82 protein-coding genes, 2 tRNA genes and 1 riboswitch are annotated in these 98,229 nt (G+C 43.3%); of the genes, 69 read left to right on the top strand and 15 right to left on the bottom strand.

Annotated elements, in window-relative coordinates; translation table 11 throughout:
• Positions 1-423: 423 nt before the first annotated feature.
• Both BM377_RS08820 and BM377_RS08815 read right to left on the bottom strand, forming a co-directional pair.
• The gene (locus BM377_RS08820) at positions 424-1,542 is read right to left on the bottom strand and encodes an IS110 family RNA-guided transposase (protein WP_092246871.1); all 1,119 of its coding nucleotides are present in this window, start codon (positions 1,540-1,542) and stop codon (positions 424-426) included.
• 141 nt (positions 1,543-1,683) lie between these two features.
• On the bottom strand, positions 1,684-3,474 hold the full coding sequence (locus BM377_RS08815; RefSeq protein ID WP_092246866.1) for a methyl-accepting chemotaxis protein: 1,791 nt from the start codon (positions 3,472-3,474) through the stop codon (positions 1,684-1,686).
• Positions 3,475-3,669: 195 nt separating this feature from the next.
• On the opposite strand from BM377_RS08815, the gene BM377_RS08810 reads away from it, so the two are divergent.
• Positions 3,670-3,741 (top strand) — tRNA-Trp (locus BM377_RS08810).
• Positions 3,742-3,808: 67 nt separating this feature from the next.
• On the opposite strand, the gene BM377_RS08805 is transcribed toward BM377_RS08810, so the two are convergent.
• On the bottom strand, positions 3,809-4,258 hold the full coding sequence (locus BM377_RS08805; protein WP_092246863.1) for a hypothetical protein: 450 nt from the start codon (positions 4,256-4,258) through the stop codon (positions 3,809-3,811).
• A gap of 184 nt (positions 4,259-4,442) precedes the next feature.
• Between BM377_RS08805 and BM377_RS08800 the strand changes: the two genes are divergently transcribed.
• From BM377_RS08800 to BM377_RS08775, 6 genes are all read left to right on the top strand, one after another.
• Positions 4,443-5,015, top strand: a complete 573-nt coding sequence (locus BM377_RS08800) for a flavin reductase family protein (protein ID WP_092246860.1) — start codon at positions 4,443-4,445, stop codon at positions 5,013-5,015.
• 190 nt (positions 5,016-5,205) lie between these two features.
• On the top strand, positions 5,206-5,736 hold the full coding sequence (gene infC, locus BM377_RS08795; RefSeq protein ID WP_442857312.1) for a translation initiation factor IF-3: 531 nt from the start codon (positions 5,206-5,208) through the stop codon (positions 5,734-5,736).
• Positions 5,737-5,801: 65 nt separating this feature from the next.
• The gene (gene rpmI, locus BM377_RS08790) at positions 5,802-6,002 is read left to right on the top strand and encodes a 50S ribosomal protein L35 (protein ID WP_022777867.1); all 201 of its coding nucleotides are present in this window, start codon (positions 5,802-5,804) and stop codon (positions 6,000-6,002) included.
• 135 nt (positions 6,003-6,137) lie between these two features.
• Positions 6,138-6,494: a 50S ribosomal protein L20 gene (rplT, locus tag BM377_RS08785; RefSeq protein WP_092246854.1), complete on the top strand. Its 357-nt coding sequence runs from the start codon at positions 6,138-6,140 to the stop codon at positions 6,492-6,494.
• A gap of 164 nt (positions 6,495-6,658) precedes the next feature.
• Positions 6,659-8,098, top strand: a complete 1,440-nt coding sequence (locus BM377_RS08780; RefSeq protein WP_092246851.1) for an aminoacyl-histidine dipeptidase — start codon at positions 6,659-6,661, stop codon at positions 8,096-8,098.
• 50 nt (positions 8,099-8,148) lie between these two features.
• Positions 8,149-8,712 carry a TetR/AcrR family transcriptional regulator gene (locus BM377_RS08775; RefSeq protein WP_177223840.1) on the top strand — a complete coding sequence of 188 codons (564 nt, stop codon included), beginning with the start codon at positions 8,149-8,151 and terminating at the stop codon, positions 8,710-8,712.
• 60 nt (positions 8,713-8,772) lie between these two features.
• On the opposite strand, the gene BM377_RS08770 is transcribed toward BM377_RS08775, so the two are convergent.
• Positions 8,773-9,090: a DUF1858 domain-containing protein gene (locus BM377_RS08770; RefSeq protein WP_092246845.1), complete on the bottom strand. Its 318-nt coding sequence runs from the start codon at positions 9,088-9,090 to the stop codon at positions 8,773-8,775.
• A 145-nt stretch (positions 9,091-9,235) separates the two neighbouring features.
• On the opposite strand from BM377_RS08770, the gene surE reads away from it, so the two are divergent.
• From surE to BM377_RS08755, 3 genes are read left to right on the top strand one after another with little or no spacing between them, the layout of a single operon-like run.
• Positions 9,236-9,958: a 5'/3'-nucleotidase SurE gene (gene surE / locus BM377_RS08765; protein ID WP_092246842.1), complete on the top strand. Its 723-nt coding sequence runs from the start codon at positions 9,236-9,238 to the stop codon at positions 9,956-9,958.
• Positions 9,959-10,002: 44 nt separating this feature from the next.
• Positions 10,003-12,252, top strand: coding sequence for a DUF3160 domain-containing protein (locus BM377_RS08760; protein WP_092246839.1), 2,250 nt, complete (start codon positions 10,003-10,005; stop codon positions 12,250-12,252).
• A complete protein-coding gene (locus tag BM377_RS08755) occupies positions 12,249-13,748 on the top strand; it encodes a CapA family protein (RefSeq protein WP_177223839.1) in 1,500 nt (499 codons plus the stop codon). Before BM377_RS08760 ends, BM377_RS08755 begins: the two co-directional genes overlap by 4 nt.
• Positions 13,749-13,827: 79 nt before the next feature.
• On the opposite strand, the gene BM377_RS08750 is transcribed toward BM377_RS08755, so the two are convergent.
• Positions 13,828-15,678, bottom strand: coding sequence for a methyl-accepting chemotaxis protein (locus tag BM377_RS08750; protein WP_092246833.1), 1,851 nt, complete (start codon positions 15,676-15,678; stop codon positions 13,828-13,830).
• A 112-nt stretch (positions 15,679-15,790) separates the two neighbouring features.
• Positions 15,791-18,520 carry a translation factor GTPase family protein gene (locus tag BM377_RS08745; RefSeq protein WP_092246829.1) on the bottom strand — a complete coding sequence of 910 codons (2,730 nt, stop codon included), beginning with the start codon at positions 18,518-18,520 and terminating at the stop codon, positions 15,791-15,793.
• Between the two features lie 156 nt (positions 18,521-18,676).
• Between BM377_RS08745 and BM377_RS08740 the strand changes: the two genes are divergently transcribed.
• From BM377_RS08740 to BM377_RS08630, 23 genes are all read left to right on the top strand, one after another.
• On the top strand, positions 18,677-19,240 hold the full coding sequence (locus tag BM377_RS08740) for a DUF4870 domain-containing protein (protein ID WP_092246826.1): 564 nt from the start codon (positions 18,677-18,679) through the stop codon (positions 19,238-19,240).
• A gap of 638 nt (positions 19,241-19,878) precedes the next feature.
• Positions 19,879-20,448, top strand: a complete 570-nt coding sequence (locus BM377_RS08735; RefSeq protein WP_092246823.1) for an RNA polymerase sigma factor — start codon at positions 19,879-19,881, stop codon at positions 20,446-20,448.
• Positions 20,438-20,752: a hypothetical protein gene (locus BM377_RS08730; RefSeq protein WP_092246820.1), complete on the top strand. Its 315-nt coding sequence runs from the start codon at positions 20,438-20,440 to the stop codon at positions 20,750-20,752. The genes BM377_RS08735 and BM377_RS08730 overlap by 11 nt, the downstream gene beginning before the upstream one ends.
• Before the next feature lie 4 nt (positions 20,753-20,756).
• Entirely contained in the window at positions 20,757-21,401 is a 645-nt protein-coding gene (locus BM377_RS08725) for a hypothetical protein (RefSeq protein ID WP_092246817.1), read from the top strand.
• On the top strand, positions 21,398-22,027 hold the full coding sequence (locus tag BM377_RS08720) for a PrsW family glutamic-type intramembrane protease (protein WP_092246815.1): 630 nt from the start codon (positions 21,398-21,400) through the stop codon (positions 22,025-22,027). Before BM377_RS08725 ends, BM377_RS08720 begins: the two co-directional genes overlap by 4 nt.
• 104 nt (positions 22,028-22,131) lie before the next feature.
• The gene (locus tag BM377_RS08715) at positions 22,132-22,449 is read left to right on the top strand and encodes a hypothetical protein (protein ID WP_143104491.1); all 318 of its coding nucleotides are present in this window, start codon (positions 22,132-22,134) and stop codon (positions 22,447-22,449) included.
• Between the two features lie 40 nt (positions 22,450-22,489).
• Positions 22,490-22,936, top strand: coding sequence for a VapA/VapB family virulence-associated protein (locus tag BM377_RS08710; protein WP_092246809.1), 447 nt, complete (start codon positions 22,490-22,492; stop codon positions 22,934-22,936).
• A 336-nt stretch (positions 22,937-23,272) separates the two neighbouring features.
• Positions 23,273-23,968, top strand: coding sequence for a sugar transferase (locus tag BM377_RS08705; RefSeq protein WP_092246806.1), 696 nt, complete (start codon positions 23,273-23,275; stop codon positions 23,966-23,968).
• A gap of 95 nt (positions 23,969-24,063) precedes the next feature.
• Positions 24,064-25,503 (top strand): MATE family efflux transporter, encoded by a 1,440-nt coding sequence (locus tag BM377_RS08700; protein ID WP_092246803.1) that lies wholly within the window; start codon positions 24,064-24,066, stop codon positions 25,501-25,503.
• A gap of 40 nt (positions 25,504-25,543) precedes the next feature.
• Entirely contained in the window at positions 25,544-26,467 is a 924-nt protein-coding gene (locus BM377_RS08695; RefSeq protein ID WP_092246800.1) for a tRNA modification radical SAM protein MnmL/YtqA, read from the top strand.
• 64 nt (positions 26,468-26,531) lie between these two features.
• Positions 26,532-27,398: a ComEC/Rec2 family competence protein gene (locus BM377_RS08690; RefSeq protein ID WP_092246797.1), complete on the top strand. Its 867-nt coding sequence runs from the start codon at positions 26,532-26,534 to the stop codon at positions 27,396-27,398.
• A gap of 112 nt (positions 27,399-27,510) precedes the next feature.
• The gene (locus BM377_RS08685) at positions 27,511-28,848 is read left to right on the top strand and encodes a replication-associated recombination protein A (protein ID WP_092246794.1); all 1,338 of its coding nucleotides are present in this window, start codon (positions 27,511-27,513) and stop codon (positions 28,846-28,848) included.
• A complete protein-coding gene (locus tag BM377_RS08680) occupies positions 28,845-30,647 on the top strand; it encodes a DUF5722 domain-containing protein (RefSeq protein WP_092246791.1) in 1,803 nt (600 codons plus the stop codon). Before BM377_RS08685 ends, BM377_RS08680 begins: the two co-directional genes overlap by 4 nt.
• A gap of 13 nt (positions 30,648-30,660) precedes the next feature.
• On the top strand, positions 30,661-31,809 hold the full coding sequence (locus BM377_RS08675) for an NAD(P)-dependent malic enzyme (protein WP_092246788.1): 1,149 nt from the start codon (positions 30,661-30,663) through the stop codon (positions 31,807-31,809).
• Between the two features lie 15 nt (positions 31,810-31,824).
• Positions 31,825-32,343 carry a DUF4364 family protein gene (locus tag BM377_RS08670; RefSeq protein WP_092246785.1) on the top strand — a complete coding sequence of 173 codons (519 nt, stop codon included), beginning with the start codon at positions 31,825-31,827 and terminating at the stop codon, positions 32,341-32,343.
• Positions 32,344-32,450: 107 nt separating this feature from the next.
• Positions 32,451-34,838, top strand: a complete 2,388-nt coding sequence (locus BM377_RS08665; protein WP_092246782.1) for a glycoside hydrolase family 94 protein — start codon at positions 32,451-32,453, stop codon at positions 34,836-34,838.
• Positions 34,839-34,857: 19 nt separating this feature from the next.
• A complete protein-coding gene (locus tag BM377_RS08660; protein ID WP_092246780.1) occupies positions 34,858-36,285 on the top strand; it encodes a phosphoglucomutase/phosphomannomutase family protein in 1,428 nt (475 codons plus the stop codon).
• Positions 36,275-36,829, top strand: a complete 555-nt coding sequence (locus tag BM377_RS08655) for a GNAT family N-acetyltransferase (protein ID WP_177223838.1) — start codon at positions 36,275-36,277, stop codon at positions 36,827-36,829. Before BM377_RS08660 ends, BM377_RS08655 begins: the two co-directional genes overlap by 11 nt.
• Positions 36,808-38,454, top strand: coding sequence for a sensor histidine kinase (locus tag BM377_RS08650; RefSeq protein WP_092246774.1), 1,647 nt, complete (start codon positions 36,808-36,810; stop codon positions 38,452-38,454). Before BM377_RS08655 ends, BM377_RS08650 begins: the two co-directional genes overlap by 22 nt.
• Before the next feature lies 1 nt (position 38,455).
• Positions 38,456-39,208 (top strand): response regulator transcription factor, encoded by a 753-nt coding sequence (locus tag BM377_RS08645; RefSeq protein ID WP_092246771.1) that lies wholly within the window; start codon positions 38,456-38,458, stop codon positions 39,206-39,208.
• An 84-nt stretch (positions 39,209-39,292) separates the two neighbouring features.
• Complete coding sequence (locus BM377_RS08640) at positions 39,293-40,234, top strand: ABC transporter permease (RefSeq protein ID WP_092246768.1); 942 nt, start codon at positions 39,293-39,295, stop codon at positions 40,232-40,234.
• A 9-nt stretch (positions 40,235-40,243) separates the two neighbouring features.
• Positions 40,244-41,164 carry a carbohydrate ABC transporter permease gene (locus BM377_RS08635; RefSeq protein ID WP_092246765.1) on the top strand — a complete coding sequence of 307 codons (921 nt, stop codon included), beginning with the start codon at positions 40,244-40,246 and terminating at the stop codon, positions 41,162-41,164.
• A gap of 43 nt (positions 41,165-41,207) precedes the next feature.
• Complete coding sequence (locus BM377_RS08630) at positions 41,208-42,830, top strand: ABC transporter substrate-binding protein (RefSeq protein WP_092246762.1); 1,623 nt, start codon at positions 41,208-41,210, stop codon at positions 42,828-42,830.
• Between the two features lie 198 nt (positions 42,831-43,028).
• Here BM377_RS08630 and BM377_RS08625 read toward each other — a convergent pair.
• Positions 43,029-43,101 (bottom strand) — tRNA-Thr (locus BM377_RS08625).
• A 98-nt stretch (positions 43,102-43,199) separates the two neighbouring features.
• Positions 43,200-44,150 (bottom strand): SGNH/GDSL hydrolase family protein, encoded by a 951-nt coding sequence (locus BM377_RS08620; RefSeq protein WP_177223837.1) that lies wholly within the window; start codon positions 44,148-44,150, stop codon positions 43,200-43,202.
• Between the two features lie 124 nt (positions 44,151-44,274).
• Here BM377_RS08620 and glmS point away from each other — a divergent pair, with 124 nt between their 5' ends.
• The 4 genes from glmS (at position 44,275) to BM377_RS08600 (ending at position 48,288) form a co-directional block, all read left to right on the top strand.
• The gene (gene glmS / locus BM377_RS08615; protein WP_092246756.1) at positions 44,275-46,098 is read left to right on the top strand and encodes a glutamine--fructose-6-phosphate transaminase (isomerizing); all 1,824 of its coding nucleotides are present in this window, start codon (positions 44,275-44,277) and stop codon (positions 46,096-46,098) included.
• A gap of 144 nt (positions 46,099-46,242) precedes the next feature.
• Positions 46,243-46,839: a type IV toxin-antitoxin system AbiEi family antitoxin domain-containing protein gene (locus tag BM377_RS08610; RefSeq protein ID WP_092246753.1), complete on the top strand. Its 597-nt coding sequence runs from the start codon at positions 46,243-46,245 to the stop codon at positions 46,837-46,839.
• On the top strand, positions 46,839-47,183 hold the full coding sequence (locus tag BM377_RS08605) for a nucleotidyl transferase AbiEii/AbiGii toxin family protein (protein ID WP_242948132.1): 345 nt from the start codon (positions 46,839-46,841) through the stop codon (positions 47,181-47,183). The genes BM377_RS08610 and BM377_RS08605 overlap by 1 nt, the downstream gene beginning before the upstream one ends.
• Positions 47,146-48,288, top strand: coding sequence for an O-antigen ligase family protein (locus BM377_RS08600; protein WP_143104490.1), 1,143 nt, complete (start codon positions 47,146-47,148; stop codon positions 48,286-48,288). Before BM377_RS08605 ends, BM377_RS08600 begins: the two co-directional genes overlap by 38 nt.
• A gap of 5 nt (positions 48,289-48,293) precedes the next feature.
• On the opposite strand, the gene BM377_RS08595 is transcribed toward BM377_RS08600, so the two are convergent.
• On the bottom strand, positions 48,294-48,806 hold the full coding sequence (locus BM377_RS08595; protein ID WP_092246746.1) for a CAP domain-containing protein: 513 nt from the start codon (positions 48,804-48,806) through the stop codon (positions 48,294-48,296).
• A 296-nt stretch (positions 48,807-49,102) separates the two neighbouring features.
• On the opposite strand from BM377_RS08595, the gene BM377_RS08590 reads away from it, so the two are divergent.
• From BM377_RS08590 to nagA, 13 genes are all read left to right on the top strand, one after another.
• Positions 49,103-50,368: a 6-phosphofructokinase gene (locus BM377_RS08590; protein WP_092246742.1), complete on the top strand. Its 1,266-nt coding sequence runs from the start codon at positions 49,103-49,105 to the stop codon at positions 50,366-50,368.
• Between the two features lie 271 nt (positions 50,369-50,639).
• Complete coding sequence (locus tag BM377_RS08585) at positions 50,640-51,497, top strand: PD-(D/E)XK nuclease family transposase (protein WP_092246739.1); 858 nt, start codon at positions 50,640-50,642, stop codon at positions 51,495-51,497.
• A 435-nt stretch (positions 51,498-51,932) separates the two neighbouring features.
• Positions 51,933-53,585: a DUF4135 domain-containing protein gene (locus BM377_RS08580; protein ID WP_143104489.1), complete on the top strand. Its 1,653-nt coding sequence runs from the start codon at positions 51,933-51,935 to the stop codon at positions 53,583-53,585.
• The gene (locus BM377_RS08575) at positions 53,573-53,875 is read left to right on the top strand and encodes a hypothetical protein (protein WP_092246732.1); all 303 of its coding nucleotides are present in this window, start codon (positions 53,573-53,575) and stop codon (positions 53,873-53,875) included. Before BM377_RS08580 ends, BM377_RS08575 begins: the two co-directional genes overlap by 13 nt.
• Before the next feature lie 219 nt (positions 53,876-54,094).
• Positions 54,095-54,817, top strand: a complete 723-nt coding sequence (locus BM377_RS08570; RefSeq protein WP_092246728.1) for a LytR/AlgR family response regulator transcription factor — start codon at positions 54,095-54,097, stop codon at positions 54,815-54,817.
• Positions 54,818-55,194: 377 nt separating this feature from the next.
• Positions 55,195-56,079, top strand: coding sequence for a sensor histidine kinase (locus tag BM377_RS08565; protein WP_177223836.1), 885 nt, complete (start codon positions 55,195-55,197; stop codon positions 56,077-56,079).
• A gap of 93 nt (positions 56,080-56,172) precedes the next feature.
• Positions 56,173-58,065 carry a prolipoprotein diacylglyceryl transferase gene (locus BM377_RS08560; protein WP_092246722.1) on the top strand — a complete coding sequence of 631 codons (1,893 nt, stop codon included), beginning with the start codon at positions 56,173-56,175 and terminating at the stop codon, positions 58,063-58,065.
• A gap of 200 nt (positions 58,066-58,265) precedes the next feature.
• On the top strand, positions 58,266-59,654 hold the full coding sequence (locus BM377_RS08555) for an MATE family efflux transporter (RefSeq protein WP_207646908.1): 1,389 nt from the start codon (positions 58,266-58,268) through the stop codon (positions 59,652-59,654).
• 21 nt (positions 59,655-59,675) lie between these two features.
• Positions 59,676-61,409: an ABC transporter ATP-binding protein gene (locus BM377_RS08550; RefSeq protein WP_092246715.1), complete on the top strand. Its 1,734-nt coding sequence runs from the start codon at positions 59,676-59,678 to the stop codon at positions 61,407-61,409.
• 25 nt (positions 61,410-61,434) lie between these two features.
• Positions 61,435-62,424, top strand: coding sequence for a LacI family DNA-binding transcriptional regulator (locus BM377_RS08545; protein WP_092246712.1), 990 nt, complete (start codon positions 61,435-61,437; stop codon positions 62,422-62,424).
• Between the two features lie 135 nt (positions 62,425-62,559).
• A complete protein-coding gene (locus tag BM377_RS08540; protein ID WP_177223835.1) occupies positions 62,560-64,866 on the top strand; it encodes a glycogen/starch/alpha-glucan phosphorylase in 2,307 nt (768 codons plus the stop codon).
• A 202-nt stretch (positions 64,867-65,068) separates the two neighbouring features.
• Positions 65,069-65,791: a glucosamine-6-phosphate deaminase gene (gene nagB / locus BM377_RS08535; protein ID WP_092246709.1), complete on the top strand. Its 723-nt coding sequence runs from the start codon at positions 65,069-65,071 to the stop codon at positions 65,789-65,791.
• Between the two features lie 3 nt (positions 65,792-65,794).
• Complete coding sequence (gene nagA, locus BM377_RS08530; protein ID WP_092246706.1) at positions 65,795-66,925, top strand: N-acetylglucosamine-6-phosphate deacetylase; 1,131 nt, start codon at positions 65,795-65,797, stop codon at positions 66,923-66,925.
• A gap of 42 nt (positions 66,926-66,967) precedes the next feature.
• Here nagA and BM377_RS08525 read toward each other — a convergent pair whose 3' ends face one another.
• Entirely contained in the window at positions 66,968-67,570 is a 603-nt protein-coding gene (locus tag BM377_RS08525) for a TetR/AcrR family transcriptional regulator (protein ID WP_092246703.1), read from the bottom strand.
• A gap of 168 nt (positions 67,571-67,738) precedes the next feature.
• Here BM377_RS08525 and BM377_RS08520 point away from each other — a divergent pair, with 168 nt between their 5' ends.
• The 5 genes from BM377_RS08520 (at position 67,739) to BM377_RS08500 (ending at position 76,976) form a co-directional block, all read left to right on the top strand.
• Positions 67,739-68,437, top strand: a complete 699-nt coding sequence (locus BM377_RS08520) for an ABC transporter ATP-binding protein (protein ID WP_092246700.1) — start codon at positions 67,739-67,741, stop codon at positions 68,435-68,437.
• Between the two features lie 14 nt (positions 68,438-68,451).
• Positions 68,452-70,779, top strand: a complete 2,328-nt coding sequence (locus tag BM377_RS08515; RefSeq protein ID WP_092246697.1) for an ABC transporter permease — start codon at positions 68,452-68,454, stop codon at positions 70,777-70,779.
• Positions 70,780-70,895: 116 nt separating this feature from the next.
• Positions 70,896-73,022 carry an efflux RND transporter permease subunit gene (locus tag BM377_RS08510; protein ID WP_092246694.1) on the top strand — a complete coding sequence of 709 codons (2,127 nt, stop codon included), beginning with the start codon at positions 70,896-70,898 and terminating at the stop codon, positions 73,020-73,022.
• A gap of 21 nt (positions 73,023-73,043) precedes the next feature.
• Entirely contained in the window at positions 73,044-75,836 is a 2,793-nt protein-coding gene (locus BM377_RS08505; protein ID WP_092246690.1) for a hypothetical protein, read from the top strand.
• Positions 75,837-75,887: 51 nt separating this feature from the next.
• Positions 75,888-76,976 carry an SGNH/GDSL hydrolase family protein gene (locus BM377_RS08500; RefSeq protein ID WP_092246688.1) on the top strand — a complete coding sequence of 363 codons (1,089 nt, stop codon included), beginning with the start codon at positions 75,888-75,890 and terminating at the stop codon, positions 76,974-76,976.
• 16 nt (positions 76,977-76,992) lie between these two features.
• Here the strand turns inward: BM377_RS08500 and BM377_RS08495 are convergent, their stop codons facing one another.
• Complete coding sequence (locus BM377_RS08495; RefSeq protein ID WP_092246686.1) at positions 76,993-78,540, bottom strand: alpha-amylase family glycosyl hydrolase; 1,548 nt, start codon at positions 78,538-78,540, stop codon at positions 76,993-76,995.
• A 57-nt stretch (positions 78,541-78,597) separates the two neighbouring features.
• Positions 78,598-79,626, bottom strand: coding sequence for a glycoside hydrolase family 5 protein (locus BM377_RS08490; protein ID WP_092246683.1), 1,029 nt, complete (start codon positions 79,624-79,626; stop codon positions 78,598-78,600).
• 211 nt (positions 79,627-79,837) lie between these two features.
• Between BM377_RS08490 and BM377_RS08485 the strand changes: the two genes are divergently transcribed.
• Genes BM377_RS08485 through BM377_RS08470 form a run of 4 tightly spaced genes read left to right on the top strand, consistent with a single transcriptional unit; the run spans position 79,838 to position 83,837 of the window.
• On the top strand, positions 79,838-80,977 hold the full coding sequence (locus BM377_RS08485; RefSeq protein ID WP_092246680.1) for an ABC transporter substrate-binding protein: 1,140 nt from the start codon (positions 79,838-79,840) through the stop codon (positions 80,975-80,977).
• Positions 80,978-81,012: 35 nt separating this feature from the next.
• Positions 81,013-82,026 carry a FecCD family ABC transporter permease gene (locus BM377_RS08480; protein ID WP_092246677.1) on the top strand — a complete coding sequence of 338 codons (1,014 nt, stop codon included), beginning with the start codon at positions 81,013-81,015 and terminating at the stop codon, positions 82,024-82,026.
• Between the two features lie 2 nt (positions 82,027-82,028).
• The gene (locus BM377_RS08475; protein WP_092246674.1) at positions 82,029-82,844 is read left to right on the top strand and encodes an ABC transporter ATP-binding protein; all 816 of its coding nucleotides are present in this window, start codon (positions 82,029-82,031) and stop codon (positions 82,842-82,844) included.
• 3 nt (positions 82,845-82,847) lie between these two features.
• Positions 82,848-83,837, top strand: coding sequence for a hypothetical protein (locus tag BM377_RS08470; RefSeq protein WP_092246671.1), 990 nt, complete (start codon positions 82,848-82,850; stop codon positions 83,835-83,837).
• A 63-nt stretch (positions 83,838-83,900) separates the two neighbouring features.
• On the opposite strand, the gene BM377_RS08465 is transcribed toward BM377_RS08470, so the two are convergent.
• From BM377_RS08465 to BM377_RS08455, 3 genes are all read right to left on the bottom strand, one after another.
• Positions 83,901-85,013: an ROK family transcriptional regulator gene (locus BM377_RS08465; protein ID WP_092246668.1), complete on the bottom strand. Its 1,113-nt coding sequence runs from the start codon at positions 85,011-85,013 to the stop codon at positions 83,901-83,903.
• A 109-nt stretch (positions 85,014-85,122) separates the two neighbouring features.
• On the bottom strand, positions 85,123-86,652 hold the full coding sequence (locus BM377_RS08460) for an FGGY-family carbohydrate kinase (RefSeq protein ID WP_092246665.1): 1,530 nt from the start codon (positions 86,650-86,652) through the stop codon (positions 85,123-85,125).
• Positions 86,627-87,514 (bottom strand): L-ribulose-5-phosphate 3-epimerase, encoded by an 888-nt coding sequence (locus BM377_RS08455; protein WP_207646907.1) that lies wholly within the window; start codon positions 87,512-87,514, stop codon positions 86,627-86,629. The genes BM377_RS08460 and BM377_RS08455 overlap by 26 nt, the downstream gene beginning before the upstream one ends.
• A 349-nt stretch (positions 87,515-87,863) precedes the next feature.
• On the opposite strand from BM377_RS08455, the gene BM377_RS08450 reads away from it, so the two are divergent.
• The 10 genes from BM377_RS08450 to tnpA all read left to right on the top strand — a co-directional run.
• On the top strand, positions 87,864-88,952 hold the full coding sequence (locus BM377_RS08450; protein WP_092246662.1) for an alcohol dehydrogenase catalytic domain-containing protein: 1,089 nt from the start codon (positions 87,864-87,866) through the stop codon (positions 88,950-88,952).
• A 71-nt stretch (positions 88,953-89,023) separates the two neighbouring features.
• Positions 89,024-90,484 (top strand): ABC transporter substrate-binding protein, encoded by a 1,461-nt coding sequence (locus BM377_RS08445; RefSeq protein WP_092246659.1) that lies wholly within the window; start codon positions 89,024-89,026, stop codon positions 90,482-90,484.
• An 88-nt stretch (positions 90,485-90,572) separates the two neighbouring features.
• Positions 90,573-91,505: a carbohydrate ABC transporter permease gene (locus BM377_RS08440; RefSeq protein WP_092246656.1), complete on the top strand. Its 933-nt coding sequence runs from the start codon at positions 90,573-90,575 to the stop codon at positions 91,503-91,505.
• Between the two features lie 12 nt (positions 91,506-91,517).
• Complete coding sequence (locus tag BM377_RS08435; RefSeq protein ID WP_092246653.1) at positions 91,518-92,342, top strand: carbohydrate ABC transporter permease; 825 nt, start codon at positions 91,518-91,520, stop codon at positions 92,340-92,342.
• A gap of 9 nt (positions 92,343-92,351) precedes the next feature.
• Complete coding sequence (locus tag BM377_RS08430; RefSeq protein ID WP_092246650.1) at positions 92,352-93,515, top strand: ABC transporter ATP-binding protein; 1,164 nt, start codon at positions 92,352-92,354, stop codon at positions 93,513-93,515.
• Positions 93,515-94,636: an ABC transporter ATP-binding protein gene (locus tag BM377_RS08425; protein WP_092246648.1), complete on the top strand. Its 1,122-nt coding sequence runs from the start codon at positions 93,515-93,517 to the stop codon at positions 94,634-94,636. The genes BM377_RS08430 and BM377_RS08425 overlap by 1 nt, the downstream gene beginning before the upstream one ends.
• A 174-nt stretch (positions 94,637-94,810) precedes the next feature.
• The gene (locus BM377_RS08420; RefSeq protein WP_092246646.1) at positions 94,811-95,572 is read left to right on the top strand and encodes an inositol monophosphatase family protein; all 762 of its coding nucleotides are present in this window, start codon (positions 94,811-94,813) and stop codon (positions 95,570-95,572) included.
• Between the two features lie 62 nt (positions 95,573-95,634).
• Positions 95,635-95,720: riboswitch (ZMP/ZTP riboswitch) on the top strand.
• Between the two features lie 140 nt (positions 95,721-95,860).
• Entirely contained in the window at positions 95,861-96,568 is a 708-nt protein-coding gene (locus BM377_RS08415; protein ID WP_092246644.1) for an IMP cyclohydrolase, read from the top strand.
• A gap of 29 nt (positions 96,569-96,597) precedes the next feature.
• Complete coding sequence (locus tag BM377_RS08410) at positions 96,598-97,776, top strand: phosphoribosylaminoimidazolecarboxamide formyltransferase (RefSeq protein WP_092246642.1); 1,179 nt, start codon at positions 96,598-96,600, stop codon at positions 97,774-97,776.
• 261 nt (positions 97,777-98,037) lie between these two features.
• On the top strand, positions 98,038-98,229 hold a 192-nt coding region (gene tnpA / locus BM377_RS08405), incomplete at its 3' end, for an IS200/IS605 family transposase (RefSeq protein WP_143104488.1).

Raw genomic sequence — 98,229 nt, 5'->3', positions numbered from 1 at the left:
GCTGATATGTAATGACCTCCTGTCAAGCAAAAAATGATAGGGATCACCACAAACTTATTTAATTGTTGCTGAAGGCACCTTGAAAGAGCCTCGGAGTATCAGTTCCCGGCATTGGCCACTCTGATATACGTGGATTGGTTACCGACAGGTCAATGGTCCGCCGTGAGCTCTACCTTCTAACAGCGTGGATCACAGATTTCTCTGTGCCGACATAGTGGTCTCGTAGATAGCTCGAACCTTGAAATGGCCGAAGCCCTTTCAAGATGTCTTCAGTTGTTACTTGTTATGGCCAGATGTAAATGGCATAAGCCATCTTACATCTGCTTGATTACGAACTATAACAGCGGGGTGAAGATGTCAAGGCTGCGAAGCACCGCCCTTGGCGGCTCGGCCTTGATATCGGAAACGCGATGTTATAACTGATTATGCTATATTATCGGTCATCATACCCCACATAAAGCATGCAAGTTCTCTTGCTACTGCTGTTTTAGCTACATTGTGTTTCTTGCTCTTACCAAGAACCATTTTGTAGAACTTTCTTCTGAGCCTTTCATTAGCTTTATCAGCATATGCGATGACTTTAGGTGTGTTACCAGTCTGGCGCGCTTTAAGTACTTTTGATTTATAACCTATTTGGCCTCTGCTGTATGACTGTGATGATTCAATAAGTAGTTGCCTTACATGACGATTACCAGCTTTTGTGATACCAAGCCTTGCCTTGTCATCTCCGCTGGAATCTTCTCCAGGCACAAGCCCAAGATATGCAGAAAACTGATTGGCGGAAGCAAAACGTTTAAAATCACCGACTTCAACTAGTACAGATAACGCTGTATGAGTTTGAACTCCGATGAAACAACAGAGCTTTTTAACTGATTCTCTGTATTCATCTTTGGAAGCAAGTTCCTCTATTCGTTTATCTAAACGCTCAAGCTTATCACTTAGAGTTGTATAGGTCAGCAGATATTCATCGAGAATCTCTTTATACAGAGACTCAAGCTTCAATGATTTTAGCCAGTTCACATGTGCTGCTGTCCAGTGGTTTTTTCCTTCATATCGATAATCGTGGCGAAGACAAAAAGAAAGAATCTGTTGCTTCACTTTCTTAAGCGCTAGCTTATGATCATCCCGCATTCGAAGAAATTCTTTTGTTTCTTCATCAGAAGCAGATGGAACATAAACAGGACTGTAGTTGTGCTGAGCAAGACACTTTCCAATCAGTTCAGCATCACGTTTATCGGTTTTTATTCTTTTACCACTACGTGGTTCTAACATGGTGGTAGGTGCAAGTATCACACAGTTAACGTTACGATCAGTTAACTGATGATATAAAGTGTAGCCGAGACAACCGGCTTCATAACCGCATATAAAGTTTGTATCATTTCCGTAGATAGTTCTAAGGAATTCAAGATATTTAAGGACTTCCTTGTAATCAGCGGGTGTGCGCCTTGTGTGAGATGACTTCTCTGTTTCGATTAAATAATCACAAAGAGTAAAACTTTCCTTGTGTACATCCATTCCTACGTAAACTGTGGTATTATTCATTTAGTGACCTCCCTTTGTATGCGGTAATCCCTGTTACCATTGACTCAACATCTTTAGTATACAGGAAAATCCACGTTGCTACATAGTGGAGGTCATTACATATTGTCTAAAGGGGTGTGCATAGAATTTTTTGAATAATTATCAGATGTTTACGAACTTCTTGGTACTTGTATTAAGTCTGTCGGTTACATCGTTATTGGTATCCATCGCTGTGCTGATACCTGTGATCTCATCAACGATATCCTGCGAATTGCCTGCGGACTGGTTGATCGCATCGGATGACTGATGAACAGAATCGGTGATCGAGGAAACAGCCTCAGTCATCTCGTTCATAATAGCATTGAGCTGCTTGGTCTGATCAGAAATATGATCAAGCACATCGTTGATGAACGAAGCCGTTGATTCATACTTTTCGCCTGTATCAACGAATGAATCGTAATCGCTAAGAACTGTGGAATTGATGAAATCAAGCACGTGCATAGCGTTATCTGCAAGCGATTTAACCGCTGTTGTAACTTCATTACTGATAATCTGGATGTTTCCGGCTGTCTGTCTTGAATTCTCTGCAAGTGAACTGATCTCTTCAGCAACAACCGCAAATCCTTTTCCTGCTTCACCTGCTCTTGCAGCCTCGATGGAAGCGTTAAGAGCAAGGAGGTTGGTCTGTGATGCAATGTCGAGAATGACATTGGTAAGTTCACTGATCTGTGCAACCTTTTCACTGTCTTTAACCGACTGCTCGAGAACCTGTGAAAGAGTCTCCATCTTGTTACCGGTATTATCTTTCTTGGACTGAGCATCGTTCTTGATATCAACCGCTTCATTGCGGATCTCTTCGGCCTTGGAAACACCTTCGTTTACGCCGGAGTTGATATTGTTGGTTGCATTTCTTACTTCGTTAAGTCTTTGATCGATAGTTCCGGCTGTCTCGGATACGTTCTGCATACTTGCGGAAAGCTCTTCGAGAGCAGCGGATGTATTGGTAATATTGTCGCTTGCAAGGTGGATCTGTCTGGTCATGTTATCGGAAGATTCCGTAAGAACAACGGTACCGTCCTTGACCTCTTTAAGGATTCCCTGCAAGGTTTCGATAAAGTGGTTGAAACCGTTCTTTACATTTACCAGCTCAGAAGAGGTCTCAGTCTGCAAACGAACGGTAAGATCACCCTTGTCATTATTGATATCATCAATGATGTTATTGATCTCAGCGGCAATGGAATTAACCTTTTTACCGACTGTTCTATAGTTAATGAAAAGAGAGATTGCTATAGCAGCGATGTATATAAGAGTAACGATATTTACAAAAGCAAGAGCGCTGTTGGTGCTGGCAGAAACTTTAGCCTTACTTTCTGCCTGACCTTTTTTGATCTCTTCATCCATTATGGAAAGCTGTTCTTTAAGACCTGCCAGGTTTCCGGATGCTTCACCGTATACAACACTAACGATAGTATCAACATCGCCTTTTTCACCTGCTTCTATAACACGGGTGTATTCATCTCTGTATGGGGTATATAATGCCTGAATTTGCTTTGCGGCATCAAGACCTACGGTATTTCCGCTAAAACCGGAAATGACGGTGAAACCGCTTACCATGCCTTCGACGGCCGCATCCATTTCTGTAAGACAATTCTTCATCTCAGGGATTTTGGTCTCAATCTGGCCGAGTCCTTTGATTGTTTCATACATGGAGGCCATGGCAAAACCGTCATTGTCGATGATACGCATATCTACTTCGAATACACGGATATCATCCATTAAGCCTTCAATAAGCTCTGCCGAATCCTGCGCGGTACTTGACATGTTGTTCATCTGACCGATTACGGATACGATCGTCAGGATAAACAAAAGAAGCAGAGCAACATAACTAATTACGTTCATTCCTGTAACTGTCTTGAAAAACGGGATTTTCTTTACTCTTGATTTTTCTTCCATATCAGCCTCTCTTTCGGAAATAACGACGCGTTATAATAAAATTATAACGTAATTACGAACCAAAACAATTGGCTTTCCGAAGAATTAAGAGCAATTTTCTAATTATTTTATACTTTTATGAAAATGGCTTTACAAGGCGAATTGGCTATGCTATAATTTCATTCGTTGGTGCGAAATGCACTGTTTATGATACCTAGGGGAATCATACAATGGCTAGTATCACGGTCTCCAAAACCGTTCATGCGGGTTCGAATCCTGCTTCCCCTGTTAAAAAAGCCGCTCAATCATAGGATTGAGCGGCTTTTAATTTATCTTTATCTATTATCATTATTTATTATTCAATTCTTCTTCTGTATAAGAAGCCTTCTTTTTCGTAAATAGCAGTAATAGCGCCTTCTCTGAAGCTCTCTTTCTCGACGGTTATCGTTCCGTCGGGATTTATGGATTCCCTGCCTTCAATATCGGCAGAATAATTGTTTATCATTATTCTTATACCGATAAGCAATAGGGCGGTAATCGTAACAAGGATCATACCGATTATCGGTATGATCTTGGATTTCTCCTCCTTGGTATCACTCTTTCCTATACCCTTCATCATTGTAAGCACAATACCTATAGTGGCTACCATCCACAGTACGTTAAGGATTGTGGAGCAGTCGAGATAAATATATTCTCGAAGTTCCAGACCTGTAGGAACGGTGCTCTTAATAAAGGTAATTGCAATTGTCATTACAACAAGCGAAAAAAGCAAAAAGCCTGCTGCTATCTTTCCTATTTTCCTCATAAATTTTCCCCATAAGAATGACTAAGCATTAATACTTAACTATTATACAAAATATAAATATCTTTTACAATGGGAGTAACAAGTAAAATTGCTAAAAAATTTTACGTATAATTTTTATATAATGTACAAACATATCTTATGTGTTATACTGAGTTCTGAATTTATCCTTATTAAAGAGGTGCTTATGGCAAAAGAAATCTGGAAGCCCGGAAATATGCTTTATCCCATTCCTGCAGTTATGGTCAGCTGCGGAAGACCGGGAGAGAAACCTAATATAATAACTGTTGCGTGGGCAGGTAATATCTGCAGTAGCCCTGCGATGTTGTCTATATCCGTGCGAAAGGAACGTTTTTCCTACGATATTATTAAGGAAACGGGAGAGTTCGTTGTGAATCTCACGAATACTTCGCTTACAAGAGCAGCGGACTGGTGCGGTGTTCGTTCGGGAAAAGATTATGATAAGTTTAAAGAGATGAAGCTTACACCTCAAAAATCAGAGAAAGTATCGGCACCCGGAATAGCGGAGAGCCCCGTGAACATAGAGTGTAAGGTTAAATCTGTTGTCGAACTCGGAAGCCATGACATGTTCATAGCGGAAGTTATGTGCGTTACGGTCGATGACAAGTACATGGACAACAAGGGCCGTTTTGATCTGAAAGCCGCAGACCTTGTGGCATATTCACACGGAGAATATTTTACACTTGGCAAAAAACTCGGAAAATTCGGATACAGTGTTGCCAAAAAGAAAAAGAAATGATATATTACCTTGCGTAAAAAAATATGTTGACATATAAATGTTGACTATGATATATTACTTTAGTATTTGAAAACAAAGCAGAGTATCCACTCTCACCCTGCGGCATTGCCAGTAGGCGTTAATAACTTTTCGATACAGATTATTTTTCTGTGTGTGATTAGGTGGATGCATTGCGCATTCACCTTTTTTAATTATTTCGGAGGATAAGGCCATTAGCGAGTTATTTATTAACGAACAGATCAGAGCTAAAGAGGTTCGCGTGATCGGAATCGACGGCGAGCAGCTCGGAGTTATGTCAATTCAGGATGCCAGAAAGGTTGCCGATGACGAGGGTGTAGATCTTGTTATGATCGCTCCCACCGCTAAGCCACCTGTTTGCAGAGTTGTTGATTACGGTAAATTTAAGTATGAGCAGCTTCGCAAAGAGAAGGAAGCAAAGAAGAAACAGAAAACCGTTGAGATCAAGGAGATCAGACTTTCTCCCAACATCGATACCAACGACCTTAATACCAAGGTTAACGCAGCCAAGAAGTTCCTTGAGAAAGGAAACAGAGTTAAGATCACACTTCGTTTCCGCGGAAGAGAGATGGCTCACATGGGCGCAAGCGTTCACATTCTTACAGATTTTGCAGAGGCGCTTGCCGATGTAGCTGTTATTGAGAAGCAGCCCAAGGTTGAGGGACGTAGCATGACAATGTTCCTTGCCGAGAAGAAGAACTAAGGTTTTTACCATAATTTTGGTTGAACATATATCATGATAATTAAAACATTTAGGAGGATTTAGTTATGCAGCAAAAGATGAAAACAAAGAGAGCTGCTGCCAAGAGATTCAAGGTTACAGGCACAGGCAAGCTCATGAGAAACAAAGCGTATAAGCGCCACATCTTAACAAAGAAGTCCACAAAGAGAAAGAGAAACTTAAGACATGCCGGACTTGTTGACGCAACAAACGTAAAGACAATGAAGAGCATTCTTCCTTACGCGTAAGCAGAGCACTTAGTGAGGTAGTATCGAACTTAGTGCGAGCTATGGGGATGTACTTAATGAGGTTCTGTCGAATTTAGTACATATCCCATAAGCATATAGAAGATGGTTAGTTTAAATATTTAGGAGGATATATAGATGGCAAGAGTTAAAGGCGCATTAAATGCCAAGAAGAAGCACAAAAGAGTTTTAAAGCTTGCAAAAGGTTACAGAGGAGCAAGATCTAAGCAGTATAGAGTAGCTAAGCAGTCAGTTATGAGAGCACTTACTTCAGCATTCGCTGGACGTAAGCAGAAGAAGAGAGACATGAGATCTCTTTGGATCACTCGTATCAATGCAGCTGCAAGAATCAACGGACTTTCATACAGCAACATGATGCATGGTCTTAAGCTTGCAGGTGTAGATATCAACAGAAAGATGCTTGCTGAGCTTGCAGTTAACGATCCTGAGGGATTCAAGACACTTGCTGAGCTTGCTAAGACAAAGATCGCATAATAGATCTTTTGTTGCAAACTTACGTTGTGTATTACAGGCGGAAACGCCAATTGATATATAAGTTTTTTTACGATAGAATATAGGAGTCTCGAATATCGAGGCTCTTATTTTTTTGTAATACTTACAAGCGATAGCCATGCTTGCAGTCTTTAGGAGGTATATAAATGGCTGTTTTAAACAATATTGAGCCCAAAGAGGTGTTTCATTTTTTTGAGGAAATATGTAATATTCCGCACGGCTCACAGAATTTGCAGAAGATAAGCGATTATCTTGTTTCTTTTGCCAAGGAAAGAGGAATTGAGGTCAGTGCAGACAATGCCCTTAATGTTATCATGAAAGTTCCGGGAACCGCCGGATATGAGGATAAGGAACCTATTATTTTGCAGGGACATATGGACATGGTTGCGGTAAAAACTGCAGACAGCGATATCGATCTTGCAAATGAAGGACTTAGAGTGAAGACAGACGGAGAGTATGTATGGGCGGATGGAACCAGCCTTGGAGGCGATGACGGTATCGCTGTTGCATACATTCTTGCACTTCTTGATTCCAAGGATATCCCTCATCCGCCGCTTGAGATAGTGATCACGACCGATGAAGAGATAGGCATGTTGGGTGCAGCCGTTCTCGATCTTTCAGATCTTAAGAGTAAGAAGATGATCAACATCGACAATGAGGAAGAGGGCGTATTTATTACAAGCTGTGCCGGAGGCGCGGGATTTGGCGCTGAATTTCCTATTAAGAGGGTGGAAAAGACCGGCGTTAAATGCAGAATATCAGTATCGGGACTTCTTGGAGGCCATTCCGGCGAGATGATCGATAAAGGAAGAGGAAATGCTGCGATAATATGTTGCAGAGTCTTAAGAGAACTGCTTGACAGTGCCTCTTTTAACATCGTAAGTATTAACGGAGGCGTCGCCGATAACGCCATTCCGCCTGAGTGCGACAGCTTTATCATTGTAGATGAGAAAGATGTCGACAAGGTGATCGACAGTGTCAAAAAGACCTTTGATGACATTAAGAGTGAGCTTGAGTTAAAAGATCCGGGACTTCTGATATCTTTTACCAAGGAAGGAAAAGAAACTGCGGCTTGCCTGGATGATAAAGCCACCAAGGATTTCCTTAAGATGATCGGCATGATGCCTGACGGAGTGCAGGTTATGAGCGCCGCTATCAAGGGGCTTGTCGAGACATCGCTCAATCTTGGAATAATGTCTACGAAGGAAGATAGGATAGTTACCGTGCAGGCGGTAAGAAGCAGTATAGATTCTGCCAAGGTCACTCTTCTTAAGAAGATCACGGACATTGCGGAGATGTTTGGATGCAAGGTCACAGTTGCGGGAAATTATCCCGGATGGCAGTTCAGACAGAATTCGGAGCTTAGAGACCACATGGTCGAGGTTTATAAAAAGCTCTACGGGAAAGAGCCCAAGCTTGAAGCAATTCATGCGGGACTTGAGTGCGGTATCTTAAGTAATAAGATAGAAGGACTTGATTGTATCTCGATCGGTCCCGATATGCAGGATATTCACTCGACAAAAGAAAAATTATCAGTACAGTCAACAGCCAGAGTGTGGGATTATCTCAAGGCGGTTCTTGCCTGAGATTGAGGCTGTTTTCTACAAAATACGCTTATAAAAGAATGGGAGAGAAAGTGGATAACATAAGAAGCAGTATAATTGATGAAGTTATACGTCAGTTCAACGAAAAGGGTATGAAGTTTACCATGGATGATATATCTGCGGCGCTTCATATCAGTAAGAAGACTATTTACAAGGAGTTTAAGGACAAGGATGAGCTCTTTATGGAGACCGTGGATTACGGCTTTTCCGCACTTAAGGAAAAAGAGGCTCAGATCATAGCGGACAATTCGCTGGGACTTGTGGAGAAGATCTCAAAGCTTATCGTGTGTCTTCCGGATAAATATCAGAATATAGACTATAGGCTTATCTATCAGCTTAAAGACAAGCATCCCAGGATCTATGAGAAGTTCACAAGCAGGATTGAACGGGATTGGAAGGATACCGAGAAGCTTATAAAAGAGGCTATGGATAATGGACTTATAAGAAAAGTTCCGATGACTATAGTAAAACTTATGCTCGAAGGATCGGTGGAAAAGTTCCTTGGAACAGAGGAACTTACAAAGGCACGCATCAATTACGAGGAAGCGCTTGAAGGTATGATCGATATCATGCTAAAGGGCATAGAAACTGAATAATTAAAAAAGAAAGAGTAGCTTTTTGCTACTCTTTCTTAGTATGTTTCATATCACAAATAATTATGCGTTGTGCTCGATAAGGTAATCGTTGAGTGCATCTACGATCTCTTCGCTGTCAATTCCGTGAACGGCACATGCTTCTGCAAGTGATTCCATCTGAGAAGCGGGGCAATAAATACATCCCATTCCGCATTCCATAAGGAACTGTGCTGCAAGAGGGTGCTTAACAATAAGATCGCCTACGATCATATCTGTGGTAACGAGTGCCTCGTTCTCGTTAACGACAGTCTCTTCATTTTTTACTTCTTCGTTAGCCAAAATAGTCTCCTCACTTTCGTTCTCTGTATCATTTCCAAAGAATAAATCTTTTAAGCTCATGTTGAACTCCTTCTTACACAAAAAAGATTGTGCGAAATCATTTTAGCGCACACTAACATTACCTGCAAGTTCTTTTTTTATAGTTCATAATTCTTTTATTTTTGATGTTATAATATGTATTAAATTATCTGAAAAAGGGGAATATATGGGTAAAAAGATATTTATAACCAACGATGACGGTATAGAATCTGACGGTATTGCCAGACTTGCCAAAGTGGCAAAAGAGTTTGGAGAGGTGTGGATCGTGGCTCCGGAGAGTCAAAGGAGCGCAGCTTCTCACAGTATTACATTAAGACATCCGATAGATGTTCATCCGTTCAGTGATTTTCCGGTAGAGGGAGTACATGCTTTTTCGTGTAGCGGAACACCGGGAGATTGCGTGAGAGTGGGAACACTTAATATAATGCCGGAAAAGCCCGATGTTGTGCTGTCGGGGATCAATTTCGGATATAACGTGGCTTCGGACATTCAGTATTCCGCAACGGCGGGAGCGGCTTTTGAAGGGGAGTTCCAAGGATATCTTTCGATAGCTCTTTCGGAAGGGATAACGGGTTGTCATGAGGTTACGGACAGATATCTTAGTGAGATATTGAAAGAGCTGTTTGAAAAGCCTTATGTGCCGGGACAGATATGGAATGTCAATTTCCCACACTGCAGGCTGGATGAATGTAAGGGCATATTAAGAGACAGACTGGTATCCAGAAAGGCGTTTTATGTAGACAGATACAAGGCTGTTGAGGAATTTTCAAACGGAGGCGTCAGCCTTATGGTTGACGGGATCTATTCGCCCGAGCATGAGGATTTGACAGACTTTGGGGCTGTGTTGGATAATTATGTATCAGTGGGTGTGGTGAAAAACCTAAGTTGAGGTTACAATAACAAGATTATATAAACGTTTATTAAGGAGAGACCATGAAAAGAAAAATATTAGTAAGCATTCTGGCTTTGACGATAATGGCGTCAGGATGTTCTTTTGGACAAAACATCGAAGATAGCAACGGGGCCACAGCAACCGTTAGCGGTTCTACAGAAAACGCGGGTGCAGAAAACGGATCCGATCAAAACGCGGATTCGGGAGAAGGCGCTTTGGTAAGTATCGCTCAAGGCTCTACTTTACTTGGAGATTCCGAAGTTAAGTATTACGATGAGAATCTTGTACCTTCTATTCCGAGCTACAGCGTAAATGAAGATTTTTCAAATGTAGTTTTAAATCCTAATCAGGATTACTTATTTAATCCCGAGCGTGAGAGTGAGTATAATGATGTGACCGCTCACAGGAAAGCACTTGTAGATCACAATTTCCTTGTAGTCAAGGATGGCAGCAACGAGTTTTTTGAAATTTACGAGGCTAATCGTTACAGTCAGATCCCCAATTTTATTACGGTTGATTCATTGATGCATACCTATCATCTGTACTTTGCATATCTCATGAAGCAAACTGAGAAAAATCACCTTGCAGGGGAGCTTAAAAAGCTCAGTGCGCAGATGCTGGAGAGTTCTGTAAAGCAGTACGGTGACCTTAAGGGTACGGAGTTTGAAGCGGCAGCTCTTAGGAACGTTGAGTTTTTCTATATAGGAAGTAAGCTCCTTGACGACAGCGTAGCAGCTCCTATAAGCGATAGCTCTTTTGACAGTGTTGTAAATGGCGAGCTTGATAAGATCAATAATGCTTCCGGAATAGAAACATGTGCGATAACCGAACTTAATGAGGATTATTCTCAGTACAAGCCGAGAGGATATTATGACGGTAATCCCGAGCTTGAGAAATATTTCAAAGCAATGATGTGGTACGGAAGAGTCGCTTATGCTTTTGATAACGAGGACATGGTGCGCAGTGCCATCCTTCAGAGCGTTGCGATAAATGATGCCAAGGATACATGGGAAGGCATCTACAGTATTACTTCATTCTTTGCGGGAAGATCTGATGATCCCGGATATAATGAGCTTTCACAGATAGTGGAAAGCAGTTACGGAAGTGCAGATGTATCTGCCATTGCGGACAATAAAGATGCCTTTGCCAAGGTTATGAGCGCGGTAAAAGAGCTTAATACACCTTCGATCAATTCGGTTCCGGTTGAAGACGGTGAAGAGAATGTGATTCCTTCATACAGATTCATGGGACAGAGATTTACGATCGATGCAGCCATCATGCAGAGACTGATCTACAGGAATGTTGAAGAGAACAGTGCGGGAGAGAAAAGAATGCTTCCCGATACGCTTGATACTGCCGCTGTGCTTGGTTCAGACAAGGCTATGGAGATTCTTGAAAGTCAGGGCGATACCGATTACAAGAACTATACCGAGAATGTGGAAGCTTTAAAGCAGGTGTTTAACAATGATGATGCTTCTATCTGGAATGCAAGTTTGTATTCCGGATGGCTCAATACACTCAGACCTCTTCTTGAAGAGAAGGGTGAAGGCTATCCTTCATATATGCAGAATTCGGAGTGGACCAAGAAAAATCTTGAGACCTATGCAGGATCTTATGCAGAGCTCAAGCACGATACGATCCTCTATGCCAAGGCCGTTATGGCAGAGATGGGAGACGGAGACCAGGAAGTCCTTGATGACAGAGGTTTCGTAGATACTCAGCCTGTTGTTTACAGCAGATTTAAGTTCCTTTCCGAGAAAACCAAGGAGGGACTTGATAAGTACGGAATGCTTGATGAAGGTGCAAAAGAGGATCTTGATAAGCTTTCCGAGATCGCAGGAACTCTTTTGACTATTTCGGAAAAAGAGCTTAAGAATGAGAAGCTTTCCGATGATGAATATGAGTTTATTCGAAGCTACGGCGGATATCTTGAGCACTTCTGGAAAGAAGCGGTTGATGACGGTACAGGTTCTGTTTCGGAAAGTAATCAGGCACCTTGCCCTGTTATCGCGGATATCGCGACCGATCCAAACGGAAGCTTTTTGGAAGTGGGAACCGGTTTTGCCGATGATGTGTATGTTGTATTCCCGATTGACGGAGAATTGCACGTTGGAAGAGGAAGTGTTTATTCATTTTATCAGTTTGAGCAGTCCGGTGAGAGACTTGCGGATGATGAGTGGAGAGACAGGCTTAGAGGCGGACATATGGATGATAATTGGAACTGGGTTGAAAATTCGGACAAACCCACTCAGCCTGAATGGACTACAAGCTACAGAGTAGATGGAGAATGAAAATACCGGGAAAAAAGCTATCTTTAATTAAAAAACTTAAATGGCTACTGCTATCCTTAGGGATAGTGGTAGCTATTTGTATTGCCGTGATCTCAATCCGCCGAAATCATATCCCTTCATGGGTTAGCTGGAATGAAAAAGAGATTTCTTTTGACAATGAAAAAGATAAGGCTTATTCCGGCATAGTTGTCGCGTTAAAGAACAAGAAACTGCAGGTTAAAGACAGAAACGGTGATATAGCTTTCAGATCTGAACGCGGTTTTAAGGTTCAGGATGTATTCGTGACGGATATAGACAGAGACGGCGATAAAGAGATGATCGCTCTTTTGTGGAAAAAGGGTAAGTACGGTAAACACAGACCTTTTTGGGTAAAGAGCGATGAAAAGGACTATTCCCAGCATATCTTTTTGTATGATCTAAGTCCCGACGGAAGTGTGGAACATAAATGGGGCGCGTCGGAGATCGGTGTTGATGCCGTGCGTATGAAGCTCATGGAGAAGAATTCTTCAATACTTCTTATTGAGGACAAAGATAAAAAATGTACGCTTTGGACCTGGGAAGGATGGGGGCTTAAGAATATCGAAAACGAAGTCAGTGTGGTGGCGTTCGGAGATAATCTTATTCATGAACCTATCTATGAACATGCCAGAGATAACGAAAACGGAAGTTTTGATTTCTTGTACGAACCTTTTATAAAAGAAATCCAAAGCGCCGATATTGCGGCTTTAAACGCAGAGACGGTGCTTGTCGATAAAGAGTCGATGGTCGGAGGATATCCGAGCTTTGGTTCTCCCATAGAAGTCGGAATGGCTATTAAAAAAGCAGGTTTTGATGTGGCTGAATGTGCCAACAATCACGTGCTCGACAGGGGAGTGACGGGTATTGATATCACAACGTCTTTTTATAAGGATAATGAGATAACCTGTGTGGGAATTCAGAGTAGTAAGGATGCGGATTACAGGCCGTATGAGATCATAAGTCGTAACGGGATAAAGATTGCGCTGTTTTCATATACTTACGGAACGAATGCCGGCGATATTTCGAACGATTATCCGAATGTGGTGCATTATCTTCCCAAGGAACATGAAGCCTCAGAACAAGGCGATGAGCCGGCAGAAGATGAAAAGAAGCTGATCGAAGATCTTAAATCTGCGAGAGAAGAAGCCGATTTTGTGATCGTGTTTGTGCACTGGGGAGATGAATATGTAAAAGAGATAACGCCTTCGCAGGAGAGATACGCGCAGCTTTTTGCAAAGGGCGGCGCGGACGTGGTTATAGGTTCACACCCGCATGTCGTGCAGGAGACCAAGATGATGGAAAGACCTGACGGCGGAAATATGCTTGTTTATTATTCTCTTGGAAATTTCAGGGCAGCGCAGGGGCAGAGCGAAGATACCAAGAAGGGAGCCGAGGCGTATTTTACCTTAGGATATACTTTTGACGGAGTGGAGATACAAAATTACGAGACTAAAGAAATAAACTCATATTGGAAGTAGACGAATACCGGAAATAAATGCAGATAAAAAGGCGCCGCGGGATAAAACCTGCGACGCCTTTATAGCGTAATATATTGGCTTAAGCCTGTGCTTTGTCCTTCGCAGCAGCTTCGTCGATTGCCTTGGCGATATCTTCTGCAGCGTCCTTGCTTGGAAGCTGGACTTTGAAGTATTTGACGTTGGTTGTGAGCTCTTCGGCGATCTTCTGGAGATCCTGAGCCTGCTCAACAACAGATTCCATATTTGTATCAAGTTCCATGAGAGAAGCGCTTGTTTCCTGAGTAGAAGCTGCGTTCTCTTCGGAGATGCTTGAAAGAGATTCAACAGAACTTAGGATGTTGGCCTTATCTGTGTTCATCTGCTCAACGAGAGCTGCGATCTGCTTGTTGCCTTCCTCGGTCTCTTTGAGGAGTTGAAGCATCTGATCGAAGGATTCACTCATTTCCTCAAGGGCTGCAGCCTCATTGGTAGTAGCTTCTTTGATGCTCTCTGTGAGTTCCTTGTTTGTATTGGAATAATCGGTAATTGTCGAGAGCATGTTGGTGATCTCGCCTGCGAGATTATTGGTATCGCCCGCAAGATTCTTGATGTTATCTGCAACAACAGAGAAACCTCTTCCCGCTTCACCTGCTCTTGCAGCCTCGATTGAAGCGTTGAGAGCAAGGAGGTTGGTCTGGCTTGCTATTGAAATGATGGACTCGGCAGCAGTGGAGATCTGCTCAACAACGTTGGCCGTCTCATTAACTGACTCCGCAACTTTGGTAGCCATCTCGTCTGTTTTCTGATCCTGGAGCTTGATCTGTTCAAGCTGCTCCTTAACCTTGGAAGATTCACCGTATACAAGGCGACCTTTTTCAAGGTTGGAATTGGCGGATTCAAGCACACTGTCAACAGAAGAACCGATGTTGATGGTAATGGAGGATGTACTCTGAACATCCTGAGCCATAGCCGTTGCACCGGATGCAAGGTCATTAACCGCAGAGCTGATGTCTGTTGTTGTTCTCTGAGAGCTTGCAATTGAATCTTTGGCAAGTTCAGCCTTGCTGTTGACGGTATCTGCATGGTTTATAACTTTAACAAGAGCGTTTCTGAGCTCATGGCGCATTCCTTCAAGAGCATGTCCGATCTTATTGAAGTCTTTTACAATGCTGGTCGGATGAATCTTGGTAACAAAGTCACCTGATGCGACTCTTTCAACTGCTTTGGATATCTGCTTAAGGCTTTTCAGGATATTTCCGAGCATTATAAATGTAAATACCAAAAGAACAGCAGCTATAATACCGAAGATAGTTGAGCTTGCAACAATCTTCTTGGCGATATTTGCTGTATTGATGCTCTTTTCTTCCTTGGCCCATCTGTCGGCAATATCAACCATATCATTAAGAGCGGATCTAGCTGTGTCAAAGTCATCGGAAAGTCTTTTGATCTCACCGGAACCAGCGTTGTATTCTTCTCCGCTACCCAATGTATTCTTATAATCTTCCTGCCATGCGACAAAATAAGTTGAGAAAGTGTCATAACACTGTGAAAATGTCATACCGTTCTCGGCAGTGATGGTATTGTAAAGGTACGCATTCTTCTGCGCGAGAGAGGTTGCTTCTTCAACTCTCTGCGAAGTCTCTTCTATATTGACCTTAACATCGTCCATGTATCCCGTAAGAGTAGACATATTGGCATACTTAAAGTTGGCAATATATCTGGTGATAGAGAGCATGGCCTGATGCATATCTCTGTCGGCATTAATAAGATCCGAATTGATGGTATAGAGCATATCATAATAGATTTCTTCATCAGCCTTCTCAATGCTCTTCATCTGCACATTGCTGAAAATAATGCTTGCAATAAGTGCGATTATTAGTGGAAACGTGATAAGAAGTAAGATGGCAGACATGCTGGCACGAAAACCGGAATTCCTTTTCTTCTCTTTCATGAGATATACCCCCGCTTTTTCTCGATAGTATGTTACTTCTTAATTATCGGCTTATTTTTATAAAAAGTTAATAGGTTTTACGCAATATTTATGTGCTTTAAGAAATTTTATTTCAAGTGTTATGATTCTTATTTATCTTTTTTCTTATCTGCTCATTCGTTAATTCAATCTCTTTCCACAATTCTCTTGCGGACATTCTGACAGCGCCCGATCCGAACACGATGATCTGCTCGATGGCGTCTGAGGTTGCGACCTTTACGCGGTATTTTTTGCTGATTATGTGAGCGGCCTTTTCTATGTACTGATCCGCGGTCTCTGCTTCTTTTGTATAGATGACGGTGAGGTTTCCCTGCTTCTCGACATGCTCAGTGCCGCCGCGAACTCTGTATGCGTCGAAAACGAGTATCAGCTCTTCTCTGCGATAGCCCTGGAAATTGTTCAGGATGTCGATCAGAGAATCGCGTGCTGCCTTGAGGTCGGTCTGAGCCAGAGCTTTAAGGTTCTCCGAGGCATATATTATGTTGTATCCGTCTATCAAAAGAAACTCTTTATTCGGATCTTCGTCTGCTTTTTTGCTGAGGTTGCTGTGCTTTTTCTCTTTTTCCTGTTCAACAGCGTAGTCCCTAACGCTCTCATCGGGTCCGGTAAAAGAGCTTTCGTCAAATTCGGTCTTGGAATTTCCGACTCTTGGTTTTACCTTGCCGTAGGTTCTTTCAAAGATGGCTTTCAGCTCATCTTCGGCAGCGAAGTAATCTCTTTGTTTTTCTGAAAAAGAGCGTGTGTCTTCCATAGATGCTCTTTTTGCCTGAAGTTTTTTAAGAGCCTCCATGTCTATATTATCCACAAGATCTGTAGATGTGCCTGCACCGGAATCCTTGCTCCAACCCGTATCTATGTGCATGTGACTTCCGACTTCATCCCAAGGGATTATCGTTGCGGCGCCGTGCTGACAGAAGACCGAAGATGAAGGATTGTCCGTATCAAGATCGGGATAGTAGTCATACTCTTCAAGAATTTCCTCGGTGTTGTGGCAAGGACTGTAGCCGCTAAGTGTTGTGAAAAGACGGCCTTCTCCGTGGGTGTAAGCGGAGAGTTCTTGTGCGTAGTTACCAAGGCATTCCACAGGCACAGTACCCGTGATGATAGAGAAATTGCCCTCTATATCGGGAGCAGACACGGTACCGTTCATTCTTTGCATATCGTTAAGCGCTCTTCCTACGCAGTCTACAGGGACTTCAAGCCTATATTCTAAAATGGGCTCAAGAAGAACGGAATCAGCCTGCATAAGTCCCTGTCTTACCGCTCTGTAGGTGGCCTGCCTGAAATCACCGCCCTCGGTATGCTTTTCGTGAGCGCGTCCGGCGATGAGAGTTATCTTGACGTCGGTAAGCTCGGAACCTGTGAGGACACCGAGATGTTTCTTTTCCGCAAGGTGAGTAAGGATGAGTCTCTGCCAGTTAAGAGCAAGCTCATCGGTACTGCAATTACTGTCAAAAGAGATTCCGCTTCCGGGTTCCGTTGGTTCAATAAGAAGATGCACTTCGGCGTAGTGGCGAAGCGGCTCAAAGTGTCCGACACCCTCAACGGGACCTGCTATTGTTTCTTTATATACGATATGTGCGGGGCCAAATTGTGCCTCGATGTTAAATCTGGTCTTTAATATATGCTTAAGTATCTCTTTTTGAACTTCGCCCATAACGCGTACTTCGATAGACTTAGTCTCTTCCGAATAGGAAACGCGAAGCATGGGCTCTTCTTCCTCAAGGTTTTTGAGGTCGTTATAAACGGTCACGGGATTGATGTCCTCGGGAAGCAGCAGCGCGCAAGAAAGGATGGGCTGTAAGACTTCCGAAACAGTATCTCCTTCAAGGTATCCAAGGCCCTGGCCGGGAGAGGTGTTTTTTAGTCCCGTGACGGAGCAGATCATCCCGGCAGTCGCGCTTTGTACAGCTTCATATTTATCACCCGCATAGATCCTTATCTGGTCGACTTTTTCATCGCCGATAACGTCTCTTACATTTAAAGTGCCGCCTGTGATCTTAAGATGAGTGAGCCTGTTTCCCGAAGGGTCACGGCTTATCTTAAATACTCTGGCGCCGAATGCAGAGGTTCCGGCTGTACCTTTCGCATCGGCTGATGAATCGAGGATTTCGCTACTGCAGATTGTAGGAGCAAGGTCTGATACCAGATCAAGCAGTTCTTTTACCCCTTCCATCTTAAGTGCGGAACCAAAGAGAATGGGGAAGCAGTTTCTTTTTCTTACAAGCGAATAGATATCCTCTTTTTCAATCTTTTTTCCGTTTAAAAAATCTGAAAGAAGAGCTTCATCGCACATGGCAAGCTCCTCTTGGATTTCGGGAGCATCATACCCTTCGCTTAGGTCAATACATGAAGAAGAGAGAGAATTCCTGATGTCGTTAAGACACCGATCCTTGTCGGCGAGCGCCTGATCCATCTTATTTACAAATATAACCGTTGGTATCTTGTAGTGATCAAGAAGCTTGTAAAGGAGCTTGACCTGACCTGTGACGCCGTCCGAAGCGCTTATCATAAGGACGGCAAGATCAAGTACCTGAAGTGTTCTCTCCATCTCGGGTGAAAAATCGGTATGTCCCGGAGTATCGAGAAGATCGAATCTGGTCTCGTTGTATTCAAAAACAGCCTGCTTGGAGAAAATGGTTATTCCGCGGGCTCTTTCAAGTTCGTATGTGTCAAGAAAAGTGTCCTTGTGGTCGACTCTTCCGGCTTTTCTGATGGCGCCCGATAAGTACAGCATAGCTTCGGAGAGTGTTGTCTTACCGGCATCAACGTGGGCGAGTATGCCCATTGTAAGGTTGTTCATTGTTTAGTCCTTCCGCAAAAAAAGAAATTGCTCTTTTTATTATGCATTATGATAGACCCACTAGCAAATAAAACATGGATAAAGGCTTGAAAAGACGGGGGGTTGGAAGTAAAATTATTGAAATAATAATAATTTGCAATAGGGGGTACACATATCATGAAAACATGTCCTAATTGCGGCACACAGATGGCCGATGATGCTAAATTTTGCGAAAGTTGCGGTGTAAGCCTTGAACAGGGTAACCCTGGTATTCAGGGAGCACAGCCTGTAGATAACAATCAGAGCGCTGCTCAGAGCGGACCGATACCGGCTCAGAGCGGACCGATGCCGGCACAGATGCCGCCTGCGCAGACTCAGTTCAATCCTTATCAGCAGTATTATAATCCCAAGGATCATACAAGTGAGTATGATGTCAGAGATATAGCAGATAACAAGCTTTTTGCAGCTTTTGCTTATATTTTCGGAGTGCTTGGAATAATCGCCGCTCTTCTTGTCAACAATTCACCTTTTACAAGATTCCATGCAAAGCAGGCTGTTAAGCTTGAGATTGCTGCGATCGTAGTAGTTATTCCCGCTGTAATTCCTTTCCTTGGATGGTTCGTTACAGGCGCATGTCTTCTCGTTTTGGCTGTTGTCAAGATCATCGCTGTAGTAAACGCACTTAACGGTAAGGCGATCGAAGCACCTATTATCAGCGAGATCGGAATATTTAAGGGCTGATATCTAAATATATTAAGTGATATGATTGTTATGACCCGGGACTTCCTTATTCGGAGGTTCCGGGTTTTTTGTTATAGGAACTTCCTATGAATATCATTTCTGAGAATTCAGATAATCAAGATGCGGAATTAAGTAAACTTCTTATGACTTTCTTAAGATTTACGGTAGATTTCCTTAAGTTTGAGCAAAGGCTATTTACATCATATTTTCATGGTGATAATCTATGCCCATCGGAAACGTGAACAAGACAACCTGTTTTTACACATCATCACGTCACGCAGGACAATCGTCCTGTATTGCTCGTTTCAGAGCAATTTTTTCCAAACACCAACTTGCACGGAATCTCCTAGATATATAGATTTGGCTTTATTTTTTTGAATTAGATTTTGTGCATGAAACTCCTTTCATTTTGCATGGGTTATGAGAGCCCGTGTTCTTAATTATCGCGAATACTCCGGGAGAATTAGTGGAGCTTTTGGAGACATTGGCGAGAAATTTCTTTTGTCCTGCAAGTTGGTGAATAATTAGAAAATCCGAGTTTTTTTCGTATAATATAAAATTCTTTTCATACCGAAATCCTGATGATATCATAAATGTAAATAGTTATATTATTATGCATGTCTTGAGAGATTTGTGGTATGAATCCTGATAATAAGAAACTTCCAAGTGACGACGAATTATATAACGGTTATTTAAAAGGTGATGCGAAGGCGGGCGATGAGCTTATGCTTCGCTACGGAGATCTGCTTACATCTTACCTTTTTTCTTTTATCGGTGATTATCACGATGCCGAGGATCTGATGCTTGATTCGTTTGCGGCGATCCTTGTTAAGAAGCCTAAGATCGGAGAGGGCTGCTTTAAGGCATATCTTTTTAAGACCGCCAGACATATGGCTTGTCGCCTCTGGAGAAAAAAGCTTAAGCAAAACGAGTTCAGTCTTCCCGACGATATCATCTCGGAAGAGGTTACTCCGGAGAGAAAGACTGTTATCGATGAAAATATCAGTTCACTTCATAAGTGCCTGAATCTTATACCTACTCAGTATCGAGAGGCACTTTGGCTTAAATATGCCATGGACTTAAGCTACGATCAGGCTGCGCAGATAATGGCGTGCAGCAAGAAGAAGATAGACAATCTTCTTGCGAACGGTAAAAAGATACTTAGGAAAGAGCTTGAAAGAGAAGGAATAACACGATATGAGATCTGAGGAAAGAGTAAAGGAACTGCACCGCAAAATGGCTGTGCTTGAAAAAAAGAAAGCGCAAAAAGTAATCGCGATACAGACCGCTGTAGCCTTTGTGGCAAGCTTGTTTCTTGCGATCACGTCGGCTGTTATGATCGCACGTCTTCCCAAAACAACCGCGGCGGGTGTACCGGGGAGCATGACCGGAAGTATTTTTGCCGAGAACGGAGCACTTGGATATATCATGGTTGCTCTTATCTCTCTGTGTCTTGGAATAGCGTTTACACTTTTTTGCGTACTTATCAATAAAAGAATGAAAGAAGAGTGAGCTGATGGTTGATGTTATTGATACCGCCATTCAGATAGTTTCATTGCTTATTTGCATGGCGATCTCGATCTACTTCATATTTAAGACCAGGGAGAAATCCTGGGTTCTGCTGCATCTTTTTTATGTGAGCTATCTGCTTGGCAATCTTTATTGGCAGGCAGTTGCATTCTATTACGGAGCAACTCCGAACATTGCTGTTGTTTCTGATCTTAGCTGGTATGCTTCGTATATCTTTCTTAGTCTTTTCCTTTTTATGGAATGCGAGAAGCACCTGGGAAAAGATTTTGCTTCCAAAGTTCCAAACACCGGAATAAAGCGATTTATTCCGCTTCTTACCATTCCTTTTGTTATCGGGATGGCTCTTTTGTACATGCAATACGGAAAATACGTAAGTAATACTGTTTATGCGATACTTACAGGGATTCTTATGTTTAATTCTATCCGAAATCTTCTTTTCTTTAACGACAGATATATCCGGAATATCAGTATTGTAGTTCTTTTGAACTGCTTGGGTGAATACGGCTCCTGGACATCTTCTTTTTTCAGATATGACAGTACCTGGTACAATCCGTACTATTGGTTCAATATGTTTCTGGCGGTCATTTTCCTCGCATTTTGGATCGTGAAAAAGAGGGAGGTGGCAAAATGACATACATGGAGAACACGTTCATCTGTCTGGCAGCGCCGCTTTTTCTGGCTATTCTTTGTCTTAAGAGAAGCTGGCGCAGAGCGCTTACATTTCTTCTTGCGGGCATGATCTGTTGCCTTTTGGCGGCATATGTCAGCAGCTTTTTTGCCGCGATCTTTGAGATAGATCTTGTTACCGCTTCTCACGCCGTGGCGCCTGCGGTTGAAGAATGTATCAAGTTCCTGCCGATTCTTTTTTATATAATCATATTTGAAGCGGGAAAAGAGGATTCGATAAACGGAATACTCCTTGTTTCCGTTGGATTCGCGACATTTGAAAATGTATGCTTCCTTGCTTCATACGGGACTAAGGATCTCTTTAGCCTTATGCTCAGAGGTTTTGGCACGGGAGCAATGCATGTTTTGTGCGGCACGGCCATAGCGATAGGTCTTTTCTCCCTGTGGGACAGAGCTTGGATACGCATGATGGGAACGTTTGCCGTTTTGTGCTTTGCGATAACCTTCCATGCGATATTCAATATCATGGTCAGTGCGGGCGGTATCAGCCTTGGGATAGCAAGCGTCGTTCCAATGGCACTGATTATCATGGTTTTTATGCTTTCTCAGAAGAAAATCGGACTAAAATAATAAAAAAACAATATTTTTTCAAAATCTCCTTAGGAGTTTTGCGATTTTTTGACACTATATAAGTGAAAGGGATAATTGCACGCTTTAAAAGGAGGTTTTTTATTTTGATGACAGGTGAAGAGAGACTTTCAGAACTTCACAGACGCATGAAAGGACTTAGGAAAAAGAGACAGAGCAGAATGATCAATGCAATGGGCATGGTCAGCACTGCATTATTTGCATGTCTTTTTATCATAATTCAGCATCTGGGAGTCGGACAATTCGGAACAACTACAAATTTATACAGCGGTTCGAGTCTCCTTTATGAAGAAGCGGGAGGATACGTGCTTACTGCGATCGTGGCCTTTGTAGTGGGAACAATAGTGACGGTACTATGCGTTCGTAAGCACAACCGTGAAAAAGAAAACGGGGAGGAAAAGTAACTGTATCCGAAGTTGTTTTTAGAAAGGGAAGGTGGAACATATGGAGAGAGAAGAACTTAAGAACGTAGTAATCGCTGATCTTCAAGAAAAAAAAGAATATCATGAAAAAATGATTTCAAAGTTACAATCTGCAAATACTGCTTATCATGCAACCGGCTCTGTTATAGGTGCTTTAATCTATATGAAAGTTCAGGTTCGTATTAATGATGATGAGTATCCACAATACAGTAATATGACATTTGACGGAGACGCTTATGGAATAGCTGCGCTTGGAGGAGGCGCGCTTGTAGGAGACATATATACGGATGATATATTAAGGCTGTTCTCGAGTACTTGTTATTTTGAAATAAATGTTTTACCTGTATATGTGAATATAAATTTCTTTGATAGCAGTCATCAGTATTTGGGAAGCTATCACGCCGGAGCAGTAGCTGTAACAGGAGGAATGGCTTCCGGAAAAGGAAGCTGGCATGGCTCTTATAAGTAAGATGTAGAATAAACTATTGGGCCTATGATTATTATCTTAATCATAGGTCCTTTATTATGCATAAAAAACTTAAGTTTTGTAGATTTTTTGCCGATATATCTTTTGTAGAGTGGCGTAAGCCGTTTCTATGCACATCATTTTGATGTATTTTAATCTAAAACCACAATATTTATGGCAAAATAATCTTTTTTGCTGGTTATTCTTGATTGTTTTTGCTATAGTAAATATATCAAGAGTTATTTTTTATCGATATTCCAATAATCTATTTCATAAATATCTAAAGCATAGTGAACAGATTATGATTGGAGATATCGGTATGATGAGGAGATATGTGATATGGTGATTGCGAAAAGAGAGCAGGCAGTCATTGATCAGTCAGAGAACAAGATTATTGAATTAATCTATCAGGAAATCTATGATCACAAGGCAAACATCTACAAGTGGTTTAAACGCTGCTTTGATATTGTTGCATCGGGGGTAGCACTTATATTACTTTCACCGATTTTCGTTCTTACGGCACTGGCAATACTTATGGAAGACGGTGGACCTATATTTTTCACGCAGCTTCGCGCGGGCAAGAATATGAAGCCATTCAAGATTTATAAATTCCGCAGCATGTACAGAAATGCCGAGGCACAGTTCCAGCGCATGCAGGAGCGCAACGAGCAGACGGGACATGCATTTAAGATAAAAGACGACCCGAGAGTAACTCACGTGGGACGTTTTATTCGCAAATATTCAATAGACGAGCTTCCGCAGCTTATCAACATCATCAAAGGCGATATGAGTATCGTCGGTCCAAGACCCATTCTTGTGGATCAGATGGAAGCATGCAATGCTTACGAGAAGCAAAGACTTGTTGTAAAGCCCGGTCTTACCTGCTATTGGCAGGTTGGCGGAAGAGCCAACATCAAGTGGGATGAGTGGGTTGAGCTTGATCTTAAATACATCAAGGATATGGGCGTTGTGACGGATATTAAACTCATTCTAAAGACAATCCCTGTAGTTTTCGAGTCTGAAGGCGCATATTAATCTTGATTTTAATAATGCTCAGATAATATAATAGTTAAAGTCGATAATACCCCGGCAATTCATGTTGCCGGGATTTTTGTACGGAGAATAAGATTATGACATCATTTGAGACATCAAACAGAAAAGAAGCGATCAAATACAGATTATCACTCAAGGAGTGTCTTATAGGGGAACCCGGCTTTTATAGCAAGGTTGCTATGGTTGCTATTCCCATGATAGTTCAGAATACACTTTCAAATATCGTAGGACTTTTGGATAATGTCATGGTCGGACAGGTGGGTACCATACCCATGTCTGCGGTCGCGATCGTCAATCAGATACTCTTTATATTTTACCTGTGCATATGGGGCTCACTTGCGGGAGCCGGGATATTCAGTACGCAGTTTTTCGGAAAAGGAGATATGGATGGAGTCAGATACTCTATCAGATACAAGCTCTTAACTGCTGCTGTGATATGTACAGTGGCAGTTATTTTTTTGTTTAATACATCAAACTATCTTGTGTCACTGTATATAGCTGAAGGAACGGAGGCTGCCGTAAGAACGCAGACTCTCAGCTTCGGAGTATCTTACTTAAATATCATGCTCATAGGACTTATACCTTTTAGCTTTACGCAGGCGTACGCAAGCGCGATGAGAGAGTCGGGAAAGACTACGCTTCCTATGATCGCAAGTATGATAGCTATGGGAGTAAATTTTATTTTTAATCTGCTCCTTATCTTTGGTCTTTTGGGATTCCCGAAAATGGGAGTTCTTGGTGCCGCAGTAGCAACGGTCATATCCAGATTTGTGGAGTTTTTCATAGTTGTTTACGGAGCGCATAAGCCAAACGGACAATACGGCTTTTTCAAAGGACTTTACAGCGGATTTCGTATTCCAAAGGAGCTGATCTGGCCTATAATGTCGAGATCGCTTCCTCTTTTGTGCAACGAGTTTTTGTGGAGCCTTGCTCAGGCTGCGCTTCTTAGGGCATATTCATTGAGAGGCATTTCGATAATCGCAGCGATGAATATAAGCGGTACACTGGCTCAGATATTTAACGAGGTCTTTTTATCGATCGGAAACTCTACGGGCATCATCGTCGGACAGGAGCTTGGTGCGGGAAGGCTTGTTTCCGCAAGACGTACGGCATTTAGAATGGCATTTCTCAGCTTTTTAAGTACACTTGTAATGGGCGGACTGCTTGCGCTTGTTGCACCGTTCATACCGCAGTTTTACAGCGTAGAACCTGAGATAAAGTACATGGCAACGAGATGTATCTGGGTAGTTGCGCTGTGCATGCCCATCCATTCATATGCAAACGTATCGTATTTCACGCTCAGATCGGGCGGAAAGACAGCGATCACCGTTGCTTTTGACAGTTGCTTTGCCTGGGCGGTATCTGTGCCCGCGGCTTTTATCATAAGCAAATACACGACAATACCTGTTGTGACGGTATTCCTCATCGTTTCGCTGATCGAGTTCGGAAAGTGCATTATAGGTTTCATACTTGTAAAGAGCGGCGTATGGGTAAGAAATATCGTAGGACAAGCGTAAAGAGCGTATGGCGCCGTGACAGTCATATCACAGGAAAAAGATGGCAAGAAAACTTTCAACATACCTAAAAGAACTATACGGTGAAAAGATATACAGACTGTCTCTGCAGTCTGGGTGCACCTGTCCCAACAGAGATGGTTCTATTGTTATGCCAGACGGAAAGAGGCTTACGGGAGGCTGTACTTTTTGCTCCGAGGGAGGAAGCGGAGAGTTTGCGGCGCAAGTGGCTCCGATTGAAGAACAGATAGAAGAAGCCAAGAAGCGCATCGCGGAGAAGACGGACGCAAAGAGCTTTATCACTTATTTCCAGTCATATACCAATACCTACGGTGATATAAACAGGTTAAAAGAGCTGTATACAAAAGCAGCAATGCGCGATGACATCAAGATCTTGTCTATCGGAACAAGACCCGACTGTGTCGGAGACGAAGTAATAGAGATGCTTAAGGAGCTTAAAAAGATAAAGCCCGTGTGGATAGAACTGGGACTTCAGACCATTCACGAAAAGACTGCACTCGAAATTCACAGAGGCTATACTCTTGATGTGTTTGAGGATGCTTATAAAAGGCTTAAGGATGCAGGGATTGAGGTCATTGTTCATGTCATAATAGGGCTCCCGGGAGAGACCAAGGAAGATATGCTTGAGACAATAAAATATCTTTCTGATCTGCAGCCTGTTCTTGATGGCATTAAGATACAGAATCTTCAGCTTTTAAAAGGGACTGAGATGTACGAAGATTACAAAAAAACCCGATTTGATGACAAAAATAAGTATGCGTTCATGTCAATGGAGGAGTATACTGATTTTGTATCGGCTTGTTTAGCTCTTTTACCAAAAGAGACGGTCGTACATCGTATGACGGGCGACGGACCCAGGAGCTTACTGGTTGAGCCCAAGTGGTCTACGGACAAAAAACGAGTTTTAAATATGCTTACTAAGAAGTGTGACGGTTTGCTGTTGTGAAAACACGAGTCGGACAGACATAGAGAAATACTCCGGCCCCATTAACAGAAAGTGAGGACAGAGGATGAAAAAGACAGTTTTAGCGGCGACTTTAGTTCTTTTGATGAGCCTTGGTGCATGTGCGTTTGAGGCTCCCGGCAAGGAAGTTGATTACAAATATGAAGTTGATGAGAATTTCAAGATAGATCCGGGAGTTCTTTCTTTTACAGCGCTCAAGGCATCTGCAGAAGATGCATTTGTGCTGGAGACCGAGAATCATACTTTTGTAATGGATACCGGTACAAACAAAAAAGGCAAGAAAGTAGTGGAACTGCTTAAGTCTCACGGTGTTGAGAAGATAGATGCCGTTTTTATCTCACATTACGACAAGGACCATGTCGGCGGTGCTGACAGAGTCATCGACAACTTTGATATCGGTGCGGTTTATACCACATACAGATCAAAGGCGACCGATGAGATGACGGAATATTATGCCGCATTAAAAAGAAAAGGCATGAATGAGACCGTTGTTACGGAAGAGACTACGTTTGAAGCGGATGGAATGACATTTACAATTTATCCTGCTCTTTCCAAAACCTATGCTGAAGATGTCAGCAACAACTCATCACTAGCGGTAAAGGTCACCAATGGCAATAAATCCATTCTATTTACGGGTGATGCGCTTGAAGAGCGAATAGATGAGCTTGTTAAGACAGACGGGCTTGAGTGCGATATCCTGAAGGTACCGCATCACGGCAGATATAAAGCCAATATCAAGCAGCTTGTCGATCATGTTAAGCCCGAGTATGCGGTGATCACTTCAAGTAAAGGCGATCCGGCCGCTCCGGAAGTAGTTGATGCGCTTGAGCAGGCAGGTGCCAAGATATATTACACAAGAGATGATCCGATCACGTTCACGATAACGGCGGACAACATAGAAGTTTCGCGATAAATAAGGCGTTTTTTACAAAGCATGTCAGTATGTATTTACATAACTGACATGCTTTTTCTTTGGAAGGATTTTACTTCCATTTTTATCTTAAAAATAGTAGAATTATAGCGTTATGGATTTGTTTGAATATATGCGCGAAAACAACATGGAAAAAGAGTCTCCGCTTGCCGCAAGAATGCGCCCCAGAACCCTTGACGAAGTCGTGGGACAGCAGCACATTATTGCCAAAGACAAGCTTCTTTATCGAGCTATTTCTGCAGATAAACTTAGTTCCATAATTCTTTACGGTCCTCCCGGAACGGGAAAGACCACTCTGGCCAAGGTCATCGCCAATACGACCAAGGCGGAATTTACCCAGATAAATGCCACCATAGCCGGCAAGAAAGACATGGAAGAGGTGGTAAAAAAGGCCAAGGACAACCTTGGCATGTATGGCAAGAAGACCATACTCTTCATAGACGAGATACACAGATTCAACAAGGGGCAGCAGGACTACCTTCTTCCGTTTGTTGAGGACGGCACAGTGATACTGATTGGCGCCACAACCGAGAACCCCTACTTTGAGGTAAACGGGGCTCTTATATCAAGATCTGTTATCTTTGAGCTTAAACCGCTTACGGCAGACGACATCAAGACACTGCTTAACAGGGCAGTTACCGATACAGAGCGCGGAATGGGCAGCTACAAGGCTGTACTTGAGCCGGACGCTGCGGATTTCTTGGCGGATCTTGCAGACGGAGATGCAAGACATGCGCTTAACGCCATAGAACTTGGTATTATGACCACCGAGCGAAGCGAGGACGGTCTTATACATATAACCAAAGAAGTTGCGGAAGAATGTATTCAGAAGAAGGTCGCCAGATATGATAAAGACGGCGACAATCACTACGACACGATATCGGCCTTCATCAAGAGTATGAGGGGGTCCGACCCGGATGCGGCTGTTTACTATCTTGCACGTATGCTTAACGCGGGAGAAGATCCCAAGTTTATCGTAAGACGTATGATGGTCTGTGCTTCCGAGGACGTCGGCAATGCCGATCCGCAGGCACTTCAGGTGGCAGTTGCAGCTTCGCTTGCAGTTGAGAGGCTCGGTATGCCCGAAGCCCGCATCACTCTTGCACAGGCGGCCAGCTATATCGCTACGGCACCTAAGAGTAACGCATCCATCATGGCAATAGACAATGCGATGGCGATGGTCAGGGATACCGGTAATCTTCCGATACCTCCGCACCTTCAGGATGCTCATTACAAATCGGCAGCCAAGCTTGGGCACGGAATAGGTTACAAATATGCCCATGATTATCCCGGCAACTATGTCGAGCAGCAATATCTTCCCTACGAGCTTAACGGCAAAGAGTTCTACAGCCCGTCAGGGAACGGATATGAGAACAAGATAAAAGAACATATGAAAAAATTAAAAGGACAAGGAAAAAAGACGGATTCATGAAAAAGAAAAAACGCAGAATGCGTACAGGGAAAAGAGCCCGCCGGAATAGAAGATTGGTAATCCTGACAGGTTTAGCTGCACTGGCTGCGTTTGCTTTTGTTGTAGTTATGATTGCTGCTTTTGTCATCAACTTAAGGAAAAACAAGGATGAACAGGTGGCGGAATCTATATTTGAGGCATCTTTGGAAGAGCACGAGACCAGACAGGTCGAGTATGTTCATTCATCTATAGTAAAAGATATTGTGGAAGCGGGTAAGTCTGTTTCCAAGGCACTTTCCGACAGACCTGCCACGGTTGAGATGACTCCCGAAAATACCGCGGAGTTTGCCAAGATCGCAAGCTGCAGTATCGGTGAAGGCGGTAAGGTCGAAGTTGCCGTTACATCTGAGGGAATTCCCAAGAGTGATGATAAATACTATTATCTTTTTGAACAGGCAACCTATGATGATGAGTTTTCATCAGAGCTTGAGCCTATTTCCAAGATATATAAGGGTGACGATACATCTTTTTCCATAGACCTTAAAAAGGGTGCGCCCGATTCAAGACTCTATTCCAAATTCAGAGTCGGAGTTAAGGTTGACGGACAGTTCGTCAGCATCAGCCATCCCAAATATATAAACAATCCCGGAGCATGTGCGAGCGGTAACTATGGCGGAATGTCGCACAATTCCATAAAGGGACTGCTTCCGTATCCGCTGAGACTTTCGGAGCTTGCGGATCTCGGAGTCAATTATTGTTCGTACAACATACCGCTTTCTCATATTCTTACCACATCGGGCGGAATTGAGTATTCCTATGGCGGTGTTACTTATCATTTTAATGCACAGGTCATGAACAATTACGACGACCTGTTCAAGAAGCTCAACAGCATGGGAATCGATATAGCGGCCATCATCCTTAATGATGCCAGCACATCGGCGTTCCCCGAGATAACACATCCAAGCGCAAGAGGCGGATCTACAGCTCCGTATTTTATGTTTAACGCATCCGATGAGAGAGGCGTTAAGGCTTGTGCGGCGATCGGAAGCTTTTTGGCGAGCAGATACTCGGGCTCGGGACATGGCAATGTCAGCATGTGGATTATCGGAAACGAGGTCAACGCAAGAAAAGAATATAACTACATGCAGCATGTGGATGTAGGTACTTACACAGCTGCTTATACAAGGGCGTACAGAGTCTTTTACAATGCAATAAAGAGTCATAACGCCGGAGCTAAGGTTTACATCCCGATAGATCAGAGATGGACATACAACACCGAAAAAACGGGTGACTACGATGCCAAGGATGTTCTTGATATCTTTTCATCATCCATTTCGGAATACGGAAATATCGATTGGGGACTTGCGGCCCATCCGTACTCTTTCCCCAACGGAAACACCGCATTTTGGAATCCGTCCAAGTATGTCAATCATTCGGAATCAACTCCATGTATTACTATGGAGAACATAGAGGTTCTTACCGGATATATGCAAAAAGAGCATATGCTCGATACTCAGGGTAGAGTCAGATCGATCATCCTTAGTGAGGTCGGTTATTCTTCGACATCCGGAGAAGCTGTTCAGGCAGCGGCCTTTGCTTATGCATATACCAAGATGGTGCAAAACGGTCATATTGATGCGCTCATGCTTTCAAGACAGGTGGATGCCGGAGATGAGATCGCAGCACTCGGCCTTGCCCTCGGTCTTGAGAATACCGGCGGCGGACACAAGATGATCTACAATGTATTCAAATACATAGATACCGATAAGCGAAACGAGGTAGTGGCATTCGCTTATGATATAGTAGGAAAAACGTTCTAGAGGAGAAGACATTATGAACAACGCAGAAAAAGCACTTAAGATGCATGAAGAATGGAATGGAAAGCTTGAGATATTATCCAAAGCAAAAGTTAATTCAAAAGAGGATCTTGCAATAGCATACACACCCGGTGTTGCAGAGCCTTGTAAGCTTATCGCAGAGGATAAGAGTCTTGCTTACAAATATACGATAAAATCCAATACCATCGCTGTAGTATCAGACGGAAGTGCGGTTTTGGGACTTGGAAACATCGGACCTTACGCAGCAATGCCCGTTATGGAAGGAAAGGCAGTTCTCTTTAAGGAATTCGGCGGAGTTAACGCTGTTCCGATCTGCCTCGACACACAGGATACAGAGGAGATCATCAAGGCCGTTACTTACCTTGCTCCCGGCTTTGGCGGAATCAATCTTGAGGATATTTCTGCACCGAGATGCTTTGAAATAGAAGAAAGACTTAAAGAAAAACTCGACATTCCCGTATTCCACGACGATCAGCACGGAACAGCCATCGTTGTTCTTGCGGGTATCATCAACGGACTTAAGGTAGTAGGTAAGAAAAAGGAAGACTGCAAGGTTGTTGTAAACGGAGCGGGAAGCGCAGGAATCGCGATCACAAAGCTCCTTCTTCGCTACGGCTTTAAGAACGTTACAATGTGTGATAAGTCAGGTATCCTTCATAAGAAATCAGCTGATCTTAACTGGATGCAGGAGAAGATGATGGGTGTTACGAATCCCGATCAGCAGACGGGAAGCCTTGCGGATGCACTTAAGGGAGCTGATGTATTTGTCGGCGTTTCCGCACCCGGTATCGTGACCAAAGAGATGGCTCAGGGAATGAACAAGGATGCTATCATGTTTGCCATGGCCAATCCCGTTCCCGAGATCATGCCGGACCTTGCCAAGGAAGCAGGAATCAGAGTTATCGGAACAGGAAGAAGTGATTTCCCCAACCAGGTAAACAACGTTCTTGTATTCCCCGGAATCTTCCGCGGAGCGCTCGAAGGAGGAGCAAAGCAGATCACCGAAGAGATGAAGCTTGCGGCAGCAGAAGCCCTTGCCGGTCTTGTTGCGGAAGATGAACTCTCTGATGTGAACATTCTCCCCGCAGCGTTCGATCCCAGAGTTGCGGATGTTATTTCAGCAGCAGTTAAGGCACATATTTAATTTGGAGGCATCACTGTGAGTTCACAGTATCTTACTTTATATAAGATGATAGTTCTGTACATGCTAAAGCGCTGCGATGTACCGCTTAGCAAGGCACAGATATACGATTTTATCTTAGAGAACGAATACACTACATTTCTGACACTGCAAGAGGTCTTTTCCGAGCTTGCGGTGTCAAAGCTCATTATAGAAAAGACGGTAGCAAACAGAACCTTCCTTGAGATCACATCTGAGGGAGATGAGACGCTTAAGTTTTTCGGAAACAGGATCAATCCTTCAATCAGGCAGCAGATAGATGAGTATCTTCGTGCCAACAGTATGAAGCTTAGAAACGAAGCTTCCATACTTGCGGATTACAGGAAAACAGGCGACAACGAATACACAGCTCACCTTGTTGCAAGAGAGAACGGGCAGGACATAGTTGAGCTAAACTTCCCTGTCCCTACGGAAGAGATCGCACAGAGTATCTGCAACAACTGGCAGGAAAAGAATCAGGAGATTTATCAGTTCCTTGTTTCACAACTTATGCTGTGAATAAGTCTTACCAAAAATAAGCATAAAATAACAAGTACATACATTCATAATTAAATGCCATGAGACTAGAATAATTCATATAAGAGATTATATGGGAGGTCCATGGCATGAAGTATGGCTATTTTGACAACGATAATAAAGAATATGTGATCGACAGGATTGACCTGCCGACATCCTGGACAAATTATCTCGGCGTCGAGAAATTTGCCACAGTCATAAATCATACGGCCGGCGGCTATTCATTCTACGATAGCCCCGAGTATCACAGAATCAGTAGATTTCACGGAAACAGCATTCCGATGGACAGACCGGGATATTATGTATATCTCAGGGATGCCGATTCTTCCGACTATTTCACAATTTCATGGCAGCCTGTAGCAAAGGCGCTTGATAAAGCTAAATATACCTGCAGACACGGCTTATCATATACCGTTTATGAGTGTGAATATGACGGGCTTAAGTGTTCTCAGAAGATGAGCGTTCCGTTATCCGAGAACGTTCTTTTATGGGACGTCAGGGTAAAAAACACTGAGAATAAGGTCAGAAACCTTTCTATATTTTCATATCTTGAATTCTCATTCCATTCAATAGCAATTGATAATCAGAATTTCCAGATGAGCTTGTACTGCGCGGGCGCTTCATATGAAGACGGAATAATAGAAGAAGATCTTCATTATGAGCCTGACGGATTCCAGTACTTTGCTTCAAACTTCGACCCCGACGGATATGACTGCGAAAGAGATGTTTTCCTCGGAATGTATCACACAGAAGATAATCCCGTGGCAGTCGAGACAGGTAAGTGTTCATCTTCGGAGCAAAAGGGCGGAAATCACTGCGGAAGTCTTCAAAAGAACTTTAGCCTTAATCCCGGAGAAGAAGTAAGATTTATCTTCATGCTCGGAGAAGGCGACAGGAGCGAAGGAAAAAGAGTAAAAGAAAAATACAGCGATCTTGCCAATGTAGACAGAGCATACGAAGAACTCGCAGAGTATTGGGATAAGAAAATATCCAAGCTTGTTATCGATACTCCGAGCGAAGGCATGAACACAATGATAAATACATGGACTTTGTATCAGTCCGAGATCAACGTTATGTTCTCAAGATTTGCTTCGTTTATAGAGCTTGGCGGAAGAACGGGACTTGGTTACAGAGACACCGCTCAGGATGCTATGACGATCCCGCATTCCAATCCCGAGAAATGTAAAGAGAGAATAATGCAGCTCTTAAACGGCCTTGTTTCCGAAGGCTACGGACTGCATCTTTTTGATCCCGCATGGTTTGAAGAAGAACCCGAATCCGATGGATTTAAGTCACCGACGGTTATTCCGGTATCTGCAAGCGACAGAGTTCACTCCAAGGAAGACGCCTGCGCGGATGACGCCCTCTGGCTTGTTCCCGCAATTACAGAGTACATAAAAGAGACGGGAGATCTCGGATTTGCCGACATGGTACTTCCGTACGCGGACGGCCCCGAGGGAACAGTATATGAACACATGAAAAAGATCCTTGATTTTTCCGAAGGAGAAGTCGGTCAAAACGGCGTGTGCAAGGGACTTAGAGCAGACTGGAACGACTGCCTTAACCTCGGCGGCGGAGAGAGTGCAATGGTAAGCTTCCTTCATCACTGGGCACTTACTCATTTCATAGAGCTTGCGAATAAACTCGGAAAAAGCGAAGATGCAGAGCATTACGGCAAAGTAGCCGATAAGCTTAAGGTATTAAGTAACGAAGTCCTCTGGGATGAAGAGTGGTTTATAAGAGGTATAACCAAGAACGGTAAGAAGATCGGAACCTCCAAGGACGAAGAAGGAAGAGTACACCTTGAGTCCAACGCCTGGGCGGTTCTTTCAGGAGCTGCAACGGGAGCCAAGGCTTTAAAGGCAATGGAAGCTGTTGATAAATATCTTTTTACCGAGTGGGGAATCCTGCTCAACACACCTCCGTATACCAAGATAGATCCTTCAATCGGATTTATCACCAAGGTGTTCCCGGGACTTAAAGAAAACTCATCGGTATTTTCTCATCCCAATCCTTGGGCATGGGCAGCCGAGTGCGTTCTCGGAAACGGAAACACCGCAATGAAATTCTATGATGCGCTCTGTCCTTATTATCAGAACGACAAGATAGAGACAAGAGAGGCCGAGCCTTATTCATATTGCCAGTTCATCATGGGACCTTCACATAAACAGTTCGGAAGAGCGAGACATCCGTTTATGACGGGCTCCGGCGGATGGTCATATTTCTCGGCAACAAGATATATTCTGGGAATCAGACCATCGTACGATGAGCTTGTGATTGATCCTTGCATACCCGATATCTGGGCAGGCTTTAAGGTTGAAAGGATCTGGCGCGGAGCAAAATATTCGATAGAGATAACAAATCCCGACCATGTTCAAAAGGGAGTTAAAAAGATCATATTTGACGGCGAAGAAGTGGATAAGATACCTGCTTGCGAGGCGGGCACCGACCACAACGTCAAAGTTGTAATGGGTTAATTATGAGGAGGATGATAAAATGATCAAATTCGGTACAGGCGGATGGCGAGCCATCATAGGTGATGAGTTCATAAGAAGTAATATAGAGCTTCTTGCTAAAGCCCTTGCAACCAAGATGAAAGACGAAGGCGTTGCATCAAAAGGAATAGTAATAGGATATGACAGGAGATTTCTTTCAAAAGAAGCAATGCAGTGGTCAGCAAGAGTTTTTGCAAAGGAAGGGATAAAGGCTTATCTCATAAACAAGTCTGTTCCCACACCCGTAGTTATGTTCTATGTTATGAAGCATGAACTTTCTTACGGAATGATGGTAACCGCGAGCCACAACCCCGCTCTTTATAACGGTATAAAAGTATTTACCGCAGGCGGAAGGGATGCTGATGAGATCCAGACAGCACAGATAGAGGAGTACATCAAGAAAGTCGAGACAGGTGATCCCGTCGAATATATGGAATATGATGAAGCCAAAGAGGCGGGACTTATTAACGAGATCTATCCTCTTAACGAATACATCGACAGCATAATATCAAGAATAGATATGGATGCCATCAAGGAAAAGAGCCTTCGAGTAGTTCTTGATCCTATGTACGGCGTAAGTGAGACGTCTCTTCGAATAACTCTTCAGACAGCAAGATGCGAAGTTGAGACCATTCACGACAGACATGATACTCTTTTTGGAGGTAAGCTTCCCGCTCCTACCGCAGCTACGCTTCATCAGCTTCAGAACGTTGTTGTGGACGGACACTACGATATAGGAATCGCAACCGACGGAGACGCCGACAGGATCGGTGTCATCGACGATAAGGGCAGATTCCTTCACCCCAATGAGATAATGGCTCTTTTGTATTATTATCTCGAAGAGTTCAAAGGCTGGAAGGGTCCTGTTGTAAGAAATGTCTGCACAACGCACATCCTTGACAGAATGGCTGAAGAATACGGCGAAAAGTGCTACGAGGTTCCCGTTGGATTTAAGCATATCTCGGCCAAAATGAATGAGACGGATGCCGTTATCGGCGGAGAGTCATCGGGAGGCCTTACAGTACGCGGACATATCAAGGGAAAAGACGGAGTGTATGCCGCAATGCTTCTTGTTGAAATGATCGCAGTTACCGGTAAGAAGATGTCAGAGATCATAGAGGACCTTGAGGAAAAATATGGAAAGATCGCAATGGAAGAGAATGACTACCACTTCACTCAGGAGAAAAAGGAAGAGATCATGGACAGACTCCTTATCAAAAAAGAACTTCCTGAATTTTCCTTTGATGTGGATAAGGTAAGCTATCTTGACGGCAGCAAGGTTTACTTTAAAAACGGAGGTTGGATAATAGCGAGATTTTCAGGTACGGAGCCGCTTTTAAGGATCTATTCCGAGATGCCGAATACCGAAGATGCCAAGAAGCTTTGCAAATTATATGAGGAGTTTTTGGAACTTAAACATGAACAATAAAAAACTGTTTGATACCTTATACAAGGATTTCCTATCGACCGAAAATCTGGCAAATATATCATCTGACAAAACCTATGAAGAGATGACACTTATGCTGGATTCCTATGAGGAAAACAAAGAATTATACATCCCCGAAAATATAGTATATGATTATTATAAAGGAGATTTTGAAACCTTCTTAAAAGCAGTAAGAGAGGTTGATGAATCTTGGGCTGACATATACAAGCCCACTGACAGGATTTACTGTGGTTTCTGCGGGGGCAGAGTTGTCAGCTTTTGTATGATCGAAGATATGGGAATGTATGAGGAAGACGGTATTACCTACAAGGTTGGAGGTCCCGGCTGTGTCGGAACGATCCCGGAATTCAGGAAAAAGGGAATCGGTCTTAAGATGATCGATAAAGCAACCGTGATACTTAAGGAGCTTGGCTATGATATAAGCTATGTTCACTACACGGGAGTTGCACCCTGGTATTCCAAGCTTGGGTATAAGACCGTACTTAAGTGGAACAAAGAGGGTAAATGGGAAAGCGTGAGGGGTTAAGAAAAAAGAAGAGAGGCTTGTTTAGGGGTAAGCTTGGCTTATCCTCTTTACAGCGCTCTCTTTTTCTTATATTCATGGCATCGTGGATACTTCCGATCGCGGTGCTGTCTGCATTTATCTTTATCCAATATCAGGATGCATATGTAAAAAGAACCGAAAGAGAAATGGCAAATGAAGCCAAAGTCTCAGCGGTACTCATAAAATCTCAGATTGACGATGCAAGCTACAAGCTGCATAAAGAGTCGGTCGGAGGTGAGTGGGAGAGGCGCTCGCGAAATGAGAAATTCCTTGTCTGGGCAAGGTCCGAGCTAAACAGGAAATTCTATATGGACGGGCACTATTCCTGTGTTGCGCTCTACTATGAAGACGGTGAATCACCGAGTGCTTATGTCGGAAAGAACGGCTACGAATATGATAAGTACGTAGAATATATAGAGCCGGTGATCAAGGATAAGATCGAAAAAAAAGAAAAGGGAACCAAGGTGGTCGTTGCCAATAACAGGATATACCTTGTTCAGAATCTTTTTTATTCCGCTTATGACAGGCGCTACGCCACGATAGTTGCGGGGCTCGATAAGCAAAAGCTCTTTGCGGATATTCCGATAGATACATCCAGCGCCATCTATATTTCTTTTGACGATGAAAAAGAATTTATTACTTATAGGGATTCGGATAAAGAAATCGAAGAAGATAAGAAGGAAGTGCTTGAGTATCTTTCTTCCGGAAAAGATATCTATAGGAGAAACTTCAATATAATACCTTATTTCAGAAGGTACTATGAGGGCTACAGGTGTGCTACCGGCAGTATGTACTATCAGATGCAGTTCTTTTATCTTCAGAATTCAAAAGATCTGTATTATGAGCTTTTTAGGATCAACATCATCGTATTTATCACGATAATAGGAATGATACCGATCATGCTGCTTTCCTATTATTATATGAAAAAGAATACCGAGTATACCCAGAAGATGATGACGAAAGATGCGCAGATAGCGGCACTTCAGGCGCAGATCAATCCTCATTTTCTTAATAATACTTTGGAGATGATGAACTGGCAGGCGAGAATGTCGGGAGATGTGGAAGTCAGCAAGATGATAGAATCGCTGGCAACTGTCCTTGATTCGGGCATCAACAGAGACAACGATACGCTTGTGCGGCTGGCCGATGAGCTCAGGTGCGGAGATGCTTTCCTTTACATCATGAGCATGAGATTCGGAGAAAGACTTAAGGTTGAAAAGCTCATAGACAGCACGACGCTTGGAACTTACGTGCCGCAGCTTATATTACAGCCGATACTTGAAAATGCCATCAAACACGGTGTTGAGAGCGTCAACAGAGGTACCGTGTGGCTCAATATTTTTGAAGAAAACGATGAACTTATAATAGATGTTATCAACAGCGGAAAAGATATTTCGGATGAGGAAGTGGACAGGATCAGAAAGATCATAAGCGGAGAGCTCAAGCTTAAAAAGAGCGAACCGGGAACACATACCTCCATCGGTATCTACAACGTGAACAAGAGAATAGAGCTGATCTTTGGGGAAGAGTACGGACTGAGCGTTAACAAGTCCGGCGAGAACAAAATGCAATTCAGAATGGTCATGCCTATAAGAAAAGAGGGATGAGATGAAGAAAGTTGTCATCATAGATGATGAGCCCATAATCGTACAGGGGTTGTCAAAAAGTGTAGATTGGGCCAAATACGGCTGCGAAGTGGTAGGAACCGCGGGAGACGGAGTCGAGGGAAAAAGAATTATCGAAGAGCTACATCCGGATATTCTTTTCCTTGATATCTGTATGCCGCAGATGGACGGCCTTACCATGATCGCGGGACTTAAGTCGGAATACTCGGATATGCAGATCGCTATTCTTACGGGCTTTAGAGATTTTGAATATGCGCAGAAAGCGATCAATCTCGGGGTGTCCAGGTTTTTGTTAAAGCCGTCCAATATGGATGAGATAAATGAAGCCATAGCTCATATGGTCGAAAGATCGGATAAGATAAAAGGAACAAGCAGTGACGTTCCTGAAGACGGAGAGTCGGAAGAGGCGGTAGCCGATAACTTCATCGTTAGAAATGCACTCAGCTACATAGAAGAACATTATAACGAGAAGATTCTTTTGTCCGATGTCGCAGACAAGGTCTATGTGAGCCAGTGGCATTTGAGTAAGCTTCTTAATAAGGAGACGGGGAAGAATTTCTCCGAGATACTTAATACCGTTCGTATCAAGAAGGCTTCCGAGCTGTTAAAAGATCCTTCTAAGCGAATAAGCGATGTTGCGGAGGAAGTCGGATTCTTGGATGTGGCCCATTTTTCGAGGGTTTTCAAGAAGGTAAAAGGCATATCCGCAAACGAATACAGAAATCACACAAAATAGTACAAAAATGAACAAAATGGTGCCGTGACTTAGGGATTTGCAGACTCTACAATATTCTTAGAGAAGTAAAAAAGGGGGCTGCAAATGTCTAAGACTAAGAAACGAGCAAGTCTAAAGAAAACTATATTTCTGACAAGCATGGTCTTGCCGGGAGCAATCTGGTTTTTTTTCTTAAGATATCTTCCAATGGCGGGAATTGTTCTCGCGTTCAAGAACTATAAAGTTTATCCCAAAAATCCAACATTCTGGAATAATCTTATGCATTCTGCGTGGTCAGGTTTAAAGAACTTCGAGTTTTTATTCGCCACAACGGATTCCTGGATATATATCAGAAACACTATCTGTTATAACGTTGTATGGATCGCATTGGGTCTGGTGATCGCAGTGGCTTTTGCCATCATGCTGCATGAGCTTACCAATAAGTTTGTTGCAAAGACATATCAGACACTAATGTTTTTCCCATATTTCTTAAGCTGGGTTGTAGCAAGTTATTTCCTGCTTGCATTCCTTGATCCCACAAAGGGACTTATCGATCATTTCCTTATGACCAAAGGTCTTGAGAAGATAGACTGGTACAATACGCCGAAGTATTGGCCGTTTATCCTGACGATATGTAATCTTTGGAAGAATATAGGATATTCATCAATCCTGTATCTGGCAGCCATAACCGGAATCGATACGACGCAGTACGAAGCGGCGGCTATCGACGGAGCTACCAAGTGGCAGCAGATATTCTACGTGACAATTCCTAACTTAAGACCGATGATCTGCATTCTTCTTATCATGAATGTCGGCAAGATCTTCAATTCCGATTTTGGTCTGTTCTACACGGTACCTCTTAATTCGGGATCTCTTTTCTCGGCGACGCAGGTTATCGATACCTATATTTACAGAGTTTTGACGGCAACCAATAATATCGGAATGTCGACGGCGGGAGGTCTTTTGCAAAATGCCGTAGGCTTCGTGTGCATTATGTTTGCCAATAAGGTGGTAAAAAAGATTGATGAGGACAGCGCACTGTTCTAAGGAGGATATATGGCTAACGTTAAGACTAAAAGAAGAAGGATAAATTCCATATCCGTTCCGGCAGAAATAATATGCCATATCGTGCTTATTCTGTTCTGTCTCTTGTGTATCGTGCCGTTTGTATTTGTTGTGATAATTTCTTTTACATCGCAGGAGAGCATAAGAGCGATAGGATATTCGTTTATTCCCAAGACAACGTCGCTGGAAGCATACAACTATGTTATGAAGCTCGGAGATCAGCTTTGGAGATCGTATTTTAACAGCTTCTTTATAACCATCGTCGGAACAATACTTACGATGCTGGTTACGATCCTATACTCTTACGGGCTTTACAGAAAGGATTTCAAATTCCGAAAGTTCTTTACCTTCTGGGCGTTCTTTACAATGCTCTTCGGAGGCGGCCTTGCACCTACATACGTTGTTTGTAAGACGGTTCTTGGACTTTCAGACAGCTACTGGGCAGTAATAATCCCGATGCTCCTTAATCCGTTCAACATCATTGTTATGAGGACTTTTTTCCAGAGTTCGATTCCGGAGGAACTCATAGATGCAGCGGCAATCGACGGAGCAGGAGAGTATACGACACTGTTTAAGATCATTATTCCCATTTCCAAACCGGGAATAGCAACGGTCGGTTTGTTATCGGCACTGGCGTATTGGAACGAGTGGTTCATTCCAATGCTTTATATAAGAGAAGCCAAGTTCTTCCCGCTTCAGTATCTGCTTATGCAGATGCAGACCAAGGTGGATTTCCTTGTGAAGAACTCATCCATGATCGGCGCGGAGGCGAGCAATATCGTAAGCGACCTTCCGTCAGATTCACTCAGGATGGCACTGGTTGTTCTTATCGTGGTTCCGATTGCTTGTGCGTATCCTTTTTTCCAGAGATACATTGTTTCGGGACTTACGATCGGTTCGGTAAAAGGATGATGTTAATGATGCACGAGACGTGCTTTAAAAAAAGGAGGGTTATATGAAGAAGAAACTAATGGCAGTATTGTTATCATGTACTATGGTACTGGCTGCAGTCGGATGTGGGGCTTCAGGAGGTGCAACACAAAGTTCGGGTGACGCAGGAGAGGCAGCTCCGGCAGCGGAAGCAGCAGAGCCGGCGGCAGCACCTGAGGAGATTGATGTAGCTTCTCTTGATCCCGTTACTCTTAAGATGTACTTCCACGGAAGTAACGTAACCGATGACAGCAAGGTGCTGGAAGAGGTTAACGCATATCTTAAAGACAAGATCAATGTTACTCTTGAGCCCATCTGGGGTACATGGGGTGATTTCGATCAGAATGCGGTGCTTGCGCTTCAGGGTGGAGACGATATTGATATTTACTTTACATGCTCTTGGAGTGCCGATGAGTACAACAAGTTTGCAAGAGACGGTTACTGGGTAAGACTTGATAATCCCGAGAACAACCTGATCGAGAAGTACGGACAGGATCTTTGGAAGCTCCTTCCCGAAGTTCTTATCAACGGTGCTACTATCAACGGTTCAGACGGATACGGCGTTTATGCTGTTCCCGGATACAAGGATATCGCTACTCAGAACTGCTGGGATGTTAACGTAGATCTTTTGGAGAAATACGGATACACACTCGATGATATCAAGAATACCGACTACTACGGATTCGAAGAAATCCTTAAGAAGGTAAAAGAAGGCGAAGGAAACGACTTCTATCCTCTTCTTATCGAGGGTGCGGTTCTTGAGAGAATGGTAGACAATACTATCATCGTTACGGGTGACAGCGCAACAGGTAACTTCATGTCATACTATCTTGATCCTACAGACGTTTCAAAGCCCGGCAAGTACGGCAACAAGCTTGTAAACAAGTTTGAGACAGAGGAATTCAAGAAGTTCGTAGATCAGACAAGAAAGTATTATCTTGAAGGCTTCATCGATCCTGCAATGGGTAACAAGAATCAGGCCAACGATACAAGAACAAACAAACAGCTTTCAGGTGAGTACCTCATCGGTACACAGTCATATTCACTCGGATATGAGCTTCAGGCTTCACAGGAGAGAGGAATCCACGTAGAGATGGTTCCTTGCACAGACGCTTATGTTGATACAACATCTTCACAGGGCGCTATGATGGCTATCTCAACAGCTTCCAAGAATCCCGACAGAGCTATGATGTTCCTTAATCTCTTAAATACAGATCCTACACTTATGACACTTCTTAACTATGGTGTACAGGATATTCACTATACCAAGAATGATGACGGAACAATCACATTCACAGATAAGAGAGCTGATTATCAGCCTTGGACAAACGGTGTCGGCAACGTAACAATCCTTCCTCCTACAGATGCTCAGGGCACAGATTTCTGGGATGGATTTAAGTCATACTACGGAGCAGCAAAAGAGATTCCTATTCTCGGATATGCTTATGATTCTTCACAGGTAGAGGCACAGATGGGTGCCGTAGCCAACGTGGTTGATGAGTATATGCTTTCACTTTGCACAGGAACGGTTGATCCCGACGAGAAGCTTCCTGAGTTCCTTAAGAAGCTTAAAGATAATGGAATCGATGGAATAATCGATGACGCAAACAGCCAGCTTGATACATTTATGGCAGCTAAGGGGCAGTAAGCAAGAATTGACGCTTTAATGATATACGAATTGCTCCACAGCTAAAGCTGTTCGCGCAATTCTTCAAGCGTTCGGAAACCGCTAATTTACTTCGTAAATTGCTATTTTCTCATACTTGTTAGGGTCGTAAATTAAAAACAGTCCACTTTCATGCGAGCATGAAGTGGACTGTTTTAATTACGACACCTATATCATTAAAGCTGCTGACGGGAATCGAACCCGTGACCTCCGCACTACCAATGCGACGCACTACCGACTGTGCTACAACAGCTTGGGACTCATCAGAGCCACGAACATTATTGTAGCAATAGAATATAGGCTTGTCAATTGAAAAATGGGTGGACCGTAAGCTTTGGTCCACCCATCATTTTATACGTCTGTTCCTATTACTGACATGTAGTAAGAATAAAGGTTCTTGTAAGTTGAACGGTTGTAATGAAGCCCGTCTGAAGCAGAGAATCCGTTCTGCTTAAGGAATGAATATCCATCGATCCACTTGATACGAGGATCAAGCTCTGCCTGAAGCCTTGCATTGAATTTCTCGATCTGATCGTTAGATACTGTAGAGCAGTCGCCTACGGGAGTTACCGCAGCGTAGTAAACCGTAATACCCTGTGCTTCCCATGCATCAATGTTGCTGTTTACAAGCTTGATGTACTTGGAAGCGTTGGCAAGGTCATTGACACCGAAGTTGATGACCATTGTTGTGCCCGCGCCGGCGCTTGCCTGAATCTGAGGCATTGCTGTGTTCTTAAACCAGTAGTAGCCCTCGCCGACCTTGGCTACATAAGCTTTTTCATTGGAACCTACAGCCATCTGAAGCTGTACTGTTCTTGAATCACCCACAAAAAGATAGGGGATACCGGGAATATCCTGTGACACGTAGTTACTTATTATATATGCAACAGTGCCGTTGTAATCAATCTCATACCAACCGTTGTCGGTTGTTCCGGTAACAGAAACACAATTACCCCAACCGAGTTTACCGATCGGATTGTATTCTGTACCCGCTCCGTCGCGTACGTTGATGGTCTCGGTGACGTACATGGTAACGGGAGTTTCAAATTTAGTGACCGCAAAAGGAGTAGATACTGCATAAGCTGCTGCATCTTCAGGCTGTGCCTGTCCTTCGGGGTTCGTTTCAGGTGCGGCTACCTCTAAAGGAGCCGGTGCAACTTCGGAAGCGGTGTCAGGGTTTTCTTCTGCAATACATACTGTTCCGCTTGCCAGAAATCCTAAAGCGAATATCATGGCAAATGCTGCTACAAAGGGGCTTTTCACTATTAAGTTGTTTGTTTTTTCGATAGTTTTTTTCTTCATAACATTAAATTCCATAATTCCTATGCATTTTACATGATGATCATTTTGATGTCAAATTTGACTGAAAAGTATCAAACTCTTATAATAAATCAGTTGAATAAAAGGTAATCGAATAGGAGATATTATGTGCGGAATTATCGGTTATATTGGTAAGAGAAGTACCAAAGAGATACTTCTTGATTCACTTGAGCTTTTGGAATATAGAGGATATGACAGTGCGGGAATAGCTCTTTTCCCCGGTGAGGCTGATGCGCCTTTCGTTAAGAAGGTTGCGGGCCGTGTATCCAAGTTAAGAGAGATCACTGCCGGAGATACGGAAGAGGCATGCGCAGGTATCGGACATACACGTTGGGCTACACACGGCGGCGTCAGCGATGCTAATGCTCACCCTCACAATCAGGGAAGAGTAACTCTCGTGCACAACGGAATTATAGAGAACTACAAAGAGCTTATTAAGGAATACAATCTTAAGGATAAGCTCGTTTCAGAGACAGATACAGAGGTAGCTGCTGCGATTATGGATCATTTCTATGACGGAGATGCAGAGAAGGCTATCAGATCAACGATCAGCGTTTTAAAGGGAACATTTGCTTTTGCGGTTCTTTTTGCTGATCAGCCGGGCAAGATCTATGCGGCTCGTAACGTAAGCCCTATCGTTGTTGCCATGACCGAGCACGGCGCTATGCTTGCTTCGGACGTTGCGGCACTCGGCGTTCATGCCAAGGAGTACGCTTTCCTTCCCGAGTATCACATCGCATGCCTTTCATCCAAGGGTATCGTGGTACACGATGAGAAGAAGCACGAGGTACCTCTTCAGCTTATGACTATCGACTGGGATACCAGTCGTGGCGGAAAAGGCGGATACGCTTTTTATATGGAAAAAGAGATCCACGAGCAGCCCGACGCTATCAGAGACACTATCATGCCTCATATAGTAGACGGAAGAACAACATTTACAGCTGAGGGTATTCCTCATTCTCTTTTCAGAGAAAATCAGAATATTATCGTTATCGCCTGCGGAACTGCCATGCATGCGGGACTTATCGGACAGCAGCTCTTCCATACACTTGCTAACATCCACACCGATGTTGCGGTTGCTTCCGAGTTTACTTATACCAATCCTGTTATCAAGCCCGGAACTCTTGTTATCGCCGTTTCTCAGTCAGGTGAGACAATCGATACTCTCGAGGCTATCAAGTATGCCAAGAAGAGAGGCGCCAAGGTTCTTTCTATAGTTAATGTAAAGGGATCTACAATTGCCGATAACAGTGATTATTGCATTTATACACAGGCAGGTCCTGAGATTGCGGTTGCAAGTACCAAGGCATTTACAAGCCAGATTTCGATATTCTATCTGCTTGCGATTCATACCGCAAGACTTAACGGTATGCTCGAGCCTGAAGAGATGAAGGCTTACCTTGATGAACTTATGACTGTTCCCGATGCTATTGAGCAGATCTTAGAGAAAAAAGAATTTGTAAAGAAGATGACAAACAAGTTCCTTCACGCAGATAACGCATTCATGATCGGTAGAGGTCTTGATTACTCACTTCTTCTTGAGGGATCGCTTAAATTAAAAGAGATCTCATATGTTCATTCAGAGGCATATGCTTCCGGTGAGCTTAAGCACGGAACTATCGCACTTATCACGGACGGAGTACCTGTAGTTGCTCTTGTAACTCAGAGCTTACTTGCATCCAAGGAATACTCCAATATCAGAGAGGTTCAGTCACGTGGTGCCAGCATGATCCTTATTACCAAAGAGTCTCTCTACAAGGATATGAACATCCCCGAGGATGACACATTTATCCTTCCCGAGATGAGCGATATGTTCATGCCGTTCCCTGCGGCTGTTGTAATGCAGCTCATCGCATATTACACATCCTACACCAAGGGCTTTGACGTTGATAAGCCGAGAAACCTCGCTAAGGTTGTTACGGTTGAGTAATAGACAATATTGGATAATATAGATCATATCAAGCCATAAGAGCGTAATATTCACTCTTATGGCTTTTTTAATTAATTAGTTTACTTTCAAATCGTTCTTTAATATAATGATTTTAAAGAACGATTTGAAAGGCGGTGAAACATTATGGAGATTAGTGTTGAATTGCTAAAATCATTATTTGAATTGCATGATGGAGTTATTACAGCTAAAGAACTCGCAGAGGCAGGATTTACTAGAACTCTTCTTTATATATGCTTACTTAACGGGTGGCTGATCAAGGAATCACATGGAAGATATTTATTGGCAGACAATCAACCTGATGAGTTTCGTATGATACAGAACAGATCTGAGAAGTTGATATTTTCACATGGTACGGCGTTATATTTACATGGCTTGTCCGATCGTGTCCCTCATGAACTCGATATAACCGTTCCTCAGGGGGATAATGTCTCTCGTATAAAAAGGGATTATGATAATACAAGATTTCATTATTGCAAGAAAGAAATATGGGGATTGGGGATAACTGAGGTTATCACTCCACAGGGATACACGGTCAAAATATACGATTATGAACGCTGTATCTGTGATCTTATAAAAGATAAAAAATCAGTGGATACCCAGATATATTCACAGGCTATGAGAGAGTATTTTTCCGCGAAATGCAATCCGAGAAAGATTGTAAAATATGCCAGAGAGTTCAATATTGAAGAAAAAGTAAGAACGTACATGGAGGTACTGTAGTGAAAGAAAGGACACCGGAACAACTTAAAGGGCAGGTAAGATCTTTTGCTGCAAAACGTGGATTGATGCCACAGGAAGTACTTCAAATGTTTTTTCTTGAGAGGGTACTTGAAAGATTATCACGATCAAATTATTCAAGAAACTTTATTCTGAAAGGCGGAATGCTGATTTCTTCAATGTTGGGAGTTATGGAACGAACAACAATGGATATGGATACAACGGTTAACGGAATTAGCATGGCTGAGGATGAAATAGCTAAGATAATCAAGGAAATATTGAAGATAGATATCGGTGATGGAATAACATTTGAATTTGAAAATTTCCCTGATCGAAGATTTTGGTAAAAGAAATATCGAGACCACCAAAGAACCAAAGATCAAGTTTTCAAGAACGGATATCGCCATGGCCGTTTTCGGTGCGGCGGTTGTATTGTCAGCTCTTTTGTCAGGGCATATTAAAGAATCCTTCTACGGAGTATCCGGCTTCGGAATGGGCGCTTTGTCGATTACCTTGATGATTCTGTCGTATTTCTATATTTCAAGATTTCTTATAACACCCAAGTGGATATTTCATTTTATTGTGGCAACATCGATATTTCCTATCGCTCTGGCACTTATCAACAGAGCGGGGATAGATCTGCTTAATATGTATGAGCAGGGCACCGATCCCAAGTACAGCCTTTATGTGTCAACGCTGGGCAATTACGGATGGTTTAGCGAATATATGGCTATAATCATTCCGATCGCTATCTATATGCATGTCATGACGGAAAATGTTTTGGAGAGGATACTGTACGGGATTTATTTGATCCTCGCTTTGGCTGCGGCTACTCTTTGCGGAACCAATATGCTTATGATGACTGTGTTTGCGGTTTTTATCCTTGTATTGATCCGCAGATTCTTGACACTGATTTCGGAAAAAGACGCTGTCCGAGCCTTTGTGAAAAAGAGCCTTCCGTGGGCGTTTGTTATCGCTGTGATCGTATATTATGCGTTGGTGTTTTTTGTCAGCGGGCATGATGACATGGCAAACGGCAGAGGTTATATATGGAAGCTGTCCATGGATCTGTACAAAAATTTGCCGTTAAAAGAAAAACTCATTGGAGTTGGGCCGAACCGTTACATGTATGTGCTTAATGATTATCTGGGAACGAGATCCGGATTAAGCACTTTTACGAGCAGATTTAACAATCTGGCACTTACATCCGCGCACAGTGAGTATCTGGATTATCTGATAAATACAGGAATAATAGGGCTTGCGGCTTATATATACATGATCTACACCGTCATGTTCTCTTTTATCAGAGAAGGATTCGGGATAATAAATAAAGAGATAGCCTTTGTTTCAGCTATCTCTTATATGACATATTCTCTGTGTAATTTTTCTATAGTATGTGCTACGCCGATGTTCTTTATATATCTTGCAATGTGTGTGTCCAAAGAGAAATAATGATCTTATTTTGCAAATACCTGTATCTGGTAGCAATTACCGTTGTAATTGGTCAGGAATCCGCTGCCGTAGTATTTCCAGTAAGGCTTAAGCATGTTCTCGCGATGACTGTCACTGTTTACGTATGCTTCAAAGATATATTCAACATATTCGTCGCCGTTTTCGTTTTCAAAATCCCATTCATCCAGGATCTTGGCGATGTTCTCACTTCCGCGCTCATATTTATCCGTAAGTCCAAGCTCTGTATATACTGTCTTGTAGCTCTCTCCGTTTGGTCTTGTATGATCGAAATTAACCGGGAGCTCGCTTAGGCGCACATCGGCTACATCCAGAAGATCATCGTTTAGTTCCAGAGCAGGCAGTCCGTTTTCTTCTCTAAACGAATTAATCTTCTGAAGCATTATAATGTCGTAAATATCAGGTGGATTGGCGCTTTTTGCGTATGCGCTGCCTTCGAATGTTGCGACAAGGTATGTGATCATTAAGAGAGCCGGGATTATTCGTAATGTCTTTTTCATAGCTTACACCTATTTGTGCCTGACTATGATGTTAGCTGACTGTAGTTACGATCCCCATTTACAAACTTTTTTCTTATCCTAGATTAATGATAAGGTCGTTTTTGTACCCAAATCAAATAAATAAATAATAAAAATCTATAAACTTTTTAGACAGGAGAAAAAACGCCGGAAAAGTCAAGACTTGTTATTTGAGGGAGCCTTTGGCATTATTATCTTAGTTGTGTGAAAATTGCGGGTTAGATCCGTGATATATAAAAAGAAACTACACAAAAATCTAGTTAAGTTGGGAGGGACTCATGAATAACGTCATAATCGGACAGTCAGGTGGGCCTACGGCCGCTATCAATGCGTCTGTGGCCGGCGCTTATGTACGCGCCAAGGAACTCGGAGCACCAAAGGTATTCGGTATGCTCCATGGTATTGAAGGTCTTATTAACGGACACATCGTCGATCTGGATAATTACTTGTCGGATACGACCAATGTGGAACTGCTTAAGAGAACGCCTGCAGCGGTTCTCGGAACATGCAGATACAAGCTTCCTGTAGCAAGTAAGAATGAAGCTGACTACATCAAGATCTTCGATGTTCTTGAGAAGAACAATATCGATATGGTTTTCTATATCGGTGGCAACGATTCAATGGATACAATCATGCAGTTGTCGGATTATGCAAAAGAAAAGGGTAAATCTCAGCGTTTTATCGGCATACCCAAGACAATAGACAATGATCTTCCTATCACCGATCATTGCCCCGGCTTTGGTTCTGCAGCCAAATATATAGCGACCAGCGTAAAAGAGCTGATCAGAGACAATCAGGCAGCTGACAAAAGAAATCCTGCAACCGTTATCGTAGAGATCATGGGAAGAAATGCGGGATGGCTTGCGGCAGCAGCATCTTTATCCAAATCTGATGATTGCTCGGGACCCGATGCAATCTTTCTTCCGGAGAGACCTTTTGACATGGACAAGTTCATGGAGCAGATGAAGGAACTCTCTTCCAAAGGTAAGCCCGTACTTATTGTAATTTCAGAGGGAATCAAACTTGCCGACGGCACATATGTGTGCGAGCTCGGTGGCAAAGTTGCAACGGATACATTCGGTCATAAGCAGATGAGCGCAGCTTGTAAGGTACTTGCCGACAAATTAAGCGCAGAGCTTGGTTTACGTACGAGAACCGTTGAGCTCAGTACTCTTCAGAGAGCCGCTTCTCACATGGCATCACTTACAGACGTAAGAGAGGCTTATCAGTGCGGTTACGAAGCTCTTAATGCTGCATTGGCAGGTGAGACCGGCAAGATGATCATCATGAAGAGAGCTATGTATCAAGACTTCGGTAAGGAAGAGTGGAGCAGTGATTGCCCTTACATCTGCACTTACGGAACCTACGACATACACTCTATCGCCAACTGCGAGAAGATGATCCCCGACGAGTGGATAACACCCGACGGATGCGGCCTTACAGAGCAGTTTGACAAGTATGCCCGTCCTCTTATCTTCGGCGAGATGATGCCGATCATTTCAGGCGGACTTCCCAGACACCTTGTTATCGCCGAGGCTGTGTGATATTACCGGTAAATTGAATTACGGATCGAGTTAAGTGTAGAGCTCTGAGGATTATTCCTCAGAGTCTTTTTTCTACCCGGATTATTTGTCTTTCGCAAATCTTAAGAATCTGAACAAGGATTTTTCAAAATTTCGCGTTACAATGATTTCTATCGATTAGATCATTCAGATCAATCATAATTATTTCTCGGCTGTTCGCCGAAGCATTCCACTTTTTGCCGCAAGGCACGGAATATATATTACGCAGCCTCTTTGGGAGGTTCATGTTATAATGGGAGAAAGAAAAATGCAATTGGAACAATATTCGAAAGCCACTCTGGAAACAGCAGTGGGATTAAGGATCATTGATGATTCGTTGTGGAGGCTGGTAGCAGCCAAACAGAACGTATGTCAGGAGATATTAAGGACTCTTCTTGACATGCCAAAATTAAAAGTAGTAAAAGTAAATGTACAGGAAGTAATTCAAAGCCTTCATAGGGAGATTACTATTGATGCGCTCTGCATTTTAGATGACGGATCTATATGTAATATCGAGATGCAAAAAGGTGATGGAAACGATGATATAAAAAGAACCCGTTTTCACGCATCAAGTATAACCGCAAAGTATACTCCTAAAGGAACAGATTTTGAGAATATTCCAAACGTGACCATCCTTTATATAACGCAATATGATGCATTAAAAAATAATCGGACAATAACACATGTATCGCGTTGCATGAATACAAAAAACGGTAAATATGTACCGATAAACGATGGCGAAGATATTGTTTTTGCTAACACGGAAGTAAAAGAAGCCTCCGACAAGTCGGAATTATTGCAGTTAATGCTGCGAAAAGACGCATTCTACAGCGATAAGTTTCCGGCAACAAGCAAAGCAATAAATTATTTTAAAAATACTAAAGGAGGAATGAGTAAAGTGTGCAAATCCGTTGAATTATATGCAGAAAACTACGCTAAGAAATATGCAGAGAATTATGCAAAAGAAGTTGCCAAGGAATACTTTAATAATGGAAGAATAAAGACCATTACTGATTTTTTATCTAATGGCGGATCAAAAGCTGATGCAAAGAAAATGCTCAATGCCTCTGCAAAAGAGATAAAAGAAGCTGAAGCGAGACTTATAAAGTAATTACTAATAATGGTTACGGATTAAATATGATATTGTATATTCTAAAGACTCCAAGGATTGTTCCTCGGAGTCTTTTTATTGGGCAAATAAAGAAACAATAGATGAAAAGTGACATTTAACGTTTATCGTTAAAAAACTTGTCGTTCATAACAAAAACTTGTCGTTCGTCCCATTGATGTTGAAAAACGTTTTCGCACACATTAAGCTTTCCTTGTAAGGATCTAACACCTTACCATAACATTATGGGGGAAGTCAAAACACAATGAACAATTAAGTGTACATGAATAACAAAGTCTCTAACATCATTATTGATATAAGTGGATAAAACCAAAACTACTATAACCTGATTATTATTTTTTATCCATAATGTTATGCCAAAAGCAGGCCGGAGTATGTCGTGATACTCCGGTCTTATTCTAAAGGTGAGGGAAGACGTTGAAGGAAAAGAGTACTACCAAGGAGAAGTATATGTTTGAATCCATATATGAATCTTTGGTAAAAGAGAAGCTTAGGGATTTCGAAAAGGACTTATCCGTACTGACAAGAGGCTATGAAGAAGCCGAAAGAGAACTCATAAATGTAAGGAAGATCAAAAAGCAGTTTAAGGACTATCTCAAGGGGGAATTAAGAGATATAAGTCAGACGCTGTTGATAGCTGATATTAACGAGCAGAGACAAGGCGTTTTTGAATTCTGGGATCTTTATCCCGATTCACAGTATAAACAGTACATAGATCGCTTTTTTGACAAGTACTACTATGAGAGATTCATTGCCAGATACAAGCTTTGGCACGAAAGAATTCATCGTACCATGGATCTTGGCTATGCGTTCCTCTTGGAAGTGATAAAAAGATACTTGAACGATCTGGATAAGCTAAGGACCAAGAGACTTCTTAAAAGAGCCGGTGAATACGTTCTTCAGGAAGTGGAATTTCTCGGAGATAAAAGAAACAGCGGGAAATGCACGGTCAGATGCAAGATAAATGAAGATTATGTCATCTACAAACCTGAGAGCGGAAGAATATTTGAGCTGTATGGCAAGCTGATAAAGCTTGTAAGCGGTGATGATAATTACAAGATTTTGAATATGCTTCAGGGAAATAAATATTTCTGGGCCGAGCATGTCACTAACTATAGATGTAATACGGAAAGTGATATTAGAGAGTTTTATAAGAATGCGGGATTTATGCTTGCTTTGGCGTATCTGATGAACGCTGTTGATATAAATGACAGAAAAGTATACGCAGTCGGAAAATATCCGGTGCTTATCGATGCGGAAACATTATCTTCGACCAATCTTTTTTCAAAAAAGGTGACGAAGGGAAGGAAACTTTTTGACAGATCCGTATTTAAGACAGCGATCATTCCTATGCATTACAGCAGGGAAAACAAAGATATAATAGAGCACAACGCTTTGGGAGATGTGATATTTGTTGCTCGTTCCGAGAGTGATATAACAGATGAGTTCACGTCCAAGGCAAAAGAGCGATGGGAAGTCAGAAAATACAAAGGAAAACATACGCATTTACCGAAGTTGTCCGGCGAAAGCGTTCCCGTATGGGAGTATGTTGATGATGTTATAGAAGGGTTTGATGAAGGCTATGACAATATCATGGATAGCCACCCTGCTATATATAAGCTTTTAAAAGATTATGAAAATACCAAGATAAGAATAAGTTTAAGAAACCGCGAATTTTATTCTCAAATGCTAAAAAAGCTTAATTCACCTGAGCTTTTAAAGGATAAAGAGACTACGCAGGATTATATAAAATTAGTTTTTACAGACAGCAGTATAGATGAGTATTCGCTTAAGCATGAGATACAGCAGTTGATGAGAGGTGATGTGCCTTATTTCACAACGCTATTAAAGGACAGAACAGTCTATACCCAGGAATGGGACAGGGCGCTTAAAAGACGCTACGAATCTCCGTTAGAATGCATAATAAATAAGCTCGATGATTTTTCTAAAGAAGATAAAGAAAAACAGATTGATTTTATAAGGAGTGCATTTGACTACGATCACTGCAGCTTAGCTTACTTTGATAATGACAAAAATATAGAAAGTGTGGTGAATGAATGGATTCTATAAAACACGGCATTACAGTCCAGAGACTGGCATTTACTTTTGCTTTGATCGTGGCGGTACTATTGTCAGCATTCAACAGAAACGAAGGTTTGACAGAAGGATTTTATATATCGAATTATGTTATATTATCAGCCTTTTCTCTGATGTTTATTTACAGGATTCTTTTTCGGGAAGATAAAAAAAATAATTCAAGGTTTATTTTGGATATGGAGCCGCCGGAAAAGGTATTGGCGGGATTAAATCTTGTATTGGTAATAGCCTGGCTTTTATGCCAGATAAGTTACTTTCAATAAAGCAAACGATGGAAGGAGGGACGAAGAATGGGATTTATTCAAAGCATATTTATTTCTTGTGCATATTGGGAAGGCGTTTGTGATGCTGTCAAAGCGCTTTTAAATGTATGATTGCGTTTTTTTATAAGGGGGGATTTGTAATCAGGAGTCGATTTTTCGGCTCCTGATGTGCTATTATGGACAAAGAGGATTGAAAAATATAAATGGGGAGAGAGTAATATGTTCACAATAGCTATTTGTGATGATGATGAGAGGATCAGAGAGTTCATCCAAGATTGTGTGAATGAATTTTTTTCTGTATCAGGGGCGCAGTATAATTTTATCTTGTGTAAAAATGGGGAGGAGCTTGATAAAAAGCTGTCTTCGGGGGATGTTTCTATAAATATTCTGTTTCTTGATGTTGAGATGCCGGGGAAAACAGGCATTGAGATAAAAAACAGTCTACAAAAAAATTCCGCTGTCGAAAAAATAATTTTTATAACAAGTCACACCGAAGCAATGCAACAGGCTTTTGGACTTAGGGTAGTCGGCTTTATGAATAAGCCGCTTGATAAAAAGCTTGTGTGCGAGTGGATTAGGAATATATATAAGGAATACAGCAATAAGGAAGGCATTACCTTTGGTGATAAGGTTTATAACTATGATGATATTCTTTATATCAAATCAGACGGAAACTATCTTGTTGCCAAATTGTCAAACGGAAAAGAAACTGCTTCGGAAAGAATGGGAGTGACATCTTTTTTAAAAGAGCTCGAAAATAGATTTGTCCGTATCCATAGGTCGTATATAGTTAACTTATCTCATGTACAAAGAATCAAATACAATGAGATATGCATCGATAATGAAGAGGCTATTCCGCTTGGAAGAAGCTTTTCTGAAGATGTAAAGAATAAATATGATGACTATGTACTTGCTAAAGTTAAAGGACGTATGGGATGGTAATTTTTTTATTGGATTGTTTATTTGTTTTCTTTGATCTATGTATGTATTTGATAATATACAGATTGATATTTGGAGCTCGTTATAAGAAAAATGCGACGTTTTCGGTCGTTGTCCTTGTCGGGGTGTGTATTGTACTTAAAATATTATCTGTAATAAACGCTGAACTCTTTAATATAGATTCAATCACCTTATGCTCCGGTTTGGTTCTTCCTTTTTTGTTCAAAGGAAAAACTTCTAAATGGTTGGGGCTTTATTTTCCTGTATTTGGTGTTCCTACGACTATAGCGTCTATAATAAATATTTGGATTTATTCTTTTAATACTATTTCTCAGGAAAATATAATAGAAAGCTATTTCAATAGATTTCTTGGAGTGTTTGTGACGTGCGGACTTTTATATCTTGTATTTAGAACCAGAAGAAATTCGCGCGGAATAGAACTAAGTGCTATGCAGATAATTCTTTTGAATATTTGCACAGTTTTGGTCGGGATTGCTATTGGGGAAAAAGAGGCTGTAATAAAGCAAAGAAAATTGGTTGAAACCGAAATGTATGTTAACACGGTTATTATCATGAGCCTTATTTTCTATATTCTGGTAATGTACTCGATTTATCTTGAAAAATCGCGAATGCATGAAAGATTTGTTTCGGAATGCCAAAAAAATACATTAAATTCGCAAAAAGAGCAGATTGATGCGATTTTGGAGAGTGAGAAAAAGCTAAGATCATGCAGACATGATTTTAAGGCACACATCTATGCGCTAAGTTCCCTTGCAGAGGCCGGAGATACGGAAGGTCTTAAGAAGTATTGCGGCGGTCTTGTCGAAGATTCGGAAAAATACAGCAAGGCTATCATTTCCGGAAATGTTGCTGTTGACGGAATACTGGGACGGTGTGCCGATATGTGCGAGGAGAAAGGAATTACATTCACGTATCAGGTCGCGCTTCTTAAGGAAAATAAAGCGGATGATTATGAGCTTTGTATTATCTTTTCCAATATTATGAACAATGCGATCGAGGCATGCGAAAGCGGCGATGAGATAAAGCTTGTTTGCTATCCTTACAACGATGTTTTGTGTATCCTGCAAAAGAACCCAATCCACAAGGAACTTAAATATGAAAATGGCAAGCTTGTAACAACCAAGGAAGATAAAGAACTCCACGGACACGGCCTTGATAACGTAAAGACAGTCATTAATAAGTATGATGGTCACATGGACATCAAAGTCGAAGACGGCAATTTCTCCATAGAACTGTTACTTTAAACTTTCTGAATTCATAAAAAATTTACTGTTATTTCGTTATGAAATATTAGATAATAATAGTAGACGGTTTATCGGTTCGAAAGGAGACTTTATATGGAAGGCATGAGCACTCAGGATATTCTTAACGGACAGGATTTATCTACTGCGAATGTTGACGATCTTTTGGCGGCTATGAAAGCTGAAGAGAATGCTGCGGCAGCTGCTGCGAGCGCAGAGGCGGAAGCTGTTGAAGAAACTGTGCCTGAAGCACCTGCGGAAGAGGCTCCCAAGCCAAAGAGAACCCGTAAGAAAGCGGCTGCGCCTGCTCCGGAGGCAGTTCCTGAGCCTGCGCCGGAAGCTATACCTGAAGTTACCCCTGAAGTTGCAGCTGAGGCAGTTCCCGAAGCAGTACCGGAACTTGCTGCAGAGACTATTCCCGAAGCGGCGGCAGAGGTTATCCCCGAAGCGGCACCGGAAGTGCCGGCAGAACCTGTGGCAGAAGCCGCACCTGAAATGGATACAGTGGCAGAACCGGATATTCCGGATCTTGAAGAAATATTGGCCGAAGAAAAGGCTAAAACAGCGGCAGCGGAGGCAGCGCCTGACGCCGAGATCCCCGCAAGCCCCGCTGAAACGGCGGAAGCAGATGCAATGGCGGCAATGGCTGCTATGGTGGGCGAAGCAGTGGCTGAACCTGCAGCGGAAGCTGTTGATATTGATGCTATGTTGGCTGCAAGCGGAAATGAAGCTACCGGAGCGGAGATTCCTGCAGAGGAACCTGCACCTGAGGCTGCGCCTGTAGATGTGGATGCTATGCTCGCTGCAATGGCAAATGCCGAGACGGCTTCCGATGTTGATGCACTTATGGCTGCTGCGGCAGCAGAAGCTGAACCTGCGGCAGCTGATATTCCTGCGGAAGAAATGCCTGCGGAAGCTATTGCAGAGCCTTCATCGGATGCTATTGCGGAGCCCGTGGCAGAGATGCCAGCGATGGAAGAACCTGCTGCGAATGCAGCACCTGATATTTCGGCAGAAGCACCCGCAGACGGCGGTGCAACAGATATAGATGCTATGCTTGCTGCAATGGGAGCAAGCGATGTTGCAAATGAAGCACTTGCACAGGCAATGCCTGAGCTCGCACCGGATGCAGCACTTGCAGAGGCTGCACCCGATATTGATATTTCCGCTATGGCGGACGACGCGCTTGATCTGGGCGCCGCACCGGCAACAGATGAGCAGGCATCTGAGTTGGAAGTACTTGGATCAGCATTGACAACAGAAGAACAGGCAGCTGAGCTTGAAGCGCTCGTAGCTGCATCGGAAGCTGCAATGCTGTCAGAAGAGCCTGCACCGGAAGCTGCGCCTGATATTGCAGCAGAAGCACCCGTTGAAATGCCTGCAGAAGAGCCTTCACCCGAAACAATGGAAATCCCCGATATCGAGGAGCCTGTTCTTGCAGAGCCCGTGATAGAAGAGCCCGCATTGGAGGAACCTTCGCTCGGAGATGTTGTTGCGCAGGAGGCAGCAACTGCTGATGCAGCCGAGATGGATGCCCTTATGGCGGCAATGGCGGCAGCAGAGAATGACGCTGCTGTAGCAGAAAGCGCTGGCCAGAGCCTTGACGATATATTAAACGCAGAGGTAGATGCTCTTACAGAGCCTGTTGCAGAAGAACCAGCATTTGAAGAAACAGCGCAAGCTTCTTCGACAGATCTTGCGGATGCCGTTGCAGGCGCCGTTACCGATATAGAGAGCTTCCTCGATACAGATGATTATGAATATACCGTTGTAAGCAGCGGAGCCAAGACGCTTATCATTATCAAGACCAATGAGAGCAATGCGCTCGCGGTTACTTATGAAAACGGCGAATTTGATTCGCTTCAGCCCGGATACAGCAAGGATGATAAGCGCGGCTACAGCGATATCATGAATGCCTTCGTAAAAGAGACTATCTCATCCGGCGGAAGCTTCGAGATTAAGAGACACAAAGGCAGCAAGTTTGTATAAGCCTTTTTACAAACAATACGAACACAAAGGTCCCGACAGATGACTGCCGGGACCTTTTTCATGCAATGCGAAAAACACAGAAAATGATAAGCCTATATGCTTTTTTGAATGGATTTCTTCCCATACAAAGAGTACAATAGAGAAACTTACACTTAAGTTATGGAAATAGAGGGTATTTCAGGCAAAACATGGGAGAAGTTATGAGAGAGAAAAAAAGTTTATTCGGTGATGTGTCTTTTTACAAAAGCGCACTTGCGATTGCGATTCCGATCATGCTACAGGCGCTTATTCAGAACATGGTATCGCTTATAGATAATTTTATGGTCTCGGGGCTTGGAGATGTCTCCATGTCCGGAGTTAACGTTGCGGGCCAGATTCTGTTTATTTTTATGGTGTTTGTAAATACAATAACCATGGCAGGCGGAATCTTCTTAACACAGTTTTTCGGGGCAAAAGACAAGGCGGGAATGCAGCAGGCATTTGTATTTAAGGTATTCATGGGAATGTCCGCATTTATACCGTATTTCTTTGTTTGCCGTGTTTTCCCAAGACAGGTGTTGTCACTTATGCTGATAGGAAACAGTCAGGCGCCGCTTATCCTCGATGAGGCGGTCAGATATATACGCATAATGTTCTTTATGGGACCTCTTATGACGCTGTCCGTCAGTATTGCAAGCTCCCTGAGAGATATGGGAAGAGTTAAGGCTCCGCTTGTTGTCACGGTTATCGCGACACTGACCAATACTGTATTTAACTATATTCTTATCTACGGACACTTCGGGTTCCCTGCGCTTGGCGTAAGAGGAGCTGCGGTTGCGACCGTTATTGCGAGAACCGTGGAATTTTTGATCTTTTTAGGCATATATATTAAGGTTAAGCCGGAGTTTGCGATTGAATTCGGAAAAGGCTTTAAAGTTGACTTAAGGCTCTTTGGTGAGATACTTAAGAAGGGCGCTCTCATGCTTTTCTGCGAGATGACTTGGGTATTTTCCGAGACGGTAAATACCGCTATCTTCAACAGCAGAGGCGGCGCTGAAGTCGTATCCGGAATGTCGGCGAGCTTTGCGATAGCAAATCTCTTTTTCGTGGCATTCGGAGGAATTTATTCGGCAACAAGCGTTATAATAGGTAAGACGCTGGGAGAAGGAAATCTTGAAAAAGCGCGTGATCAAAAGAACTGGCTCTTATCCGGATCTATTGTGTTTGGGTGCCTTATGACACTTCTTGGTTTCTTTACGATAGCGCTTGTTCCCGTCGTCTACGGAAGGCTTAGCCCGGAAGCGATCAGCATAACCGAAAGAATGGTAGTTGTACTTGCACTCTTCATGCCTGTTTGGGTTTATATCAACGCACAGCAGGCGGTTGCCAGATCCGGAGGCGATACCAAGATGGGAGCATACGGGGATGCGCTAGTAACCCTTGTTATATTGATCCCTATGATACTTATCCTTGGAATATATACAAGCATCGGCCCTATTCAGCTTTTTATCTATATCAAGCTTGTTGATTTCATAAAGGTGACGATATTCTATTTCTGGCTAAAAAAAGAACGCTGGCTTAAGAACCTCGCGGAGGGACACGCCGCGTAAATACTTAAAACGGAGACATACATGGATCTTATCAAGAAATTTATACCGTATTACAAACCATATATAGGAGTATTTTTGTTCGACCTTTTCTGCGCCACGGTCTTATCTGTTATAGACCTCGTTTTTCCGCAGTTTATAAGGATACTCAGAGCAACGCTTTTCTTGGAAGAACCACAGATAATCATAAAGAGAATCTGGATAATCGGACTTGTTTTGCTGGTTCTGTATTTCATCAGATTCCTCTGCAGATGGTATGTTACCTACTGGGGTCATATGATGGGCGCCAAGATGGAATCGGGCATGCGAAAAGAGCTGTTTGAGCGCTTTGAAGCGTTTTCTTTTTCCTACTATGATACGCACAATACGGGCGAGATGATGAGTAAGCTTGTCTCGGACCTTTTCGATATTTCCGAGCTTGCGCACCACGGCCCCGAGAACATATTTATTTCTTTTATAAAAATAGTCGGATCGATCATTTTGCTTATGCGAATAAACGTGCCGATGACGCTATGCCTGGTCGCAGTAGTGCTTGTTATGGCTGTTTTTTCCGTAAGCCGCAACAAGAAGATGAGAGCAACGTTCTCCGATAACAGGAAGAAGGTTGCCGGCATCAATTCATCACTTCAGGATACGCTCGGCGGCATCAAGGTCGTGAAATCCTTTACCGGTGAGGAGATCGAGGAAAAGAAATTTGACGAAAGCAACCTCGCTTTCCTTGAATCCAAGAAAGACAATTACAAGCAGATGGCTCTCTTCCATTCGGGAAACAATTTCTTTGAAGGGCTCCTGTTTGTGACCGTTATCGTTGCGGGCGGCGTGTTTATCGCCAAAGGGCAGATGAGCGTAGAGGACATGGCTATCTATGCTCTCTACATCAACATCTTCATCAATCCCGTGAACGTACTTGTCGAGTTTACGGAGCAGCTTCAGAAGGGCCTTGCGGGCTTTGGAAGATTCTGCGAGGTCATGGATACGATGCCCGAAATTGTTGATAAAGAGGGGGCAAAAGAGCTTACGAAGGTGGAAGGCGTTATCGACTACGAAGATGTTTCTTTTGCCTACGGAGAAGAGGATAACGTTCTTGATCATATAGATCTTCATGTTGATAAAGGCAGAAATGTAGCGATTGTCGGCCCTTCCGGTGGCGGAAAGACAACGCTTTGCTCGCTTCTTCCAAGGTTTTACGATGTTACGGGCGGAAGTGTCAAGATAGACGGAATCGATATCCGCGACGTTACGCAGAGGTCGCTTCGTTCATTTATCGGTATCGTGCAGCAGGATGTATATCTTTTTAACGGGACCGTCAGGGAGAATATCGCGTACGGTAAGCCCGACGCCACATTTGAGGAAATCAGAGAGGCTGCGGAGAAAGCGGATCTCTTGGAGTTCATAGATTCTCTTCCAAGCGGCTTTGATACTCTTGTGGGTGAGAGAGGAGCAAGACTTTCGGGCGGACAGAAGCAGAGGATCGCTATCGCAAGAGTGTTCCTTAAGAATCCCCCGATCCTTATCCTTGATGAGGCTACTAGCGCGCTTGATAACGAAAGTGAGAGATACGTTCAGGACAGTCTTGAAAAATTGTCGGTCGGAAGAACGACGATAACGATCGCGCACAGACTTTCTACGATACTTGGCGCCGATGAGATCATCGTGCTTGGAAACAACGGCATCGAAGAGCGCGGAACCCACAAAGAGCTCGTAATGAACGGCGGCTTGTATGAGAAATACTATCGCATGCAGCTCGGAAAGATATAGTATAATGTAATACAGAGGCAAATATATGGTATCGATAAAAGACGTGGCCAAGGAGGCGGGAGTTGCTATTTCAACGGTCTCCAAGGTTTTAAACAACTATCCGAATGTAAGTGAAGCAACAAGGAAAAAAGTTAATGAAGTGGTGGACAGGCTCGGCTTTGTTCCCAACACCGTAGCTGCAACGCTTTCATCCAAGAAAGCCGGCAGAGTGGCGCTTCTTATACGACTCGGTCAGCGCAGTAATTCAAGAGATGAGATCAATATGCAGTATATTTCAGGTGCGGTGCACAAGGCAAAAGAGCTGCAGATGGATGTTATCACTGTTTTCATGTCCATGATAGAGGATATGACCGTTGCAGAAGTCACGAATTACTTTGTTTCACAGGGAATAAAGGGACTTATAATCTATGGCATGACGACCAAGGATAAGGCCCTTCATAAGCTCATTGAGAGTGGTAATTTCAAGATAGTTGTTGTTGATGCACCTATGGTAAATGAGACGACATCATCGGTCAGCGTCGATCAGGCAAAGGCTCAGTACGATATAGCCAAGAAGACAATCACAGAGAATAAGAGTAAGAAAGTTCTCTATATTTCCGGAGATGAGTACGGATACGTCACCGGAGAGAGACTTGAAGGGATCAAGAAGCTCTGCGATGAAAAGAAGCTTAAGCTTACCGTGAAAAACGGCAAGTTCTCCGAGCTTACGGCCAGAGAGATAACCATGAAATTTGCCAAGAACAATGACATAGTCGTATGCGCTTCCGACCTTATGGCTATAGGAGCCATGAAGGCACTTATAGATATGGATATATTCAGGCCGGTATGCGGTTTTGACGGCATCATGCTTATGGGCTACGTAGGAAAACAGATGAATACCGTAAAGCAGGACTTTGCGGATATTTCAGGGATTGCCCTTGAGGAACTGGCAGGGCTTATGAACGGAGAGAAAGGCCGCAAGATAGTGGCTTCTCATGAGTTTGTGCGAATGAAATATGAAGATATCATTTATTGAATAAGGATTTCTATTCAATGTAAATTTATAAAGTTGCACTTGCAGAAAACGTTTTCCTATGGTACAGTACCGATATAAGATTTTGGAAAACGTTTTCCGAAATCAATTTACCTGATTTAGAGAGGAGAAGAAAAAATGTCCAAGCACACGAACATGCAGCGCGACGTATTGGTTCTCAATCTTGAGGAGCAGCTTGACGGAATTGCAGGAGAATTATTTGGAAAAACACTTAAGGAGTGCACAGATAAAGAGACATACTATGTGCTTCTTGAGATGACTACGAGACTTATGGACGTTACTGAGCTTAGTAACGGCGAGAAGAAGATTTACTACATTTCAATGGAGTTCCTTATCGGTAAACTTCTTTCCAATAATCTTATAAATTTACGAGTATACGACAGGGTTAATGCCATCCTTGAAAAGAACGGCAAATCCCTTGCACAGATAGAGGAGTGCGAGCCCGAGCCTTCACTTGGAAACGGCGGACTTGGAAGACTTGCGGCATGCTTCCTTGATTCCATCGCTACACTCGGACTTTCCGGAGAGGGAATCGGACTTTGCTATCACTACGGACTTTTCAAGCAGGTATTTAAAGATCACCTTCAGAACGCGGAAAAGAATGACTGGATCGAGGATATGAGCTGGCTTGAGAAGACAGATACCACCTTCGAAGTTTCTTTTGGCAAGAAAAAGGTCGTATCAAGGCTCTACAATATGAACATCGCGGGCTACGATACAGGTGTTAACAAGCTTCGTCTTTTTGATATTGAGAGCATTGATGAGAGTCTTGTTAAGAAGGGCATCGATTTCGATAAGACCAAGATCGACAAGAATCTAACTCTTTTCCTCTATCCCGATGATTCGGATGAGGCCGGAAACTTACTTAGAATTTATCAGGAGTATTTCCTTGTTTCCAACGCGGCTCAGCTTATCTTAAGAGAGCAGAAGGAGCGTCAGTACGACCTTCATGAGCTTCACAATCATGCGGTTATTCAGATCAACGATACGCATCCTACAATGATAATCCCCGAGCTTATCAGGATTCTCGTTGAGGATAAGGCGTTTAACATTGACGAAGCGATAAGCGTTGTAAGTAAGACCTGCGCTTACACCAACCATACAATCCTTGCCGAGGCGCTCGAGACATGGCCTCTCGCATACATGGAGAAGGTTGTTCCTCAGCTCGTTCCGTATATAAAAGAGCTTGATAAGAGAGTTAAGGCTAAGCACAAGAACCCCAAGGTTCATATAATTGACAAGGATAAGAAGGTTCACATGGCCTTTATCGATATCCACTACGGCTTCTCTATCAACGGTGTTGCCGCTATTCATACTGATATCCTTAAGGACAGCGAGCTCAATGACTTCTACAAGATCTATCCCGAGAAGTTCAATAATAAGACCAATGGTATCACCTTCAGAAGGTGGCTTATGTCCTGCAACCATCCGCTTACCGATTTCCTTTCAAAGACGATCGGCGACGGCTTCAAGAAGGACGCGCTTAAGCTTGAAAAGCTCCTTGATCATATTGATGAACAGGAGGTTCTCGACGAGCTTGATGCCATCAAGAAGGGCAAGAAAAAAGAGCTTGCTGAGTATCTTAAGAAGCATGAAAATGTCGAGGTTGATCCCGATTCAATCTTCGATATTCAGGTAAAGAGACTTCATGAGTACAAGAGACAGCAGATGAATGCTCTTTATATTATTCATAAGTATCTTGAGATCAAGGGTGGCAAGAAGCCTACACGCCCCATTACATTCATCTTCGGCGCCAAGGCTGCACCTGCTTATGTTATAGCAAAAGACATCATTCACCTCATTCTTGTCCTTTCCGAGATCGTAAACAACGATCCCGATGTAAACAAGTACATGAAGGTTATCATGGTTGAGAACTACAACGTTACTTACGCAGAGAAGCTTATCCCTGCATGTGATGTTTCTGAGCAGATCTCACTTGCATCAAAGGAGGCTTCCGGAACAAGTAACATGAAGTTCATGCTTAACGGCGCGGTCACACTCGGAACCGATGACGGAGCCAACGTTGAGATCCATGAGCTTGTAGGAGATGACAATATCTACATTTTCGGAGTAAAGGCCGATGAAGTAATTAAGCATTACAAGAAAGCCGATTACGTATCAAAGGACTATTATAAAAAGAGCCCTGTGATAAAAGAGGCTGTGGATTTCATTGTAAGTAAGAAGTGTCTTGCGGTCGGTCACAAGGAGAACCTTGAAAGACTCTACAAAGAGCTCATAAACAAAGACTGGTTCATGACACTTTTGGATCTTGAGAGCTATATCAAGAAAAAGGATGAGATCTTTGCAGATTATGAGAACCGCGATAAGTGGAAGAAGATGATGCTTACAAATATCGCCAAGGCAGGCTACTTCTCATCTGACAGAACTATAAACGATTACAATAAAGACATTTGGCATTTATGATGCATTTGATCTAAGCGGGCTAAGCTCAAACTGGTAAAAGAGATCGCGGAAGAAGTTTGGGGCTGAGAATAATAATCAAAAATAACAAAGCCGTACAACAAAGCACAAGTTGTTGTATGGCTTTTGTTTTACCCCGGTGCTATTATATACACATAGTAGGTTAGTTTTATTGGGTAAAAAGTAATAAAAAGGGGTTATAGTTATGCAGATTTACGTTGAGAAAAACTACGATGCTGTCAGCAGAAGGGCAGCAAATCTTATTTCCGCGCAGGTTATCTTAAAGCCTGACAGCGTTCTCGGACTCGCAACGGGTTCATCACCTATCGGTACTTATAAGCAGCTTGTCGAGTGGTATAACAAGAACGATCTTGATTTTTCCAAGGTGCGTACTGTTAACCTTGATGAGTATGTCGGACTTCCCAAAGAGGATGAGCACAGCTATCACTATTTCATGAATGACAATCTCTTTTCCAAAGTTGATATCAAACCTGAAAATGTGCATCTTCCAAACGGAATGGCCAGAGACATCGAGATGGAGTGTAAGGACTACGACGACCTTATCGCTTTATTCGGAGGCGCGGATCTTCAGGTGCTCGGTCTTGGAAGAAACGGTCACATCGGATTTAACGAGCCCGACGATCATTTCTCAACGGGAACACATCTCGTAAATCTGACTCAGAGTACGATAGAAGCCAATTCAAGACTTTTTGACGATGAGTCAATGGTTCCGAGACAGGCTATCACAATGGGAATTAAGAGCATCATGTCCGCCAAGAAGATCGTACTTATCGTAAGCGGTTCAGACAAAGCGGACGCCCTTAATAAGTGCCTTAACGGAGTAATTACTCCCGAGGTTCCGGGTTCAATCTTACAGCTTCACAATGACCTTTATATCGTTGCAGACGAAGCAGCTATGGGGAGATAAAACATGATAATTAAGAATGCGGCAGTTTTTACCGAAGAAGGCTCTTTTGAATCAAAAGATATTTTTATAGACGGTACTAAGTTTGTGGAAAACGCAAGCGGAGAGAGTGTCGATGCTTCCGGATGTTATGCCATTCCCGGACTTGTTGATATTCATACTCACGGCTGTAACGGCGTTGATTTCAGTGATGGAGAACTCAGTACACTTGAGAAGATCCTCGACTATGAGGTCAGACAGGGTGTTACGACACTCACGCCGACGACAATGACTCTTTCTGAGGAAGATCTTACAAAGGTCATGAAGAACGCCGCATCCTATAAGAAGACTCAGGAAGACGGTAAAAGAGCATACTTCCAAGGAATCAACATGGAAGGACCTTTTATCTCTGAAAAAAAGTGCGGCGCGCAGAATACGAAATATATCAGAAAGCCTGATATAGACATGTTTAACAGACTCTTTGAGGTATCGGAAGGATGCATAATGCTCTGCGATATCGCTCCCGAAGAAGATACCCCTTCGATGGATTTTATCAATGAGATTTCCAAGAAGTGCAGGATTTCCATAGCGCACACCGATGCCGATTATGATATAGCAAAAAGAGCTATAGATGCGGGCGCAAGACATATGACACATCTTTATAATGCGATGGCACCGCTTCATCACAGGAATCCCGGCCCTATCGCGGCAGCAGCCGAGGACGGCGACGTTGTTGCGGAGCTTATCTGCGACGGAATCCATGTAGCGGCACCTATGGTAAGAGCAACATTTAAGCTCTTCGGAAAAGAGAGAGTGGCCCTTATCAGTGATTCTATGATGGCTACGGGACTTGCGGACGGAGAGTACGAGCTTGGTAAGCAGCCCGTTACCGTAAGAGGAAACGAAGCTAAGCTTCACGACGGCACTATAGCAGGCTCTGTTACCAACCTTATGGGATGTTTAAAACATGCTGTATTAAATGTGGGAATTCCGATTGAAGATGCGGTATATTCTGCAACCGTTACACCTGCAAAGGCGGTCAGATGCTATGAGTTTACGGGATCGTTCACGCCCGGTAAATTCGCAGATCTTGTACTTATCGATAAAAAGACATTCGAAGTAAAAGCCGTATTTGCAAGAGGAAATAAAATAATCTGATAATAAACGCCTGCTCTATATTGGTGATAGAGCAGGCGTATTTTAATTCTTAATATGTTGTCTGATAATGGCGCGAACGGTCTCTTCAAGATGCGGCTTAAGCTCATCAAGCGACACGGGATCGCTGTACATTATTGAGCTGTAGCCTGTTGAGCCGACAAGCTCGATTATAAGAAACAGCATAACTTCCGGATCGTTAAATTCATAGCCGGATTCATCAAGCATTTTTCTGTAGACGGCTTCAAAGTCTACTTCCGAGCTTGTAGCCGGTGAAGTCAGGGCTTTTTTAAATACAGCCCAGCTGAGGTCTTTGTAGATAAATGCAAGAAGTCCTTTGTTCTTGGCAAGCTCATCAAGAACGTAATCCATGATGAAAATAAGCCTGTCTTCAAATGCAGTCAGCTTTGCTTTTTGCAACGCTTCGTAAGCCTCCATAAAAAGGAGGCTTGATTTATGTGATATCAGTCTGTTCTTGATATCATATTTATCCTTGAAATACAGATAAAACGTTCCCTTCGCAACACCCGCTTTTTCTACGATATCGGAGATCGAGGTCTTGGTGATGCCTTTTGAAGTAAAGAGCTCGAAGGCGTTGTTGAGAAGGTTCTCCATTTTCAGTTTTTTATTCTGATCAGCTTTTCCCATAGTTATGCCTTTCAAAATGCATCTGTACCCTTATTTTACTACATTGCAAGGATAAAGGAGAAGTAAAAAATAATTCTTGCCATTCATGTTAGCAAGTGCTAACATATAATCCTAAACTATATGATATTAATTATCACTTTATCGGGTGTTAGTAGAAAGAGGTTTACTATGCAACTTGAATTACAAAATATCAAAAAGTCATACGGCGAGGGCGGAAGCCGTATAGAAGTACTTAAGGACATAAGCCTCGAAGTAGAGAAGGGAGAGTTTGTAGTTTTACTCGGACCCTCGGGATCCGGAAAGTCCACACTCCTTAATATCATAGGAGGAATAGACAACGCAGATTCCGGCAAGATCATCATAAGAGGCAAGAGCATGTCCGACATGAATGAGAAGGCTCTTACAAGCTACAGAAGGGAGCACCTCGGCTACATCTTCCAGATGTACAATCTCATTCCGAATCTCACGGTAAGAGAAAATATCGAGGTCGGAGCATACCTTTCCAAGAATCCGCTCGACATAGACGAACTCATAGAGGTACTCGGTCTGAAAGAACATCAAAATAAGATACCAAGCAAATTATCCGGAGGACAACAACAGCGCTGCGCTATCGGCAGAGCCATTGTGAAAAATCCGGATATTCTTTTGTGCGATGAACCTACGGGAGCGCTCGATTACAACACGTCAAAAGAGATCCTGACCCTTATAGAAGAAGTCAATCAAAAGTACGGGAATACCGTAATCATGGTCACTCATAACGACGCTATCAAAAACATGGCGGATTTCGTTGTAAAGCTAAGAGACGGTGTTATAAGAAAGAGCTACAGAAACGAAGAAAAACAAAAAGCGGCAGAGCTTGACTGGTAAAGGAGATAAAGATCATGAGAAATCCTTTAAACAAAAGGCTCCCGCGAGAGCTACTGGGAGATATAGGAAAATACATAGTTATCTTTTTGCTTCTTTTGTTGTCTATCGGATTTGTCTCGGGCTTTTTGGTTGCCGGCGAAAGTATGATCAAAGCTTATAATGAAAGCTTTGAAAAATACTCGATAGAAGACGGTAATTTCAGGACGGAGGACAGACTCAAAGATACGCAGAAAGAGCGAATAGAAAACGGCAAAGTTCCCGTAAAGATATATGAGAATTTTTACGTGGAAAAAGGATTTGATAACAACACTACATTTAGGATATTTGCAAACAGAGAAGAAGTAGACAGAGCGTGTGTCATGGAAGGGGAGCTTCCCTCAAATTCAAAAGAGATCGCGATAGACAGAATGTATGCCGACAACAATGGTTTAAATGTCGGAGATACGCTTACTTCTGAAGGCACAGAATATAAGATAACAGCACTCGTAGCTCTGTCCGATTACAGCGCACTTTTTTACAACAACAATGACATGATGTTTGATGCATCCGCATTCGGTGTCGCCGTGGTGACAAAAGAGCAGTTTTCTGAATATGCCGAGCGAGACCTTCGCTATAACTATGCGTGGATCTATGACAAGAAACCTTTGGACGATATCGAGGAAAAAGAGATGTCGGACGACCTCATGGAACTTATTGCAAAGAAGGTCGAGCTTGAAAATTTTGTTCCGGGATTCCTTAATCAGTCGATCACATTTACGGGTGAGGATCTTGGAAGCGACAAGGCGATGGTTGAAGTTCTTTTATACATAATGATTATCATTATTGCTTTTGTCTTTGGCATCACGATCAACAATACGATCCACAAAGAAGCTTGCGTTATCGGAACGCTCCGTGCTTCGGGATATACCAAGAGCGAGCTTATAAGACACTATATGGCAATGCCTCTTATAGTGACCGTGATCGCTGCTGTACTTGGAAACATCATGGGATATACGTTCTTTAAAGACGTTTGCGTATCCATGTACTATAACAGCTATTCGCTGCCCACATACGTGACTGTCTGGAGCGCGGAAGCATTCCTTAAGACTACGCTTGTACCTTTTGCAATCATGGTGATCGTTACCTATCTAATATTAAGAAGGAAACTGCGGATAAGTCCTCTTAAGCTTATTCGAAGAGATCTTTCGGGCGGAAGGCAAAAGGATGCGATCAGATTAAATAATAAGATCAGATTTTTTGATCGTTTCAGACTTCGAATACTCATACAAAACAAGAGCAGTTACATCATTTTGTTCATGGGACTTTTGTTTGCGAACATGCTTCTTTTCTTCGGAATGATGCTGCCTCCGCTTATCATTCACTATCAGGGTATCGTCACGCAGTCGATGCTTGCAAAGCACACATATTTAATAGAGATTCCGGCCGGTGTTGTCGATACGGATGATGAGCTTTCAGCGGCTTTTTCCTATGTCTTTTTACAAAGCAAGATCACATCAAACAATCCCGATGCCGAAAAGTTCTCGGCTTACGGACTTAAGACGATAGGAGATGACGGCGCCAGAGTCGAGGATGTCACGCTCTATGGAATAAAAGAAGACAGCAGATATATAAATGCGAAATTTGACGACAAGACGGTCCTTATTTCCTCAGCATACGCCGATAAATACGGACTTAAAAAAGACGATGTCATAACGCTTAAAGAGCCGTATGAGGATAAGTACTACGGCTTTAAGGTGACGGGAATTTATGACTACGACGGCGGAATAGTCGTGTTCATGAGTCAGAAGCATCTTAATGAGCTTATGGGCTTTGATGAAGAGATGTTCTCGGGTTACTTCTCCGACAGCGAGATAACGGACATAGACACCAAGTACATCGGAACGACGATCGATGAGGAGTCTCTTACAAGAGTCACCAGGCAGCTTATGATCTCGATGGGCGACCTTATGTACATGGTTGATGCGTTCTCGGTCATCCTTTTCGTTGTGCTTATTTATCTTTTGTCCAAGCTCATTATAGAGAGAAACGTTCAGTCAATCTCAATGGTCAAGATACTTGGTTACAGGAAAAAAGAGATCGCGCTTTTATATATTTTACCGACTGCAATAGTTGTTGTGGTTTCGCTCCTGTTGTCTTACCCAATCCTGTCATATGTGATGGTTGAGATATTCAGGGTGATGCTAAAGCAGATGATGAGCGGCTGGATGGTTATCTGGCTTGACCCGAGCGTATACGTAAAGATGTTCCTTATGGGCTTTATAACATATGTTGTCGTGGCGATCATCGAATACAGAAAGATCGGCAAGATACCTATGAGTGAAGCGCTTAAGAACGTTGAATAAACTGCAAATTTTACATATTGATAAAAATCCTCAGTTAAATTATTGACCAATGGTCAGAAAAGTGATATACCATATTTAGAAAATGACTATCGGTCATAAATTTAGGAGGAACGAAAATGAAAAAGCTGTCAAAGGTAATCGTAAAACTTCGATATATCATACTGATACTGGCTTTTGCGCTTCTTGTTCCTTCCGCGATCGGCTATTTTAACACGAGAGTCAACTACGATATCCTCACATATCTTCCCAAGGATATCGAGACCATGAAAGGACAGGACATTCTTCTTGATCAGTTCGGCACAGGCTCTTTTGTGTTATATGTCGCCGAAGGCATGGAAGAAAAAGATGTCGCGAAATTAAAATCCAATATAGAAAACGTGGATCACGTTGCCAAGGTTCTTTGGTACGACTCGGTCATGGACCTGTCCGTGCCGATGACAATGCTTCCGAAAGACGTATACGATGCGTTTAATTCGGGCGATGCAACGATGATGTTTGTGATTTTCGATGAGGGAACTTCTGCGGATGCGACGATGGACGCCATTGAAGATATCCGCAAGGTTTCAAACAAGCAGTGCTTCATGAGCGGTATGAGCGCGATAGTTACCGACACCAAGAATCTTGCGATGGCGGAGACTCCGATATATGTCGGTATCGCGGTTCTTTTGGCGGTTATAGTTCTTTCGCTTACGATGGACTCCTATCTTATCCCGCTGTTCTTCTTGCTCAGCATAGGAATGGCGATAGTTTACAACATGGGAACCAATGTATTTAAAGGCGAGATATCTTTTATCACGCAGTCACTGAGCGCGGTATTGCAGCTCGGGGTAACGCTTGATTATTCGATCTTCCTATGGCACAGCTACGAGGAAGAGCTTGAGAAGACCGGTAATAAAGATAAAAAAGAAGCCATGGCCAATGCGATAACGGCGACTTTCCAGTCCGTTATAGGAAGCTCGATAACAACGGTTGCAGGCTTCGTGGCGCTTTGCTTTATGAGCTTTACGCTTGGACTTGACCTCGGCGTGGTAATGGCCAAGGGCGTAGTATTCGGAGTTATCGGATGCGTTACGATTCTTCCGAGTATGATACTTGTTTTTGACAAGGTTATCGAAAAGACAAGACATAAGCCTCTGATGCCTGAATTTACAAGGCTTCCCAAGGCAATAGCTAAGTTTTATCCTGTGTTTTTTGCTGTTTTTCTTGCATTGTTGGTACCTGCAATTTACGGAAACGAGCATGCGAATGTTTACTACGATCTTACGCAGACGCTTCCCGATAAGCTTGAGAGCGTTCAGGGTGCGAATGAGGTAGATGCAAAGTTCGATATGAACTCGGCCTACATGCTTTTAATAGATAAGAACCTGGATGAGGCTTCGACTCAGCAGATGATAAAAGAGCTTAAGAACACCGACGGCATTCTTACTGTACTCGGCGCCGATACGGTGCTCGGACCTTCGATTCCGAGAGAATTTATTCCGGAAGATCTTTTATCCGACCTTGAGAGTGACGACTGGAAGCTGATTCTTTTGACAACAGATTATAAGATCGCTTCCGACGAGATCAACGATCAGATAGCGAAGGTCGACAAGATAGTAAAAAGCTACGATCCTAAAGCGATGGTAGTCGGAGAGGCTCCGTGCACCAAGGATCTTATAAATATAACGGCGCACGATTTTAAGGTGGTAAATGCCGTTTCGATAGGACTTGTTTTCCTTATCATCGCGTGTGTACTTAAATCGGTCTCACTTCCGTTTATACTCGTTGCGGTCATCGAGTTTGCGATATTCGTAAACATGGGTCTTCCGTATTACACAGGGACGACGATACCTTTCATATCATCGGTTGTAATAGGAACCATACAGCTCGGAGCGACGGTTGATTACGCGATACTTATGACGACGAGATATCTTTCCGAGAGAAAGAACGGACATGACAAAAAAGAGGCGACGCTTATATCTCTTTCAACCGGTATGAAGTCGGTAATTGTAAGTGCACTCAGCTTTTTTGCTGCGACCTTCGGTGTCGGAATTATCTCGAGCATCGATATGATCGGCTCTCTTTGTAACCTTATGGCGAGGGGCGCGATCGTAAGTATGTTTACCGTATTACTTGTACTTCCTGCCATGTACATGATATTTGACAGGCTTATCATAAAGACCACGTTCGGAATGAAGGGCGTGGATGTCCCCAAAGGACATATTCATGAGTTTATACACAATCATATGCACAGGATTGCTTAAGTGCGTTGGAGAGGTGATATTATGATCAGAAAAAATCTTATTAAATCATTATCTGTTGTAATGGCTGCGATGCTTGCGATAATGACTGTAGCTTGCGGGGCAAATACTACGGAAGACGCGAGTGTGGCCGTAGAAGAAACTGCCGGGGAAAAAGAGCTTGAGGATAGCATAATAAAGAGTACGGCGGGCGCATCGGATGAAGCCGGAAAGGTAGAGACTGTGTACGTTACGGCGGATGCTAACGGAGCGGTTGATGAGGTTATAGTCAGCGAGTGGCTTAAGAATGCAGATGCTTCGGATACTCTTTCAGATACAACAACTCTTCAGAACATTGTTAATGTAAAGGGCGATGAGAGCTACACGGACAATGGCGACGGAACACTTACATGGAATGCCAAGGGTTCAGACATTTACTATCAGGGTACCACGGCAAAAGAGCTTCCGGTCAAGATGAAGGTTTCATACAAGCTCGACGGAAAAGATATTTCTCCCGAGGAACTCGCAGGAAAGAGCGGAAAGGTAACCATCCGCTTTGACTATGAGAATAATGATAAACAGACGGTTGATGTGGACGGAAAAGAGATTGAGGTTTACACACCTTTTGCGATGATATCAGGAATGACGCTTGATCCCGATAAGTTCAGTGAGGTTGAAGTATCCAACGGAAAAGTTATTTCGGAGGGCGGCAATATAATTGTTCTTGGTATTGCACTTCCCGGACTTAAGGACAGTCTTGATGTCGATGAGGATAAATGGGATGAGCTCAATGAGGACGGAGATCTTGACAGTAAACTTGCAAATTATTTTGAAGTAACTGCAAACACTACGGATTTTGAGCTTGGAATGACAATCACTATGGCAAGCTCCGATGTGCTTTCCGACTTTGGTATTACTGATATAACAGAATCCGACAAGATCAATGATCTTAAAGATGACATGGGAGAATTAAACGATGCATCCGATAAGCTTGTGGATGCCAACAAGGAACTTAAAGACGGAACAGGCGAGTTAAAAGACGGAGTGGGAGAACTCTACGACGGAACTAGCGAGCTTAAAGACGGAACGCTTGATTTCTACAACGGAATCGTTGCTTATACCGACGCTACAAGTAAGATAAACGAAGGCGCTTCGGCACTTGCAGACGGAGCAAGCCAGGCACATGACGGAACTCACAAGATGAAAAAAGCTATGGATGAAGCTAAGCTTGTTGAGAATGCCAACAAACTTGCTGACGGTTCAAAACAGGTAAGCGACGGCGTTGCCACGGTGGCCAAGATGGCTGAGAGTCTTTCCGGTCTTAGCGATTCGGTAAAAGAGTTAAATGATCAAAAAGCAGCATTTGAAGCTACGGCTGCTTGGCTTAAGAACGGAGGAGATTGTTCTCCTGCGATCGTAGCCTGCATGTACAAGCTTACAAACGGTGGTATTGATTCCGCTGCCAAAGCAGTCGCTTGGAGAAATGCTCATTTAAATGCAGTTGTTGAGTTAACTAAATTGGGTGGATATACAGTGACCGCTACACCTGTACCTAGCGGAGATGAAGCTCCCGAAAGAGATGTAACTGAGGGAGAGCTTACCAGAGACGGATCCGGAGACAATAACGGAGACAGCAACAATGGCAACGGCAGCGGATACAACGGCGGAAATTCGGGCTCCGGAAGTGAAGGCTCGGGCAGTGATACCGGAAGCGGAAATGCCGGAAGCGGCGACAGTAACGGAAATGGCGGTGCCGGCGCGGGAAGCAGTGATACCGGTAGCGGAAACTCCGGAAGCGGTGATGGCGGTAACAGCGGCAGCAACGCCGGAGCAGGAAATAACGGTAGCGGAAACTCAGGCGGCGATAACGGCGGAAGTGGTTCAGGCAGCGGCGCGGCCGGTGGAAGCAGTAATGGCTCCGGAAGTGGAAGCAACGGCGATAACGGTGGCAGCAGCGCCGGAGCAGGAAATGCCGGTGGTGCAGGAGACAACGCAGGCGCAGAAAACGGTGATAACGTCACTTTGAATCCAAATGGATCACAGCAGCCTGCAGGAGACGGAATGACAGCTGAAGAGAAGGCAGCGATGCTTGCAGGAAGCCAGCTGACAGTTAATGCGAATAATCTTCAGCAGGGAGCGGGACTTGGAGCAATGCTCTATAGTGTGAGCCCTGTTGACGGATCTATCAGCTATGATCAGGGTGAGATAGCAGGCTATGTGCAGGCTGCAAATGAGTACTACAGCATAATAGGTGCAGCTCAGGGTATGGCAAATGCACTTGGAGCCGTTATACAGACAATGTCTTCAGCAACGGGAGGAAGCACAGGAATGACCCCCGAAGCGGCAAAGCAGTTACAGCAGCTTGTTCTCGGTGCACAGCAGGTAGCAGAAGGAAACAAGGCTCTTGCAGGCGGACTTTCAGAGCTTTACGACGGAACAAGTCAGCTTGATGAAGGCCTTGGAAAGCTCAGCGACGGAGCTAAACAGCTCTCTGACGGAACGGGCACACTTGTATCCAACAACGAAGCTCTCGTAGACGGTGCTTATAAGCTCAATGACGGAACGCATCAGCTAGGCGACGGAGTTAAAGAGTTATATGACGGAGTCATAGAGCTAGACGACGGTGTGCAGGAGCTTGTAGACGGCGTGATCAAATTCGACGAAGAAGGAATAGACAAGCTCTATGAAGTATTTGACGGAGATCTGACCGAGTTTACCGATAAGCTTACAGCAATACAGAAAGCAGGTTCTGAATACAAAACATTCGGCGGAGCTGCGGACGACATAGACAGCAGCGTGAAGTTCATCATCAGAACCGACGGAATAAAAGAAGCTTGATTGCCATTGCTCACGCCCGGCGGTACAATTGACTATATCTAAAAGAAGGATATGGAGGTTGAACTGGAAATAATTATGAAACCGGGTATATTGGCAAAAGAGAAGAAATTACAAGTTTACGGACGATCTCCTATAGGAGAAGATATCACACTTTTCCTTAGCGGAAGCGGAGTTAGATTCGTAACGGATGCAACAGATGTATGGATCGAGCTTGAGGCTGCATTTGACAGGCTTGATCTGTGGATTGAAGTATTTGTAAATGATGAGCTGTCACAGAGAAGATCGCTTGAAAAAGGCATCAATAGGATTCATCTGTGGGGCGGCGGAGAGCTTAGAAAGAACAGAGAATTCAAGATACTCAGGACTACTCAGGGGTACTTTGAAGACACCGTATCATATATCAAGATTAAAGATATAGAGGCAAACGGTGAATTCGCAGAGGTAAAAGAGAAAGCTCTTTTCCTTGAATTTATCGGCGACAGCATAACCTCCGGTGAAGGCGCAGCGCTTACAAAAGAAGAAGACTGGGTTCCGGCGGTGTTTAGCTGTTCCAATGATTATGCATATCTTACGGCAAAAGAGCTTAATGCTGATTACAACGTGGTATCACAGAGCGGATTTGGGCTCTACGCTGCATGGAACGGAGATCGTACGCTTGTTATACCGCCGCACTATGAGAAGGTTGCGGGAACTCTCGGCGGAGCTGAGAATGCGGCAGCAGGCGCTCAGGATGACTGGGATTTTGGAAAAAGAAAAGTCGACGCCGTTATACTTAATCTCGGAACCAACGATCAGTTTGGACTTAAAAACTTGGAAAGCAAAAAAGAACAAGAAAAATTCTTGCAAGATTTCAAAGTGACAGCAGTTGATTTCCTTAAAAAGATAAGAAAGAATAACCCGGATGCTTATGTTTTGTGGGCATATGGAATGATGGGTGCAGATATAAAGGATACAATAGAAGCAGCAGTCAATGAATACAGCATGGCAGCAGGTGATGAAAAAGTATCTCTTTTCATTCTTCCGCTTTGCACAGCCGATGAGCTTGGAATGAGAGATCATCCCACACTCAAAGGCCATATTAAAGCAGCAAAGGCTCTTTCCGAAGAACTTCGAGGAGTACTGTCTAGTTCCGGCGATTGAATGTGAGAGCGGAACTTTAACTAAATACCGCAAATGACTGCGGCGCAATGGTAATCTTACCGTTGTCGCAGCTTGCTATTCCTATTGTATAAACAGGATTGCCCGCCACATTTGCTTTTGCGGATATATCGGCGCAGCATTCCTTGCCTGAAGGATTGATAGCAATTACAAGATTTCCTCTTCTGTAAACGAAGGGGAAATTTTCTTTTTCCGCATAAATAACTTCAAAGGATGCATCGGCGTTAAGATCAGTGTACTCGTGCTTCAGAGCGGTAAGTCTCTTTACTTCGTTAAGCAGTGACGAAGGATCTTTTTCCTGAGTTTCTACTGTAGGTGCATCGGGTGAACTGTCTACAGGGAGATAGAACTTGTCCTTGGGAGCCGATGAGAAGCCGCGGCTTTCGGAATTGTCCCACTGCATGGGAGTTCTTGAACCTGTTCTGTGGTATCCGCCTTCCTTGGTACGAATATTGAGATAACGCATTCCGATCTCGTCTCCGTAGTAGATAAAAGGTACTCCGGGAAGAGTCAGGAACATTGCATATGCAAGCTTGAGCTCTTCATTTGAAAGAGTTCTTGCAGGCCTGGGAGTATCGTGGTTGCATGTGATAAAGCTGATAAATCCTTGGTCTTTTGTTCTTTCATATCTCGGAAGATAGTCATCTAAAAAGCGCATGATGTCGCCGCCACTGTCTTTTTTGAGAAAGCTGTGGTCGCCACCTTCGGTCTCGTAGTCGCGGATAAGCGTGTTGTAGCCGTTACCCCAGTGATCGAGATAGAAGTCTGCGTGGAAACCGTATTGAAGAGATTGGCCGGCATCACACCACTCTGAAACAAGAGCTGCTTCCGGATAATCTTTATCCATCATTTCTTTTATGTTGAGCCATATTTTTCCGGTGGCCGACTTGTTTTCGTCATCTTCTTTTACAAGAGAATCCGCCATGTCGACTCTGAAACCGTCGCAGCCTTTATCAAGCCAGAAACGCATAATATCCTTCATTGCTTCTCGGGTGGCGATACATGCCGGATCGTCGGGAGCCTTCTGCCAGCTTTCTGTGCGATTAAGAAAGCCGTAGTTAAGTGCGGGCTGGGATTTGAAGAAGTTGAGCATATAGCAGCCGTCTCTGTCGGCTTCGCCTCCGATATAAGGGTGTCCGCCGATTCCGCAGAATGCACCGTTGGTCCAAACGTATCTGTCTGAGAATTCGTTTCTGTCTATTTCGCAGCTCTTTTTAAACCACTCGTGCTCTTCGGAAGTATGTCCGGGAACAAGATCGAGCAGGATCTTAATGTCAAGCTTGTGAGCTTCATTAAAGAGCTTTACAAGATCGTCGTTTGTTCCGTATCTCGGAGCGACCTTTTTGTAATCTCTGACATCGTAGCCTGCATCTTTAAAAGGAGAATCATAGCAAGGGTTGATCCAGACGGCGTTGCAGCCAAGGCTTTTAATATAGCCCAGCTTTTCGATAATGCCCCTGATATCTCCGATTCCGTCGGAATTGGTATCATTAAAGGATTGAGGATATATTTCGTAAAAAACAGCGTCTTTTAACCAGTTTGGCATTGTAACCTCCTAAGATAAAAATCCGGCCCTTTGATAAAAAGAGCCGGAAGATTATTATTACATGATTTTGGTTATTTCTCCGATAACGCCCTTCATGCGCTCGTCGGAAAGACCGAAGTCCATTTCCTTGTAGCTCCATGCGGCGCGGCCTATGCCGTACTTATCGAAGGTTTTGCAGATTACCTTGTACCACTTGAGAGCATCTTCTGGAGTTGCTCTGTCGATGACTCCGTACTCGCCGCAGTAGAGCATTACGTTTCGCTCTTCGGCAACCTTAACCGCTTCTGCGAGATATCTGTCAAAGAACTCCGGACCGAACATCGCATCTCTGTCAAAGGCTGACATATCACCGGTTATATGATCCAAGTGTTTATTATTGTTTTCAATGTACTCACCGTAGGTTGAGTCAAAAGGCATTCTGAACTCGGTGTCCATCTCTTTTATCCAAGGGGCTCCCTGGTGCGTAAAGATGAGGGGCTCATAGCAGTGGAAGTTATATACGATGTTGTCATCGTAAGGCTCCGCAAGGTCTTTTAACGCCTCGATACTGTTGTTGTAATAGCCTCCTACGAGAATCTTGATATTAGGAGAGATCTTTCTGATCCTTGTGATGCATTCTCTCGAAACATCGTTCCAGATCTCACAATATTCTTTTTTGGTAACTTCGTTGAGAAGCTCGAATGCGAGCATGTTATCATTCTTGCCGAATCTTATCGCAAACTGCTCCCACAATTTATAAAAGCGATCCTGATACTCTTTTTTCTCAAAGAATCCGAGCTCGCCTTCGCCGCTGTCAAAGCTGTAACCGAAGGTCTTATGGAGATCGAGTACCATATTGAGTTTATTCTTTTTACACCACTCGATCGCTTTCTGAATATATGCAAAACCGTCCTCTTTGTAGTTGCCCTGAGCATCTTCAACAAGGTCGTAGTCAACGGGAACTCTGATGTGATCCATTCCCCAGCTCTTTATAACTTCTATATCGCTCTCGGTGATAAAGAAGTCATATCTTTCCTTGGTGCGATCGCACTGTGAAAGCCATCCGCCAAGGTTAACTCCGTGCATATACCCCTTTAGTTTTTTCATATTTGCTCCGTTCCGCCGCAGGATAAAAATGCGGCAAATGTTTTTCCTTTTTCCCCTTAGATAAGTTTAAAGTTTTTTTGGTGCTACTTCAAGTGAAAAAGAATAATAGAAGCAGAGCGGAAAGAACGACGTAAGCGTTGAAGAAATGCGCTAAAAAAGGTATATTTGTTTAGGACAATATGAATTATTACATTATAAAAGGAGAAAAATTATGAAAAAGAAAGTTTTAGCTGTGATCATGATCGCAGCCATGGCTGTGTCTGTACTTGCGGGATGTACAAGCAAATATACCGTTACACCCAAAACGCCGGAGAAAGAGCCTCAAATAACAGAAGTTCAGCCCGGAAGCGGCGAGAGTGCAGATGAAGCAAATGCATCAGGGAAGCCTGCTACCGACAGAAGCGGCAACGCGGTTACTATTCCCGATGAGATCAATGCGATAGTTTCGATGGCACCTTCGACAACGCAGATTCTTATAGATCTCGGTCTTGCCGATAAGATCATAGCTTGCGATACATATTCGGCAGCGAGCTACGGAGATTCTCTTGCAAAAGACATTCCTCAGTTCGATATGATGACTCCCGACCAGGAGCAGATCATCGCGCTTGGAGCTGACGTTGTTTTCACAACCGGAATGAGTGCAAGCCACGGTGAAGACGTTTTTGCTTCGGTAAAAGAAGCTGGCGTATGTGTTTGCGATACTCCAAGCAGCGCAAGCCTTGAAGATATCCAAAAGGACATCGAGTTTTTCGGCGCGGTTGTCGGAAAGAGCGAAGAGGCTGCCAAGATCAATGAAGAGATGAGCGCTTCTATCGATGAGATAAAAAAGATTGCGGCTACAATTCCGGAAGAAGAGAAAAAGACGGTTCTTTTTGAACTTTTTACTCCTTCGGGTGATACACCTACAATCTACACTGCAGGTTCAAACACATATATAAACGAGATGCTTGAGATTGTCGGTGCCGTTAATGTTGCGGGAAAAGAAGCTGAGCAGTGGCCTGCTCTTACCGAGGAAGCTGCAGTCGCTATGGACCCTCAGGTTATCCTTACTGCTGACATGTACACAGATGATGTTATCAATGTGCTTCTTACAATGAAGGGCTGGGAGAACGTTTCTGCAATTAAAGACAAGGCAGTTTATCAGATCGACAACGATACCGTTAACCGCCCCAATCAGCATGTTATCAGCGCTATGATTGAAATGGGAAAAGACATTTATCCCGATTATTATAAAGATGTTGTAGATCCTTTTGCGGGGGACAAGGCAGACGCTGCAAGCGATGCAAGCACGGTGGATGCTGCAAGCGATGCGTCATCTGAAGAAGATGCAGAGGAGAAACCTGCGGCTTGATCAGCCGATTGCACTTATTAATGAACGGGTGATTTATGAGAAAAAAGATTGCTGCGGTCGTTGTTCTTTCGTTTGCGATACTCTTTCTTTGCATAGGAATAGGAAGCGTATTCGTATCTCCGTTGGAAGGACTGCAAATCGTAATGAATAAAATATTTTCCGTTTCGCTTCCCGAGAGCGTGACTCCGACAAATGTCTCAATCTTTTGGGATATTCGTATGCCGAGAGCGCTTACGGCATTTCTTGTCGGCGCGGCTCTCTCTGTGAGCGGTGCGATCATGCAGGCTCTTTTGCAGAATCCGCTTGCGTCGTCTTATACGATGGGTGTGTCCGCAGGAGCCTCTCTTGGCGCGGCTTTTGTTATCATAACGGGAATAACCGGAACGATATTCGGAATGTTCCTTCTTCCCGTGTGCGGCTTTGCGTCAGGTCTTTTGACTGTGCTTCTTGTACTTGCGTTCTCGCTTAAGATAGACAGGAACATGCACAACCATACGATAATCCTGTTCGGAATGGTATTTTCTCTTTTTGTAAATGCGATCCTCACTCTTGTAAGTACGCTTAACGGCGAACATATGCAAAGGCTTGTTCTGTGGCAGCTCGGAACCTTCTCGGGACGCAGATGGATTCATGTGCTGATCCTTTTAATCTGCCTCGTGCTTGGAATGATCGGAACGGCTTTGTATCACAGAGAACTCGATATCATGAGCTTTGGACAGGAACAGGCGATGAGCATGGGCGTTGATGTCGGTAAGTCCAAGATCGCATTGCTTCTTTTATCATCTTTTTTGACCGGAGCGGCCGTGTGCTTTTCGGGAATCATCGGTTTTGTGGACCTCACGGTTCCGCATATAGTAAGAAGGATTTTCGGGGCAAAGCATGCACTTGTCATACCGATGTCGCTGCTTCTCGGAGGTGCATTTATGGCACTTTCGGATATGGTCGCACGAACTCTCTTGGCGCCCAGGGAAATCCCTGTCGGCGCGGTTACGGCACTTGTCGGAGCACCCTTCTTTGTTTGGGTTTATTTTCACGATAGGAAACAGTAATTATGGAACAGAAGATATTTGAATGCAGTGAGCTTTCCTGCGGATACGGCAGGAGACCTTCGGACAATTCCATAATCAAAAAGATCGGCTTTGATATAAACGAGGGCGAAAGTATAGCAATTCTCGGCCCCAACGGCTGCGGTAAGACGACGCTTCTTAGAGCGCTCGGCGGAATTATTCCATACGAAGGCAGCGCTTGCATAGAAGGGCGCGAGATCCGCGATATGAAGAGAAAAGAGCTGGCGTCTTACGTTTCGTCAATGACGCAGCTTTCGGGCGTGTATTTTTCATATACCGTAAAAGAGACTGTGATGCAGGGAAGGTATCTGTACTGCAAAAATATCTTCGGAACGTATGATAAAAGAGATATCGAAGTTGTCGATGAATGTCTTGCAAGCACAGGGCTTGAGAAGTTAGCGGACAAGCAGATAGGTGAACTTTCGGGAGGACAGCTTCAGAGAGTTTTCCTTGCAAGAACACTTGCGCAGGAGACACCGATACTTCTTCTCGATGAGCCCACCAATCACCTTGATCTTAAATACCAGGCGGAGCTACTCGATTTTCTAAACGTTTGGAAAGAAAAAGAGACCGTGATGTCTGACGGAAGACGTGTTCGCAACACCTTGATCGGAGTATATCATGATATCAATATGGCACTTATGGTTGCGGAGAAATTTCTTTTGATCAAAGACGGGGAAATATTGTGTTTTGGGGATAAAAAAGAGGCCCTTTCGGGAGAAAATCTAAAGACCTTATATGGACTCGACGTAGAGTATTATATGAGTGAAAGAGCAAAACTATGGAGGAAAGAGGAATAGAATATGAAAAAACGAAATATTTTTGGCCTTTTATTTGGGCTTACGTTTATGCTTACGGCATGTAACGGTGAGACTGAGATAAACAATACTGCCGCGGTTGACAATTCTGTAGCAGAGAATACTGCGGAGAATGCATCCGGTGCAGCAAGCAGTATTTTTGTTGAAGACAGTGCTTCCAATGCGTCGACTGAAGAAAAAGCGGAAGCTAAAGATATTCAATACGATCGTACATATCTGGAAAACGTGGACGGAGAATATGTCTACAAGCTTACGGATAAGAGCATTATTGAAAAGTATGATGAACTTTACGCGGATGCATTTGCGGATGTTGTAAAAACTCAAGAGGAAGAAGCTGCTTGGCTTGATCAGAGTGTTTATTCGGATCAAACTGTGGCTACAAGCAATCTTTTATATCAGGATACTAATGAGAGTCGGATGATAGAAACCGGATCAAGCTTTGAAATGGACTATGGTTTTGATCTTCTAAACGTGGGATATACATATGTGGACCTGAACAGTGACGGTGTTTATGAGCTGATATTCGGTGTGCTTCATGATAAATATCAGGATAATGAACCGCAGCTAGTCTTTGAACGTGCCTACGCTTTGGTAGACGGTAAGCCGAAAAAAATCTGTGAGGGCGGAAGCAGGAGTAATTACTGGCTTGGAAATGATGGATACATTTATTATTATGGTAGCAGCGGAGCTGTCTATAGCGGAGTTTGGAGAATACATATAGATAATGTTTCTGCACCGAGCACATATGATGGTGAGTTGGGAGCTAATCAAAGCAAATTTGTAGAAGATGAGTTTTTGGGTTGCTGGGGTAATTTGGTACATATAACCGAACCAATCACAGATATAGATGAATTGGCTTTTTTACCTGAATATCAGATATCCGAAGATGAGTTCAATGCATTATCTCAAGAATGGGAAAGCAGACAAGTTAAGATAGAATGGATTCCTTTTGGTGAATACCAAAAAAAGCATTAATGTAGCGGAAAAGCCCGAGCACTTTTTATAAGTGCCCGGGCTTTTTATTGTGATCATGGTAGTTTAAATTGTCTTTATAAACTGTGAGATAAAGTACAGGGCTGCGCCTGCTGCGATGTTCTCGCGTTTGTAGGAGCAGAGCTTGATGAAATCGGCGTTTGTATCAAAGGTGCTGATCTTGAGAGCTCTTTTCTTTATCTCGTCAAGATAGGGCTCAAGATAAGCTCCGACGTAACCGCCGAGGATAATGTCACAGTCCAATATCGCGCGGACATTGACTACGGTCTGTGCTGTGTAATCCAAGTACTGTTGCCACTCATCCAATATCTTTTCATCTGTGGTGGTCTCAAGGTCCTTGAAGTATCCCTCGAGATCGTCCTGTGAAAGATTGGTTGCCGCAAGATAAGGATCTACGCATCCGTTCTGTCCGCAGTAACACTTTCTTCCGTGAGGAACGAGGGTTATATGGCCGACCTCTGCTGAACGGAAGTTGTCTCCCGAGTAGACCTGACCGTTGATTATCATGGCACCGCCGACGTTGTTACTTAGCATTATATAAAATGCATTCACCATGTCTTTGTTGATCCATTTTTCCGCAAAGCAAGAGGCTTTCGCGTCATTGAACATAACTATGTCCATGTCTATGTATTTGCGGAACATATCGTAGATGTCTTCTCTGATATCCATGATACCGCTGTAAAATACTGTCTTGTTATCTGATTGAACAAGAGCGGGGATACCGATTCCGACTCCCAAAATCTTTTTGTTGTCGATCTTGCTATCCTTGATGAATTTCTTAAGGAGATTGGCTACTTCCTTGAAGTATGAATCCTTGTATTCAAAAATCAGATAGTTACGGCTAAAAGAGATTATGTTGCCGTTAAGGTCGACTACAACGCAAGAGACGTGGTGTTTGGTTATATCAAGTCCCAGTGCGACTTTGGCGTCGGCACAGAGTGAATATGTTGTAGCTCTTCTTCCACCGGTCTGACCTCTTGATCCACTGACCGATATCAGTCCGAGTTCCGACAGATAATCAATGTTCTTGTTTACTGTCGGGAGGGTTAAATTCAGCGCAGAAGCCAGATCTTGCTTGGTTGCTTCCGGATGGTCTAAAAAATAGGAATAGATATTAGATGTGTTGAATTTCCTTAAGTTAAAATCAAAACTTTCCATTTTTATAATCGTCCAATCTGGTTGTGTGTGAAGCCCTATTCGGGCACTACATTTATATGATACCTTATTTGAAAACTTTTTGCATCTTGTTTTATAAAGTGACTTACAATTATCCCCCAATTATCTCTTGCATGTCGCTCCATGTGCAGTCCAGCGCCTCGATGACTTTTTTGTATAAAAGATATTTCTTTTCATAGTCGTCATGAGCCCATGCTCTCGGAAGAACCGGCTCACTCATGCGGCACATGTGATCTGCTGCGTCCGTGACACTCATGTAGTCGCCAACCGCGGTGGCAACAGCAATAGCACAGCCAAGAGCTCCGGTCTCGTCAACATCGACTGTCTCTACGGGAAGATTCATAACATCCGCAAACATCTGTGTCCAAGCTTTGGACTTGGCAACGCCGCCCGCGAGACGGATCACTGCTTCCTTGGAATCTCTGGTGTTCATGAGTCTGTCAAGGTGCCATCTATGTGAATAAACAATACCTTCATATACGGCGCGCAGCATATGGTGTCTTGTGTGAGATGCGTCGAGTCCTACAAACGCTGCGCGCGCAAGAGGGTTAACATTGCTTGCGGTAAGGAAAGGCAGGAACACCGGAACAAAGTCTTTAGGTTCAAATTCTTCGCACCATTCATTCATGATCTCATAGATGCTGCGTCCGTTTTTCTTTGCTTCCTCTTTTAGCTCGGGAAGAAGCTGACGGATGAACCACTCGTTGTTTCCTGCGGAAGTGGGGCTTGATTCCTCGATAAGATAATAGCTGGGAAGACAGAAGATTGAATTCATCTGTACGCTGCCGTCGAGAACGGCTGTCTTACGAGGATATTCATTTATGCTCCAAGTGCCTGCGATCATGCAGATATTTTTGTCGTCTGTTACGTTGACTGCGAGTGCACAGGCGTTTATATCGAACATTCCTCCGATGACGGGCGCGCCTTCTTTTAATCCTGTCGCTTCAGCGGCTTCTTTGGTGATGTGTCCCGCGATATCTGTTGAGAGGCAGATGGGAGGAAGTGCGTCCCAGAGCTTTTCGATGCCGAATAGTTTCAATAATTCTTTGTCAAAAGAAGCGGTGTGAAGATTCATAAGTCCTGTGCCTGAGTAATCCGTGATCTCGGCTCTTGCTTCACTTGTTAATCTGAAACGAACGTAGTCCTTACATTCAAATATCCACTCGATGTTGTCCATGTTTTCAGGTTCGTTGTCACGGATCCATGCAAGAAGACATACCGGCTGACATGCCATGATGTGCTGGCAGGAGAGCTCAAAAGCTTTTTCTTCCGTTCCGTCTTTTTTCCAATCGGAATAGTATTTCCATGCGCGGTTGTCGGATGAGATGATACCTCTTCTTACGGGATGTCCGTCTTTTCCCCAGAGATAAAGACCTTTTCCGTGACCGCAAAGTCCGATTCCTGCAATGTCTGCGGGATCTATATTATTCTTTCTTATAAGCTCGCGGATAACGGTGCAGTTATCGTCCCACATCTGATCCATATCGCGTTCTACAAAATCGGGAGCCGGCGTAATTGCCGCGGTTGCGATTGATTCTACCGCAACCTGTTTTCCCTCTTTTGTAAAAAGAGCTGCCTTTGTATTTGTTCCTCCGTTATCTAACCCCAGATAATATCTCATTGTTTTCGGTTACTCCTTTCCGGTATTGTTCTTCTATATATTTCTTGGCGTTTGTGATGTATTCTTTATAATCCATGCCTTCCCGGTACCACATTTCCATCATGTACGGTCCGGAATAGCCCAAGTTTTCCAAGATATTAAGTTCTTTTGCAAAATCCACGCAGCCTTCTCCGAAGGTCACGCACTTGAATTTTCCTTCAAAGGTCGGAGTTACAGCCAAAGTATCTTTTAAATGAACTCCGACAATTTCATGGATTCCGAGCTCGAGTTCATGTTTTACATCGTTTCCCCAAGCCGTGAGATTTCCGAGGTCCGGATATACCGTAAACCAGGGGGATGGGATCTCATCTTTATATCTTTTGTAACGTGTGATGCTGCTCATAAGCTCCGTGTCCATGATCTCCATCGCAAGCATTACCTGATATTTCTCAGCAGTCCTTGCTGCGGATTGCAAGCCTTCCAAAAAGAGCTGTAAGCTTTCGGGAGTCGATTGTTCATAGTAAACATCGTAGCCCGCTAGCTGGATCACTCGGATTCCGAATTCTCTGCAAAAGAGAATTGCTTTATCCATAAGTTCATGTGCTTTTTCTCTTATAATGTGATCGGCGCTTCCGTACGGGAAACGGCGATGACAGCTAAGACACATGGAAGGTATGGGAACGCCGGTCTTTTGGATCGCGGCGTGAAGCTTTTCTTTTTCTTTTTCGGTCCAATCCAGTCTGTTTATTCTTTCATCTTTTTCGTCAATGGATATTTCAACATAGTCATATCCGAGGTCCTTTGCGGTCTGCAGGCGCTGTTCCCAATCCATTTCGGGCGGAAGTGCCTTTTCATACAAACCGAGTAAGTGATTGCCCAACATGGTAGTCTTTCCTCCTTACCTGATCAGCTTGAATATAATAATTTGATTTTTAACTCATTATATAAAATGCATTTATATAACGACTTTAATTTAACACAGATTTATTTCAAAATGCAATCCAAGATTAAAGGCAAAAGATATGAAAAGAAATTGCAGTTTTTGTATATTTTTGCTAAAAACACAAAAAGCGAAAACTTTTTTGATGTTTAAAGTTGACAAACGAAAATCCGAGTTGTATATTCGGTTTAGAAATTCGTTATAGAAAACGGTTTTACAAAACTGGAAAATGTGCACACGTTCCATAACTGCGATTTCTACATAAGACAACAGAATAGGAGGGAATTATAAAATGGCAGTTAGAGGAAGTATTCCAAAGACTATGAAAGCTTTGGTTGCTTACAGCAAGGATGACTACAGATTAGAACTTGCCTATCCGACTCCCGAGTGCGGACCGGACGATATCATAATAAAAACTGAGGCGTGCGGTATCTGTGCAGGTGATTTAAAATGTAAGCATGGGGCAGCGATGTTCTGGGGAGATGATGTTCAACCTTCTTGGGTAAAACCCCCTTTCATTCCCGGACATGAGTTCTACGGAACCATTGTTCAGATGGGTGAGAATGTTGAAGGATATGAACTTGGTGAAAAGATCACAGCGGATCAGATCGTTCCTTGCGGAAAATGTAAGTTCTGCAAAGACGGACATTATTGGATGTGTCAGCCACATGACATGTACGGTTTCATGTCATATACCAACGGCGGTATGGCAGAGTATGTAAGATACGGAAAGACATCTGTTATTTCCAAGCTTCCGAAGGATATGCCTTTGGAGCAGGCAGCGCTTGTTGAACCTTATGGTTGCTCCAAGCATGCGGTAGACAGAGCAGAGATTACCAATGAAGACGTTGTTGTTATTTCAGGCGCAGGAACACTCGGACTTGGAATGATCACATACGCAAGGATGAAGAATCCCAAGAAGCTTATCGTTCTCGACATGCAGGAGAACCGCTTGGAGATGGCAAAGAAATTCGGCGCTGACCTGGTATTTAATCCCGGTAAGTGTGATATAGATAAAGAGATCAAGGCTATTACAGACGGCTACGGATGTGACATCTATATAGAGGCAACAGGAAATCCGGCCAGCGTAATCCAGGGTCTTACTATAATAAGAAAACTCGGAACATTTGTTGAGTTCTCCGTATTTGGCAAAGAGACCACAGTTGACTGGTCTATCATCGGAGACAGAAAAGAGCTTGATATCAGAGGAGCACACCTTAGCCCTTACGCATATCCTTTTGTAATTGAAAACATGATGAACGGCAACTTAAAGACAGAAGGAGTAATCACGACAATCCTTCCCATTGACGAATGGGAGAAGGGATTCGATCTTGCTTCGGGACGCGAAGGGGATCTCAAGGTTGTACTTACCTTTGATTAAAATAAGCATGCGACAATGAAATAAAGAACAAACGACAAAATGCTAAAAGAAAAAAGATAAGGAGAGACAGTATGAGAAAGTTAATGTCACTTGTATTGGCAGCTACTATGGTAGCAGCAACGCTCACTGGCTGTGGGGTAGACTCACCTCAGACAGCTCCAACACCCGAATCTGACGGACAGCAAGCGGCACCTGCAACGGATTCCGCTACCCCCGAAGCAGCAGCGGAAGAGTTCGACTGGAAGAAGTTTGACGGAGAAGAGATCACCGTTCTTTTCAGTGAACATACTTATGCAGATGCTGTTGAAGAAAAACTGGATGAGTTTACAGAGAAAACAGGTATCAAGGTTAATTATTCTTCAATGCCCGAAGGAAACTACTTTGAGAAACTTAATGTTGAACTTAGCAGCCATTCAGGATCTATCGACGTTTTCATGACAGGTGCTTACCAGTCATGGGAATATGCTACAGCCGGAAATCTTGAACCTCTTGAGAAATACATTGGCACTACACTTACCAGCCCTGACTGGGATTACGATGATTTCATTCCTGCGGTTATCGATGCTCTTAAGTGGGATCTCGTTCCCGGACATGCTGTAGGCTCCGGCTTCCAGTGGGCTCTTCCTATGGGATGGGAAGTAAATATCCTTACTTATAATAAGAGAATTCTTAATGAGAAGGGTATTGAGCCTCCCAAGACAGCCGAGCAGCTTCTTGATGCCGCTAAGGCTCTTAAAGAGTTCGACGGCAGCGGTTCTTACGGACTTGCAGTTCGTGGTCTTCCCGACTGGGGAACAATCCATCCCGCATACATGTCAATGTATTCAACATGGGGTGCTAAGGACTTTGAAATTGAGAACGGCAAGCTTGTAAGTAAAGTAAATTCTCCTGAAGCAGTTGCAATGACTGAGTACTGGGTTGACCTTGTAAAGAACGGTAGTGCACCTCAGTGGGCAACATACGGATGGGAAATGTGCGGAGCTGACCTTGGAGCAGGAAAAGCTGCTATGATGTGGGATGCAGACAGAGGTGGTTACACTCAGAATACACCCGGATCATCTAACGAGGCCGGAAACATGGCATTTGGTATGGTTCCTTATCCCGAATCTGCAGGCAAGACAGAGGCAGATATGAAGTCTAACCTTTGGGTATGGTCAATGGCTATGAACGCTGATTCAACCAAGAAGGAAGCTGCATGGTACTTCATGCAGTACTTCACAAGTCCTGAGTTTATGCTTTGGTCAGGCGTTGAGAAGGCTTGCACAGATACCCCTCGTACTTCTGTACTTAACAGCGATGCTTACAAGCAGTCTGTTGCAGGTGCTGAAGGATACTACGAGGCCTTCTCCACAATATCTAAGAATGCAAGTATCTTCTTCACAGCTCAGCCATACTTCACAGAGACAACAACTGAGTGGGCTAAGACCCTCCAGGATCTTGTAACGACAGATAAGTATTCTTCCGTTCAAGAAGCTATGGATCAGCTAAAGGTTACGATGGATGAACTTGTTTCCGATCTTGAAGTAGAGTAATCTGAAAAAGAAGTAAAAAACTAACACAAAACGCACGGGGGAGGCAATTTTCCCCCGTGATGTTTTGAATAATGTATGAGGTGTAGACATGACCGCAAAGAACAAGAGCAACGGTAAATCCGAACTGAACAAAGTGCCGTTTTCGACACGTTTAAGACCCTATTTGATCGTTGCACCTTCACTCATCATTACAATCGGAATCATGGTTCCCTTTGCAATGGCAATTTGGTATTCACTTACTAATTATTCTTTTAAACTTCCCACTCACAAATTCATAGGTATAAGCAACTGGGTAAGCATGTTGGGAGACCCTGCGTTCTGGGGAGCAGTAAAAATTTCATTAATGTACGGTGTCATTTCCACGGTATTGGAAATGCTTATAGGTCTTGGAGTCGCTATTTTACTTAATAATTTGAATAATGGGCTTTCAAAAGTACTTCGAGTTCTGCTTGTTTTTCCGCTTATGATCGCACCCGTTACGGCGACGATCGTATGGCAGCTTATGCTGAACAGTTCGGTAGGTATTGTTGAAAAGCTTTTGAATATATTCGGCGTATACAACTTCCCTTGGGCTGCAGCACCGGGAACGGCTATGCTGACGGTAATTATTATAGACGTATGGATCAATACCGCATTTATTATCTTGCTGGTTCTGGCAGGACTTCAGTCACTTCCGAAGTCACCTTTCGAATCGGCACTTATAGACGGAGGAAGCGCATGGTTTAACTTTACAAACCTCACACTTCCGATGCTTAAGCCAAGTCTTTACATTGCACTTTTGTTCCGCTTCATGGCGGCACTTCAGGAATATGCGATAATCTTTGCGCTTACAAAGGGAGGCCCGGGAAACGCGCTGATGTCTCTTTCACTTACCGCATATCAGAAAGGCTTCAAATTCCAGAAGTTTGGTGCGGCAATACCGTTTATTCTGGTTCTTTGGCTTATTATCAACATTGCCGCAAAACGTATCGTAAACTTACAGCGTACTGCACAGAAGCAGGCCGCAGGTCTGGAAGAGTAAAGGAGGAGCAAGATGAAGACAGGAAAACAGAGAGCACTATATGTGCTTCAAAACTTCTTACTTATCGTATATGCGATATTTGCGCTCTTCCCTCTTATTTGGATGGTGCTTATAACTTTTAAGTCAGATACGGAAGTATTTACAACAACATTTTTGTTCCACCCCACACTTGCAAACTATCAGGAAGTACTTCTTCGTTCCAACTACGCAAGATACATCCTTGACAGCGTTATAGTATCGGGCGGTGCGGTTTTGGTATCGGTGCTCGTAGGTGTCCCTGCGGCATATGCGCTTGCAAGATACAATTTCCCGAGAAAAGAAGAATTGGCATTCCAGATTCTTTCTTATAAATTTGCACCCGAAATATTGGTTGTTCTGCCACTTTTCATGATCTACCAAAAAATCGGTCTTTATGACAGCTATGTGGGCCTTATATGGGTTTACCAGCTAATATCACTTCCTCTTTTGATATGGGTTGTCCGCGGATATTTCGAGGACATCTCGGTAGAGATTGAATATGCGGCTCAGGTCGACGGTTACAGCTGGTACCAGATCTTTTTCAAGATGCTGATTCCTCTGATCAAGCCCGGTTTGGTTTCGTCAGCGCTCCTCGCCTTTATATTTGCTTGGAATTCCTTCACTTTCCCGCTCATTCTTTCAAGCAACAAGGTGTACCCTGTAACCGTTGCGATCATGAAATACTTAGGTACCGACAGTGCTCACTATGGACAGCTTGCGGTTGCTTCAACAGTATCGGCTCTGCCTGCTGTGATCTTTGCACTTTGCATTCAGAAGCATCTCGTTCGTGGACTCAGCTTTGGTGCCGTTAAAGGTTAAGGAGGACTTATGGCAAGAATACAACTTGAGAATGTCAAGAAGGCCTTCGGCAAAGTTCAGGCACTTGATGGAATCACAATTGACGTTAAAGATAAAGAGTTTTTTGTATTGTTCGGACCTGCCGGCGCAGGAAAGACAACTATTTTGAATTGTATCGCGGGAATAGCAATGCCGGATGAAGGCGTTGTTAAGTTTGGCGATGAAGTAATGAATCTTACGGATCCCGCACACCGCAATGTTGCGATGGTTTTTGAAAACTATGCGCTTTATCCGCAGATGACCGTATATGACAACATGGCATCGGCTCTTAGAAGTAAGCTTTACAAGACAAGCGAAGAAGAGATCGCTGAAAGAGTTAAAAATGCAGCCAAGATAATGAAGATGGAAAATCTTCTTGAGAGACTTCCGAGCCAGCTTTCAAACGGACAGAAGCAGAGAGTGGCAATGGGACGAGCTCTTGTTCGTACTCCCAACGTATTCCTTATGGATGAGCCTTTGGCGCACCTCGATGCCAAGCTTCGTAACTCAATGCGTACAGAGCTTAAAGAGATGCAGGCAAACCTGGGATCGACATGTATCTATGTAACACATGACTTTATGGAAGCAATGGCGCTTGGCGACCGTATCGCCATTATCAATAAAGGACAGATCGTTCAGATAGGTACAGGTGATGAGATCTACTACATGCCTTGCAATGAGTTCACCGCGCAGCTTATGGGCGAGCCTCAGATAAATATCTTTGGAGCAACTATAGCTGCAACCAATGACGGCTTTGATGCCAAGGTGAATGTATGCGGCGAAGAGGTTACTCTTGAGCTTCCGAAGGATGAAAGAGTTTATTCCATGATAAAAGAGCAGGGTATTATCCGCTGCGATATCGGAATACGTCCACAGAATGTCAAATACTCTTTTGAACCTAAGGAAGGTTATTTCAGAAGCACAGTATACAGCTACGAAAGTATCGGAAATAAGTCCGTTATCGTTGCGGAGTGCGGAGATTATCAGCTGCGCATGATAGCGCCCAACGGTCTGAATGTTCAGATTGACAGTGACGTTTATATTAAACTCGAAATGGATCATATAATCCTCTTTGACTTTGAGAGCAAAGAATATATAGTTCGTTACGATGAGGCAAGCTTTATTGCACTCGCTGCATCAAAGGAGGAAGAATAATGGCCGGATTAACACTTAATCATCTTTATAAAAGATATGATAATTCAGGTAAAAAGAAAAAGATCAAGAACGATTTTGCGGTAAAAGACTTAAACCTTGTTTGTGAACAGGGCGAATTTGTCGCATTACTCGGTCCTTCCGGATGCGGAAAAACAACAACTCTGCGAATGATCGCAGGACTTGAGGAGATTACTGACGGAGAAATCTATATCGGAGACAGACTTGTAAACAAGCTTCACCCCAAGGACAGAAATATCGGACTTGCATTTGAAGATTACGCGATGTATCCGCCTCTTAACGTATACGGAAACGTTGCGTTCAACATGAGAGCAAAAGGCGTTCCGAAGGATGAGATAGACAAAAAGGTTCGCGAGATCGCTCCTCTCATGCAGATAGACGACCTTCTTGATAAGATGCCCGTTAAACTTTCGGGTGGACAGAAGCAGCGTGTTAATATCGCAAGAGCCATCATCAGAGAGCCTGAGCTTCTTCTTATGGACGAGCCTTTATCTCACCTTGACGGTAAGGCACGTCAGGCAATGCGTACCGAGATCAAGCGTCTTATCAATAAGATCAAATGTACAACGGTTTACGTTACACACGATCAGCTTGAGGCTATGTCACTTGCGGATAAGATCGCCATCATCAACTTCGGTGTGCTTCAGCAGTTTGGAACACCTACGGAAGTTTATGACGATCCCGCCAATGAGTTTGTTGCATCCTTCATCGGTGAGCCTCCAATGAATATTTTGGAGACTACGATCATTAATAAAGACGGAACTTTCTTCTTTACATTCGAGGATTCCAATCTTCAGATCGCAGTGCCGAAGAGATACTACAGTGTTGTAAGTGACGGCTTCTGCTGCAAGATGGGCGTTCGTCCTATGGACGTTCTTATCGGCGGACCCGATTCACAGGGAACTTCCGAAGAGATCGCTACTTTTGAGAATCTCGGAGATGAGAGAAGAATAGGTGTCCGCGTAGGTGACGTGCTCATGATGCTTATCACGGAAGATGAGAAGCGCTACAAGAGAGGCGACGTTATAAAGCTCGAAGTTCGCGAAGAAAAGACACACCTTTTCGATATCGAGACCGGTGATCGTATTAGAGAAAAGAACTGATAGGGAGGAATTGTGATGAATATAATCTTAAGCGTAGCTTCTATAGTATTACTTTTGCTCCTTGCTTGGCAGATCTGGGGCTCTGTATGGAATATCATCGCTATCGTACACAGCTTGTTCAAGGAATAATATGGAGTTATTATTTTAGAAAAAAAGAACAAGCGGAGATATCAGATGTTAATTGAGAAAATTATTGAAGTTGCAAAAGATGCGGGAAATATAATGGTCAGTGCGAAACGTCCCAAGGTTATGGAAAAAGAGGGGCACGCCAATTTTTGCACCGAGACTGATGAGAAGATTCAGGCTTTTTTGATAGAAAGACTTAAGGAAGTCCTTCCCGAAGCGGCGTTTCTCGGAGAAGAGGACGGACAGGATGTCTTTTCGGAAAAAATGAGCAGCGGATATTGTTTTGTTCTCGACCCTATCGACGGAACAAGTAATTTTATTTTTGAATACAGACCTTCTGTGGTTTCGATAGGTCTTTTAAAAGACGGGAAACCATATATGGCTGTAGTTTATAACCCTTACGATGAAATGCTTTTTTCCTCTGTTATTGGACAGGGCGCGTACATGAATGGTGAAAAGATCATGTCCTCCAATGCGCCCCTGTCCGACTCCCTGGCGGTATTCGGAACGGCTCCGTATTACACTGAGCTTAGGGACAAGTCGTTTGAGATGGCAAAAGAGCTACTTCCTAAATGCGTAGACCTCAGAAGATCCGGTACGGCTGCATGGGATATGTGCTGTACGGCGCTTGGAAGAACGAGCTTATATTTTGAACTTAAGATCCAGCTCTGGGACTACGCCGCAGCTGCGCTTATCGCATCGGAAGCAGGCTGCAAGGTTACGGATATAGACGGAAATCCGCTTTCCTACAGGGGCGCAACTTCATGCCTTTGTATGGCGAGGGGAGTTACGGAAAATCCGTTTAAGTAATCATATAAAAAATCTTTGGTGATTTTTTACATTGATTTTTTTTAAGCAAAAGTGTATGTTATATGTGTCCATACAACTGGCGGATAAGTGGGTAACCACGAGGGAGTATGGAGAATAATAATGAATGTCGACCGCCTGGGCAACCGCTTTTTGTGGTTTCCCAGGCGGTATTTTTGTGCAGAGCACTTAGCGAGGTATTGTCGAGCTTAGTGCGAGCCACACATGTTCACTTAACGAGGTTTTTTCGAGTTTAGTGAAGCATGTGATTCATTTAAATGGAGGACAGATATGGTTAATTTACAACAAGAAATCTCACGCACCACTTACCCCGGAAGAGGCATCGTTATCGGCCTTACAGCTGACGGCAAAAAGGCAGCATGCGCTTACTTCATCATGGGAAGAAGTGAAAACTCAAGAAACAGAGTATTTGTAGAAGACGGTGAAGGTATCCGCACTCAGGCATTCGATCCTTCCAAGATGGAAGATCCCAGCCTTATCATCTACGCACCCGTAAGAGTTCTCGGTAACTCAACTATCGTTACCAACGGCGATCAGACAGATACAGTTTACGATCTTATGAAAGAGGGCAAGACTTTTGAGCAGGCTCTTCGCACAAGAGAGTTCGAGCCCGACGCTCCCAACTACACACCTCGTATTTCCGGCATCATGAACGTAGAAAACGGCAAATATGATTTTGCAATGTCAATTCTTAAGAGCAACAACGGAGATCCTTCTTCTTGCCATAGATTTACATTTGCTTACGAAAATCCCAAGGCAGGCGAAGGCTATTTTATCCATACATATATGAAGGACGGAAATCCTCTTCCCAGCTATGAGGGTGAGCCTACACTCGTTAATATCGAGGGAGATATCGATACATTCACAAATAATGTATGGAACGCACTCAACGAGGACAATAAGGTTTCATTGTTCACAAGATTCATTGACATCGAGACAGGTAAGTACGAGTCAAGGATCATCAACAAGAATAAATAATTATTTGTAGGATAATAGGAGAAAACGGTATGAACGAAATAGAACTTAAATACGGCTGTAACCCCAACCAGAAGCCTTCCAGAGTATATATGGAGGACGGAAGCGACCTTCCCATCAAGGTACTTAACGGAAGACCCGGATACATCAACCTTCTCGATGCCCTCAACGGATGGCAGCTTGTTTCAGAGCTTAAGAAAGCTACAGGACTTCCCGCAGCTACATCTTTCAAGCACGTATCACCCGCAGGTGCTGCTGTAGGAACACCCCTTTCCGATATTGAGAAAAAGATCTATTGGGTAGAGGATCTCGGTGAGCTTTCACCTCTTGCAAACGCTTATGCAAGAGCACGTGGCGCCGACAGAATGTCATCATTCGGAGATTTCATCTCACTTTCGGATGTCTGCGACCTTGATACTGCAAACCTTGTAAAAAGAGAAGTTTCAGACGGAATCATCGCTCCCGGCTACACAGATGAGGCCCTTGCGGTTCTTAAGGCTAAGAAGGGCGGTAACTACGCTGTTATCGAGATTGATGAGAACTATGTTCCCGCTGCTATCGAGAAGAAGCAGGTATTTGGCGTAACTTTCGAGCAGGGACACAACTTCATTGAGATCGGTGAGGACATGCTAACAAACATCGTTACAGACAACAAGGAGCTTCCTGAGTCAGCTAAGATAGACCTTATCATTGCACTTATCACACTTAAATATACACAGTCCAATTCTGTTTGCTACGTTAAGGGCGGACAGGCTATCGGTATCGGAGCAGGACAGCAGTCAAGAATCCACTGCACAAGACTTGCAGGTTCCAAGGCTGACAACTGGTTCCTTCGTCAGGCACCTCAGGTTCTTAATCTTCCTTTCCTTGATACCATCAAGAGACCCGACAGAGACAATGCCATCGATCTTTATATCGGTGCTGATTACATGGATGTTCTTGCAGACGGCAAGTGGCAGAATATCTTCAAAGAAAAGCCTGAAGTATTTACAGAAGAGGAAAAGAGAGCATGGCTTGATAAGAACACAGATGTTGCTCTTGGTTCAGACGCATTCTTCCCCTTCGGAGACAATGTTGAGAGAGCATTTAAGAGCGGCGTAAAGTACATCGCTCAGCCCGGCGGATCTGTTCGTGATGACAACGTAATCGAGGCAGCAAACAGCCACGATATGGTCATGGCATTCACAGGACTTCGTTTGTTCCACCACTGATTATGTCATCTTTAGAAGATTTAATAAGATAAAAAGACCTCAGATTTTTTTATCCAATGTCATTAAGTTAAGAGGGACTTTAAAAGATCTCTGCATCAAAAATGATGCAGGGGTCTTTTTTTGTATCGGCGATACAAATAAACCACCTGCTATGCAGGTGTGTCCCCAGAAAGCTTTAGCTTCAAGTAAAAAACCCCCAAGGTATATAATGAAGTGCAGGTTCGCCAACCGCACAAAATAATACCTAGGAGGTATCCATAGATGGATAAAAACAGTTTAGCACATACAACATGGGAGTGTAAGTATCATATAGTATTTGCTCCCAAGTTTCGTAGAAAAGTAGTATACGGAAAAATAAGAGCAGATATAGGGCATATACTAAGTGAGTTATGCAAGCGGAAGGGAATAGAGATAATTGAAGCCGAAGCATGCCCGGATCACATTCATATGTTT

It is taken from the genome of Butyrivibrio sp. INlla21, from assembly GCF_900116875.1.
In the GTDB taxonomy this organism is placed as follows: domain Bacteria; phylum Bacillota; class Clostridia; order Lachnospirales; family Lachnospiraceae; genus Butyrivibrio.
The sequence above is the reverse complement of the archived record's forward strand: the minus strand, read 5'-3'. Positions and strand labels throughout refer to the sequence as shown.

Excerpts from the sequence above, each read along its gene's own strand:
- BM377_RS08475 (WP_092246674.1), top strand. The coding sequence starts at position 82,029 with ATGGAACAGAAGATATTTGAATGCAGTGAGCTTTCCTGCGGATACGGC.
- BM377_RS08540 (WP_177223835.1), top strand. The coding sequence starts at position 62,560 with ATGTCCAAGCACACGAACATGCAGCGCGACGTATTGGTTCTCAATCTT.
- BM377_RS08665 (WP_092246782.1), top strand. The coding sequence starts at position 32,451 with ATGAAGTATGGCTATTTTGACAACGATAATAAAGAATATGTGATCGAC.
- BM377_RS08590 (WP_092246742.1), top strand. The coding sequence starts at position 49,103 with ATGAATAACGTCATAATCGGACAGTCAGGTGGGCCTACGGCCGCTATC.
- BM377_RS08630 (WP_092246762.1), top strand. The coding sequence starts at position 41,208 with ATGAAGAAGAAACTAATGGCAGTATTGTTATCATGTACTATGGTACTG.
- BM377_RS08640 (WP_092246768.1), top strand. The coding sequence starts at position 39,293 with ATGTCTAAGACTAAGAAACGAGCAAGTCTAAAGAAAACTATATTTCTG.
- BM377_RS08495 (WP_092246686.1), bottom strand. The coding sequence starts at position 78,540 with ATGCCAAACTGGTTAAAAGACGCTGTTTTTTACGAAATATATCCTCAA.
- BM377_RS08710 (WP_092246809.1), top strand. The coding sequence starts at position 22,490 with ATGGAGAGAGAAGAACTTAAGAACGTAGTAATCGCTGATCTTCAAGAA.
- BM377_RS08415 (WP_092246644.1), top strand. The coding sequence starts at position 95,861 with ATGGTTAATTTACAACAAGAAATCTCACGCACCACTTACCCCGGAAGA.
- BM377_RS08500 (WP_092246688.1), top strand. The coding sequence starts at position 75,888 with ATGGAGGTTGAACTGGAAATAATTATGAAACCGGGTATATTGGCAAAA.
- BM377_RS08745 (WP_092246829.1), bottom strand. The coding sequence starts at position 18,520 with ATGAACAACCTTACAATGGGCATACTCGCCCACGTTGATGCCGGTAAG.
- BM377_RS08725 (WP_092246817.1), top strand. The coding sequence starts at position 20,757 with ATGGTTGATGTTATTGATACCGCCATTCAGATAGTTTCATTGCTTATT.
- BM377_RS08435 (WP_092246653.1), top strand. The coding sequence starts at position 91,518 with ATGAAGACAGGAAAACAGAGAGCACTATATGTGCTTCAAAACTTCTTA.
- glmS (WP_092246756.1), top strand. The coding sequence starts at position 44,275 with ATGTGCGGAATTATCGGTTATATTGGTAAGAGAAGTACCAAAGAGATA.
- BM377_RS08780 (WP_092246851.1), top strand. The coding sequence starts at position 6,659 with ATGGCTGTTTTAAACAATATTGAGCCCAAAGAGGTGTTTCATTTTTTT.
- BM377_RS08570 (WP_092246728.1), top strand. The coding sequence starts at position 54,095 with ATGTTCACAATAGCTATTTGTGATGATGATGAGAGGATCAGAGAGTTC.
- rplT (WP_092246854.1), top strand. The coding sequence starts at position 6,138 with ATGGCAAGAGTTAAAGGCGCATTAAATGCCAAGAAGAAGCACAAAAGA.
- BM377_RS08740 (WP_092246826.1), top strand. The coding sequence starts at position 18,677 with ATGAAAACATGTCCTAATTGCGGCACACAGATGGCCGATGATGCTAAA.
- BM377_RS08620 (WP_177223837.1), bottom strand. The coding sequence starts at position 44,150 with ATGAAGAAAAAAACTATCGAAAAAACAAACAACTTAATAGTGAAAAGC.
- BM377_RS08770 (WP_092246845.1), bottom strand. The coding sequence starts at position 9,090 with ATGAGCTTAAAAGATTTATTCTTTGGAAATGATACAGAGAACGAAAGT.
- BM377_RS08610 (WP_092246753.1), top strand. The coding sequence starts at position 46,243 with ATGGAGATTAGTGTTGAATTGCTAAAATCATTATTTGAATTGCATGAT.
- BM377_RS08485 (WP_092246680.1), top strand. The coding sequence starts at position 79,838 with ATGAAAAAGAAAGTTTTAGCTGTGATCATGATCGCAGCCATGGCTGTG.
- nagB (WP_092246709.1), top strand. The coding sequence starts at position 65,069 with ATGCAGATTTACGTTGAGAAAAACTACGATGCTGTCAGCAGAAGGGCA.
- BM377_RS08545 (WP_092246712.1), top strand. The coding sequence starts at position 61,435 with ATGGTATCGATAAAAGACGTGGCCAAGGAGGCGGGAGTTGCTATTTCA.
- BM377_RS08480 (WP_092246677.1), top strand. The coding sequence starts at position 81,013 with ATGAGAAAAAAGATTGCTGCGGTCGTTGTTCTTTCGTTTGCGATACTC.
- BM377_RS08705 (WP_092246806.1), top strand. The coding sequence starts at position 23,273 with ATGGTGATTGCGAAAAGAGAGCAGGCAGTCATTGATCAGTCAGAGAAC.
- rpmI (WP_022777867.1), top strand. The coding sequence starts at position 5,802 with ATGCAGCAAAAGATGAAAACAAAGAGAGCTGCTGCCAAGAGATTCAAG.
- BM377_RS08585 (WP_092246739.1), top strand. The coding sequence starts at position 50,640 with ATGGGAGAAAGAAAAATGCAATTGGAACAATATTCGAAAGCCACTCTG.
- BM377_RS08460 (WP_092246665.1), bottom strand. The coding sequence starts at position 86,652 with ATGAGATATTATCTGGGGTTAGATAACGGAGGAACAAATACAAAGGCA.
- BM377_RS08450 (WP_092246662.1), top strand. The coding sequence starts at position 87,864 with ATGGCAGTTAGAGGAAGTATTCCAAAGACTATGAAAGCTTTGGTTGCT.
- BM377_RS08820 (WP_092246871.1), bottom strand. The coding sequence starts at position 1,542 with ATGAATAATACCACAGTTTACGTAGGAATGGATGTACACAAGGAAAGT.
- BM377_RS08525 (WP_092246703.1), bottom strand. The coding sequence starts at position 67,570 with ATGGGAAAAGCTGATCAGAATAAAAAACTGAAAATGGAGAACCTTCTC.
- BM377_RS08490 (WP_092246683.1), bottom strand. The coding sequence starts at position 79,626 with ATGAAAAAACTAAAGGGGTATATGCACGGAGTTAACCTTGGCGGATGG.
- BM377_RS08410 (WP_092246642.1), top strand. The coding sequence starts at position 96,598 with ATGAACGAAATAGAACTTAAATACGGCTGTAACCCCAACCAGAAGCCT.
- BM377_RS08465 (WP_092246668.1), bottom strand. The coding sequence starts at position 85,013 with ATGGAAAGTTTTGATTTTAACTTAAGGAAATTCAACACATCTAATATC.
- BM377_RS08805 (WP_092246863.1), bottom strand. The coding sequence starts at position 4,258 with ATGAGGAAAATAGGAAAGATAGCAGCAGGCTTTTTGCTTTTTTCGCTT.
- BM377_RS08755 (WP_177223839.1), top strand. The coding sequence starts at position 12,249 with ATGAAAATACCGGGAAAAAAGCTATCTTTAATTAAAAAACTTAAATGG.
- BM377_RS08560 (WP_092246722.1), top strand. The coding sequence starts at position 56,173 with ATGGAAGGCATGAGCACTCAGGATATTCTTAACGGACAGGATTTATCT.
- BM377_RS08750 (WP_092246833.1), bottom strand. The coding sequence starts at position 15,678 with ATGAAAGAGAAGAAAAGGAATTCCGGTTTTCGTGCCAGCATGTCTGCC.
- BM377_RS08655 (WP_177223838.1), top strand. The coding sequence starts at position 36,275 with ATGAACAATAAAAAACTGTTTGATACCTTATACAAGGATTTCCTATCG.
- BM377_RS08505 (WP_092246690.1), top strand. The coding sequence starts at position 73,044 with ATGATCAGAAAAAATCTTATTAAATCATTATCTGTTGTAATGGCTGCG.
- BM377_RS08695 (WP_092246800.1), top strand. The coding sequence starts at position 25,544 with ATGGCAAGAAAACTTTCAACATACCTAAAAGAACTATACGGTGAAAAG.
- BM377_RS08700 (WP_092246803.1), top strand. The coding sequence starts at position 24,064 with ATGACATCATTTGAGACATCAAACAGAAAAGAAGCGATCAAATACAGA.
- BM377_RS08420 (WP_092246646.1), top strand. The coding sequence starts at position 94,811 with ATGTTAATTGAGAAAATTATTGAAGTTGCAAAAGATGCGGGAAATATA.
- BM377_RS08815 (WP_092246866.1), bottom strand. The coding sequence starts at position 3,474 with ATGGAAGAAAAATCAAGAGTAAAGAAAATCCCGTTTTTCAAGACAGTT.
- BM377_RS08720 (WP_092246815.1), top strand. The coding sequence starts at position 21,398 with ATGACATACATGGAGAACACGTTCATCTGTCTGGCAGCGCCGCTTTTT.
- BM377_RS08555 (WP_207646908.1), top strand. The coding sequence starts at position 58,266 with ATGAGAGAGAAAAAAAGTTTATTCGGTGATGTGTCTTTTTACAAAAGC.
- BM377_RS08730 (WP_092246820.1), top strand. The coding sequence starts at position 20,438 with ATGAGATCTGAGGAAAGAGTAAAGGAACTGCACCGCAAAATGGCTGTG.
- BM377_RS08515 (WP_092246697.1), top strand. The coding sequence starts at position 68,452 with ATGAGAAATCCTTTAAACAAAAGGCTCCCGCGAGAGCTACTGGGAGAT.
- BM377_RS08455 (WP_207646907.1), bottom strand. The coding sequence starts at position 87,514 with ATGTTGGGCAATCACTTACTCGGTTTGTATGAAAAGGCACTTCCGCCC.
- BM377_RS08680 (WP_092246791.1), top strand. The coding sequence starts at position 28,845 with ATGAAAAAGAAAAAACGCAGAATGCGTACAGGGAAAAGAGCCCGCCGG.
- BM377_RS08735 (WP_092246823.1), top strand. The coding sequence starts at position 19,879 with ATGAATCCTGATAATAAGAAACTTCCAAGTGACGACGAATTATATAAC.
- BM377_RS08520 (WP_092246700.1), top strand. The coding sequence starts at position 67,739 with ATGCAACTTGAATTACAAAATATCAAAAAGTCATACGGCGAGGGCGGA.
- BM377_RS08685 (WP_092246794.1), top strand. The coding sequence starts at position 27,511 with ATGGATTTGTTTGAATATATGCGCGAAAACAACATGGAAAAAGAGTCT.
- BM377_RS08510 (WP_092246694.1), top strand. The coding sequence starts at position 70,896 with ATGAAAAAGCTGTCAAAGGTAATCGTAAAACTTCGATATATCATACTG.
- BM377_RS08800 (WP_092246860.1), top strand. The coding sequence starts at position 4,443 with ATGGCAAAAGAAATCTGGAAGCCCGGAAATATGCTTTATCCCATTCCT.
- surE (WP_092246842.1), top strand. The coding sequence starts at position 9,236 with ATGGGTAAAAAGATATTTATAACCAACGATGACGGTATAGAATCTGAC.
- BM377_RS08550 (WP_092246715.1), top strand. The coding sequence starts at position 59,676 with ATGGATCTTATCAAGAAATTTATACCGTATTACAAACCATATATAGGA.
- BM377_RS08425 (WP_092246648.1), top strand. The coding sequence starts at position 93,515 with ATGGCCGGATTAACACTTAATCATCTTTATAAAAGATATGATAATTCA.
- BM377_RS08635 (WP_092246765.1), top strand. The coding sequence starts at position 40,244 with ATGGCTAACGTTAAGACTAAAAGAAGAAGGATAAATTCCATATCCGTT.
- BM377_RS08660 (WP_092246780.1), top strand. The coding sequence starts at position 34,858 with ATGATCAAATTCGGTACAGGCGGATGGCGAGCCATCATAGGTGATGAG.
- BM377_RS08760 (WP_092246839.1), top strand. The coding sequence starts at position 10,003 with ATGAAAAGAAAAATATTAGTAAGCATTCTGGCTTTGACGATAATGGCG.
- BM377_RS08575 (WP_092246732.1), top strand. The coding sequence starts at position 53,573 with ATGGATTCTATAAAACACGGCATTACAGTCCAGAGACTGGCATTTACT.
- BM377_RS08650 (WP_092246774.1), top strand. The coding sequence starts at position 36,808 with ATGGGAAAGCGTGAGGGGTTAAGAAAAAAGAAGAGAGGCTTGTTTAGG.
- BM377_RS08675 (WP_092246788.1), top strand. The coding sequence starts at position 30,661 with ATGAACAACGCAGAAAAAGCACTTAAGATGCATGAAGAATGGAATGGA.
- BM377_RS08595 (WP_092246746.1), bottom strand. The coding sequence starts at position 48,806 with ATGAAAAAGACATTACGAATAATCCCGGCTCTCTTAATGATCACATAC.
- BM377_RS08470 (WP_092246671.1), top strand. The coding sequence starts at position 82,848 with ATGAAAAAACGAAATATTTTTGGCCTTTTATTTGGGCTTACGTTTATG.
- nagA (WP_092246706.1), top strand. The coding sequence starts at position 65,795 with ATGATAATTAAGAATGCGGCAGTTTTTACCGAAGAAGGCTCTTTTGAA.
- BM377_RS08445 (WP_092246659.1), top strand. The coding sequence starts at position 89,024 with ATGAGAAAGTTAATGTCACTTGTATTGGCAGCTACTATGGTAGCAGCA.
- BM377_RS08645 (WP_092246771.1), top strand. The coding sequence starts at position 38,456 with ATGAAGAAAGTTGTCATCATAGATGATGAGCCCATAATCGTACAGGGG.
- BM377_RS08690 (WP_092246797.1), top strand. The coding sequence starts at position 26,532 with ATGAAAAAGACAGTTTTAGCGGCGACTTTAGTTCTTTTGATGAGCCTT.
- BM377_RS08440 (WP_092246656.1), top strand. The coding sequence starts at position 90,573 with ATGACCGCAAAGAACAAGAGCAACGGTAAATCCGAACTGAACAAAGTG.
- BM377_RS08430 (WP_092246650.1), top strand. The coding sequence starts at position 92,352 with ATGGCAAGAATACAACTTGAGAATGTCAAGAAGGCCTTCGGCAAAGTT.